111 protein-coding genes and 2 pseudogenes (2 of these 113 only partly in view) are annotated in these 113994 nt (G+C 60.4%); 50 read left to right on the top strand and 63 right to left on the bottom strand.

Going from position 1 to position 113994, the window contains the following annotated elements:
- From hisC to mtnA, 6 genes are all read right to left on the bottom strand, one after another.
- Positions 1-323, bottom strand: partial view of a histidinol-phosphate transaminase gene (hisC, locus tag K1X80_RS10290; protein ID WP_220172873.1) — the beginning only. It extends 790 nt beyond the left edge of the window; only the first 323 of its 1113 coding nucleotides appear in the window; its start codon is at positions 321-323; its stop codon lies beyond the left edge, outside the window.
- Between the two features lie 9 nt (positions 324-332).
- Positions 333-1427 carry a prephenate dehydratase gene (gene pheA, locus K1X80_RS10285; protein WP_025113086.1) on the bottom strand — a complete coding sequence of 365 codons (1095 nt, stop codon included), beginning with the start codon at positions 1425-1427 and terminating at the stop codon, positions 333-335.
- The gene (serC, locus tag K1X80_RS10280) at positions 1427-2512 is read right to left on the bottom strand and encodes a 3-phosphoserine/phosphohydroxythreonine transaminase (protein WP_128593801.1); all 1086 of its coding nucleotides are present in this window, start codon (positions 2510-2512) and stop codon (positions 1427-1429) included. The genes pheA and serC overlap by 1 nt, the downstream gene beginning before the upstream one ends.
- A 227-nt stretch (positions 2513-2739) precedes the next feature.
- Positions 2740-5394: a DNA gyrase subunit A gene (gyrA, locus tag K1X80_RS10275; RefSeq protein ID WP_170060021.1), complete on the bottom strand. Its 2655-nt coding sequence runs from the start codon at positions 5392-5394 to the stop codon at positions 2740-2742.
- A gap of 332 nt (positions 5395-5726) precedes the next feature.
- The gene (locus K1X80_RS10270) at positions 5727-10658 is read right to left on the bottom strand and encodes a membrane-targeted effector domain-containing toxin (protein WP_220172872.1); all 4932 of its coding nucleotides are present in this window, start codon (positions 10656-10658) and stop codon (positions 5727-5729) included.
- A 149-nt stretch (positions 10659-10807) separates the two neighbouring features.
- Positions 10808-11884, bottom strand: coding sequence for an S-methyl-5-thioribose-1-phosphate isomerase (gene mtnA / locus K1X80_RS10265; RefSeq protein ID WP_057439224.1), 1077 nt, complete (start codon positions 11882-11884; stop codon positions 10808-10810).
- A gap of 109 nt (positions 11885-11993) precedes the next feature.
- On the opposite strand from mtnA, the gene K1X80_RS10260 reads away from it, so the two are divergent.
- The 5 genes from K1X80_RS10260 (at position 11994) to K1X80_RS10240 (ending at position 17784) form a co-directional block, all read left to right on the top strand.
- Positions 11994-13325 carry a TRZ/ATZ family hydrolase gene (locus tag K1X80_RS10260; RefSeq protein ID WP_057958895.1) on the top strand — a complete coding sequence of 444 codons (1332 nt, stop codon included), beginning with the start codon at positions 11994-11996 and terminating at the stop codon, positions 13323-13325.
- Between the two features lie 63 nt (positions 13326-13388).
- Positions 13389-14087 (top strand): bifunctional 2-polyprenyl-6-hydroxyphenol methylase/3-demethylubiquinol 3-O-methyltransferase UbiG, encoded by a 699-nt coding sequence (gene ubiG, locus K1X80_RS10255; protein ID WP_220172871.1) that lies wholly within the window; start codon positions 13389-13391, stop codon positions 14085-14087.
- Positions 14088-14091: 4 nt separating this feature from the next.
- On the top strand, positions 14092-14763 hold the full coding sequence (gene mupP / locus K1X80_RS10250) for an N-acetylmuramic acid 6-phosphate phosphatase MupP (protein WP_057439225.1): 672 nt from the start codon (positions 14092-14094) through the stop codon (positions 14761-14763).
- A gap of 137 nt (positions 14764-14900) precedes the next feature.
- The gene (locus K1X80_RS10245; RefSeq protein WP_032863166.1) at positions 14901-15641 is read left to right on the top strand and encodes a YciK family oxidoreductase; all 741 of its coding nucleotides are present in this window, start codon (positions 14901-14903) and stop codon (positions 15639-15641) included.
- A gap of 1216 nt (positions 15642-16857) precedes the next feature.
- Positions 16858-17784: a GGDEF domain-containing protein gene (locus tag K1X80_RS10240; RefSeq protein WP_057445202.1), complete on the top strand. Its 927-nt coding sequence runs from the start codon at positions 16858-16860 to the stop codon at positions 17782-17784.
- 22 nt (positions 17785-17806) lie between these two features.
- Here K1X80_RS10240 and K1X80_RS10235 read toward each other — a convergent pair whose 3' ends face one another.
- From K1X80_RS10235 to K1X80_RS10205, 7 genes are all read right to left on the bottom strand, one after another.
- Positions 17807-18565, bottom strand: a complete 759-nt coding sequence (locus K1X80_RS10235) for a TenA family transcriptional regulator (RefSeq protein WP_408980319.1) — start codon at positions 18563-18565, stop codon at positions 17807-17809.
- A 79-nt stretch (positions 18566-18644) separates the two neighbouring features.
- Positions 18645-21104 (bottom strand): EAL domain-containing protein, encoded by a 2460-nt coding sequence (locus K1X80_RS10230; protein WP_057958893.1) that lies wholly within the window; start codon positions 21102-21104, stop codon positions 18645-18647.
- 95 nt (positions 21105-21199) lie between these two features.
- Complete coding sequence (locus K1X80_RS10225; RefSeq protein ID WP_120732334.1) at positions 21200-23005, bottom strand: ABC transporter ATP-binding protein; 1806 nt, start codon at positions 23003-23005, stop codon at positions 21200-21202.
- Positions 22998-23600 (bottom strand): DsbA family protein, encoded by a 603-nt coding sequence (locus K1X80_RS10220; protein ID WP_169961215.1) that lies wholly within the window; start codon positions 23598-23600, stop codon positions 22998-23000. The genes K1X80_RS10225 and K1X80_RS10220 overlap by 8 nt, the downstream gene beginning before the upstream one ends.
- A gap of 36 nt (positions 23601-23636) precedes the next feature.
- Positions 23637-24578: a rhodanese-related sulfurtransferase gene (locus tag K1X80_RS10215; RefSeq protein ID WP_057440777.1), complete on the bottom strand. Its 942-nt coding sequence runs from the start codon at positions 24576-24578 to the stop codon at positions 23637-23639.
- Positions 24579-24696: 118 nt separating this feature from the next.
- Positions 24697-24996 (bottom strand): BolA family transcriptional regulator, encoded by a 300-nt coding sequence (locus tag K1X80_RS10210; protein WP_198799788.1) that lies wholly within the window; start codon positions 24994-24996, stop codon positions 24697-24699.
- 3 nt (positions 24997-24999) lie between these two features.
- Positions 25000-25515, bottom strand: coding sequence for a DUF2059 domain-containing protein (locus K1X80_RS10205; RefSeq protein ID WP_057958889.1), 516 nt, complete (start codon positions 25513-25515; stop codon positions 25000-25002).
- A 193-nt stretch (positions 25516-25708) separates the two neighbouring features.
- On the opposite strand from K1X80_RS10205, the gene K1X80_RS10200 reads away from it, so the two are divergent.
- The gene (locus K1X80_RS10200) at positions 25709-27097 is read left to right on the top strand and encodes a class II fumarate hydratase (RefSeq protein WP_057440775.1); all 1389 of its coding nucleotides are present in this window, start codon (positions 25709-25711) and stop codon (positions 27095-27097) included.
- Between the two features lies 1 nt (position 27098).
- On the opposite strand, the gene K1X80_RS10195 is transcribed toward K1X80_RS10200, so the two are convergent.
- The 4 genes from K1X80_RS10195 to K1X80_RS10180 all read right to left on the bottom strand — a co-directional run bounded on the left by K1X80_RS10195 (position 27099) and on the right by K1X80_RS10180 (position 31943).
- The gene (locus K1X80_RS10195; protein ID WP_057958888.1) at positions 27099-28058 is read right to left on the bottom strand and encodes a DMT family transporter; all 960 of its coding nucleotides are present in this window, start codon (positions 28056-28058) and stop codon (positions 27099-27101) included.
- A gap of 562 nt (positions 28059-28620) precedes the next feature.
- Complete coding sequence (locus K1X80_RS10190; RefSeq protein ID WP_057958887.1) at positions 28621-29805, bottom strand: thiolase family protein; 1185 nt, start codon at positions 29803-29805, stop codon at positions 28621-28623.
- A 101-nt stretch (positions 29806-29906) separates the two neighbouring features.
- Positions 29907-31424 (bottom strand): polyphosphate:AMP phosphotransferase, encoded by a 1518-nt coding sequence (gene pap, locus K1X80_RS10185; RefSeq protein WP_057958886.1) that lies wholly within the window; start codon positions 31422-31424, stop codon positions 29907-29909.
- A gap of 102 nt (positions 31425-31526) precedes the next feature.
- Positions 31527-31943 (bottom strand): NEL-type E3 ubiquitin ligase domain-containing protein, encoded by a 417-nt coding sequence (locus tag K1X80_RS10180; protein ID WP_057958885.1) that lies wholly within the window; start codon positions 31941-31943, stop codon positions 31527-31529.
- 197 nt (positions 31944-32140) lie between these two features.
- Here K1X80_RS10180 and mnmC point away from each other — a divergent pair.
- Positions 32141-34136: pseudogene (mnmC, locus tag K1X80_RS10175) on the top strand (bifunctional tRNA (5-methylaminomethyl-2-thiouridine)(34)-methyltransferase MnmD/FAD-dependent 5-carboxymethylaminomethyl-2-thiouridine(34) oxidoreductase MnmC).
- Between the two features lie 8 nt (positions 34137-34144).
- Here mnmC and K1X80_RS10170 read toward each other — a convergent pair.
- Complete coding sequence (locus K1X80_RS10170) at positions 34145-38965, bottom strand: NEL-type E3 ubiquitin ligase domain-containing protein (protein ID WP_220172869.1); 4821 nt, start codon at positions 38963-38965, stop codon at positions 34145-34147.
- A gap of 309 nt (positions 38966-39274) precedes the next feature.
- On the opposite strand from K1X80_RS10170, the gene K1X80_RS10165 reads away from it, so the two are divergent.
- The 4 genes from K1X80_RS10165 (at position 39275) to K1X80_RS10150 (ending at position 44421) form a co-directional block, all read left to right on the top strand.
- Complete coding sequence (locus K1X80_RS10165) at positions 39275-41047, top strand: N-acetylglutaminylglutamine amidotransferase (protein ID WP_057958882.1); 1773 nt, start codon at positions 39275-39277, stop codon at positions 41045-41047.
- Positions 41048-41050: 3 nt separating this feature from the next.
- The gene (gene ngg, locus K1X80_RS10160) at positions 41051-42796 is read left to right on the top strand and encodes an N-acetylglutaminylglutamine synthetase (protein ID WP_220172868.1); all 1746 of its coding nucleotides are present in this window, start codon (positions 41051-41053) and stop codon (positions 42794-42796) included.
- Positions 42797-42949: 153 nt separating this feature from the next.
- The gene (locus K1X80_RS10155; protein ID WP_120732323.1) at positions 42950-44134 is read left to right on the top strand and encodes an osmoprotectant NAGGN system M42 family peptidase; all 1185 of its coding nucleotides are present in this window, start codon (positions 42950-42952) and stop codon (positions 44132-44134) included.
- Positions 44135-44193: 59 nt separating this feature from the next.
- Positions 44194-44421: a YheU family protein gene (locus tag K1X80_RS10150; RefSeq protein WP_003192759.1), complete on the top strand. Its 228-nt coding sequence runs from the start codon at positions 44194-44196 to the stop codon at positions 44419-44421.
- Here K1X80_RS10150 and csrA read toward each other — a convergent pair.
- Together csrA and K1X80_RS10140 are read right to left on the bottom strand one after the other, a co-directional pair.
- On the bottom strand, positions 44418-44612 hold the full coding sequence (csrA, locus tag K1X80_RS10145; protein WP_057440758.1) for a carbon storage regulator CsrA: 195 nt from the start codon (positions 44610-44612) through the stop codon (positions 44418-44420). The genes K1X80_RS10150 and csrA overlap by 4 nt on opposite strands.
- A 174-nt stretch (positions 44613-44786) precedes the next feature.
- Entirely contained in the window at positions 44787-45602 is an 816-nt protein-coding gene (locus K1X80_RS10140) for an SDR family oxidoreductase (RefSeq protein WP_057440755.1), read from the bottom strand.
- A 330-nt stretch (positions 45603-45932) separates the two neighbouring features.
- Between K1X80_RS10140 and K1X80_RS10135 the strand changes: the two genes are divergently transcribed.
- Entirely contained in the window at positions 45933-46085 is a 153-nt protein-coding gene (locus tag K1X80_RS10135) for a DUF3309 family protein (RefSeq protein WP_032863216.1), read from the top strand.
- Between the two features lie 69 nt (positions 46086-46154).
- Here K1X80_RS10135 and K1X80_RS10130 read toward each other — a convergent pair whose 3' ends face one another.
- The 5 genes from K1X80_RS10130 to K1X80_RS10110 form a co-directional block, all read right to left on the bottom strand.
- Positions 46155-48242: an LTA synthase family protein gene (locus K1X80_RS10130; protein ID WP_169989369.1), complete on the bottom strand. Its 2088-nt coding sequence runs from the start codon at positions 48240-48242 to the stop codon at positions 46155-46157.
- 394 nt (positions 48243-48636) lie between these two features.
- Entirely contained in the window at positions 48637-48828 is a 192-nt protein-coding gene (locus K1X80_RS10125) for a PLDc N-terminal domain-containing protein (RefSeq protein WP_015885097.1), read from the bottom strand.
- A 67-nt stretch (positions 48829-48895) separates the two neighbouring features.
- A complete protein-coding gene (locus tag K1X80_RS10120) occupies positions 48896-49426 on the bottom strand; it encodes a hypothetical protein (RefSeq protein WP_057440752.1) in 531 nt (176 codons plus the stop codon).
- Positions 49427-49467: 41 nt separating this feature from the next.
- Complete coding sequence (locus tag K1X80_RS10115) at positions 49468-49983, bottom strand: ankyrin repeat domain-containing protein (protein WP_057440749.1); 516 nt, start codon at positions 49981-49983, stop codon at positions 49468-49470.
- A gap of 110 nt (positions 49984-50093) precedes the next feature.
- Positions 50094-51920, bottom strand: coding sequence for a long-chain-acyl-CoA synthetase (locus K1X80_RS10110; RefSeq protein ID WP_169989370.1), 1827 nt, complete (start codon positions 51918-51920; stop codon positions 50094-50096).
- A 350-nt stretch (positions 51921-52270) separates the two neighbouring features.
- Here K1X80_RS10110 and K1X80_RS10105 point away from each other — a divergent pair, with 350 nt between their 5' ends.
- Positions 52271-52549: a DUF3509 domain-containing protein gene (locus K1X80_RS10105; RefSeq protein WP_029300345.1), complete on the top strand. Its 279-nt coding sequence runs from the start codon at positions 52271-52273 to the stop codon at positions 52547-52549.
- 52 nt (positions 52550-52601) lie between these two features.
- Here K1X80_RS10105 and K1X80_RS10100 read toward each other — a convergent pair whose 3' ends face one another.
- The 4 genes from K1X80_RS10100 to aroC all read right to left on the bottom strand — a co-directional run bounded on the left by K1X80_RS10100 (position 52602) and on the right by aroC (position 55968).
- Positions 52602-52913, bottom strand: a complete 312-nt coding sequence (locus tag K1X80_RS10100; RefSeq protein ID WP_081044200.1) for a response regulator transcription factor — start codon at positions 52911-52913, stop codon at positions 52602-52604.
- Between the two features lie 212 nt (positions 52914-53125).
- Positions 53126-53671, bottom strand: a complete 546-nt coding sequence (locus K1X80_RS10095; protein ID WP_057440742.1) for an acireductone dioxygenase — start codon at positions 53669-53671, stop codon at positions 53126-53128.
- Between the two features lie 46 nt (positions 53672-53717).
- A complete protein-coding gene (locus tag K1X80_RS10090; RefSeq protein WP_057440740.1) occupies positions 53718-54866 on the bottom strand; it encodes an MFS transporter in 1149 nt (382 codons plus the stop codon).
- A gap of 10 nt (positions 54867-54876) precedes the next feature.
- Positions 54877-55968: a chorismate synthase gene (aroC, locus tag K1X80_RS10085; protein WP_057440738.1), complete on the bottom strand. Its 1092-nt coding sequence runs from the start codon at positions 55966-55968 to the stop codon at positions 54877-54879.
- Positions 55969-56110: 142 nt separating this feature from the next.
- Between aroC and K1X80_RS10080 the strand changes: the two genes are divergently transcribed.
- Both K1X80_RS10080 and K1X80_RS10075 read left to right on the top strand, forming a co-directional pair.
- Entirely contained in the window at positions 56111-57073 is a 963-nt protein-coding gene (locus K1X80_RS10080; protein ID WP_057958877.1) for an alpha/beta hydrolase, read from the top strand.
- A 100-nt stretch (positions 57074-57173) separates the two neighbouring features.
- On the top strand, positions 57174-57977 hold the full coding sequence (locus K1X80_RS10075) for a hypothetical protein (RefSeq protein WP_057958876.1): 804 nt from the start codon (positions 57174-57176) through the stop codon (positions 57975-57977).
- Between the two features lie 137 nt (positions 57978-58114).
- On the opposite strand, the gene prmB is transcribed toward K1X80_RS10075, so the two are convergent.
- Entirely contained in the window at positions 58115-59023 is a 909-nt protein-coding gene (gene prmB, locus K1X80_RS10070; protein ID WP_057440732.1) for a 50S ribosomal protein L3 N(5)-glutamine methyltransferase, read from the bottom strand.
- A gap of 239 nt (positions 59024-59262) precedes the next feature.
- Between prmB and K1X80_RS10065 the strand changes: the two genes are divergently transcribed.
- The 5 genes from K1X80_RS10065 to K1X80_RS10045 all read left to right on the top strand — a co-directional run bounded on the left by K1X80_RS10065 (position 59263) and on the right by K1X80_RS10045 (position 63111).
- Entirely contained in the window at positions 59263-59853 is a 591-nt protein-coding gene (locus K1X80_RS10065) for a cysteine hydrolase family protein (RefSeq protein WP_057440730.1), read from the top strand.
- A 140-nt stretch (positions 59854-59993) separates the two neighbouring features.
- Positions 59994-60314 carry a hypothetical protein gene (locus K1X80_RS10060; RefSeq protein ID WP_057440727.1) on the top strand — a complete coding sequence of 107 codons (321 nt, stop codon included), beginning with the start codon at positions 59994-59996 and terminating at the stop codon, positions 60312-60314.
- A gap of 76 nt (positions 60315-60390) precedes the next feature.
- Complete coding sequence (locus K1X80_RS10055) at positions 60391-60948, top strand: Smr/MutS family protein (RefSeq protein ID WP_057440725.1); 558 nt, start codon at positions 60391-60393, stop codon at positions 60946-60948.
- A 340-nt stretch (positions 60949-61288) separates the two neighbouring features.
- Positions 61289-61642, top strand: a complete 354-nt coding sequence (locus tag K1X80_RS10050) for a hypothetical protein (RefSeq protein ID WP_220172867.1) — start codon at positions 61289-61291, stop codon at positions 61640-61642.
- Between the two features lie 266 nt (positions 61643-61908).
- Positions 61909-63111, top strand: coding sequence for an acyltransferase (locus K1X80_RS10045; protein ID WP_220172866.1), 1203 nt, complete (start codon positions 61909-61911; stop codon positions 63109-63111).
- 47 nt (positions 63112-63158) lie between these two features.
- Here K1X80_RS10045 and K1X80_RS10040 read toward each other — a convergent pair whose 3' ends face one another.
- From K1X80_RS10040 to K1X80_RS09900, 29 genes are all read right to left on the bottom strand, one after another.
- A complete protein-coding gene (locus K1X80_RS10040) occupies positions 63159-64223 on the bottom strand; it encodes a hypothetical protein (protein WP_220172865.1) in 1065 nt (354 codons plus the stop codon).
- A gap of 79 nt (positions 64224-64302) precedes the next feature.
- The gene (locus K1X80_RS10035; protein ID WP_220172864.1) at positions 64303-67062 is read right to left on the bottom strand and encodes a hypothetical protein; all 2760 of its coding nucleotides are present in this window, start codon (positions 67060-67062) and stop codon (positions 64303-64305) included.
- A 69-nt stretch (positions 67063-67131) separates the two neighbouring features.
- On the bottom strand, positions 67132-69684 hold the full coding sequence (locus tag K1X80_RS10030; RefSeq protein ID WP_169871222.1) for a hypothetical protein: 2553 nt from the start codon (positions 69682-69684) through the stop codon (positions 67132-67134).
- A complete protein-coding gene (locus K1X80_RS10025; RefSeq protein ID WP_220172863.1) occupies positions 69684-71612 on the bottom strand; it encodes a hypothetical protein in 1929 nt (642 codons plus the stop codon). Before K1X80_RS10025 ends, K1X80_RS10030 begins: the two co-directional genes overlap by 1 nt.
- Positions 71609-73648 carry a hypothetical protein gene (locus K1X80_RS10020; protein WP_220172862.1) on the bottom strand — a complete coding sequence of 680 codons (2040 nt, stop codon included), beginning with the start codon at positions 73646-73648 and terminating at the stop codon, positions 71609-71611. The genes K1X80_RS10025 and K1X80_RS10020 overlap by 4 nt, the downstream gene beginning before the upstream one ends.
- Before the next feature lie 10 nt (positions 73649-73658).
- Positions 73659-74162: a hypothetical protein gene (locus tag K1X80_RS10015; protein ID WP_220172861.1), complete on the bottom strand. Its 504-nt coding sequence runs from the start codon at positions 74160-74162 to the stop codon at positions 73659-73661.
- Between the two features lie 51 nt (positions 74163-74213).
- Entirely contained in the window at positions 74214-74678 is a 465-nt protein-coding gene (locus tag K1X80_RS10010) for a hypothetical protein (protein WP_220172860.1), read from the bottom strand.
- Positions 74668-77010 carry a hypothetical protein gene (locus tag K1X80_RS10005; protein ID WP_220172859.1) on the bottom strand — a complete coding sequence of 781 codons (2343 nt, stop codon included), beginning with the start codon at positions 77008-77010 and terminating at the stop codon, positions 74668-74670. The genes K1X80_RS10010 and K1X80_RS10005 overlap by 11 nt, the downstream gene beginning before the upstream one ends.
- Complete coding sequence (locus tag K1X80_RS10000; protein WP_200656960.1) at positions 77007-77606, bottom strand: hypothetical protein; 600 nt, start codon at positions 77604-77606, stop codon at positions 77007-77009. Before K1X80_RS10000 ends, K1X80_RS10005 begins: the two co-directional genes overlap by 4 nt.
- A 59-nt stretch (positions 77607-77665) precedes the next feature.
- The gene (locus tag K1X80_RS09995) at positions 77666-78037 is read right to left on the bottom strand and encodes a hypothetical protein (RefSeq protein WP_220172858.1); all 372 of its coding nucleotides are present in this window, start codon (positions 78035-78037) and stop codon (positions 77666-77668) included.
- On the bottom strand, positions 78030-78422 hold the full coding sequence (locus K1X80_RS09990) for a Bbp16 family capsid cement protein (protein ID WP_220172857.1): 393 nt from the start codon (positions 78420-78422) through the stop codon (positions 78030-78032). The genes K1X80_RS09995 and K1X80_RS09990 overlap by 8 nt, the downstream gene beginning before the upstream one ends.
- Positions 78423-78459: 37 nt before the next feature.
- Positions 78460-79455: a major capsid protein gene (locus tag K1X80_RS09985; protein ID WP_220172856.1), complete on the bottom strand. Its 996-nt coding sequence runs from the start codon at positions 79453-79455 to the stop codon at positions 78460-78462.
- Positions 79456-79484: 29 nt separating this feature from the next.
- Complete coding sequence (locus tag K1X80_RS09980; protein ID WP_220172855.1) at positions 79485-80216, bottom strand: hypothetical protein; 732 nt, start codon at positions 80214-80216, stop codon at positions 79485-79487.
- Positions 80213-80515 (bottom strand): hypothetical protein, encoded by a 303-nt coding sequence (locus K1X80_RS09975; RefSeq protein ID WP_220172854.1) that lies wholly within the window; start codon positions 80513-80515, stop codon positions 80213-80215. The genes K1X80_RS09980 and K1X80_RS09975 overlap by 4 nt, the downstream gene beginning before the upstream one ends.
- Complete coding sequence (locus tag K1X80_RS09970) at positions 80515-82209, bottom strand: portal protein (RefSeq protein ID WP_220172853.1); 1695 nt, start codon at positions 82207-82209, stop codon at positions 80515-80517. The genes K1X80_RS09975 and K1X80_RS09970 overlap by 1 nt, the downstream gene beginning before the upstream one ends.
- Position 82210: 1 nt before the next feature.
- On the bottom strand, positions 82211-82561 hold the full coding sequence (locus K1X80_RS09965) for a hypothetical protein (RefSeq protein WP_220172852.1): 351 nt from the start codon (positions 82559-82561) through the stop codon (positions 82211-82213).
- Between the two features lies 1 nt (position 82562).
- Positions 82563-84074, bottom strand: a complete 1512-nt coding sequence (locus K1X80_RS09960) for a terminase (RefSeq protein WP_220172851.1) — start codon at positions 84072-84074, stop codon at positions 82563-82565.
- Positions 84052-84588 (bottom strand): terminase small subunit, encoded by a 537-nt coding sequence (locus K1X80_RS09955; RefSeq protein WP_220172850.1) that lies wholly within the window; start codon positions 84586-84588, stop codon positions 84052-84054. Before K1X80_RS09955 ends, K1X80_RS09960 begins: the two co-directional genes overlap by 23 nt.
- A 3-nt stretch (positions 84589-84591) precedes the next feature.
- Positions 84592-85059 carry a lysis protein gene (locus K1X80_RS09950; RefSeq protein ID WP_220172849.1) on the bottom strand — a complete coding sequence of 156 codons (468 nt, stop codon included), beginning with the start codon at positions 85057-85059 and terminating at the stop codon, positions 84592-84594.
- Between the two features lie 11 nt (positions 85060-85070).
- Entirely contained in the window at positions 85071-85256 is a 186-nt protein-coding gene (locus K1X80_RS09945) for a hypothetical protein (protein WP_220172848.1), read from the bottom strand.
- Positions 85257-85282: 26 nt separating this feature from the next.
- On the bottom strand, positions 85283-85798 hold the full coding sequence (locus K1X80_RS09940; protein WP_220172847.1) for a glycoside hydrolase family protein: 516 nt from the start codon (positions 85796-85798) through the stop codon (positions 85283-85285).
- Entirely contained in the window at positions 85795-86097 is a 303-nt protein-coding gene (locus K1X80_RS09935) for a holin (protein WP_258571550.1), read from the bottom strand. Before K1X80_RS09935 ends, K1X80_RS09940 begins: the two co-directional genes overlap by 4 nt.
- A 148-nt stretch (positions 86098-86245) precedes the next feature.
- Positions 86246-87127 carry a hypothetical protein gene (locus tag K1X80_RS09930; RefSeq protein ID WP_220172846.1) on the bottom strand — a complete coding sequence of 294 codons (882 nt, stop codon included), beginning with the start codon at positions 87125-87127 and terminating at the stop codon, positions 86246-86248.
- Between the two features lie 40 nt (positions 87128-87167).
- Entirely contained in the window at positions 87168-87602 is a 435-nt protein-coding gene (locus tag K1X80_RS09925; RefSeq protein ID WP_044271460.1) for a RusA family crossover junction endodeoxyribonuclease, read from the bottom strand.
- Positions 87595-87999: a hypothetical protein gene (locus K1X80_RS09920; RefSeq protein ID WP_220172845.1), complete on the bottom strand. Its 405-nt coding sequence runs from the start codon at positions 87997-87999 to the stop codon at positions 87595-87597. Before K1X80_RS09920 ends, K1X80_RS09925 begins: the two co-directional genes overlap by 8 nt.
- Positions 87992-88711: a replication protein P gene (locus K1X80_RS09915; protein WP_220172844.1), complete on the bottom strand. Its 720-nt coding sequence runs from the start codon at positions 88709-88711 to the stop codon at positions 87992-87994. The genes K1X80_RS09920 and K1X80_RS09915 overlap by 8 nt, the downstream gene beginning before the upstream one ends.
- Positions 88638-89411 (bottom strand): DnaT-like ssDNA-binding domain-containing protein, encoded by a 774-nt coding sequence (locus K1X80_RS09910; protein ID WP_220172843.1) that lies wholly within the window; start codon positions 89409-89411, stop codon positions 88638-88640. Before K1X80_RS09910 ends, K1X80_RS09915 begins: the two co-directional genes overlap by 74 nt.
- A gap of 2 nt (positions 89412-89413) precedes the next feature.
- Positions 89414-89722 (bottom strand): CII family transcriptional regulator, encoded by a 309-nt coding sequence (locus K1X80_RS09905; RefSeq protein WP_172312210.1) that lies wholly within the window; start codon positions 89720-89722, stop codon positions 89414-89416.
- A gap of 2 nt (positions 89723-89724) precedes the next feature.
- Positions 89725-89961, bottom strand: a complete 237-nt coding sequence (locus tag K1X80_RS09900; protein ID WP_220172842.1) for a helix-turn-helix transcriptional regulator — start codon at positions 89959-89961, stop codon at positions 89725-89727.
- Positions 89962-90076: 115 nt separating this feature from the next.
- Between K1X80_RS09900 and K1X80_RS09895 the strand changes: the two genes are divergently transcribed.
- From K1X80_RS09895 to K1X80_RS09815, 17 genes and pseudogenes are all read left to right on the top strand, one after another.
- Entirely contained in the window at positions 90077-90730 is a 654-nt protein-coding gene (locus K1X80_RS09895) for an XRE family transcriptional regulator (protein WP_220172841.1), read from the top strand.
- 319 nt (positions 90731-91049) lie between these two features.
- On the top strand, positions 91050-91217 hold the full coding sequence (locus tag K1X80_RS09890; RefSeq protein ID WP_164486338.1) for a hypothetical protein: 168 nt from the start codon (positions 91050-91052) through the stop codon (positions 91215-91217).
- A gap of 65 nt (positions 91218-91282) precedes the next feature.
- Positions 91283-91555: a hypothetical protein gene (locus tag K1X80_RS09885; protein ID WP_220172840.1), complete on the top strand. Its 273-nt coding sequence runs from the start codon at positions 91283-91285 to the stop codon at positions 91553-91555.
- Positions 91552-91773 carry a hypothetical protein gene (locus tag K1X80_RS09880; protein ID WP_220172839.1) on the top strand — a complete coding sequence of 74 codons (222 nt, stop codon included), beginning with the start codon at positions 91552-91554 and terminating at the stop codon, positions 91771-91773. Before K1X80_RS09885 ends, K1X80_RS09880 begins: the two co-directional genes overlap by 4 nt.
- Positions 91770-91907 (top strand): hypothetical protein, encoded by a 138-nt coding sequence (locus K1X80_RS09875; RefSeq protein WP_220172838.1) that lies wholly within the window; start codon positions 91770-91772, stop codon positions 91905-91907. The genes K1X80_RS09880 and K1X80_RS09875 overlap by 4 nt, the downstream gene beginning before the upstream one ends.
- Positions 91904-92197: a hypothetical protein gene (locus tag K1X80_RS09870; protein ID WP_220172837.1), complete on the top strand. Its 294-nt coding sequence runs from the start codon at positions 91904-91906 to the stop codon at positions 92195-92197. The genes K1X80_RS09875 and K1X80_RS09870 overlap by 4 nt, the downstream gene beginning before the upstream one ends.
- A gap of 125 nt (positions 92198-92322) precedes the next feature.
- Positions 92323-92553, top strand: coding sequence for a hypothetical protein (locus K1X80_RS09865; RefSeq protein ID WP_258571549.1), 231 nt, complete (start codon positions 92323-92325; stop codon positions 92551-92553).
- Between the two features lie 57 nt (positions 92554-92610).
- Complete coding sequence (locus tag K1X80_RS09860) at positions 92611-93513, top strand: RecT family recombinase (protein WP_220172836.1); 903 nt, start codon at positions 92611-92613, stop codon at positions 93511-93513.
- Positions 93500-95146 (top strand): YqaJ viral recombinase family protein, encoded by a 1647-nt coding sequence (locus tag K1X80_RS09855; protein ID WP_220172835.1) that lies wholly within the window; start codon positions 93500-93502, stop codon positions 95144-95146. Before K1X80_RS09860 ends, K1X80_RS09855 begins: the two co-directional genes overlap by 14 nt.
- Positions 95147-95148: 2 nt before the next feature.
- Positions 95149-95349 carry a hypothetical protein gene (locus tag K1X80_RS09850; RefSeq protein ID WP_120732035.1) on the top strand — a complete coding sequence of 67 codons (201 nt, stop codon included), beginning with the start codon at positions 95149-95151 and terminating at the stop codon, positions 95347-95349.
- 546 nt (positions 95350-95895) lie between these two features.
- A pseudogene (locus K1X80_RS28125) lies at positions 95896-96078 on the top strand (DNA translocase FtsK); the annotation flags it as partial.
- Between the two features lie 409 nt (positions 96079-96487).
- A complete protein-coding gene (locus K1X80_RS09840; protein ID WP_220172833.1) occupies positions 96488-97099 on the top strand; it encodes a 3'-5' exonuclease in 612 nt (203 codons plus the stop codon).
- Positions 97100-97157: 58 nt separating this feature from the next.
- Positions 97158-98834, top strand: coding sequence for a DNA cytosine methyltransferase (locus K1X80_RS09835; RefSeq protein WP_220172832.1), 1677 nt, complete (start codon positions 97158-97160; stop codon positions 98832-98834).
- On the top strand, positions 98831-99160 hold the full coding sequence (locus K1X80_RS09830; RefSeq protein WP_258571548.1) for a hypothetical protein: 330 nt from the start codon (positions 98831-98833) through the stop codon (positions 99158-99160). Before K1X80_RS09835 ends, K1X80_RS09830 begins: the two co-directional genes overlap by 4 nt.
- Before the next feature lie 287 nt (positions 99161-99447).
- On the top strand, positions 99448-100011 hold the full coding sequence (locus K1X80_RS09825) for a hypothetical protein (protein WP_220172831.1): 564 nt from the start codon (positions 99448-99450) through the stop codon (positions 100009-100011).
- An 87-nt stretch (positions 100012-100098) separates the two neighbouring features.
- Positions 100099-100287 carry a hypothetical protein gene (locus tag K1X80_RS09820; protein WP_187601576.1) on the top strand — a complete coding sequence of 63 codons (189 nt, stop codon included), beginning with the start codon at positions 100099-100101 and terminating at the stop codon, positions 100285-100287.
- Between the two features lie 49 nt (positions 100288-100336).
- The gene (locus K1X80_RS09815; protein ID WP_220172830.1) at positions 100337-100843 is read left to right on the top strand and encodes a phage N-6-adenine-methyltransferase; all 507 of its coding nucleotides are present in this window, start codon (positions 100337-100339) and stop codon (positions 100841-100843) included.
- Between the two features lie 59 nt (positions 100844-100902).
- Here K1X80_RS09815 and K1X80_RS09810 read toward each other — a convergent pair whose 3' ends face one another.
- Positions 100903-101145, bottom strand: a complete 243-nt coding sequence (locus K1X80_RS09810) for a hypothetical protein (RefSeq protein WP_220172829.1) — start codon at positions 101143-101145, stop codon at positions 100903-100905.
- Positions 101146-101275: 130 nt separating this feature from the next.
- Here K1X80_RS09810 and K1X80_RS09805 point away from each other — a divergent pair, with 130 nt between their 5' ends.
- The 5 genes from K1X80_RS09805 to K1X80_RS09785 all read left to right on the top strand — a co-directional run bounded on the left by K1X80_RS09805 (position 101276) and on the right by K1X80_RS09785 (position 104463).
- The gene (locus tag K1X80_RS09805) at positions 101276-101770 is read left to right on the top strand and encodes a hypothetical protein (RefSeq protein WP_220172828.1); all 495 of its coding nucleotides are present in this window, start codon (positions 101276-101278) and stop codon (positions 101768-101770) included.
- 36 nt (positions 101771-101806) lie between these two features.
- Complete coding sequence (locus K1X80_RS09800) at positions 101807-102028, top strand: hypothetical protein (protein WP_172314872.1); 222 nt, start codon at positions 101807-101809, stop codon at positions 102026-102028.
- A gap of 187 nt (positions 102029-102215) precedes the next feature.
- A complete protein-coding gene (locus K1X80_RS09795; protein WP_198800154.1) occupies positions 102216-103421 on the top strand; it encodes a tyrosine-type recombinase/integrase in 1206 nt (401 codons plus the stop codon).
- 22 nt (positions 103422-103443) lie between these two features.
- The gene (folE, locus tag K1X80_RS09790; protein ID WP_029300367.1) at positions 103444-103989 is read left to right on the top strand and encodes a GTP cyclohydrolase I FolE; all 546 of its coding nucleotides are present in this window, start codon (positions 103444-103446) and stop codon (positions 103987-103989) included.
- Between the two features lie 102 nt (positions 103990-104091).
- Positions 104092-104463, top strand: a complete 372-nt coding sequence (locus K1X80_RS09785) for a glutathione S-transferase N-terminal domain-containing protein (RefSeq protein ID WP_057959043.1) — start codon at positions 104092-104094, stop codon at positions 104461-104463.
- Between the two features lie 122 nt (positions 104464-104585).
- Here K1X80_RS09785 and K1X80_RS09780 read toward each other — a convergent pair whose 3' ends face one another.
- Both K1X80_RS09780 and K1X80_RS09775 read right to left on the bottom strand, forming a co-directional pair.
- Positions 104586-105188, bottom strand: coding sequence for a glutathione S-transferase family protein (locus K1X80_RS09780; RefSeq protein WP_057440718.1), 603 nt, complete (start codon positions 105186-105188; stop codon positions 104586-104588).
- A gap of 10 nt (positions 105189-105198) precedes the next feature.
- Positions 105199-106365 carry a PLP-dependent aminotransferase family protein gene (locus K1X80_RS09775; RefSeq protein WP_057959042.1) on the bottom strand — a complete coding sequence of 389 codons (1167 nt, stop codon included), beginning with the start codon at positions 106363-106365 and terminating at the stop codon, positions 105199-105201.
- 81 nt (positions 106366-106446) lie between these two features.
- On the opposite strand from K1X80_RS09775, the gene K1X80_RS09770 reads away from it, so the two are divergent.
- The 3 genes from K1X80_RS09770 to K1X80_RS09760 all read left to right on the top strand — a co-directional run bounded on the left by K1X80_RS09770 (position 106447) and on the right by K1X80_RS09760 (position 109123).
- Positions 106447-106878 (top strand): MarR family winged helix-turn-helix transcriptional regulator, encoded by a 432-nt coding sequence (locus tag K1X80_RS09770; protein WP_115127729.1) that lies wholly within the window; start codon positions 106447-106449, stop codon positions 106876-106878.
- Between the two features lie 223 nt (positions 106879-107101).
- Entirely contained in the window at positions 107102-108433 is a 1332-nt protein-coding gene (locus tag K1X80_RS09765) for an NCS2 family permease (RefSeq protein ID WP_178112265.1), read from the top strand.
- A 63-nt stretch (positions 108434-108496) separates the two neighbouring features.
- Positions 108497-109123: a LysE family translocator gene (locus K1X80_RS09760; RefSeq protein ID WP_198817909.1), complete on the top strand. Its 627-nt coding sequence runs from the start codon at positions 108497-108499 to the stop codon at positions 109121-109123.
- A gap of 155 nt (positions 109124-109278) precedes the next feature.
- On the opposite strand, the gene uraH is transcribed toward K1X80_RS09760, so the two are convergent.
- Positions 109279-109632 (bottom strand): hydroxyisourate hydrolase, encoded by a 354-nt coding sequence (gene uraH, locus K1X80_RS09755; RefSeq protein ID WP_057440709.1) that lies wholly within the window; start codon positions 109630-109632, stop codon positions 109279-109281.
- 418 nt (positions 109633-110050) lie between these two features.
- Between uraH and puuE the strand changes: the two genes are divergently transcribed.
- The 5 genes from puuE to K1X80_RS09730 all read left to right on the top strand — a co-directional run.
- On the top strand, positions 110051-110977 hold the full coding sequence (gene puuE / locus K1X80_RS09750; RefSeq protein WP_057440707.1) for an allantoinase PuuE: 927 nt from the start codon (positions 110051-110053) through the stop codon (positions 110975-110977).
- Positions 110974-111489 (top strand): 2-oxo-4-hydroxy-4-carboxy-5-ureidoimidazoline decarboxylase, encoded by a 516-nt coding sequence (uraD, locus tag K1X80_RS09745; RefSeq protein WP_057440705.1) that lies wholly within the window; start codon positions 110974-110976, stop codon positions 111487-111489. Before puuE ends, uraD begins: the two co-directional genes overlap by 4 nt.
- A gap of 41 nt (positions 111490-111530) precedes the next feature.
- Positions 111531-112526: an allantoicase gene (gene alc / locus K1X80_RS09740; protein WP_200660198.1), complete on the top strand. Its 996-nt coding sequence runs from the start codon at positions 111531-111533 to the stop codon at positions 112524-112526.
- Between the two features lie 120 nt (positions 112527-112646).
- Positions 112647-113150, top strand: coding sequence for an ureidoglycolate lyase (locus tag K1X80_RS09735; protein ID WP_057440701.1), 504 nt, complete (start codon positions 112647-112649; stop codon positions 113148-113150).
- A 51-nt stretch (positions 113151-113201) separates the two neighbouring features.
- Positions 113202-113994, top strand: the 5' portion of a protein-coding gene (locus K1X80_RS09730; protein ID WP_057959037.1) for a urate hydroxylase PuuD. Its footprint extends 506 nt past the window's final position; 793 of the gene's 1299 nt are visible here — the first part of the coding sequence; the start codon lies at positions 113202-113204; its stop codon lies off the right edge, out of view.

Below are 113994 nucleotides of genomic sequence, written 5' to 3'. Positions count from 1 at the left end.
GCACGCGCCACCAGCTCCAGGATGTCGTTGGAACCGTTGCCCAGGGTGACCTGGCTCAACTCGACCCGGCAGCGCTCGGCCAACAGGGACTTGAGCGCAAAGCCGTTACCGTCGGGATAACGCGTCAGCTCCGCCAGTTCTTCACGGATCGCCGCCAGCACCTTGGGGCTTGGGCCCAACGGGTTTTCATTACTCGCCAGCTTGACGATCTTCGCCGGATCCAGATTCAACTCGCGCGCCAACTCGTCCACAGGCTTGCCCGGAACGTAAGGCGAGAGTTGTTGCACGCCCGGCTGCGCCAGGGCGAGGAAGTTGCCACTCATGTCAAAGCCTCACAAAACCGCTTTCGGGTAAGAGCCCAGCACCTTGAGTGCCACGGCTTCCTGACTGATTTTCTCCAGCACACTCTTGACCAGCGGATCACGGTGGTGGCCGACGAAGTCGATAAAGAACACATAAGTCCATTTACCGCTGCGCGAAGGACGCGTCTCGATGCGTGTCAGGTCTATCCCGTTGTCGTGGAACGGCACCAGCAGTTCATGCAGCGCGCCAGGCTTGTTGCTCATTGAGACAATGATCGAGGTCTTGTCGTCGCCGGTTGGAGGCACTTCCTGGTTGCCGATCATCAAAAAGCGTGTGGAGTTATCCGGGCGATCCTCGATTTTCTCGGCCAGGCGCGTCAGGCCGTACAGGCCAGCCGCCATATCCCCGGCAATCGCCGCCGAGTTCCACTCACCCTTGACCCGCTTGGCCGCTTCGGCGTTGCTGGACACCGCCACGCGCTCGACATTCGGGTAATGGGCATCCAGCCACTTGCGGCACTGGGCCAGGGACTGGGCGTGGGAGTAAATGCGGCTGATGCTGTCGGTCTTGGTGTTTTCACCCACCAGCAAATGGTGGTGAATACGCAGCTCGACTTCGCCACAGATCACCATGTCGTGTTCAAGGAAGCTGTCGAGGGTGTGGTTGACTGCGCCCTCGGTGGAGTTTTCCACCGGCACCACACCAAAATTCACTGCGCCAGCGGCCACTTCACGGAACACTTCGTCGATGGCGGCCATCGGCTTGCTGATCACTGCGTGACCGAAGTGCTTCATGGCCGCCGCCTGGGTGAAGGTCCCCTCGGGGCCGAGGTAAGCCACTTTCAAGGGCTGTTCAAGGGCCAGGCACGAAGACATGATCTCGCGAAACAAGCGCGCCATTTCTTCATTGCCCAGCGGCCCCTGGTTACGCTCCATCACGCGCTTGAGCACCTGGGCTTCGCGCTCCGGACGGTAAAATACCGGCACTTCGCCTTCAGCCAGGGAGGCCATCTTGACCCGCGCCACTTCCTGGGCACACCGCGCCCGCTCACTGATCAGCTCCAGGACTTTGGTGTCCAGGGCGTCAATGCGCACACGCAGGGCCTTGAGTTCTTGCTCAGACATTAGCCGTGTTCCTTTTCGAACTCTGCCATGTAGGCCACCAGCGCCTTGATGGCATTGATGTCGACGGCGTTGTAGATCGAGGCGCGCATGCCGCCTACCGAACGATGGCCCTTGAGGTTCAACAGGCCACGCTCGTCGGCACCGGCCAAAAATGGCTTGTCCAGGCGGTCGTCGGCCAGGCGGAACGGCACGTTCATCCACGAGCGGGCGCTCAGGCTGATCGGGTTGCTGTACAGGCCGCTGGCGTCGATGAAGTCGTACAGAGTGCGCTTCTTCTCTTCGTTGAGCTTGCCCATGGCAGCCACACCGCCCTGCTCCTTGAGCCACTCGAACACCAGGCCCGAGAGGTACCAGGCAAAGGCCGGCGGGGTGTTGTACATCGAGCCGTTGTCGGCCGCGACCTTGTAGTTGAGCATGGTCGGGCACACCGAGCGGGCACGCCCGAGCAGGTCTTCACGGATGATGTTGACCAGGATGCCGCTTGGACCGATGTTCTTCTGTGCGCCGGCGTAGATCATGCCGTAGCGCGACACATCCATCGGGCGCGAGAGAATGTCCGAGGACATGTCGCACACCAACGGGACATCACCCACTTCAGGCACCCAGTCGAATTCCAGGCCGCCGATGGTTTCGTTCTGCACGTAGTGAACGTAGGACGCGTCCTTGGACAGCTTCCACTCGTTCTGGCCTGGAATAGCAAAATAATCGTAAGGCTTGGCCGTACCGGCCACGTTGATATTGCCGTAGCGCGAGGCTTCTTCAATGGCCTTCTGCGACCAGATACCGGTGTCGATATAGTCGGCAGTCCCGTCTTCGGGCAACAGGTTCAGCGGCAATTGGGCAAATTGCTGGCTCGCGCCGCCCTGCAGGAACAGCACCTTGTAGTCCGACGGAATGTCCAGCAGGTCACGCAGATCCTGCTCGGCCTTGGTGGCAATGGACACGAACTCATCGCTGCGATGGCTCATTTCCATGACCGAGAGGCCTTTGCCATGCCAGTCGAGGAGTTCACCCTGCGCACGCTGCAGGACTGCTTCAGGAAGTGCCGCGGGACCAGCACAGAAGTTATAGGCTCTCTTGCTCACATCCAATCTCGCTCTGATCTGGTGGTCACATAATTCGTGTTCGACACATAACCCCATGTGGGAGCGGGCGTGCTCGCGAAGGCGGCGTGTCAGGCCACACATGCGCTGACTGATACACCGCCTTCGCGAGCAAGCCCGCTCCCACAAGGGAATGCGCAGTATTGCAAATTTTCAAAGGGGACAAATAACAAGGGGGCGAATCTTCATCCGCCCCCTTGGTTGCCCGCTTATTCCTGCGGTTCTTCTTCGTCTGCGGCAGCATCGAGGGTTGGCTCGTCGACGCTGTCATCGCCGGCTGCGATCACCTCGCCATCGAATTCCTCGCCTTCCAGCTCCTCGCCTTCGACTTCCGATGGCTCCTGGACACGCTCCAGACCCACCAGGGTCTCGTCGCTGGCCAGCTTGATCAAGGTCACGCCCTGGGTGTTACGGCCCAGGCTCGACACTTCATCAACACGGGTACGTACGAGGGTGCCCTGGTCGGAAATCAGCATGATTTCCTCGCCATCGAGCACCTGGACCGCGCCGACCAGACGGCCGTTGCGATCGTTGCTGACCATGGCGATAACACCCTGGCCGCCACGCTTGTACTCGGGGAACTCGCCGATGGCGGTACGCTTGCCATAACCACGGGCCGAAGCGGTGAGGATCTGGCTGCCTTCTTCCGGGATCAGCATGGAAATCAGCTTCTGCCCTTCCGGCAGACGCATGCCGCGCACACCACGGGCGGTACGGCCCATGGCACGCACGTCGGATTCCTTGAAGCGTGTCACCTTGCCGCCGTCGGAGAACAGCATGACTTCACGCTCGCCATCGGTAATGGCTGCGGAAATCAGTACGTCGCCTTCGTCCAGCTCCAGGGCGATCAGGCCCACGCTGCGCTGGCGGCTGAAGGATTCCAGCGGGGTCTTCTTCACAGTGCCCTTGGCGGTGGCCATGAAGATGAAGTGACCTTCGGTGTATTCCTCGACCGGCAGCATGGTGGTGATGTATTCATCAGTGTCCAGCGGCAACAGGTTGACCAGCGGACGACCACGGGCGGCGCGGGACGCTTCCGGGATCTCGTAGGTCTTGAGCCAGTACACCTTGCCCTTGCTGGAGAACAGCAGCAGCGTGGTGTGGCTGTTGGCTACCAGCAGGTGAGCGATGTAGTCCTCATCCTTGACGCCCGTCGCCGACTTGCCTTTACCACCACGACGCTGGGCCTGGTATGCAGCCAACGGCTGGGTCTTGGCGTAGCCACCGTGGGAAATGGTCACCACGCGCTCTTCTTCCGGGATCATGTCACCCAGGGTCAGGTCGAGGCGCGCATCAAGGATTTCAGTGCGGCGCACGTCGCCGTATTCGGCGCGGATCACTTCCAGCTCTTCGCGGATCACTTCCATCAGGCGCACGGCGCTGTTGAGGATGCGGATCAGCTCGCCGATCTGGTTGAGGATTTCCTGGTACTCGGCCAGCAGCTTTTCGTGCTCGAGGCCGGTCAGGCGGTGCAGGCGCAGTTCCAGGATAGCCTGGGCCTGTTCCGGCGACAGGAAGTACTTGCCATCGCGCAGGCCGTATTGCGGGTCCAGGGTCTCCGGACGGCACGAATCGGCACCGGCACGTTCAACCATCGCTACTACCGCGCTGGATTCCCATGGCATCTTGATCAGTGCTTCCTTGGCCTCCGACGGCGTCGGCGAAGCCTTGATCAGGGCGATGACCGGGTCGATGTTCGACAGTGCAACCGCCTGGCCTTCCAGGATGTGCCCACGTTCACGGGCCTTGCGCAGTTCGAACACGGTACGGCGAGTAACCACTTCGCGACGGTGACGGACGAAGGCTTCCAGCAGATCCTTGAGGTTCAGGATGCGCGGGCGACCGTCGATCAGGGCCACGACGTTGATACCAAACACGCTTTGCAGCTGGGTCTGGGCGTAGAGGTTGTTGAGGATCACCTCAGGCACTTCGCCACGACGCAGCTCGATCACCACGCGCATACCGTCTTTGTCAGACTCGTCGCGCAGTTCAGTGATGCCTTCGAGTTTCTTCTCTTTAACCAGCTCGGCGATCTTCTCGATCAGACGCGCCTTGTTCAACTGGTAAGGCAGCTCGGTGATGACGATCTGCTGGCGGCCACCGACCTTGTCGATGTCTTCGATCATCGAACGGGCGCGCATATAGATGCGGCCACGACCGGTACGATAGGCTTCGATGATGCCGGCGCGACCGTTGATGATTGCGGCGGTCGGGAAGTCCGGGCCGGGGATGTACTGCATCAGCTCATCGACGGTCAGCTCAGGGTTGTCGATAAGCGCCAGGCAACCGTCGATGACTTCACCGAGGTTGTGTGGCGGGATGTTGGTGGCCATGCCCACGGCGATACCGCTGGAGCCGTTGACCAACAGGTTGGGAATACGGGTCGGCATGACCGCCGGGATCATTTCGGTGCCGTCGTAGTTCGGCACCCAGTCCACGGTTTCTTTATGCAGGTCGGCTAGCAGCTCGTGCGCCAGCTTGGTCATGCGTACTTCGGTGTATCGCATGGCTGCGGCGTTGTCGCCGTCCACCGAACCGAAGTTGCCCTGGCCGTCTACCAGCAGGTAGCGCAGGGAGAATGGCTGGGCCATCCGTACGATGGTGTCGTACACCGCAATGTCGCCGTGAGGGTGATACTTACCGATCACGTCACCGACAACACGGGCAGATTTCTTGTACGGCTTGTTCCAGTCGTTACCCAGCTCGCTCATCGCGAACAGCACACGCCGGTGCACGGGCTTCAAGCCATCGCGCGCATCAGGCAGTGCCCGCCCGACAATTACGCTCATTGCGTAGTCGAGGTAGGACTGTTTCAGCTCGTCTTCGATATTGACCGGGAGGATTTCTTTGGCCAGTTCGCCCATGAGAAGCCTGATTCCTTTTTCGGGTGAAACCTCGTCGCGTCCATATGAGACGAACGAAGCTCGCCGCTGCCGGCAAAGTGCCTGACAACGACTTACGACAAATCAACGAGTTATGACACGGATCTGCACGTTATAGGTAGCCCCTCGGGGCGACCCTGGAAACCGCCGAATGTTATCACAATCGCCGCCACGCACCTATCCCCCTGATGCGCATGGAGTGTAGTTAGTTGACCAGTGACAGGCTGAATGGAGCCGAGAGGCGCTCAGAGACCCAACGGCCTCGCAATTGAGCCCGCAATTGGCTGTATTTCGCCGCGCAAACGCCAATAGGCCTATAAATTGTCAGGCCCTTCAGGCCGACGCGCAGGAGAATGGGTGACATCCAACTCAATTTCCACATCCGGCGCAGCCGCCCCTGAAAACCATCCGCGCCTGCCCGGCGCCCTGAGAACCGTGGGCTGCCCGGCCCTGGCGTCGCTGATGCGCACGCCAATCCCCCCGGTAAGCTCGGCAATTCCCGGCACGCCGTCGGTGGTATTCATGTGGGCTGCTCCAACCCACGCGATCCATCTGCCGCCGTCTTCTGGGTGATAAGCCTGAATCTGACGAACAGCGAAGTAATTCATGTCTTCAATCCGGCTCGACATATCAATCGAAGGCCTGCCGGTGTAGCGATCCCTGCGCAGCGTCAAATAGTCATCATCCAGCCCACGCACCCTCAGGCCACAGGCCTGGGCCCTCCTTGACACCACGCTGCGCGCACTCACCGAACCGGGCGAAACCAATAGCATGGGCGACCCGGTGGCATGGCTACCCTCGATGTACAGCGTGCGAAAGCCGCGATCATAAAGCGCCTGCATCTTATCGGTCAGAAACGTGACACTGGCTTTTTCCGCATGGTTTTCCCCCAGCACCAAACCTTGCACCGATTCCGGCCACCCGCGAATCAGATCATCCACCGTGGCCGACGCCCCCAGAGAAAGCGCCTCGGGCCGAGGAGGTATCTGCACCGTCTCGAAGAATCGCCGACGATCCCGAACAAACCAGGCGTCATAGTAATCGACCGTTGAAGCAGGTAAACCGTGGAAACCGTGGCTGTTGAATCTGTATTGATCTGTTGTCAGATACTCCTCCACAGGCAATTCCATCGAGAGTTTCGAGCCGGATTTCCCCGCGCCCCTGACCCCGATCGAGTGCCAGTGCCCAGACCTGCCGGAGCGCAGAAAACCCACCTCGGTGCGCCGCTGGGCATCAATGACCTGTACGGTCAAACCGCCTTCGCCGTAGAGCTTGAAATCGCTTTTTATGCGCAATACCACTGCATTGCCCTGCCTATCCACCGGGCGAATCAAATACTCACCCGCCTGGGTGCGGTAAATACCCTTGGCATTAGGTTCCAAACCTCGGAGCAACACGACCGCTTCGTCGCGAGGCACGGCACTGGCCTTCCACGCCTCGGGGATGAGCGAGGCTGGCGTTGGCGGGCGCGACGCCTGTAGAAGGGACCGCGCAGGCACTGCCGGCGGGCTGAAAAACGGACTGCGGATCGCCAGGGGCCTGACACCGAGCACCTCGCCCCCCTCAATTACAGCATCCATACTCAGACGCCATCCACCAGGCCCATCACGCAGAACCAGCCCCGGAATAGCCTGACCGCGCGCCCGAAAATTACCCACCGCAGAGTGCGCCAACCGGCTCCAGAGCCGCGGGATCGAAGAGCCCCAATGAAGCCCCCAGGGCAGCATATCCAGCAGCATCCCTGCCACCTCTACCCCAAACATCAACTTATTGAAGGTCGATTGACGACTGACTTGCGCATTCGTATTGGCACCGCGCTGCGCAAGCTCTACCAAGCGAAAAACCTGCAAGTAGTACAGGGCTTGCAGCAGGGACGATCGACAAGGCACCAACTGCACATTCAAGGGCGGCAGACGCTCCAGTGGCTTCACGCCACTGAGGAAAAAAGTCGCCAGGCCCTCAGCGAAAAGCTGATATTTCAAACCCGACGAGACCAGGCTTTCAATCACTTGCTGGGACTTTACGCACAGTCGCTCCAGGAGATAGGCCCGCCACTGCGGCCTGCCGATCAATGCTATCAGCTCGCTATCTCCGGCCAACTCCCGCAAGTCCAGGCCGTCGGGCGCATTGGGTGCATAAAGCACCCGCTCGGCATCTTCTGCGGTCGAGATCACGACCAACCCCTGCACCCACTGGCTCCCCCCGCGCTCAGGCTCGGCGTCAGGCACCCCTAACATCAGGATATTTGCCACGACCGCCCGCCCCTCCACCCGAGGCCGAGCAGCGGGTGCCCATGCCGCCAGCACCGCCTCCACCCATTGCTGCGCACGTTTTTTCGCAGGGTCAGCCGTTAATACCGTTTTATAGATGGCTGGATTGAGCCGTGCCGACTGGGCTGCATACTCCAACGTGGCAGCCTGGCCCGCCATCCATGCCTGTGCCAGCCGCTCGGCCGCCGCCGAGGTGGCAGGCGGCGCGAATGTTTTCTTTAGAACGTCCTCGCAATAATGATGACCGGCATCGATTTCTTTTACCCAGCGCTCAATCGTCTCGCGCGACAGCTTAAGCGCCTCGCCACGCACGTCGAACACACGTCGCCCGTCGGCATACGTCAGGGACGCCTCGATATTGACCCTCGACGTCCAGGCGATGCTCCCTTCCCACGGTTTGAGGTTCTTGAGGGTCAGCTCAGTCAAGCCCATACGTTCGACGTACACGCTTTCAACAGGCGGCGTCACGCCCGGCTGGGATACATAGGTAACCCGAACAGCCTCGGTGCGCACGACGATGATCTTGTCCGGATCGATCTGCTCCACTGCAGAACCGGGCAAACCACGCGCCTCCAAAAAATCTCGCAGCCTGCCTCTGAGCTTCTGCCTGGCATATCCGTGCAACGACTCAAGGCCCTCAAGCAACGCTGCCAGAGCCTGGTTTTTTTCCTGCGCGGCCAGCGCCGCCTCCTGCAAGCGCTCCCGATCCGTTGCCGCCAACGCCTTTTGCCAACCCGGCGCGGCCTGTTCTTCCAACAACTGGTTACGCACTACAAAAGCTGGCGCCGTATCCAACTGGGGTGCCAGGTCAATGACTCTCTCCACCGTTCCAGGGCGCAGGCGATTATCAGCCTCAAGCACCAGGCGCAGATCTCGCTGCTGTTTGCTCAGCAAGGCTTCAACCCCGTGGGCGACAAAATCGCCTTCTATTACCTCCGGGACGAGCGCAAGCCGCCCCGTCCAACGGCCGGTTTGCTGGCCACGCACATCGGCTGGCAGGCCGCCGGCCAACAGGAGACCTTCGGGCGCACCCTCGTCAAGGCGCCGCCCCACCTCGGCATTAAGGCAGGCCAGGCTCGAAAACGCCTCAAATCCCTGGGTAACCGTCCACAACACCAGCGGCCCGCTGGGCGGGCTGACACTGTCCGGGCTAAGCATAAACGCCGTGGCAAATCGCTCCCCGCCGGTCAAAGTCAGACTGTAGATCCGGGGGCGTTGCGCAAGGGGAAACGCCAGCTCGCGGGCGACAGCAGTGGGGTATTTCAATACCTCGTCGATCAGTTGCCGATGGGACGAGGTCAAAGTGCCATCCATCGTGCGCAAGGCCGATTCGGTCGCCAGTATTTGCTTGCGCACCCGCGTCAGCAAATCGACGGGCGCGCCCTGGTCGCGCTGAGCCGTACTCCAAAATTCGCCCAGCAGCCCGGCAAATTGTTGTTTCAGCGTCATCACCAGGCTGCTCGGCGTGCCGACCTGCTGCAGCCTGTAACCTTCATCCAGGGTATTGGGTTCTACGTAAAACGCGCCGTCCGCATAGTCGTCAGTACCACCGCCCTCCCATAGCGTATCGAGCAGCGATTCCAGCGTCTGGGACGCATATGGCCGCCCATCGGTTCGAGAACGGGTGAAATAGATCTGCAAGGGGCTGATCTTCCCGCTGAAGCTGGGGAACAGTGTTTTCAACTGCTGTTGGAAAAACCCATCAAACCCGGGCGCGCCCGCAAGCAATTGCCCCGTCAAACGGTTTAGCTTGTTTATCTGCCGTATCAGGTTCTGTTGCTGGTCGCCCACGGCAATGCCAGCAGAGGGCACCACCGGCAACGTATCAGGGCGAAGCGGGCGCCGGAGCAGGTCCCCCGGCAAGCCTGTGGGCAGCGCCAGCACCTGCGCAACCCGGGTATCAATCCCCGACCGGACGGGCAAAAAAGCGGCGCGCGCATTGACCCGTTGCTGGGCCAGTTGCTCGTCCAGGACCTGCCCCAGCAGAGAACCCCGGGCATCCGGGAGCATCCCCACCAGCCCCCAATACGCGCGCCGCTCCCGGCGCAAGGCAAGCACTTGCTCGCGCTCAGGCTGCGCAACGTTTACGAGGATTTCATCGCGCTCCCCCGCGACTGCCTGCCGCAAGCTGAGAGCGGCCAATATTGCAGAGTCGCTGGCAAACTCCTCCAGGCCGCGCTGCGGCGTATAAAGCAGCACCGGCCGACTTTTGGTCAGCCCTCCCCGCCACGCCAACACAAACGCAGCCGACAGATTGATATCCTGGCCTGCGCCTCTGAGCACCAGGCGAAACATTGCCACCTTGGGCGGGTCGCTCGCGGGTTGGGACTGCTCGGCAAGCAGGCTGCGCGCCAGGGCCCAGCCATCGGCCGTGAGCCCAACCGTCGGATCCGCCAGGTTATCGGCCCTGCGTAACGCCGCTTCTGCCGCCAGTTCACCCTGGCGATAACGCAGCCAGGTGTCACGCGAGGTCAACTCATTGCCTTGGCGAACAGGGTTGTACCAGAACCGGTCCAGGTGCTGGCGGAAATGCTCGAACAGCCCCTGAAGATGCTGATTGAGCACCTCGACGAACGTTTCAGGATCAATATCGAGCAGGCTCTGGTGGCCCGTTGCAGGGTTGATCGCAGAAAAACCGTTTATGGAGGAGTCGAGCGGGGCCGCGCCTGACACCAGGATCTCCTGCATCGCCTGGGTCATTGAACGCGGCGTGACACCGGATGGCAGCTCCTCCAGCAGCCACACCGTATCAGGGTCGATTTCCAGCTCGGGAAATTGGCGATCAAGCGCCTGCTGGAACGCTTCGCCACTGATGCGCGCCAGCGACGGCTGGTGCCGCACCAGGCGTTCGCAAAATGCACTCTCGGCTTGCAGCTGTTGCAGATGCCAGGCCCGGCTGGGCACTGGAAGGACGCCCATCAACTCACGGTCGTCAATGAGCGGGTCAGGCATGGAAGCAGATGTAACGGTAGACATGAATAGGTGCCCCGAAGGTGATCATGGGCCACGGCCACATCGTCATGCTCGCGGGCGCTGACGCCCACACTCAGAAATGCCGTGACATTGATCACCATCCTGCGAGAACCCCTCGCCCAGACGGCCTTACACTTGTACTACTGACCGCCTCAATGCAGACGCTTGCGGCACATCAACTTTGCCAATTTGGCCGTATCCGGTCGCTCGACGATGCCTTTTTCAGTCACGATCACGTCAATCAAGTCGGCCGGGGTCACGTCAAATACCGGGTTAAAAGCCGCTACATCGGCGGCAAAGCGCTGCCCGGCGACTTCCAGCAACTCGCCGGCATCCCGCTCTTCGAGGGCGACGTCATCGCCAGTAGCCATCATCAAGTCCAGGGTAGAGCTGGATGCCACCACCATAAAGCGCACGCCGTGGTGCATGGCACACACCGCCAACTGGTAGGTGCCGATCTTGCTGATCACATCGCCATTGGCCGCGATGCAGTCGGCGCCGACAATCACCCAGGTCACGCCCTTGGTCTTGAGGATATGTGCGCCGGCCGAGTCGGCATTCACCGTGACCGGGATACCCTCGCCCGCCAATTCCCAGGCGGTCAGCCGCGAGCCTTGCAGCCAGGGGCGAGTTTCGTTGGCATAAACCTGCTCGACCATGCCTTCCAGAAACGCCGCACGGATTACCCCGAGCGCAGTACCCACACCGCCGGTGGCCAATGCCCCCGCGTTGCCATGGGTCAGGATGGCCTGAGCATTGCCCTGGTGCTTGCGGATCAACTCGACGCCCAGTTGCGCCATGGTCAGGTTGGCTTCGCGGTCACTTTCATGGATCGCGATGGCTTCGGCCTCCAGCACCGCCAATGGGTCGGCGTGGTTCTTGAGGCGGTCGAGGCGGTCGCGCATGCGCTTGAGGGCCCAGAACAGGTTCGACGCGGTGGGCCTGGAGTCGGCCAGCAGCGCGTAGTCTTCTTCCCACGACGCCTGCCAGTCACCGCCCTCGGCGATGCGCTCGCGGGCGGCGAGCACCAGGCCGTAGGCGGCACTGATGCCGATCGCCGGCGCGCCGCGCACCACCATCGCGCGAATGGCTGCAGCCACCTCGTCGACCGTCGCGCATGTCACCCAGCTTTCCCGGGATGGCAGCGCACGCTGATCGAGCAGGTGCAGTGCGCCATCACGCCACTCTATGGCCTTCACTTTCTCTGCTGCCAACAGTCGATCGCGCATCCATCACCCCGTACTCATCAACAAAAGCCGCCGATTATAGCGATCCGCCCGCCAGGGCGCTCGGGTATACTTCGCCCTCTTTATATGACCGCCCCGGACGATGCTCGCTATGACACCACCCGCCGCCCCGCTCGACTTATTGCTGCTGCCAAGCTGGCTGGTACCGGTCGAACCTGCGGGCGTGGTGCTCAAGGCACATGGCCTGGGCATTCGCGATGGGCGCATCGCGTTTATCGGCCCGCGCGACCAGGCGCTGAAGCTGGCGGCCCATGAAGTGCGCGAGTTGCCGGGGGTGCTACTGAGCCCGGGCCTGGTGAATGCCCACGGCCACGCGGCCATGAGCCTGTTTCGCGGCCTGGCCGACGACCTGCCACTGATGACCTGGCTGCAACAGCATATCTGGCCGGCCGAAGCCAAGTGGGTCGACGAGGCCTTCGTGCGCGACGGCACCGACCTGGCAATTGCCGAGCAAATCAAAGGCGGCATCAGTTGCTTCTCGGACATGTACTTCTTCCCCAAGGTCGCCAGCGAGCGCGTGCATAACAGCGGCATGCGTGCGCAGATTGCGATTCCGATCCTCGACTTCCCGATCCCCGGCGCGGCCACTGCCGACGAGGCAATCCGCCAGGGCGTGGAGCTGTTTGGCGACCTCAAGCATCACCCGCGGATCAAAATCGCCTTTGGCCCCCATGCGCCCTACACCGTCAGCGATGCAAACCTGGAAAAAGTCCGGGTCATCGCCGAGGAGCTGGACGCCGCGATTCATATGCACGTCCACGAAACCGCCGGTGAAGTGCAGCAGTCCGTCGAACAGTACGGCGAGCGGCCCCTGGCCCGCCTTGCACGCCTGGGCTTGCTCGGCCCGCGCTTGCAGGCCGTTCATATGACCCAAATCAGCGAAGAAGACCTGGCGTTGCTGGTAGAAAGCAACAGCAGTGTGATCCATTGCCCGGAATCCAACCTGAAACTGGCCAGTGGCTTCTGCCCGGTGGAACGCCTGTGGCAGGCCGGCGTCAATGTGGCAGTAGGCACCGACGGCGCGGCAAGCAACAATGACCTCGACCTGCTGGGCGAAACCCGCACCGCCGCGCTACTGGCCAAGGCCGTCGCCGGCTCGGCCAGCGCCCTGGATGCCCATCGCGCGCTGCGCATGGCCACCCTCAACGGCGCACGGGCCATGGGCCTGGAAACGGAAATCGGCTCGCTGGAAGTGGGCAAGGCTGCAGATATCGTGGCCTTCGACCTCTCGGGCCTGGCCCAGCAACCGATCTACGATCCGGTGTCACAGCTTATATATGCCACTGGGCGCGATTGTGTGAAACACCTTTGGGTCGGCGGCAAGCAACTGCTCGACGACCGGCAACTGACGCGCATGGATGAACAACAGCTGAGCGCCACGGCCATTGCCTGGGGCCGGCGCATCAGCGGACACCACGAATAACGCCGGCCCCGGATCGAAATTCCTGGCCAGGCAAAACGTTTTATCGGATTTAGAGGACTACCCATGAGTAACGTCGACCACGCCGAAATCGCCAAATTCGAAGCCCTGGCTCATCGCTGGTGGGACCGCGAAAGCGAGTTCAAGCCCCTGCACGACATCAACCCGCTGCGGGTCAACTGGATCGACGAGCGGGTCAACCTGGCCGGCAAGAAAGTCCTCGACGTGGGCTGCGGTGGCGGTATTCTCAGCGAAGCCATGGCCCAGCGCGGCGCCACGGTGATGGGTATCGACATGGGCGAAGCGCCCCTGGCCGTGGCCCAACTGCATCAACTGGAGTCGGGCGTGAGCGTCGAATACCGGCAGATCACCGCCGAAGCCCTGGCCGAAGAAATGCCCGAGCAGTTCGACGTGGTGACCTGCCTGGAGATGCTGGAGCACGTGCCCGACCCATCGTCGGTGATCCGTGCCTGCTTCCGTTTGGTCAAGCCCGGCGGCCAGGTGTTTTTCTCCACCATCAACCGCAACCCGAAGGCCTACCTGTTCGCGATCATCGGTGCCGAATACATCATGAAGCTGCTGCCGCGCGGCACCCATGACTTCAAGAAGTTTATCCGTCCTTCCGAGCTGGGTGCCTGGAGCCGTCAGGCCGGGCTGACCGTCAAGGACATCATCGGCCTGACCTACAACCCCCTGACCAAGCACTACAAGCTGGCCAGCGACGTCGACGTCAACTACATGATCCAGACCCTGCGAGAGGAATAAGCCTGTGAAGTTGAAAGCGGTTCTTTTCGACATGGACGGTACGCTGCTCGATACCGCGCCGGACTTTATCGCCATCTGCCAGGCCATGCGCACCGAGCGCGGGCTTGCACCGATCAACGACCAGCATATCCGCGATGAAATTTCCGGCGGCGCCCGGGCCATGGTCGCCGTGACATTTTCCATGGACCCGGAGTCCCCAGGCTTTGAAGAGCTGCGCCTGGAGTTCCTCGAACGCTACGTCAAGGGCTGCGCGATCCATAGCAAGCTGTTTGATGGCATGGCCGAACTGCTGGAAGACATCGAGCGCTCCAAGCTGATCTGGGGCGTGGTGACCAACAAGCCATTGCGCTTTGCCGAGCCGATCATGGAGCAACTGGGCCTGGCCCAGCGCTCGGCGCTGCTGATCTGCCCGGACCACGTAAAGAACAGCAAACCCGACCCGGAGCCGCTGATCCTGGCCTGCAAGATGCTCGACCTGGACCCGGCCAGCGTGCTGTTCGTGGGTGACGACCTGCGGGATATCGAATCGGGCCGCGACGCCGGGACCCGCACCGCCGCCGTCACCTATGGTTATATCCACCCCGACGACAACGCCCGCAACTGGGGCGCCGACGTTGTGGTCGATCACCCGCTGGAGCTGCGCAAGGTGCTCGATAGCGCACTCTGCAGCTGCTGACACTGAAACACTGAGATCAATGTGGGAGCTGGCTTGCCAGCGATAGCGGTGAATCAGCTGCCGCTTTATTGACTGACACTGCGCTATCGCGAGCGAGCCCGCCCCACATTCAGACTGAATTTTTGTTGAGGTCGATTATGTTTGATTACTCCGCACGCCCAGAATTGCTCAAGGATCGGGTCATCCTGGTCACCGGCGCCGGCCGCGGGATTGGTGCAGCGGCGGCCAAGACCTACGCCGCCCACGGTGCCACCGTGCTGTTGCTGGGCAAGACCGAGGCCAACCTGGCCCAGGTCTACGATGAAATCGAAGCCGCCGGCCACCCGCAGCCGGTGGTGATCCCGTTCAACCTGGAAACCGCCCTGCCCCATCAATACGACGAGCTGGCGGCGATGATCGAAAAAGAATTCGGCCATCTCGACGGGCTGCTGCACAACGCCTCGATCATTGGTCCGCGCACGCCGATCGAACAGCTGTCGGGCGAGAACTTCATGCGCGTCATGCATATCAACGTCAACGCCATGTTTATGCTGACCGCCACCCTGCTGCCCCTGCTCAAGCTGTCCCAGGATGCTTCGGTGGTGTTCACCTCCAGCAGCGTCGGGCGCAAGGGCCGGGCCTACTGGGGCGCCTATGGCGTGTCGAAGTTCGCCACCGAAGGCCTGATGCAGACCCTGGCCGACGAACTCGACACCGTGGCGGCAGTGCGCGCCAACAGCATCAACCCCGGCGCCACCCGGACCAGCATGCGTGCCCAGGCTTACCCTGGGGAAAACCCGGCCAACAACCCGCTGCCGGAAGAGATCATGCCGGTGTACCTGTACCTGATGGGCCCGGACAGCTCGGGGATCAATGGGCAGGCGTTCGACGCGCAATAATCTTCGGACATGACACTACGCCATTGTGGGGCTTGTGTGGGAGCGGGCTTGCCCGCGATGGCCTTAGGTATCTATACAACTCTTTCGTGGTTCTTGGGGTTGTGTACATATCCTTTGCTGCGGTAACGGCGGCTATTGGTTCCGCCCTTACGGCGGCTCACTTTGGAGAAGCGCCAAAGTAAGCAAAACGCTCTTGCCCCACCACTCGGCACCTCGCCTTGGCTCGGTGTGCCCGTCATCCGACATTGATTTGGGGGGCCGCCGCGATGGGCCATCCATGGCCCAGCGCGGCTAACCCGGCGTCCTGCCGGGTTACCCCCCAAATCAATATCGGATGACGGCCAGCGTGGTTTAACGGGGCGCCTCAGATCAAAAGCAAAGCGAGGCGGCCTGACAGCCGACCTGATCGTCGAAGCGTGCGCGTACCCCTGTGGGAGCTGGCTTGCCTGCGATGGCGCTGTATCAGTCGATAAATGTATTGGCTGATGTACCGCCATCGCAGGCAAGCCAGCTCCCACAGGGGGGGGGGAATGCAGCTTCGCGCTCTGGCATTGCTGTTGCTGTTGCTCTGCTTTTGATCTGGCTTTTGATCTTGATCTTAGGCGCCCCGTTAAACCACGATGGCCGCAGGCAGGTATTGCGCAGTGGGCACCCCGGCATGGATGCCGGGGTAGCCGCGACACGGCCAGGGATGGCCGATCGCAGCGGGCCCACGGAGCAATGCCTGACTGCGGGCATGCCGAGCCTAGGCGAGGCACCGAGTGGTGGGGCAAGAGCGCTTTGCTTACTTTGGCGCTCTTCCAAAGTGAGCCGCCGTAAGGGCGGAACCCTAAGTGGCCGTGACCGCAGCAACGGATATGTACACATACCCAGAAAAAAGTTGTGTGATACCTACCGCCATCGCAAGCAAGCCCACCCGCCAAAATGGGCCTGCGCCAAATTTCCACCGCGCCTTTTCCTCAATAAATCCCATCCCCTTGTTTTATAAGCACAAAAAACTAATTGCACTAAATGGCACGCTTTTCGCTCCAATTTGCTTAAGCAGGCAGCGCGACATCAAGACGTGCGACATGGGATCAGGGGTTATAACCCCCGGCAAAGCGGACTAGACTGTTACCCAAGTTTTACGGAACTGAAGGAACAGTAAGGCGCCCGCCAGTAACCGCTCCCATCGAGCCTGTAAGACAGCATTCTGTGCTTAGAGGCCTTCCCGTTTATGAAAACACCGACCCAGACCAACGCAATTGACTTCGACAGTGCCAAATTGCAACGCCTGGGCTTTGGCCAGCCTTCCATCGTCGCCCGCCGCCCCATCAGCCTTGCGCAACTGCGCCAGCAACTGAATCTGCAATTGCAGACCAGCCTGGAAGCGGAGCGGATCCTCGGCCTGTTTTTTCGCGAAGTGCAGCGCCTGGTCCCCCTGGACGCCCTGCAATACCGCCATGAAACCAGCGACCTGCGTCTGGAATATGGCCAGCGCGGTCATCACTCCGTGAGTTACAGCCTCAGCCATCAGGGCGAGCACCTGGGGGAGTTGGTGTTTCGCCGCAACCAGCGCTTCAGCGAAGAGGAACAGGGCAACCTGGAATCACTGCTGGCCAGCCTGCTGTACCCCATGCGCAATGCCTTGCTGTATCGCGCCGCGACCCGCAGCGCCCTGCGCGATCCATTGACCGAGACCGGCAACCGCGTCGCCATGGACCAGACCCTGGGCCGGGAGATCGAGATGGCCAAGCGGCATCTGCATCCGCTGTCCTTGCTGATGCTCGACATCGATCACTTCAAGCGCATCAACGACAGCCACGGCCACGCCACCGGCGACAAAGTGCTCAAGGCCGTCGCAGCCTCGATCAAAAGCCAGTTGCGCAATGTGGATATGGTGTTTCGGTTTGGCGGGGACGAGTTCCTGATCCTGCTTTCCAACACCAGCCGCGATGCCGCCACCATGGTCGGCGAACGCTTGCGCCAGGCAGCACAGGCCCAGGACTACTGGGCGGACACCACGCGTATCGAATTGACGGTGAGCCTGGGTTGCGCGACCTTGCTGGTAGGCGAGTCGGCCGAAAGCTTGCTGCGCCGGGCCGACAGCGCCTTGTACGTGGCCAAGCGCGAAGGCCGCAACCGCCTGGCAATGGCGGGGTAACCCCTACCCCGCCCTGCCGGGGTCAGGCTTCGCTGGCCGCCAGTACCTGGCGTTCGCGGATCACCGGGGTTTTCTCCAACTGCATGCAACGCTCCAGGAACAGGTACATGTAGTCGTAGCTCTTGCACACGGCCTGGCGCAACTCCACTTGCAACGCCTTGCTCGGGTTCATCCCCGCCAGGGTGCAGATGATTTCCAGCGCTTCCCACGGGTGGGCGTCGTCGTACTGGGCATGCATCTTCAGCCACTTCATGGCGCGCTTGCGATCTTCTTCGGGGAACGCTGCGGCATACACGCCCGTCGAACACACCAGCGCAGACCACTCCCCAGTGGCCCCCTCGATGGCGTAGTTGGTAGCGGCAATCGCAACAATCAACGAATCGGTCGAACTGGTGTGCCAGCACCAATGACTCAGTGCGTGCAACTCGGGCGGCACGTTCTGCGCTTGCAGTTCTTCCAGGCCCACGCCATGGGCGCGTGCCCAATGCATCCAATAGTCGGCATGGTTCAGTTCCACGCGAATATTGCGCATCAACCAACGCCGCGCCATATCCTCGCCAGGATGACGGGCAAACTTGGTCTTGGTCAGGTTTTGTGCCATGTACAACGCGAACTGTTCCACCACTGGCCAGCCACCAATCAGGTATTGGCGCATGGTCTTGGCACTGAGCTTGTTATCGCGCATGCGCTGGTACAGTTCGTGTTCGACAACTCGGCGCTTGCTCTCGCTACAGTCCTGGATCAATTGCTGAGCCCAGGTGGGGTAACTTGAGGCTTCCATAAGCGGGCCGGTTCTGCTGAATGTGTCGATCACTGTCGGGCTCCTTTTGATGTGTGATGTGTACAGACCAGCAGATGTTTCAGCGGAACGTGCCGGGCGCCCGGAATAACAGAGGCTGCGGGCGCGCAGGTCGACACTGCAAACTATCGAAGGTAAACAATTGCGGGCGCTCAATCAGGTAGCCCTGAGCGTAGTCCACGCCGATCTCAAGCAATGCCTGCTCGATGTGCGGCGTTTCGACAAACTCGGCAATAGTGCGCTTACCCATGACATGGCCGATGTGGTTGATCACTTCGACCATGGCGCGGTTAATCGGGTCGTCCAGCATATCCTTTACGAAACTTCCATCGATCTTCAGGAAGTCTACAGGTAAATGTTTGAGGTAGGCGAATGAGGACATTCCGGCGCAAAAGTCGTCCAGGGAGAAGAAACAGCCTAAGGCCTTGAGCTCATTGATAAAACGAATCGCACTGCCGAGGTTTGAAATGGCGCTGGTTTCGGTGATTTCAAAACAGATCATGCTCGGCGGAATGCCATAGGCGTTGAATTTCTCCCGCAGGAAGCTCAGGAAGTCGTCATCGCCGATGGTGATGCCCGACAGGTTGATCGCACACATCGCCATGGGCCTGCCCGGTCGCTCGATCATGCAACGGGCAATCAGCTTGAATACGTTCTCCACCACCCAGCGGTCCAGCGAAGTCATCAACCCATAACGCTCGGCAGCCGGGATAAAGCTGTCGGGCAAAATGATCCGCCCCGCTTCGTCGTGCAGGCGCAACAGGATCTCGATATGCCCGGCACCCGCCTCGGTATGGCCCAAGGCTGCGATCTCCTGGGCATACAGGCAGAAGCGGTTCTCCTCCAAAGCCATGTGCAGGCGCTGGATCCAGGCCATCTCGCCAAAGCGCAAGGACAACTCGGAGTCATCGGCGTGATAGACCTGCACCCGGTTACGCCCCTTTTCCTTGGCCATGTAGCAGGCCATATCCGCGGCGCGCAAAGAAGTTTCAAGAGTGGTCGGGATGTGCGAGATATGGACCAGGCCGATACTGACCGTGGTGACAAACGGCCGGCCTTTCCAGACAAAGTGCAGGTTTTGCACGGTGCGACGCAGACTTTCGGCGATTTTCTCGGCCACCAGTGGCGGACAGTTCTCGAGCAGAATGCCAAACTCATCGCCCCCGAGGCGAGCCAGCGTATCGCCTTCGCGCAGGTCCGATTGCAGCAGCGCGCAGATATGCCGCAACAACTCATCGCCCGCCGCGTGACCACAGGTGTCGTTGACCAGCTTGAACTGGTCCAGGTCGAGGAACATCAAGGCATGCCCCGACTGCTGGCGCCCGATGCCATGCAACACCTGCTCCAGGCGGAATTCAAATTCACGGCGGTTGGCCAGCCCGGTCAAGGCATCATGGGTCGCCTGCCAAGACAGGTTGGCAATGTATTGGCGCTCTTGGGTCATGTCGTGCAACACCAACACTGCCCCGCTGACCTTTCCGGCACTGCGGATCGGGGCACCTACCAGGGTCACGGAGACCGTGCTGCCATCCAGACGCTGGATCAGCTTGGAGTGTTCGCTGCCGCCGGTGAGTTGACCGCCAAGAATATGCTCGATCAGGGCAAACCCTTCGGCCTGGGCGTTTTCATCCAGCAGATTGAACAACGCCGCCAGGGGCAGGCCCTGGGCCTGGGCAGCCTTCCAGTGGGTCAGGGACTCCGCCGCCGGGTTCATATAGGCGATAGCCCCGTCGACATCGGTGGTAATCACTCCGTCGCCGATGGACTCCAGGGTGATCTGCGCCCGCTCCTTCTCCACTTGCAAGGCATCGGCAAACGCATGGCGCTGGGCCAATAGCTTGCGGGTGCGCAACAAGGCCAGGGCAATCAGGCCGAGGGCGGTGGCCAGGTTAGTGATCAGCAGCAGGCGCAGAATCATCCTTGAGCCTTCACCCAGGGCATCGCTGAAAGCCTTGGCCGCCGGCGTCACGCTATCGTTGATGGCGATGATGCGTTCTTTCCAGGCATGGATGTCGGCGCTGGTGGCTTGGTTGGCAAGGATGTCCCGGTGCATTTCCTGCGCCAGGTCGTCGAGTTGCACCAGGTAGCCATCGCCCACGGTCCACAGCTCGATGGCTTTTTCCAGGTAACTGAAATGGCGGAAATTAAGGTACAGCCAGATCACGCTCGACACGTCATCCGGATGGTTGCCGCCCTTGAGGATCCCCTGGCGCGCGGCCGCCAGGTCAGGGTTGGGGCGGTCCAGGGCGATGCGCAGCTCGTGCCCGCCCTGGGGCACGGCAATCGCGTTCTGGTATTTGAGAAAGGTCTTCTGGTCGCGGTTATCGGCGTACAGGGTCAGGTAATAGATGGCATCTTTCTGGCCCTTGGACCACAGGCTTTCGCCCGCCACATAACCGCGCACGGCCGAGAGCATATAGAGGCTGACGCAGCCCAGTAATGCCTGGAACAGTACAACCGCAATAAAAGGCCAGACAATGCCCAGCAAACGGGGTGTTCCGAAAGTTCGCTTCTGCTTCATGAGATCCCTTGCATCAGCACAGGCGAGTAAAAACTGCTCCTGACAGCACAGCCGAGGCCAAACACGATCCCTCCAGGATCGGTACCGGGATCGTTTCAGCGAACTTGTTGCAAGTGTCCGTAAAGCTTGGCGTACAAACCGCCGTCGGCTATCAGCTGCTGGTGGTCGCCGTCTTCGGCTATATGCCCACCGTCAAACACCAATACCCTATCAGCCTGCTTCACCGCCGACAAACGGTGAGCAACGATCAGTGTAGTACGCCCACTGAGAAACCGCGCCAGTGCCTGGTGCAGGTTGTATTCGGTGGCCGCATCCAGGGCCGAGGTGGCTTCGTCGAGGATCACCACTTTCGGCTCGGCCAGCACCATCCGGGCAATCGCCAGGCGTTGGCGCTGGCCGCCGGACAAACGTACGCCCGAGCGCCCGACAATACTGTCCAGGCCCTGGGGTAACCCCTTGACCGTAGCATCCAACTGGGCAATTTCAAGGGCCTGCCAGCAGGCTTGATCACTGCGCTCGCGGCCCATGGTCAGGTTGGCGCGCACCGTGTCGTTGAACAGTGCCGGATGCTGCAGCACCACCGCGACATGCTCGCGGATGGTTTCCAGGCCAATCGCCTGCTGGGTTGCGCCGCCGAAGCGGATCGTGCCCGCCTGCGGGGTGTAGAGCCCCAGCAGTAATTGCACCAGGGTACTTTTACCGCCGCCACTGGCGCCGACAATCGCCACCTTCTCGCCGGGGGCGATGACCAGGTTCAACTGATTGAGCACCAGGTCTTCGCCATAGCCAAAGTCCAGGCCCTGCACCTCGATACCCACGGTTTCGCGCCCGGTAAACGGATCTTCGCCCCCTGCGTATTGCGGTTCGTCGGCGCGGGCCAACAGTTCGTTGATCCGCGTCAGCGCGCCACCGGCTGCGTAGTAGGCGTATTGCAGGTTCAGCAGTTGCTCCACCGGGCCGATCATGAACCACAGGTAGCTGAACACCGCGAGCATCTGGCCGATGGACAAGTCGGAAAACAGCACCGTGAGCATCGCCGCCGCGCGGAAGATATCAATGCCGAACTGGAACAGCAGGCCACTGGCGCGGCTGGAGGCGTCGCTTTTCCACTGGGAGTTGATGGCAAAGTCGCGCACTTCCTGGGCACGCTGCCCCAGGCGCCCGAGGAAAAACCCCTGGCGATTGCCGGCGCGCACTTCCTGGATGGCATCCAGGGTTTCTGTCAGGGCCTGGGTAAACCGCGAGGTACTGTCGTTTTCGAGCTTTTTCAGGTGTTTGACCCGCTTGCCCAACTGCACCGTGGCGTAGATCACCAGGGGGTTGAACAGCAGGATCAACAGGGCCAGCTTCCAGTGCATCCACATCAGGATCCCGGAGGTGCCGACCAGGGTCAGGGTGGCCACCAGGAACCGGCTCAAGGTTTCCCCGACAAACTTGTCCACCGTGTCCAGGTCGGTGACCAGGTGTGTGGTCACGGTGCCACCGCCCAGGCTTTCGTATTCACTCAGGGAAATACGCTTGAGCCGCTCGATCAGACGCACGCGGATGCGGTAGACAATGTCCTTGGCCAGCCCCGCAAACAGGCGGGCCTGGACCACGTTGAACACCAACGCCGCGCAGCGCAATACCAGGGTAATCAGCAGCATCAGGCCGATATACCCGGCAGCCTGCTGCCAGGCCGTCGGCAACGCGTGGTTCATCACCTGCAACGCCGCATCGCCATTGCCCAGCAGCACTTCGTCCACCAGCAACGGCAGGAGCAAGGGAATCGGTACGCTGCACAGGGTCGCCAGTACGGCGACACCGTTGGCAATCCACAGGGATTTTTTATGGCGCAGGGCCAGGCGACGGATTTCTGCCCAGGTCAGCCGATCAACCCGTGGTGTTGGCTGATCATGCACAGGCAGCTCGCTCCAGCCAGCGACCGAGCAGCGGCGACAGCTCGGACAGCGGCTGGTAGCCATTGGTCAACAACGCCAACTGGCCATTGCGTTCGGCCAGCAAGGTCGGGAAACCGGCGATGCCCAGGTCCTGGACCCAAGTGAAGTCGGCGGCCGTGGCGGCATGTTGTTCGGCGCGGTCAAAGGCCTCGGCAAACTCGATACGCGGCACCCCGGCAGTCTCGGCCAGCTCCACCAGCACACTGGCGCGGGTCACATCGCGACCCTCGACATAAAAGGCCTGCTGGATCAGCCCGAGCAAGGTCCAGGCGCAATCCGGCGCCAGGCCACGCGCAGTGACCAGGGCCCGGCAGGCCGGCTCGGTGTCATACACAAACCCTTCAGGCAAGGCGCCCTCCAGGCGGAACGGCTGGCCCGTGGCCTCGGTCACCGCCTGCCAGTGCTCCAGGATATAGCGCCGAGTAGTCGGTTCCAGCGCCGCACCACTGCCGGTACGCAAGCCGCCCACCACCAGGTGCAATTCCACGCCAGCCGCCTGGGCCTGCTCAACCAGGGCCTTGGCCACTGGGGCAAAACCCCAGCACCAGGAACACATCGGGTCCATTACATAGAGCAGGCGCGCAGACATGGTTCAAGCCTCGGTGGATGATTGCTTGTAGTTGTAACCAATCGGGTGCGGCATATTGCGGGCCTTGGCCAGCTCGATCTGCTTCTGGCGGTCGATCGCACTGCGACGGGTCTTCTCGGACAGCTTATCCCAGCAGTGCGGGCAACTGATGCCGGCCACGTAGTGCTCGGATGCGCGGTCCTCTACGCTAACCGGTGTACGGCAGGCATGACATTGATCGTAGTCACCTTCGCTCAAGTCGTGGCGCACGGTCACGCGGTTATCGAAGACAAAGCAGTCGCCCTGCCATTTAGTCTCTGCCTGGGGCACCTCTTCGAGGTATTTGAGGATGCCGCCCTTGAGGTGATACACCTCGTCAAAGCCTTCGCTGAGCATATAGCTCGAGGCCTTTTCACAACGAATCCCGCCGGTGCAGAACATCGCGACTTTCTTGTGCTTGGCCGGATCGAAGTTGGCTTTGATATAGTCGGGAAATTCGCGAAAACTCGTGGTTTTCGGGTCGATTGCGCCCTCAAAGGTGCCGATCGACACTTCATAGTCGTTACGGGTGTCGATCAACAGCACTTCTGGATCGCTGATCAACGCGTTCCAGTCTTGCGGATCAACGTAGGTACCGACTTTCTTGTTCGGGTCGACGCCTTCGACGCCCAGGGTCACGATCTCTTTTTTCAGCTTGACCTTGGTGCGGTAGAACGGCTGCTCATCGCAGTACGACTCTTTGTGGTCGATATCGACCATGCGTGGGTCGTTCTTCAACCAGGCCATCAGGCCATCAATGCCTTCGCGGCTACCGGAAACGGTGCCGTTGATGCCTTCTTCGGCGATCAGCAAGGTGCCCTTGATGCCGTTGTCGACCATGGCCTGCAACAGGGGCTCACGCAGGGCGACGTAATCTTCGAGGGTGACGAACTTATACAGTGCCGCCACGACGATGGGGTGTGTCATGGGTGTTCTCTCCAGGTGGCTACCCTCGTAAAGGGTGAACCGGATGCAAAAAAAACGCGCCGACTGAGCGGCGCGTTGCGGATTCTAGCAAAACATAGGCCCTTGTAGCAGCCGGATATCAGTGTTTGCTACCGCCAGCGCAGGTCGGCGAGGCCGGGGCTGCGTCGGTTTTTGCCCATTCTTCAGGCGTGTAGGTATGCAGCGCCAGCGCATGGAACTCGCTCATCAGGTCGCCCAACGTGGCGTAGACCTTCTGGTGGCGCTTGACGCGGTTGAGCCCGTCGAACTGCTGGCTGACCAGCACGGCCTTGAAATGCGTCTGCAATCCACGGCTGTGCATATGGCTTTCGTCCAGCACACTCAGGTGTTCCGGGCTCAGGGCTGCAAGTGCCGATTCAATACGCTGCTGCATGGTCATTGCTTACTTCTTCTTGGCGGGTGCGGCTTTGGGGGTCAGCTCGTTGGTCATGTCTTCCAACAGCTTGTTCACGACAGGTACCGCGCTTTCCAGCTTGGCCTGGGTCAACTGGGCCGATTGCTGGGTCAGTTGCGGCATTTTCTCCAGGACTTTCTTGCCCAGTGGCGACTTGTAGAAGGCAACCAGGTCTTTGAGTTCGGACTCGCTGAAGTTGCTGGTGTACAGCTTGACCATGTCCGGCTTGAGCTTGTTCCAGCCAATGGCCTGGTCCAGGGCGGCGTTGGCCTTGGCCTGGTAGGTGTCGAGCACGGTTTGCTTGGCGGCAGGCGCCTTGGTCTGCTCGAAACGCTGGGCGAACATTTGCTGCACTTGCATGTACACCGGGGTGCCCAGCTTGTCCGCGTGAGCCAGGGTCAGGAAGGCTTCGGCACTGGCGTTGTGGCTGGCGGTATCGGCAAAAACCTGGCCGCTGGCACAGACCAGAGCAACCGCGGTACAGATGGCACGAAGACGAGTCATCGAGTTTCCTTTCTAGCAGGCGAGGTAATACCCCAAGGGCGACCATTCTGCGCCTAAAAAACGCTGGCACTCAACCCCACGCCTTATAGCGCCTGGTTTTGCGGGGGGTTGGCCGATGAAATGGCTTTTATGGAACCCAATCGCCCCCCCAGGGCCTAAACTGCGCAAACCGACTACAAGGAGAGTCCCTGCGATGAGCCGTATCGAAACCGACAGCCTGGGCGAAGTACAAGTCCCGGATGACGCTTACTGGGGCGCACAGACCCAGCGTTCACTGGTCAATTTCGCCATCGGCGAACAACGCATGCCACTGGCGGTCCTGCACGCCCTGGTCCTGATCAAGAAAGCGGCGGCGCGGGTCAACGACCGCAATGGCGACCTGCCCGCCGATATTGCCCGGCTGATCGAACAGGCCGCCGACGAAGTGCTCGACGGCCAGCACGATGACCAGTTCCCCTTGGTGGTCTGGCAGACCGGCAGTGGCACCCAGAGCAATATGAACGCCAACGAAGTGCTCGCCGGCCGCGCCAACGAGCTGTCGGGCGGGCCCCGTGGCGGCAAGAGCCCGGTACACCCCAACGATCACGTCAACCGCTCCCAGAGCTCCAACGACTGCTTCCCCACCGCCATGAGCATCGCCACGGTACAGGCGGTGCACGAGCAGTTGCTGCCGGCGTTGCGCGAACTGTCTGGCGGGCTGGCGGAGTTGTCGGCGCGCCATATGAAGCTGGTCAAGACCGGCCGCACCCATATGATGGACGCCACGCCGATCACCTTCGGCCAGGAAGTCTCCGCGTTCATCGCCCAACTGGACTATGCCGAGCGCGCCATTCGCAGCGCCCTGCCCGCCGTGTGCGAGCTGGCCCAGGGCGGCACGGCGGTAGGCACCGGCCTGAACTCGCCCCACGGCTTTGGCGAGGCGATTGCCGCAGAAATCGCTGCGTTGTCCGGGCTGCCGTTTGTCACTGCGCCCAACAAGTTCGCCGCATTGTCGGGCCATGAGCCGCTGACCACCCTGTCCGGCGCCCTGAAAACCCTGGCCGTGGCCTTGATGAAAATCGCCAACGACCTGCGCCTGCTGGGCTCGGGGCCACGCGCTGGGCTGGCCGAAGTGCGCCTGCCGGCCAATGAGCCGGGCAGTTCGATCATGCCCGGCAAGGTCAACCCGACCCAGTGCGAGGCGCTGTCGATGCTGGCGTGCCAGGTGCTGGGCAACGACGTGACCATCGGCATTGCCGCCAGCCAAGGGCATTTGCAGTTGAACGTGTACAAGCCGGTGATTATCCACAACCTGCTGGAGTCGATCCGCTTGCTGGCCGATGGCTGCCGCAACTTCCAGGAACATTGCATCGCGGGCCTTGAGCCCGACGCCGAGCAAATGGCCGCGCACCTGGAACGGGGTTTGATGCTGGTGACCGCGCTGAACCCGCATATCGGCTATGACAAGTCGGCGCAGATTGCCAAGAAAGCCTATGCCGAAGGGCTGACGCTACGTGAAGCAGCGCTGGAGCTGGGCTACCTCACCGATGCCGAATTCGACCAGTGGGTACGCCCGGAGAATATGCTCGAAGCCGGGCATTGACCTAAAGGTGGGCCAACCTTGCGCGCCGGGCCTTGAGCCCGGCGATCAAGGACGGCGCCAACGCCACCGACGCCGACCCCAATACCACCAGCACCGCACCGCCGTAACCCAGGCCATTGATCTGCTCGGCATGCACATAGTCAGGCCACAACCAGGCGGCAATCGCCACCGCCACAAAGGTCACCAGCGGTGTAATCGCCAACGTCGCACTGACCCGCGACGCTTCCCAGTGAGCCAAGGCTTCGGCAAAGGCGCCATAGGCAATCAGCGTATTGAAACAGCACGCCAGCAACAGCCAGCCTTGCAATGGGCTCAGTTGCAGCGCCTCCATGGGATGTACCCAGGGCAACAGGAGAAATGCGCAAGACAGGTAAATCACCATCATCACCTGCAGTGAATTCCACACCGTCAGCAATTGCTTCTGGCCCAGGGCGTAGAACACCCAGATGGTGGTCGCCAGCAGAATCGTCAGCACCCCGGCGGTGTAAGTGCCCAGGGATGTCAGCAGCTCCGCCAGGCGCTGGTTGAAGAACAGTGCAAAGCCGATGATCAGCACCAACAGGCCTACCCCCTGCCCCAGGCTGAAACGCTCCTTGAACAGAAACACACTGGCGATCATCAAAAAGATCGGCCCCATCTGCACCACCAGTTGCGCCGTGCCGGGGCTCAACATCTTCAGCCCCACCAGATAGAGCACGTAGTTGCCCAGCAGCCCACACACCGCCATCGCCACCAGCCAGCCACCGCGCTTGCCCAAGACTTTCGGGCTGGGCAGACGCTTGACGGCGGCCAGATAAACGAACAGGCAACTGCCGGACACCATCAGGCGAAACCAGGTCACTGTGATCGGGTCCATCACCTGCAGCACCTGTTTGAGCTTGATCGGCAGAATGCCCCAGAGCAGCGCGGTCAGCAGGGTCAGGGATAAACCGTAGACCCAGCGGCCGGAAGAGATGTGCATGAGTGCCCCAAGAGCCAGAGGTAGAGGAAGCCGCATTCTAGGGGGATGTGGGTGGACCTTGGCGAAGTTTTTTATCAGGCATACCGCAAATCAACTGTGGGAGCTGGCTTGTGTGGGAGCTGGCTTGCCTGCGATGCAAGCACCTCGGTACATCAGTTGCATCGCGGTGACGCTATCGCAGCATGGGTATCTACACAGCTATCCTCTGGGTATGTGTACATATCCATTGCTGCGGTCACGGCCGCTATTGGTTCCGCTCTTACAGCGGGTCACTTTTGGAAAAGAGCCCCAAAAGTAACCAAAAGGGCTCCTGCCCCACCACTCGGTGCCTCGCCTAGGCTCGGCATGCCCGCAGTCAGGCATTGCTCCGTGGGCCCGCCGCGATCGGCCATCCATGGCCGTGTCGCGGCTACCCCAGCATCCATGCCGGGGTGCCCACTGCGCAATGCCTGCCTGCGGCCATCGTGGTTTAACGGGGCGCCTAAGATCAAGATCAAAAGCCAGATCAAAAGCAGAGCCAGAGCACGAAGCTGCATTTAATAATTGGGCCCCCAGGGCCAGATCAGCGCACAGCTTCAAACAGCCCGGTTGCCCCCATCCCGCCACCCACGCACATGGTGACGATGCCATAACGCAAATTGCGCCGTTGCAGCTCCCGCACCAGGTGCCCGACCTGCCGTGACCCGGTCATGCCGAACGGGTGACCAATGGAGATCGAACCACCGTTGACGTTGTACCTGGCATTGTCGATCTCCAGACGATTGCGCGCATACAGGCACTGGGACGCAAACGCCTCGTTGAGCTCCCACAGGTCGATGTCCGCCACTTGCAGGCCACGGGCCTTGAGCAATTTGGGCACCGAGAACACCGGGCCGATGCCCATCTCGTCCGGCTCGCAGCCGGCCACGGTAAAGCCACGGAAAAACGCCTTGGGCTTGAGCCCCAGTTCCAGGGCTTTTTCCAGGCTCATCACCAGGGTCATCGACGCGCCGTCGGACAGTTGCGATGAGTTACCCGCGGTCACCGAACCATCCTCGGCAAACACCGGCTTGAGCCCACTCAGGCTGGCCAGGGTGGTGTCCGGGCGGTTGCAGTCGTCGCGATCGACCACGCCGTCGAGGATCTGCACCTCGCCGGTGTGCTTGTCCTCGACCTTGTACTTGACCGCCATGGCCACGATTTCATCGTCGAACAGCCCCTCGGCCTGGGCCTGGGCGGTGCGCTGCTGGCTTTGCAGGGCGTACAGGTCCTGCTCTTCGCGGCTGACGTTATAGCGGCGGGCAACTATTTCGGCGGTCTGGCCCATGGGGAAGTAGATGCCCGGCACCTGCTCCTTGAGCAATGGGTTGATCAGGTTGTCGGTATTCACGCTCTTCATGGTCAGACTGATGGACTCGACACCACCGGCGACAATGATGTCGCTGCACCCCGAGGCGATCTGGTTGGCCGCGATGGCAATCGCCTGCAGCCCCGATGAACAGAAACGGTTGAGGGTCATGCCGGCGGTGCCGGTGCCCAGGCGCGACAGCACTGCCACGTTGCGGCCGATGTTGTAGCCCTGGGCGCCTTCGTTGGAGCCGGCGCCGACAATGCAATCCTCGACACTGGCCGGGTCGATGCCACTGCGTGCCAGCAAGGCGTTGACGCAATGCGCGGCCATGTCATCAGGGCGGGTCTGGTTGAACTTGCCGCGAAAGGACTTGGCCAGGCCGGTTCGCACGCTGTCGACGATCACTACTTCACGCATGGGCTACCTCGATCTTGTCGTTATTGGGAGACAGATCGAGGATAGATCCAGGGCCCGGCGATCGCGACGATCATTCACCTGGCGTATGCAAAAGCATGGCGCTATTTGTGCTTCTTCTTTTTGTCGTGCTTGTCGGACTTGGCGAACGCCTCTTCCAGCGCCAGGTTGATGGTGCGCAATACCTTGACCCGTGCCCAGCGCTTGTCGTTGGCCTCCACCAGGGTCCAGGGCGCGATCTCGGTGCTGGTGCGGTCCACCATGTCGCCCACCGCGGCCCGGTAGACATCCCACTTGTCGCGGTTGCGCCAGTCGTCTTCGGTGATTTTGAAGCGCTTGAACGGGATCTCTTCCCGGGCCTGAAAACGCTCCAGCTGGGTCTGTTTATCAATCGCCAGCCAGAACTTGACCACGATCACCCCGGCGTCGCGCAATTGCTCCTCGAAATCATTGATCTCGGCGTAGGCGCGCATCCAGTCGGCCGTGGTGCAAAAGCCTTCGACCCGCTCCACCAGCACCCGGCCATACCAGGAGCGGTCAAACACGGTAAACATGCCCCGCGCCGGGATCTGCCGCCAGAACCGCCACAAGTACGGCTGGGCGCGCTCGTCTTCGGTGGGCGCGGCAATCGGCACGATGCGGTACTGGCGCGGGTCCAGTGCCGCCGCCACGCGGCGGATCGCCCCGCCCTTGCCCGCCGCGTCATTACCTTCAAAAACCGTGACCAGCGCGTGTTTGCGCATGCGTTTGTCGCGCATCAGGCCCGAGAGCCGCGCCTGTTCGGTAATCAGTTGCTCTTCGTAGTCGTCCTTTTCCAGGCGCTGGGTCATGTCCAGGCTGTCCAGCAGGCTCATCTGGTCCACCGAGGATGGCAAGGGCGCCGGATGGATGCCGCTGGCCCTGGCCTTGGACAGCTTCAGGGCATTTTGCAGGCCCTCCAGAAGGATCCTGGCCACGGTCAGCCCGCGGTAGTTGGCATCCACGCCTTCGATCACATGCCAGGGTGCATAGTCACGGCTGGTGCGGCGCAGCACGCGCTCGCCGAAATGCACAAACTTGTCGTAGGTCTCGGACTGCTGCCAATCCAGCGGGCTGATACGCCAGCTGTGCAGCGGGTCGTCCTGCAGGGCCTTGAGCCGCGCCTTCATTTGTTTCTTGGAGAGGTGGAACCAGAACTTGAAGATCAGCGCCCCTTCATCGCACAGCATCTGCTCCAGGCGCTCGGCCCCGGCAATGGCCTGGTCCAGGCGTGCGTCCTTGATCTGGCCATGGACCCGCGCCTGCAGCATCTGGCTGTACCAGTTGCCGAAGAACACGCCCATGCGCCCCTTGGCCGGCAGTTGTCGCCAGTAGCGCCAGGCCGGCGGGCGGGCCAGTTCTTCGTCGGTCTGCTGGTCAAAGGTGCGCACCTCGATCAGGCGCGGATCCATCCATTCATTGAGCAGCTTGACGGTTTCGCCCTTGCCGGCGCCTTCGATGCCATTGATCAGCACGATCACCGGGAAGCGTCCCTGCTGGTGCAACTCGAACTGCGCTTCCAGCAAGGCCTCACGCAAGGCCGGGACTTCAGCGTCGTAAGTGTCCTTATCGACGGCGTGACCAATTTCGGCGGATTCAAACATGGGCGACTCCCTTCCAAGATGGATCAAGACTAGCGGATTGGGCAGCACGGCGGGCAAGCAATTCCACGCCACTTGCCGTGGATCAATTGACCGGGCTGCGGCTCAGACCTCGGGCACGTAACAAATATCCAAGTCATGGTGCTTCATTACTTCCTCGGTCAATCGCTCCACCACCTCGTCGACGGCTTGCCGGCGCGGCGCGCGCAGGGCTTCCATCTGCGCGAGGTATTCCCCGTCGGTGAGGCTCTGGCTGCTCTCGAAAAGTTGTTGCTGGCGCGCATCGAAGGGTTGCGTCGCCGCGAGGAATGTCGCGGGAAATTGCTGCTTGAGGTGAGCTTGCCAGAACGACAACTGCGTCAGGAAACGCAAGAGTGCCGGCGACAACTCTGCCGTGCGCACCTGGGAATGCGCGGCGTCCAGCCCCTCACGGGTCACATTGGCAAACGAGACATACTGCGCAAACTTGGGCTGCCCCGGCAGCTGCGTGAATGTGTGGGTTAAATCGTCCTGTACCGACATCAGCAATGTCCCTTATTGCCTAGGGTTGAACGCCTAACGATACCCTGCGCCAACCCGCCGGATTAACGCTGATTGTTGATCGAATCGGGGGCTATCGCCGGGAGTTTTTCCATGTATGAAGTAGCCGGCTAACACCCGGTTCAACCCTGCCCCCCGTGATCGACTAGAATGGCCGCCTTGTCTTTGCCGAGTTGCCCATGAACCCCGTACAGCCCAATGCCCAGCTCGACTGGGACGACCAGGGACGCCCACGCTCGCGGGTGTTCGACGACGTGTATTTCTCCGACAAGTCGGGCCTGGATGAAACCCGCTACGTGTTCCTCGAGCAGAACCGCCTGCAGGAGCGGTTTGCCGCGCTGCCCGTGGGCGGGCGCCTGGTAATCGGGGAAACGGGGTTTGGCACCGGGCTGAACTTCCTGTGTGCCTGGCAGCTGTTTGAGGAGCACGCGGTACCGGGCGCGCGCCTGCATTTTGTCAGCGTGGAAAAGTACCCGCTGCGCCACGCCGACCTGCAACGCGCCCTCGCCCTCTGGCCAGCGCTCAAGCCATTGGCTGACCAATTGCTGGCGCAGTACGTCGCCATTCATCAGGGCTTCCAGCGCCTGATCCTGGCGAACGGGCGCGTGACGCTGACCCTGCTGATCGGCGATGCCCTGGAGCAACTGCCGCAACTGGATGCGCAGATCGACGCCTGGTTTCTCGACGGTTTTGCCCCGGCGAAAAACCCCGACATGTGGACCGCCGAACTGTTCGCCGAGCTGGCACGGCTGGCGGCCCCGGGCTCGACCATCAGCACCTTTACCAGCACCGGCTGGGTGCGACGCCTGCTCAACAGCGCCGGGTTCAAGATGAAGCGCACACCGGGCATTGGTCACAAGTGGGAAATCCTGCGCGGCGAGTTTCTCGGTTGGCCGGCCGACGCGCCGCTACCGGCCCCGATCAAGCCCTGGTTCGCCAGGCCGACGGCCCTCAAGGGAGAGCGCCGCGCCCTGGTGATCGGCGGCGGCATGGCCGGCTGTACCAGTGCTGCGAGCCTGGCCGCACGGGGCTGGCAGGTGAGCCTGCTGGAACGCCATGAAGGCCTGGCCCAGGAGGCCTCGGGTAATCCGCAAGGGGTGCTCTACCTCAAGCTGTCAGCCCACGGCACCGCCTTGTCGCAGATGATTGTCAGCGGCTTCGGGCATACCCGGCGCCTGCTGGAACACCTGCAACGAGGGGTGGATTGGGACGCTTGTGGCGTGCTGCAACTGGCGTTCAACGCCAAGGAGGCCGAACGCCAGGCCCAATTGGCCCAGGCATTTGCTCCGGACTTGCTGCACCTGCTGGACAGGGATCAGGCCCAGGCCCGAGCCGGGGTCGGCCTGGCGTATGGCGGGCTGTTTTTCCCCGAGGGTGGCTGGGTGCATCCGCCCGCCCTCTGCCAGTGGCAGGCACGCCAGCCGGGCATCACCGTGCACGTGCTGCATGAAGCCCTGGAACTGCGCAAGGTAGACGAGCAATGGCAGGCCTGGGACGGTGACAGGTTGCTGGCCAGCGCCCCCGTGGTGGTGCTGGCCGGGGCGGCCGAGGTCAAGCGTTTTGCCGCCAGTGCCGAGCTGCCCCTTAAACGTATTCGCGGGCAAATCACCCGGTTGCCGCAGACCGCCGACAGCCAGGCGCTGGCCACGGTGGTCTGTGCCGAAGGCTATGTCGCGCCGGTCCGCCTGGGCGAACACACCCTGGGCGCCAGCTTTGATTTCAAGAGTGATGACCTGGCGCCGACCGCTGCCGAGCATGCCGGTAACCTGGCGCTGCTGCAGGAGATTTCCCCGGACCTGGCCCAGCGCCTGCGCGCCGACAGCCTGCCCCCACACACCCTGGAGGGGCGCCGCGTTTCGTTGCACCAGCCCGGACTATCTGCCGATTGTCGGGCCGCTGGTCGATCCCCAGGCGTTTGCCCAGGCCTATGACGCCCTGCGCAAGGACGCCCGGCATACGCCGGACATCGCCTGCCCATGGCTGGACGGCCTGTACGTCAACAGCGGCCACGGCTCACGGGGCCTGATCACCGCCCCCCTGTGCGCCGAACTGTTGGCCGCGTGGCTGGACAACGAACCGCTGCCCCTGCCCCGCAGTGTCGCCGAGGCCTGTCATCCGAGTCGCTTCGCCCTACGCGCGTTAATTCGCAGCAACGTGACGAAAAAACCTCAGTGAGCACTCCCTCAAACGGCCGGCGTTAGCTCGCAGGTGCCCAGGTCGTCGAGTTTCAACGCCTCATGGGTCAGGCGTTCAAGCTCGGCGAGCTCCGCCTTTTCCTGCTCATCCTGTATCTGGCTCATCTGACTCCGGTAGTCGGCGTCAGCCAGCGTCTCTCGCTGCGCCCACACCGCCTCGACGCGCTCACCGAAGGGCCGGTTCAGGGTGTCGAATGAACCGCTATGGATGCGCCGCAGATAACTGCTCCAAAACGGCAGCTTCACCACATACTTCAACAACTGCGGAGAAAGCTCAGCCATCTTCAACTGCATTTCAGCGAGCGTCAGCATATGCTCGGTCACCCCACCGAGACTGGCATAGCGCATATGGCGGGGTTGCCCGGGCAGATGAAAGCGCCCGGCCAACCCGGTGCGATAAGCCAGGCTGACCTCCAGCGGATCCAGCATCGGGTGCTCGGCGCTATGGCTGCGGGCCATATGCTCCAGTCGGTCGAGGCGAAACAACCCCTTGGCCAGCCTCAAGAGCGGCTTGGCCGTGACCTGACCGCCCACCACCCGCTGCGAAGCCTGGTGGATTTCAACCAGCACTTCCAGGTTACTGAAACTCACTGCAGCAGCATCATCACAGTTCAGGGGCGTGGCCGCCCGTTCAAAGATCTCTTCGCGCAGCCGGGCATCCATCGCCGCGGCGTCCAGCACGCGCCAGACACGGCGGCCCATGTCCTCCTGCACGTGGGAGGTATCTGCGACACTGCCCAGGCCGGCCAGCAGCTTGAACAGAGCGTCGGAGCCCAGCTCATCCTTGAGTCCGGTCCAGGTCTCGACCCGCTCGGCGTAGCGCGCCATGCGCTCATCCCCCAACCATAAGTCCCGGGCGGTCTGCTCATTGAGCCGGGCGATATCGTCCTCCATAAAGCCCATGCCCACGCCAAGGGTGTCCCGGTAGTTCTGCAACAGCAGGCGGCTGGGGGAGTCCAGCGGGTTATGGCGCAGGTTGATGATTTCAGCGTGCTGGCGTGGCACCTCGAACAACCACTGCGGCAAGGTGGCGAGATCATTTTCCCGCAGGTCCAGGTGCTCCAGATAAGGCAGACGCATAAAGCCGGAGGGCAAGCGCTGAAGCCGGCAATTGCGCAAGACTAGGTGACGCAACTCAAACATGTTGCTGACCAGCGGCGGGTCTACCAGGGGGTTGTTGCTCAGGTCCAATACCGTCAACCCTCGCAGGTCACCGAGTTTGGTCCGCGTATATTCCGTCAGTTGCAGTTGGTTATTGGCCAGGTACAGCCGACGAAGGTGCTTCATCTGCTGCAGCACTTCCGGCAGTCGTGTCACCTGGTTGTCCGTCAACTCCAGAGTATTCAAGCCTTTGAAATGCTTGAGGAAGTAACCAACATCATCGTTGAGCCCCATGTTCCTTAACGACAACTGGCGAACATGCTCGAACTTGACTTCGGGCGGCAAGGTCGGCAATGCCCCGATCACCATGCCATCGAGGGAAAGATTCGGGACTTGCCGATGGGACTCATCCGGGATCAGCGAGGCATATTGCCAACTGCGCTCGATGAGCTGGACGGCCTGGTGACGGGCCAGGCGGTAGTCCCGCAGGGCAACGTCCGAGCGCCCCTGCCCGCCCCCCTCCCTGGCCCACACCTTGAGCGTTCGATGCAGTGCTTCATATTGCTGCTCAAGAGCACGCACGGCTTTGGCCCGGGACAGCGGATCGTGACCCAAGTCCTGCAAAAAGGTCGCTATGCGCCGCTCATCAAACAAGGGGTAGAGCTTGCGGACCTTGCGCACCAGGCCGGCGGGTTGTCGCGGCGGCTCCACGGGCATTGCTTGCACGCACGACACAGGCGGATCTTCGGGCACCGGCCGTTCCGGCCATAGATAACGGCTAATCCGGCGCCGCTCATCCTGGGCCTTGCCAATCAGGCTATTGCGCAAATGGCTGGCCCTGCCGCTCGCGGGCAACTGCAGCTGGTCGAGCTCAGCGGGAGGCAAACTGTTAAGCAACGCCTCATAGAACCCCTCCGGGCCCTCGGCCATCGGCCCCAGCGGCGCACCTTGTCCGTTGTAGGCGCGCCACCCCAGGTTCGACTGGACCAGCGTGCGAGTGGTGGCGGCAGATGCGTTGCCCACCTGCCCCATGACACTGCCGTCCAAGCTCTCCTGGCGTATTTGCATCAACACATCTTCGGGCCAGCCCGGAACCCGCGGCAGTAACCCCAGCGCTATACGCCGAGTGGCGTCGGTGGCCAGTTCCGGCAGGTACAGACCGCTCAGGGCATCGTCTTCGTTAAGTATTTCCAAGGTCTCCCGCACCCATTGGGCGATCCGCAAAGGCACCCGCCCGGTATCGCGCAGCCGCCAACGCTCGGCCGTGGAGGCCTGGGTCATGATTTCCCAGGCAAGCCGAATGGGCAGTTGCGGATAGCGATGCTTGAGCACGCCGTGATCGGTCTGGTCGGGAAAGTCGACATCGGCACGCAGCCTTTCGTAAACCGCCTGGTGATTGTCCTTGAGTGAAGCGGTCAGCCGCCGCGCCAGCACCTCTTGCGCCTCTTCTGGAGGGAAGGTGCCGCCGAGCAGGCGCGCGGTCTCCTCGGGGTCGAGGGCCTCCAGTAGGCTGGACAGGACTTGCCCGTGTTTCAGATGCCCCGTGGTGATGTGGATGCTCAGGTCTTCGTAGTCGAAAGGCGCGGTGTCGGGATGACGCTCCAGCAGGTACCCCTGCTCGTCCAGCAGTTCGAAAAACCGCCCCTGGGGCCAGCCTTCCATCAGCGGCAGGGCCAGCATCTGCACACGCGTGGTCGCCGCGTCGAGCGGTGCCTGATGCTCCATCTGCCAGATCAGGTCGCGAACCTCCTGATTCTGCCTGAAGCGCAGCGCACGTTCGCGCAAGCGCTCCGGCAATGGCAGGTTTTGCCTGGCTATTTGCTGCAGGCGGGGCAAGGTCGCGTCAGTGATGGCGGCGATATCCCGCAGATGCCCGGCTGGAAGGGTACCGAGGCTGGGGTCCAGTCGGCCCAGGACATAGTCCGGGTTCTGCCATTCTTGCGGTTGTTCGAACGAGAACTGCCAACCGCCCTGGTAGTTGTGGACCAGGGGCGGTCGATACGCTGAATCACGCTGCGGATGTCGGGCCCGCCAGCGGCCGGTACCGGAGTCAAAGACAACCGAGTAGGTCGAACCGTCGACATTGACGTAGGACTGGCCGTGAGCCTGGTAGACCCCACGGGGACTGGCAACCGTCCCTTCGAGCGAAACGGTGTGGCGGTACGGCTCGGTGCGGCTGCGCCACAAGCGCGTGGTTCTATCCGGCATGCGCACCGCCTCGAACCGTTCGTAAAACCCCGAAGCCGGCGGCGTGGTTCTCCAGAGCCGGCCGGCCACTTTTGCACCCGCCGCGAACAACGCCATGGCCGCGAGGTTCTCAGCAATGTTCGTCAGGTGCCGAAGGGCACCGAGTTTGTCCTGGTGTACCCAGTCATCCACCCCTTCGAACACTTCCCCAAGCAGTTGCCCGACCGCCACGCCCGTCATCAACTGGCCCAGTACCGGCACCACAAACGCGGCGACGTTGAGTACCGTCAAGCCCGCATCCAGGTAATCCTGGGTGCGCTGGCGGCGTGCGTCGTCATCGGCCTGGGCATTGGGAACGGCGAGCACACGGGCATCAATCTGGATTTTGCCGACACCGGCATTAAAAAAGAACGTCGAAAAATTATCCGTTACAGGTAGCGGTTCTACGCGCACCAGGAGGTTGTACTGCTCAAACCGCTGAAAAAAACCGAAACGCTCGGACTCGTCCAGGTAGCCCATGAAGAAGTGTCGATAACGACTCACGTGGAGCTTGAGGCTGAGGTAAAGCTTGAACTGCTCCAGGGACACGTAGCGGTACCACGGCCGCACGGGCTCATTGGGCATGTACACCACGATCGGGCCGTTGGAAAACCCATCGGGGGAGGCGCCGGAAAACACCAGCACGCCCCACAGGCACGCCCCGTCGATGTTCAAGCCTTGCCAGGTCAGCGGTTGGTTGTTGAACCACAGCTGCCGGGTGCTGCTGGCGGGCATGTCCGCCTTGACCAGGCCCAGCAACAGCTCACGGGTCGGTTGATCAATATCGCCTTTGGCATAGGCTATCTGCAGGTCGATCAGCATATCCATGCACCGGGACTGACCCATCGTCCTCACCGCCGGGCTATAACCGCCGTCCGGGTCCGTCAGGTTGAACACCTCGCGCACATGGGTTTGATAGGCCTCCCCCAGATTCAGCTCGCGGCAGTAGCCGATAAATGTCTGGGCGCTGATATCTTGCGCAACCCTGCGCTTTGCCCCAACGCGGACCACGGCATTGATCGGTATGCCTCCCGGTTCGGCCCCGGCCTGGGAAAAATTCTGCATCGCCGCTTGCAGCAGGCTGTGTTTCTCCAGGGTAACGGTCTGCACCAGCATGCCGCCCAGGTCCGGATTGACTCCCCTGAAGGTACGCCTGGGGAGCTCCAGCGAGTCGTTCTCGATATCCAGCTGAGTGTGGCCTTTGGCGGCCAGAAACGCCGTGAGGCGTTCGGTACAGAACGCGTCCAGAGGGGTCAGACGGCTCAGCAGCCGTTGCAGGTTTGCCTTGGGCCGCTCGCTGTCGGCATACGCCTGCTCAATGGCCTGGAGTGCCTGGGGATCGGCCTTGACCAGCCAGGCGGGCAACGTGTCATGCAAGACCTGCGCTTTATCCAGGTCGCCGGTGCTGTCCAGCAGCGCCTTCATCAATTCGTCCGAGGTCACAGGCTGCACAGCCTGGCTCAGCTTTGCTGTTTGCGTCATTCGCAACGGTCCTTAATCGCGTTGAACATGACGCATCACCATAAGCTCCCCTGCACCGCAGAAGGGTTCAAATAGCTGGGGGGTTGCCCTTGGAAACGCGCCACTATTTGCATCAGAGCCAGACCTAATTACCTCCACTTTGCCCCGCGCCCCACGGGCCGCAGAACGGCGTGCGCGGGGGAGCGGCCGTTTGCCATATAACTTATTGATCTAAAACTCCAGGTATAGCCTCGGGTCAGTCCTTGGGTACCCGCCGTTTTGGCGCGTGCCTTTTACCCCCTCCCCAACGGAAAAACCGGTAAGGACTTTATGTGCGGATTAGCTGGAGAACTGCGTTTCGATCATCAACCTGCCGACCTGGCAGCGGTGGAGCGAATCACCCATCACCTGGCACCACGCGGACCTGACGCGTGGGGCTTCCATGCCCAAGGGCCGATTGCCCTGGGCCATCGTCGCCTGAAAATCATGGACCTGTCGGACGGCTCGGCCCAGCCGATGGTCGACGCCCAACTGGGCCTGTCCCTGGCGTTCAACGGCGCGATCTACAACTTCCCGGAACTGCGCACCGAGCTTGAAGCCCTGGGCTACGCCTTCTATTCCGGCGGCGACACCGAAGTGCTGCTCAAGGGCTACCACGCCTGGGGCGAAGCCTTGCTGCCTAAGCTCAACGGCATGTTTGCCTTTGCCATCTGGGAGCGCGACAGCCAGCGCCTGTTCATCGCCCGCGACCGCCTGGGCGTCAAGCCGTTGTACCTGTCGCGCACCGGCCAGCGCTTGCGCTTTGCCTCGGCGTTGCCGGCGTTGCTCAAGGGCGGCGATATCAACCCGATCCTCGACCCGGTGGCGCTCAATCACTACCTGAATTTCCACGCCGTGGTGCCGGCACCGCGCACCTTGCTGGCGGGCATCGAAAAGCTGCCGCCGGCCACCTGGATGCGGATTGAGGCCAACGGCAAGACCGAGCAGAAAACCTGGTGGACCCTGCCCTACGGCCCCCATGACGATGAAAAACACCTGACTCTGGAAGACTGGACCGACCGCGTGCTCGACAGCACCCGCCAAGCCGTGGCGATTCGCCAACGCGCGGCGGTGGATGTCGGCGTGCTGCTGTCGGGCGGTGTGGATTCGAGCATGCTGGTGGGCCTGTTGCGCGAAGTCGGCGTACAGGATCTGTCGACCTTCTCCATCGGCTTCGAAGATGCCGGCGGCGAGCGTGGCGATGAGTTCCAGTACTCCGACCTGATCGCCAAGCACTACGGCACGCGGCACCACCAACTGCGTATCGCCGAAAGCGAAATCATCGAGCAACTGCCGGCCGCGTTCCGCGCCATGAGCGAGCCGATGGTCAGCCATGACTGCATTGCCTTCTATTTGCTGTCGCGGGAAGTGGCCAAGCATTGCAAGGTGGTGCAAAGCGGCCAGGGCGCCGATGAGCTGTTCGCCGGTTACCACTGGTACCCACAAGTGGACGGCGCCAGCGACCCGTATGCGGCCTATCGCGAGGCCTTCTTCGACCGCAGCTACGACGACTACGCGGCCACCGTCGCCCCGCAATGGCTGACCGCCAATGACGCCGCCGGCGACTTTGTGCGCGAGCATTTCGCCCAGCCCGGCGCCGAGGCGGCTGTGGATAAGGCCCTGCGCCTGGACAGCACGGTGATGCTGGTGGACGACCCGGTCAAGCGTGTGGATAACATGACCATGGCCTGGGGCCTGGAAGCGCGCACGCCGTTTCTCGACTACCGCCTGGTGGAGTTGTCGGCGCGGGTGCCGGGCCAATTCAAGCTGCCGGACGGTGGCAAGCAAGTGCTCAAGGAAGCTGCGCGCCGGGTGATCCCCAGTGCGGTGATCGACCGTAAGAAAGGCTACTTCCCGGTGCCCGGCCTCAAGCATTTGCAGGGCGACACCCTGCACTGGGTGCGTGACCTGTTGCTGGACCCGAGCCAGGATCGTGGCCTGTTCAACCCGGCGATGCTCGACCGTCTGCTCACTGACCCACAAGGGCAATTGACCCCGCTGCGCGGCTCCAAGCTGTGGCAATTGGCGGCGCTGAACCTGTGGCTCAGCGAACAAGGAATCTGATTGATGAAACCTCACGCCACGGCCTACAGCCAACGCCTGCTGCGCGGCCAGGCACCGTCCTACGAGCGCCTGCAAGCGCGCCTGGCCGAAGACGGCAGCGAACCCAGCGACCAGCCCATCGCCGTGCATTGCGGATGGGGCCGCTTATTGATTGGCCATACCTTCCCCGACCCGGCGAGCCTGGCCCTGGAGCTGCTCAACGAGCAGCCCGGGGAACGGGATATCGCCCTGTATGTGGCCGCGCCCCAGCAGATCCTCGGGATTGATCCGCAACAGTTGTTCCTCGACCCCTCCGATACCTTGCGCCTGTGGTTCACCGACTACCGGCCGGCGACCCGGGTGTTCCGTGGCTTTCGCATTCGCCGGGTACAGAGCGAAGCCGACTGGCAGGCAGTCAATCGCCTGTACCAGGGGCGCGGCATGTTGCCGGTGGATGCCAACCTGTTGACCCCGCGCCATCAAGGCGGCCCGGTGTACTGGCTGGCCGAGGATGAAGACAGCGGCGCGATAATCGGCAGCGTCATGGGCCTCAATCACCATAAAGCCTTCCATGACCCGGAACACGGCAGCAGCCTCTGGTGCCTGGCCGTCGACCCGCAATGCTCGCGGCCCGGCGTCGGCGAAGTGCTGGTGCGCCACCTGATCGAGCACTTTATGAGCCGGGGCCTGAGTTACCTGGACCTGTCGGTGCTGCACGACAATCGCCAGGCCAAGAGCCTGTACGCCAAGCTCGGTTTTCGCGCCCTCACCACCTTTGCCATCAAGCGCAAGAACGGTATCAACCAGCCGCTGTTCCTTGGGCCGGGGCCGCAGGCGGGGTTCAATCCCTATGCACGGATCATTGTCGAAGAGGCGCACCGGCGCGGTATTGATGTGCAGGTGGACGATGCCGCAGCCGGGCTGTTCACCCTCAGCCATGGCGGGCGCCGGGTGCGCTGCCGGGAGTCATTGAGCGACCTGACCAGTGCGATCAGCATGAGCCTGTGCCAGGACAAGAGCCTGACCCACAAGGTCTTGAGCGCCGCCGGCTTGAAATTGCCAGCGCAACAACTGGCAGCCAGCGCCGACGACAACCTGGAGTTTCTCGACGAACACCAGCGCATCGTGGTCAAGCCGCTGGACGGAGAACAGGGCCAGGGCGTGGCCGTGGACTTGCAGACCATCGAAGAAGTGCAAGGCGCCATCGAAGCGGCGCGCCAGTTCGACTCTCGGGTTTTGCTGGAGAGTTTCCACGAGGGCCTGGACCTGCGCATCCTGGTGATTGGTTTTGAAGTAGTAGCTGCCGCGATCCGGCGCCCGGCGCAGGTGATCGGCGACGGCAAGCACAGCGTCGGCGCCTTGATCGAAGTGCAGAGCCGGCGTCGCCAGGCGGCCACAGACGGCGAGAGCAAGATCCCGATGGATGACGAAACCCTGCGCACCCTGAAGGCGGCAGGATATGACTACGACAGCATCCTGCCTTCGGGTGAAGTGCTGGCGGTACGGCGCACTGCCAACCTGCACACTGGGGGCTGCCTGGAAGATGTCACGGCGATTCTGCACCCGACGCTGGCGGATGCTGCCGTGCGTGCGGCGCGTGCCCTGGATATTCCGGTGGTCGGCCTGGACTTGATGGTGCCGGCCGCTGACCAGCCGGAGTACGTATTTATCGAAGCCAATGAACGGGCCGGCCTGGCCAACCATGAACCACAGCCCACGGCAGAACGGTTTGTGGATTTGTTGTTCCCCCACAGTCAAACCACGGCTTGAGACATGAGCTGACTGGACGGGCCTCATCGCGGGCAAGCCCGCTCCCACAGGTTGCTGTGTGAGCTGGCTTGCCTGCGATGAGGCCAGCCCGGCCAACAAATCCCCAAGCCCCTCATCGAAACCATCGATGCCCTCAACTCATCAGGAGTTTCCATGACCCGAGCCATCCCCGAACCGGATCTCAACTACCTGCAAAAAGTGCTGCTGGAAATGCTCGCCATCCCCAGCCCTACCGGGTTTACCGACACCATCGTGCGCTACGTCGCCGAACGCCTGGAAGAACTGGGCATCCCGTTTGAAATGACCCGGCGCGGTACGATCCGCGCCACCCTCAAGGGCCAGAAAAACAGCCCGGACCGTGCCGTCTCCGCGCACCTGGACACCATTGGCGCCGCCGTACGGGCGATCAAGGACAATGGCCGCCTGACCCTGGCCCCGGTGGGTTGCTGGTCCAGCCGCTTTGCCGAAGGCAGCCGCGTCAGCCTGTTCACCGATAATGGCGTGATCCGTGGCAGCGTGCTGCCGCTGATGGCCTCCGGGCATGCCTTCAACACCGCCGTGGATGAAATGCCGATCAGTTGGGACCATATCGAACTGCGCCTGGACGCCTACTGCGCCACCCGCGCCGATTGCGACTCCCTGGGGATCAGCGTCGGTGACTTCGTGGCGTTCGACCCGCTGCCGGAATTCACCGAAAGCGGCCATATCAGCGCCCGCCACCTGGACGACAAAGCAGGGGTCGCGGCCTTGCTGGCGGCGCTCAAGGCCATCGTCGACAGTGGCGAACCGTTGCTGATCGACTGTCATCCGCTGTTCACCATCACCGAAGAAACCGGCAGCGGCGCGGCGGCGGCCCTACCCTGGGATGTCAGCGAATTCGTCGGCATCGACATTGCCCCGGTCGCCCCCGGCCAGCACTCCAGCGAACATGCAGTGAGCGTGGCGATGCAGGACTCCGGCGGCCCTTACGACTATCACCTGTCCCGGCACCTGCTGCACCTGGCGGCGGAAAACGACCTGCCAGTACGCCGTGACCTATTTCGCTATTACTTTAGCGACGCGCACTCGGCGGTCACCGCCGGCCACGATATCCGCACCGCGTTGCTGGCGTTTGGCTGCGATGCGACCCATGGTTACGAGCGCACCCATATCGACAGCCTGGCGGCCTTGAGCCGCCTGCTGGGCGCCTACATCCTCAGCCCGCCGGTATTTGCCAGCGATGCGCAACCGGCCCAGGGTTCCCTGGACCGCTTCAGTCATCAACTGGAACACGAAACGCAAATGGAGAGTGACACCCGCGTGCCCTCGGTGGACAGCCTGATCGGGCAGAAATCCTGAGGCTGGCAACTATGATCCCGGCACAGTAGGATCGCCGGGATCCACCATTTGAGGCTTGTATGCTGATTCCCTACGATGCACTTGAAGTCGACACCCTGACCCGCCTCATTGAAGACTTCGTGACCCGCGACGGCACCGACAACGGCGACGACACGCCCCTGGAAACCCGGGTACTGCGCGTGCGCCAGGCGTTGACCAAGGGTCAGGCGCTGATTGTTTTCGACCCTGAAAGCGAGCAGTGCCAGTTGATGCTCAAGCACGACGTGCCCAAGCACCTGTTCGACTAAGGGTTGGGCACCGCCACCGCCTGCCCCTGCAGGCGGCGGATCTTTTCGTAGACCTCCGCCCGGTGCACATTGACCCCTGCGGGCGCTTGCACACCGAGTTTCACCTGGAGGCTGTTGACCTCCAGGATCCGCAGGGTGATGTGATCGCCGATGGAAATGATTTCGCCTACCGCGCGGCTAAGTACCAGCATGGCGTGTGTCCTTTGGAAAGTTACCGGACCGCGACCATGCGCCCTCCCCTACGAGCCATCAATGACCTGCCAGATAAACAGATCCTCCCTACAACCCAGGGTTGGATTTACTGACAGACGAATATCAAACAGCCCAGTAGGACCGCAAAAATATAAACGTATTGTTTATATCCCTCAGCCTTTGACCGACTGAGCCTTGGCGCGCATTTTTTCCGACATGCTGGTCATCTCGTCATACAGCAATTGCGGGTTTTTCTGTTTCAGCGCCCAGGCCATGCGTCCCTGTTCGTGGGGCAGGATCATGAACTCACCGGCGGCCACCCGCTGGTAGATGTAATCGGCAATGTCTGCCGCACTGATCGGCGAGCTTTCCAGCAGTTTGCCGACCTGGGCCTTCATCGCCGGGGTGGGGCCGCGGAACGAGTCCAGCAGGTTGGTCTGGAAGAACGACGGGCACACCACGTGCACCCCGACTTCCTGCTGCTTGAGCTCCACCAGCAGGCTTTCCGAAAGCGCCACCACACCGGCCTTGGCCACGTTGTAGTTACTCATGGCCGGGCCTTGCATCAGGGCCGCCATGGAGGCGATGTTGATGATCCGGCCCTTGCTCTTTTCCAGCAGCGGCAGGAAGGCCTTGCAGCCCTTGACCACCCCCATCAGGTTGATTGCGATCTGCCAGTCCCAATCCTCCAGGGACAGCTCGCTGAAGAACCCACCGGAGGCGACCCCGGCGTTGTTGACGATCACGTCGATGCCGCCCAGCTTGACCTCGCAGGCCTGGGCAAAGGCGGTGAGCTGGCTGTAGTCACGCACGTCACAGCGCTGGATAAACCCGTCGCCACCGGCCTGGCGCACCCGCGCGAGGGTTTCCTGCAAGCCCGGCTCGCTGACATCCGACAAGGCCAGCTGCCAGCCCTCGCGGGCCCAGCGCAGAGCGATTTCGCGACCCAGGCCGGATCCGGCGCCGGTGATCATCATGCGATTTTGCATAGGAAGTAGCCTTGTGATTCAGGGAAGAAGTACGCGCCAGTGTAGCGAAGGTTATTCACCGCCCCATGCACCATCAAGTTGCTGAATGCCCGGGGCAAACCAAAGGCCCGGTCGGATGCCGGGGCATGGGGTAAGTTCAATCTATTTAAACTAAGTGCGCAACAACACAACAATTAAAAACGAAATAAGCCAGCGGCCAAATCGGATTAAAAAAACAGGGAATTTTCTGCAAAGTGCAGGAGTCGGATTGATTAAGGCGGCCGTTTTAAAGGTGCGGCTCTGACAATTAACAATCAGGTCTTTTCAGAAGACGAATAAGGAAAACAAACTATGAGCCTCATTCTTATCATTGTTCTGATCCTCCTGCTGGTCGGCGGCCTGCCGGTATTCCCGCACTCGCGTAACTGGGGTTATGGGCCGTCGGGTATTCTCGGTACGGTGCTGGTGGTGCTGTTGATTCTGTTGTTGCTGGGCAAGATATAACCCCCCAGCGTTAAAAAAGATGCAAAAAAAAGAGGCCTTGAAGAAGGCCTCTTTTTTATTGCCGGGCGATTAGTCCGGCTTGCCGTCTACCACGCCTGCGGTGTTATCCAGCAGGCTCTTGGTCGCGGTTTGCAGGAACGACTCAAGTTTCTGCTTGAGTTGCGCCTCATCCGCCGACTCGGGAATCACCTTGCCGGTCGGGTTGGCGCCCAGTTCGTATTGCCACAGTTTCGGTGGCATTTCCTTGGGCAGTACCAACACACGGTCGGCAGTGAGCAACGCCACGGTCTGGTCGCTGCCCGAGGGCTTGATCACGCCAAAGCCCTTGTCGCCTTCCGGCAAGTTGAGCAGGTCGCGGCCCCAGCACTGGTGGCGGGTTTCACCGCCCAGGCGGCCCATGATGGTCGGCACGATGTCGATCTGCGTTCCCACGGTGTGGTCACGCACGCCGAACTTGTCCTGCACGCCCGGTGCGATCAACAGCAGCGGCACGTTGAAGCGCCCCAGGTCCATTTCGGTGATCTGTTGCTCGTTACCGAAACCATGGTCGCCGACGATCACAAACAGGGTGTCCTTGAAGTACGGCTCCTTACGGGCCTTCTCGAAGAACTGGCCCAGGGCCCAGTCGGAGTAGCGCATGGCCGTCAAATGCTCGTTGAGACGGCCACGATCAGTCACCGGCGCGACCGGCAACGGCGTCGGCAAGGCATACGGCGTGTGGTTGGACAGGGTTTGCAGCAGGGCGTAGAACGGCTTGCCGCCTTCGCGCGCCTTCAGCTCCTGCAGGCCCCGGTCGAACATGTCCTGGTCGGACACGCCCCAGGTCGGATCGGAGAACACCGGGTCGACGAAATCCTTGCGGCCAATGAAGTTGGTCATGCCCTGGTTGCTGAAGAAGCCCGACTGGTTGTCCCAGGCGAAGTCGCCGTTGTAGACATACACGTCGTCAAAATCACGGGCGCTGAGCAACTGCGGCAAGCCCGACAGCTTGTGGCTGCCTTCCGGGGTCTGCATCAGGTATTCGAAGCCTGGCAGGTTCGGGAAGCAGGCCATGGTGGCGAACATGCCCTGGTGGGTATGGGTGCCATTGGAGAAGAAACGGTCGAACAGCAGGCCTTCCCTGGTCAACTCGTCGAAGTACGGCGTGATTTTGCCGCCACTGCCCAGGGCGCCCACCGAGTGACCGGCGAAGCTTTCCATCAGGATCACCACGACGTTCTTGATCGGCAGGGTCTTCTCGGCCGGCGGCGTGAAGTCACGGCGCACGGCGGCGGTGTCGGTATCCACCAGTTTTTCGTCAGGCAGCACCAGCATGTCACGCACGGTCTGGGTCGCCAGCGGCTGCTCCAGGGTGGCTTTCCAGACGTTCTCGCGATGCTCGGAGAAGCGCGCCTTGGCTGCACCGATCAGCGACAACGTACCGTTGAGGCCCAGGTGGTTGGCGAAGTTCGAGTCGGTGGTGTACACGTCACCCCAGCGCAGTGGCGGACCCTGGCGCAGGGTGCCACGCGCGGCGACCACGGCAATCAGCAGGCACACCACGAACACCGCGATGCGGCTGTACCACGGCGCGACCTGGCGGGTGCCGACGGTGCCACCGCTGAACGGGCCACGGGGGCGCGTCGCACGGTCGGCGCCCTTGAAGGCGATGCTCAGGATAAAGGTACCGACGGCCCAGCCCAGCAGGTAGCGCACCACCGGGAAACCGTACCAGAGCATGCTCATCACGGTTTTCGGGTCTTCCTTGACGTACTGGAAGACCAGGCCGTTAAGGCGCTGGTGGAACTCGCGGTAGAAGTCCATCTCCATCAGGCCAAGGAACAGCGCGCTGCTGGAGACCACGGTCAGCCACAACCGGAAGAACCCACGGGCGGCCATGGCGCGCACGCTGAACAGGGCCAGGATCAGCGGGATGCTCAGGTACACCACCAGGCGCAAGTCCAGGCGCAGGCCATTGACGAACGCTTCAAGGAAGGTCGAGGCCGGGGTGTCGAGCATCATGTCGCTGTTGTACACCAACAGTCCCAGGCGCAGCAGGGAGAGCATCACCATCATGACCAGGGCGCAAAGCAGCGTGTAGGCCAGGTGGGACTTGACGGTCGGTTGCAGCAGACGAGTAGAAGCTCGCTGCTGATTCAGGGCGTCCGGGTTTGCCATGTTGTTTGAGGACCCATTGGAGGTTTAAGTGACGAAAGAATGCAGCGGCGTCCTGCCCCGGCCAGTAAAGGCACAGGGGTCCAGGGTATTACGCAGTGGGCAGATGCTGCCCGATCAACGTCGTCAACGCTATCGATTACTCATCGCGCAGCGCTCCTGTCGGCACAGACTGACCGAGGCAGGAAAATAAAGCGGGGGAATTGTCTTGGATGAAGTGTGAAAATTTTGTGCAGCGAATAGATGGACACAAAAATCTACAGGACACGCCGCAGACAAATGTGGGAGCGAGCTTGCTCGCGACAGCGGTGTGTCAGCCAATCAATCTGGTACTGATACACCGCTGTCGCGGGTAAGCGCGCTCCCACATTATTTACATGCTTGTGCCCGCAGAGGATCAGAGCCGCACGTTGCCCCGTGGCCCGGCGATGGCCCAGATAATCAGGCCCAATACCGGCAACAGCAGGATCAACAGGATCCACAACACTTTGGCCCCGGTGCTGGCGCCGCTTTTGAACACGTTGATGATCGCCCAGATATCCAGTGCCAGGATGATCAACCCGATCAGACCATTAAATGTGGAACCCATGGTGTCGCTCCTAAGTGAGGGCTTGCCTGTTTAGGATAGCCAGCCCTGGCCAGGGTTCCGTTTTATTTCAGACGTGGACGGCAATGCGCAGGGCTTCCAGGGACGGTTCGCCCTTGATCCCGACTTCGGCACACAATTCCAGCACCCGTGGCACGTCATTGCCATAGACCAGCACGGCCTGGATTTCGTCATCGAGCAACTGGCTGAAATTCATCAGGGTGTAGCCGCCGTTCTCCGGGTTCATGGCGCCGAGCTGGATCTGGATGCGATTAAGGGCCGTCAGCGCCTCGGTCTTGGCCAACTGCTTGGGCTTGAGGTTGAACGCAACGTCGGGACCAAAGGAGGCGACGATCTGGGCGAACAGGTCCTGGTAGGTGTCGGCCTGGAACAGCACCGTTTCCGGCAGGCTGCCGACCACAATCCACTCGCCCAGCGGGATGGGGAAGGTGTCGTCGTAGTTGATATCAGGGTTGGCCGCCAGGAACCCATCGGCATCGGCGTAGGCCTGGCTGGCCTCATCGGCGATCCGCACGATCTCGGCGTCGCCCAGGCAACCGGAACTGATTTTAGTGATGAGTTCGACGAGCGCGGTGTTCATGGGCGAATCCTGTGGCGAGGCTGATTTTGAGGGCGCAAAGCCTACACCAGTTTTTGCAACTGCGCCGTCGTATCCGCTGCCCCCATGGTCTGGGCCGCCACCAGGGCCGTTACCCCCTGGGCATCCGTGGCCTTGGGGTTGGCCCCTACGCTGATCAGGTACTCGACCATTTCGGTGCGATTGAACATCGCCGCCATCATCAGCGCCGTGCGGCCATCGGCAGAGGCGCCGTCAACCGGGGTGCCGCCTTCAATCAACGCCTTGACCACCGCCAGGTTGCCCTTGAACGCTGCACCGGCAATCGGCAGTTGGTTCTTGTCGTTGGCGATCTGCGGATCGGCCTTGAATTCCAGCAGCACTTTCACCGCCTCGGCGTGCCCGTGATAGGCGGACAACATCAACAAGGTATCGCCATTGTGATTGCGCAGATTCACCGGCAAGCCCTTGGCCAGCAGCGCAGCCAGCATGGCGGCATCACCGCGGCGGGCCACGTCGAAGACCTGCTCGGCAAATTCGGCGGCTTCTTCTTCGGTCATTTGTTTGGCTTGATCAGACATCTGCGGCTCCCTGTGGGGTGTGGCGTAAGGCCGTCAGTTTCCCGAGCAGCGCCGCGCCTGTCACCCCTTTTTTGCCGAAAGCCACGATAGCCAGGTTCTATCGAGCCGCCCTAGTAGCGATATTTTCCGCTCTGGATATCCGCCAGCACCTGCACGGTCACGGGCACATAGGTATCGCTGCCCGGTAACCAGGCGTAGAGCGGATCGTCCCCCACCTTGTGCGGGTCGAAGGCCTCTTCCTTAAGGCGGACCTTCTGGTACTTAAAGGTGCCGGTGGTTTCCATCTTCACCTTGACCCGCAGGAACAGCGGCACCGCATAGGCCGGCATCTGGCTCTGGGCGAATTGCAGCAACGCCTGCATATCCAGGGTGGCCAGGGATTCGGACGGGGTAATCGCCGCCATCCCGGCGCGGCCATTGGTGTTGGCGATTTCCACGCCGTAGGCCACCGCCTCGGTGATCTGCGGGTGCTGCATAAAGATGTTTTCCACCTCGGTGGTGGAGACGTTCTCGCCCTTCCAGCGATAGGTGTCGCCCAGGCGGTCCACGAACTGCGCATGGCCAAAGCCAATGCTGCGCAACAGATCGCCGGTGTTGAAGTAGCGGTCGCCCTTTTCGAACACGTCGCTCAAGACCACCTTGCGGTTCTTTTCCGGGTCGGTGTAGCCATCGAACGGCGCCTTGTCGTCGATCCTGGCCAGCAGCAGGCCCTGGCCGCCCTTCTGCACTTCACGCATAAAACCATTGCTGCCACGGATCGGCTCGCAAGTGTCGTGGGCGTAGTCCACCAGCGCCCAGTGCATCAGGGAAAAGCCGATGGTGTTGTCGAAATTCAGCACGTTGGTGAAGCCGATATTGCCGTCACTGGCGGCGTACAACTCGCAGATATGCCCCACACCAAAACGCTCCTTGAACGGCCCCCACACTCCCGGACGCAAGCCGTTGCCGATCATCTTCACCACTCGGTTGTCGCGGTCGCGTTCGCTGGGCGGCTGGTCCATCAGGTAGCGGCATAATTCGCCGACATAGCCCAGGGTGGTCGCGTTGAATTTGCGCACATCGTCCCAGAACTGGCTGGCGCTGAATTTGCGGCGGATGGCAAACCCCGACGCGCCGGCAATCGCCGAGCCCCAGCACACACAGAGCCCGGTGGCGTGGTACAGCGGCAGAGTGCAATAGACGACGTCCTCCGGCCCCATATCCAGGGCGATGGTGCCGAAGCTGGCCGAGGATTTCATCCAGCGCCCATGCTTGAAGATACCTGCCTTGGGCAAACCGGTGGTGCCGGAGGTGTAGATATAGAAGCACGGGTCGTTGAAGTAGATCTGTTGGCTGCTGGCCGGGTTATCCGTGGAACAGTCTGCGCTGGCGGCCATCAGGTCGATATAGCCCTGGGGCACAGGCGCCACCTGTTGATCGGCGACATACCAGGTGCGCTGCGGATCAATCGCCACCTGCTCACGTACCGCGTCGTAGGCGTCGACCAGTTCGGCGCCGACCACAATTGCCACCGGGTTGACCAGGGTCAGGCTATGCACCAGCACCGCCTGGGTCTGCGCGGTATTGAGCATGGCGCAGATGCCGCCGACCTTGGCCACCGCCAGCACGGTCAACAGCAGTTCGGGACGGTTTTCAATAAACAGCGCGACCACATCACCCTTGCCAATGCCTTGGGCCTGCAGATGATGGGCGATGCGATTGGCGTGCTGGTTGGCCTGGCGGTAGCTGAGCACCTGGTCGCCAAACAACAGCGCGGCGCCTTCGGGGTTGCGCTGGGTGGCCTGTTCGAAGGTCCAGCCCAGGCCGCACGGCTGGTCGGGGTCAGTGATATTGGCGACACGGATACCGCGCACCAACCGTGGCAGGGCCCGGACAATGGTCGGCACCTTACGCAACATCATGCCGAGGGTAATCATCTCGCTATGGGGATTGCTCATGCACAGAAGTCCTTTTTCTTATTATTCGTAGGGTCCACGGGCCTTCATGCGGTGTAGGACCATTCCTGAATGCCTTGCAGGAAAATACGCCAGCCATTCCTTGGCTGTACACGCGGGATTTGCAATGTTTTGTATCCCAGGCACCGGTGACGCACGATACCGTTCGTCATCGCCCAATAGCGCAAAATGCAGGATGCACGATGGCCATTCATGCATATTGCACGAAAGTGAAAAGTTCTATTTTTTGTAAGTCACTGACTTATAAGGTTTTTGTATAAGTCGCGATACTGGCACAATCACTGCACCTATCACTCCATGCCGCACAACACGAGCCAATGGAGCCGATAGACATGAGCCTGATCCAAGATAAATTCGCTTCTGTATTCTCCAACTACGACGTCACCACCCAGGCACGTCCTGACGGTGGGATCCTGCTGACCCTGCGCAACACCGAAGGCAAGCAGATCAAACGCTCGATCTCGTACCAGCAGCTGCACACTGCCGACCAACTGACCTGGGTCATCAGCGCTATCCGCCGCGACCTGGCAGAACAAGCCAGCGAGTTGCCGCAGATTTCGATGTTGCAAAGCCAGCACCGCTTTGCCCTGCCGACCTACCATTCGGCATAAGTACCACTGCGTTTCCCAGGGCCGTGAAGCCATTGCGCTTCACGGCCCTTTTTTATCCGCACAACCCGCGCCTGATCGCTTCACTCACCGCCTGGACCCGGTTATTGACGTGCAACTTGCCGTAGATATTGCGCAGGTGAAACTTCACCGTGGCCTGTGAGACACAGCGGATCCGGCTGATCTCCCACACTGTCTTGCCCTCCGTGGCCCAGCGCAGTATTTCCAACTCCTTGGCCGTCAGCGGCTTATCCGGCAACGACTGTGCGTCGCCTGCCCTGTCGTCGCACGCCTGCTCACAAACATCTGTTGCCACACTGACCGCCGGCCCAGGTACGGATGGGGTGGGCTCCTCTGGACTGCTCATGCTGCCTCTCCCTTTCGTAGTGGTTTGCACTGTCAATATTCGGACAACTCCTATTGACAGATAGGTACACAGCGACGGGAGAGTTACATAAAGCCAAGGGTTAACACATCGACCCTCAGACAAATAGCTGGAACTTACAAACTATAGAGTTCATTCCCACAAACTTATCCAACTTGAGCATATTGAATAAGTTTGCGGATAGTGAACTAAGGTCAATCATCCAGCCCCGGGAAACCTTGGGCGATCCCGCTGCCGGTCACTTGCGCCTCAGCCCCGGACGCCGTCTGGAACAGACTGATCGCGACCACACGCGGCTCCTCCCCCAGGTCAAACCAGCGTGGCATGCCGGCCGGTATGCGCAGCAGGTCGTGTTTTTCGCAGAGCACCGTGTAGACATAGTCGCCGATATGCAGGCCGAGCAAACCACGGCCGGCGGCGAACAAGCGGATCTCATCAGCCCCGTGGTAATGCTCATCGCGCAAACCTGCGGCAAGGGCAACCTTTTGCGGGTGCTCGCGGTTCACGCTCAACACTTGCACCTGCGCGTAGCCCTGTGCCGTCATCCAGCTGTCAATTTGCTCCTGGTACGCCGCCGTCACTTCGGCAGCACTGGCGCCGGCCTCGACACGGGTGCTGGCCTGCCAGCGTTCGAAGCCCACGCCCTGCTCGGCCAGGGTCGAGGCAATATCGTCAGCGTGGGTCAAGACCTTGTTCGGGGTGTCCGGGGTAGAAAGGTGATAAACGCAAAGAATGCTCATAAAAGGGGTCCTCGGGCGGTAAGAGTCTGCAGATGATGGGCCGGGCTCACGGCTGTTCCTCGGGCAAGCGCAGCGCCATGATCAACGCGGCGGCCAGGGCCGCGAGGCTGGCGATACTGAAGGTCAGGGTCGGCCCCAACTGGTTCCAGCTGTACCCGGAATACAAGGCGCCGAGCGCGCCGCCGGTGCCGGCCAGCGCCGCATACAAGGCCTGGCCCTGGCCTTGCTGGCGCGCACCGAAGCTGCGCTGCACAAATTGAATGGCCGCCGCATGAAAGCTGCCAAAGGTCGCGGCATGCAGCACCTGGGCGAGCAACAGCACCCACAGGAATTCGGCGAACGACCCCAGCAACAGCCAGCGTAACGCGGCCAACAGGAAACTGGCCACCAGCACCCGGCGCACCGAGAAGCGCGTGAGAATCCGGCTCATGGCCATGAACATCAACACTTCCGCCACCACACCCAAGGCCCACAGCAGGCCGATCACACCGCGGCTGTAACCGAGGTTTTCCAGGTGCAGGGTGAGGAAGGTGTAGTACGGGCCGTGGCTCATTTGCATCAACGCGACACAGGCGTAAAACGCCAGCACGCCAGGGCTGCGCAGTTGCCGCAGGAAGCCGTCGCCGGCACCGCGACCACCGGTGGCAGCCGGCTGGGCATTGGGCACCCACCAACTGGCACCGATGATGCCGGCCATGATCAACACGATCGCCACCGGGTAGATGTCCAGGCTCAGGGCCTCGAACAGGCGCCCCAGGGCGACGACGGCAAGGATAAACCCGACGGAGCCCCATAAGCGGACCTGGCTGTAGCGCGAGGTCTGACCTTGCAGGTGCGCCAGGGTGATGACCTCGAACTGCGGCAGCACCGCATGCCAGAAGAACGCGTGCAGGGCCATCACCAATGCCAGCCAGGCATAGCTCTGGCTGACAAAGATCAGCGAAAAACTGAGCAGCGTGCACACCGCGCCAAACCGCACGATGGCCAGGCGCCGCCCGGTGTAGTCACCCAGCCAGCCCCAGATATTGGGGGCCACGCAGCGCATCAGCATCGGGATTGCGACCAACTCGCCAATGCGCGCGCTGGAGAACCCCAGATGATGGAAGTACAGCGCCAGGAACGGCGCCGTCGCCCCCAGCAGGGCGAAATAGAACAGATAGAAGCTGGAAAGTCGCCAGTACGGGAGCGCTGTCACGGTCAGACCGTCACAGCTGGCCCAGCACCGGAGTAGTCACGCGCACATCGGCATTCTGCCCACGGTGCCGCAGCAGATGATCCATCAGCACAATGGCCATCATTGCTTCGGCAATCGGCGTGGCGCGGATGCCGACGCACGGGTCATGGCGGCCCTTGGTAATCACATCCACCGGGTTGCCGTGCACATCAATCGAACGCCCCGGCGTGGTGATGCTCGAGGTCGGCTTGAGTGCCAGGTGCGCCACAATCGGCTGGCCGGACGAGATACCGCCGAGAATGCCACCCGCATTGTTGCTGACAAAACCTTCGGGGGTCAGCTCATCGCGGTGCTCGGTGCCGCGCTGGGCGACACAGGCGAAGCCGGCGCCGATTTCCACGCCCTTGACCGCGTTGATGCTCATCAGCGCGTGGGCCAGTTCGGCGTCCAGGCGGTCGAAAATCGGCTCGCCCAGGCCCGGCATCACCCCTTCGGCGACCACCGTGATCTTCGCGCCCACCGAATCCTGGTCGCGGCGCAACTGGTCCATATAGGCTTCCAGTTCCGGCACTTTGTCCGGGTCGGGGCTGAAGAAAGCGTTGTCTTGCACGCTGTCCCAGGTCTTGAACGGGATTTCGATCGGGCCCAGTTGGCTCATATAGCCACGAATCAGGATGCCCTGGGTTGCCAGGTACTTCTTGGCAATGGCTCCGGCGGCCACGCGCATCGCGGTTTCCCGCGCCGAACTGCGGCCACCGCCACGGTAATCGCGCTCACCGTATTTATGGTGGTAGGTGTAGTCGGCGTGGGCCGGGCGGAACAGATCCTTGATCGCCGAGTAGTCCTTGGACTTCTGGTCAGTGTTGCGGATCAGCAGGCCGATGGCGCAACCGGTAGTGCGACCCTCGAACACGCCGGAGAGGATCTCGACTTCGTCGGGCTCCTGGCGCTGGGTGGTGTGGCGGCTGGTGCCGGGCTTGCGGCGGTCGAGGTCGCGCTGCAGGTCGTCCAGGGACAGCTCAAGGCCGGGCGGGCAGCCGTCGACAATGGCGACCAACGCCGGACCATGGCTTTCGCCCGCGGTGGTGACAGTGAACAGCTTGCCGTAGGTATTGCCGGACATGCAGAGCGCTCCGTGAAATCAGTTGAATCAACTCAACCGTGATAACTAAGCGCGCCAGTATACGCAGGCTCACCCAGTAGTTCATCCTCGAAACCTTCCCGGTAGACGTTGGTCCAACCGGCACCTTCCTCATGATGGCGCGATGATGCTGCGAGTTTTGCTGTTTACCCTCACCCTGTTCTGTAGCGTCGCCCACGCCGCCAGCCCTGTCGTACTGCAACGACCCATCAGCCTGGACACCGGCAGCGGCGAGCTGTTTGGCTCATTACTGCTGCCCCAATCCGACAAACCCGTGCCTGTAGTGCTGATCATTGCAGGCTCCGGCCCCACCGACCGCAACGGCAACAGTGCCGAAGGCGCGCGCAATGACAGCCTCAAGCGCCTGGCCTGGGTGCTGGCGCGCCATAACATTGCCAGCGTGCGCTACGACAAACGCGGCGTGGCCGCCAGCCTCAAGGCCACGCCAGACGAGCGCAACCTGACGCTGGACGCCTATGTGGCCGACGCCGTGGCCTGGGGCAAATCGCTCAAGGCCGATCCGCGCTTCGGGCGCCTGGTGGTGTTGGGGCACAGTGAAGGCGCGTTGGTGGCTGCCCTCGCCGCCCCTGAACTCAATCCCGACGGGGTGATTTCCCTGTCCGGCAGCGCCCGCCCGGTGGACCAGGTGATTCGCCAGCAATTGGCGGATCACCTGCCGCCGGCCCTGCTGCTGCGCAGCAACCAGATCCTCGACAGGCTCAAGGCCGGCCAGGTGGATGCTGATGTGCCGGGCCCGCTGCAGGGTATTTTCCGTCCCAGCGTGCAGCCGTACCTGATCAGCCTGTTTCGTGCGGACCCCGCAGCGGCGTTCGCCCGCCTGACGATGCCGGCCCTGATTGTCCAGGGCACCACCGACCTGCAAGTAGGGGTCGCCGATGCCCAGAAGCTCAAGCAGGCCAAACCCGACGCCGAATTGGCGGTGATTCCCGGCATGAACCACGTCATGCGCATCGTGCCCAACGAGGTGAAGCAGCAGTTGAGCTCCTACAACAATCCACAATTGCCCCTCGCCGATGCACTGGGTAGGCGTCTGGTTGGCTTTATCGACGGACTTCGCCACCGATAACCCACTATTTACCCTCCAGTCCTGGAAAGAACGGCCGATAAGCACAAGGTCGACAGCAAAAAGCCTGTCGACTAGCTGGGCTTGGACAGGATCGCGCCGAATGACGAACACCGAAGCAGTACCACAACCTCCCGCCGAAACCACCGCCGACACCGAAGCGGCGGCTGCGGCTGCGCTGCCGTGGGCAGAGGTTGAGGCCGAACACTTCAAAATGCTGCGCCTGGCGCCCTTGGCCACCGATCGCGCAACCGGCGCCCGGCCCTTGCGCTTTGTGCAGTTTGGCTACGCCGAGCGCAACAACAAGGACCACAGCCTGCTGCGCATGGTCATCCAGTTGCCTGCCCAACGGGTGCGGCGCGAACAGAATCACCTGGATGTGTGGGTCGATCATGCCACCCACCGCGTGCACTTCGGCCCAAACAACAGCCTGGAAATCGAACCCGCGAACCGAGGCCTTGGCCGCTTCCTGGTAGCCCAGGGCGCTGCGTGGGCAAAAAAGAAGTGGTCGCACTATCGCGTCGACGGCGTCGACCTGGCGAACAAGGACGCGCTGAACGAAGCCACGCGCCTGCGTCGCGACCACTTTTTGCGGATCCAGGGTTTTGATGTGGCCTATGCCGATGTCCAGCACCTGAAAGGCCATGTGCAGCCGGGCAAGGTCAGCGAAGTGCTGGACAGCTGGAACACCGAGAAGGTGCAGTTCGTGGAAATCCTCGAAGCGGCGCAGATGCTGCAACAGGCCGAACAAAACCTGGCCGAGCAGGAAGTGAAGCTGCGCCACGAGGAAGAAAAGGTCATCAAGTTCAAGCGCGAGGACAGCGGCTTGCGCTTCACCATCACCTGCCTGGTGGCGTTTACCGTGTTCCAGGCGGGATTATTGATCTGGATTGCGACGCATCGCTGACCACTCGATTTCACTGAACAATACAAATCAAATGTGGGAGCGGGCTTGCTCGCGAAAGCGGCGGATCAGTCGGTACATGTATTGACTGATCCATCGCTTTCGCGAGCAAGCCCGCTCCCACATTCAGTTCCGCCTGATCAGACGCGAGAGGCAAACACCGCCTGATGGGCCCGGCACTGCTCCGCCGTCAGCATGAATACGCCATGCCCGCCGTTCTGGAACTCCAGCCAGGCAAAATCCACTTCCGGGTACAGCGCTTCAACGTGCACCTGGCTGTTGCCCACCTCGACAATCAGCAAGCCCTTCTCGGTCAGATGATCGGCCGCCTCGGCCAACATCCGGCGCACCAGGTTCAAGCCATCGTCACCGCAGGCCAGGCCCAATTCGGGTTCGTGCTGGTATTCATCGGGCATGTCGGCAAAGTCTTCGGCATCGACATACGGCGGGTTGGACACAATCAGGTCAAAACGCTGGCCGGGCAAACCGTCGAAGCCGTCACCCTGCACGGTGTACACGCGTTCGTCGGCGCCATGGCGCTCGATGTTCTGGTTGGCCACTTCCAGCGCTTCAAAGGACAAGTCCCCCAGCACCACTTCGGCTTCCTGGAACTCGTAGGCACAGGCGATGCCGATGCAACCGGAGCCGGTGCACAGGTCAAGGATGCGCGCCGGCGGCTGGGCCAGCCAGGGTTCAAAGCGGTTTTCGATCAACTCGCCAATCGGTGAACGCGGGATCAGCACGCGCTCGTCGACGATAAACGACATGCCGCAGAACCAGGCTTCTTTCAACAGGTAGGCAGTGGGCACGCGCTCGTGGATACGACGATGCAGCAGACGCTGTACGTGGGAAATCTCTTCTTCTTCGAGGTTGCAATCCAGGTAGCTGTCGGCAATTTCCCAAGGCAGGTGCAGTGCACCCAGTACCAATTGCCGGGCTTCGTCCCAGGCATTGTCCGTACCATGGCCAAAAAACAGGTCTTCCCCATGGAAACGGCTGACAGCCCAACGGATATGGTCGCGCAAGGTGCGCAGGCGGGAAGTGATCACGGGGGCAAGCTCCAGGAAAAAACGACTGGCAATTCTAACAGCCTTAAGCTGTACGGACGATGTATGAAAAACTGCGACGGCGCGTCAGACTCAACCTGATTCAAGGTTTTTCTGTTATACCGCTGTCCCTCTTGACATGGCTGTAGGCCAACAACGGCGCACCTTACGTTAGTAGCGATTCACAGAACCGCTCAGCCAGAGGACAATGTCGCAAAAGCCCCACTCACAGGAGCCCCAGAATGTCCGTTCCAAAGACGATGTTTCAACTCAGCGGTCGCGGTTACGCACCGGCCAATTTGAGCCACGCGACCCTTGTGATCATCGATGCCCAGAAAGAATATTTGAGCGGCCCGCTCGCCCTGTCGGGCATGGACGCCGCCGTGGAAAACATCAAGCAACTGAGTGCTGCCGCCCGCAAGGCCGGGCGCCCGATCGTGCATGTCCGTCACCTGGGCACCGTCGGCGGCCTGTTCGACCCCCAGGGCGAGCGTGGCGAATTCATCCCCGGCCTGGAGCCGCACGATGACGAAACCATCATCGGCAAGCTGCTGCCCAGCGCTTTCCACGGCACGCAGCTGGAAAAAACCCTGCAGGAGCTGGGCTCTCTGGACTTGATCGTCTGTGGTTTCATGAGCCACTCCAGCGTCAGCACCACGGTGCGCGCAGCGAAGAACCTGGGCTTTCGTTGCACCCTGGTGGAAGACGCCTGCGCCACCCGCGACCTGCCTTACAAGGGCGGCATCCTCAGCGCCGAACATGTGCAGCAAACGGAAATGGCCATCATGGCCGACAACTTCGCCACCCTCGCCTTGACCCAAGATCTGATCTGATCGCCCTGTTGATGAGCGGCGCGGCCACCTCAGGCCCCGCTCATCCGCTAAAGCCTGTCATTTACCGCAATTGCCTCCCAGCCCGGAACAAGTTGTTTATCTTCCGGTCGAAGGGCCGATACCCTGGAGGAAAGGTCGGAATGAAGATATCCGATGGTTTTGACGCTCGTCGCTTGCGCCCCAAGGGCCCGAGCAACTGGCGTCTGCGCCTGGGCGTGGCGTTTGCTGCGTTGCTCGCGCTGTTTGGCTTGCTGCTTTCGTTGGCAGGTGCAGCCGCGCTGCTGGGCCATTCGCCCGCGCTCGGCGAGCTCAATACCAGCCCCGGCGGCGCGGCGCTGCTGTTGGCCGGCGGGCTGTTGATCCTGTGGCTGGGAATTTGGTGGTGGCGCCGTTGCCGGCGCCGTATGCACCAGCCGCTGTCGCTGAACATCGCCTCGCACCTGATGAAAAAGCACGATTGAGGGAACACTGATAGCGTTTTGTCCCGCATCAACCGCCTCGATTTGGGTAAACTGCCCGCCCTTCGCGGAGGCTGACATGCAAGACGACGATTTTTCCCTGTTCAAAAACGAGCTGCGCGGTGTCAAGCCGATCAAGCACGACCGTGCCGACACCGGCAAACCCAAGACCGACCGCGCACAGATCGCCAAGCTGCGCCAGGCGGCCACGGTGCGTACGGATGCCACCACGGTGGACGGTCTGTCGGACCAGTTCGTGATTGACGTCGGCCCCGAGGACGAGTTGATGTGGTCCCGCGACGGGGTCCAGGAAAGCCAGGTGCGCAAGCTCAAGGCCGGACAGATTCCCTTCGAAGGCAGCCTCGACCTGCACGGCATGACTGTGGAAAAGGCCCGGGAAACCCTCTGGGCCTTCCTGGCCGAAGCCACCAAGTTCGAAATCCGCTGCGTGCGCGTGACCCACGGCAAGGCCGTGCGCCTGGACGGCAAGCGCCCGATGATCAAAAGCCACGTCAACACCTGGTTGCGCCAGCACACCCAAGTGCTCGGTTTCACCTCCTGCCAACCGCGCCATGGCGGTGCCGGGGCGGTGTATGTGATGCTCAAGCGCACGATGCTCGAAGGGCGTGACGAGTAACCCGCGCTTGCAGCGATCTGCCGGCCACCGTACCCTTGCACTTTGCGAAAATCCCACAGGTAGTTTCATGTCCCTGGAACAGAATTACACAGCGATTTTCAATGGGTAGTGGTAAGTAGTAAAAGCCAATGAATCCGGGGGTTTTCTCCCTCAGAAACACCCGGATTTACCCTGGCAAACACGGTCATTGGTACAAAAAGTGGTACAAGATTAATCCCCTCCCCCCGGCGTCCTGCCGACCGATCACCAAACCAAAATCCCCTACAGCTCGTCGCCTCACATCGCACAACCCGCAAACCTCGATTACTGTATGCACATACAGCATTCGGATTACCCCACAATGAACATCGATGAAGACACCTGCGAGTGGCTCGGCCTCCCTACCCCTCTCGAAATGTACAAGCAGCATTGTCTGTTGCTTGAGAACGAGATCAAAGAACTAAACCTGCTGCTACGCAAGGCACGGGCAGACGTGTTCTGCATTAGCCAGACCCTGCTGGAAACCCAGGCGAAGAACAGAGAGTTCGCCGCCTATCTCGGGCAGCGGGGCTCAGAGGCTGCGGAAATGCGTAAGCAGATCCATGTGCTGAGCACTTCGGACGACGTGAACAAGCGACAACTAGCTGAGCTCCGCGGGCGGCTCGGCATCACAAAGGGGATATTGAGCAGCGCGTCGAGGTCAGGGGAAACCTGAGCGGCAGTAACATCGGCAGCCATAAAAAAGCACGCACTTGGAGGGCATTAGGAGACCCTCTATTAGTTTCATAACCCCCAGGGAGACGGGCATAAAAATCCATGGTTCGCTTGCAGATTTTGCAGAAATCAAAACAAGTGGCCTTACTGGCAATCAATGAAAGACTTACCAGGCATGCAATCCAGAGCAATAGAGAGGGTTCGCAGAACGGCAAAGTGCTATCATCCTCGCTGCAAAAATTACAACAGCACGCGCAGGTATTTTCTATGGACAGACAAGCACCAACAGAGCGCCAGATGGCGTCATTAGACGGTATACGTGGCATCGCCGCGCTAATCGTTATCTTCTCGCACGCTGTATTCTGGTACTACCCCGCAGCTCACCTAGGTCTCAGAACCCAGGGCAGACCGACTGACGGAATTGATGTCTTCAACAGCCCGTTCACGTTCTTCTTTCGTGGCGGATTTTCAGTATCTCTTTTCTTTGTCCTTAGCGGCATCGTCTTGACATACAGCATCCTCAAGCATGAGAACGTTATCAACGCCGCTCTCAACGCTGCTAAACGCAGATACATCAGAATAGGCATACCAGTAGCAGTCTCCATTATGATCTGCTACTTACTTATAAAAATAGGGGTATACGGCGAAAACCAAATATTACCTACTCCATTTCTATCGACAAAATACCTTTTCAATCCTAGCATTCTAGAAGCGTTGCAGGACAGTTTGTTTGGTGCGTTAATACTTGGCCATTCTAAGTACAACTACACATTATGGACAATTCAAATTGAGCTACTTGGATCATTCATAATATACGCATTGCTGATTGCGCTCGGAAAACATACCGTTTCACTCAGACTTGTTTGCATATCGATAGCGTTTTCCGTACCGCTATACTCAAATACGCCAATGGCAATTTACTTGTCCATGTTTATGATTGGTACATTCATTGCTACTTTCGAAACACCCAACCTTAACAAGGTTTCAGCCTGCGCACTCGGAAGCATACTCGTAATAACAGGTCTGTACTTGGCCGGCTTCAATCCAGGAAGTCAGGCATACACACTTCTAACAACTAAAATCATTGCATGGGCAAGATCAATAGGGGCTAGACCAAGCTGGTACATCGTCGTGCCGTATATTGGCGCAACCATGATCACCATAGGCGTAATGACTATTAGCGAGCATGTGCAGGTTATGAATTTACGAGTATTCAAGTGGCTCGGGAAGCTTTCCTTCTCAGTTTACTTGCTGCATTCTTTCGCGCTCGCAATAGTGTGCCCAATTGCCATTAACACATTTGGAGTAAGCATAATCTCGCTTGCAGCGACTATTATCGCAACCACCATCATAACTTTGATTGCTAGCATTTACTTCCATAGATACGTGGATTATCCATCCATTAAGCTGGCAAGTATATTTTCTAAAAAAATATCTAACTCTAGACCTAGGATTACTGCAAGCACATAAAGTTTAAAAAACCCCAGCCCATAATACACTTGGGCTGGAGTAGATTTTTACCAGTTGACTACAAACGCCTCTTCATTCGGAGGGGTGAATACAATACCTGCTCGGTAGCTGTAGCTGTCACCCTTCGTGAACTCAAATCCGTTTGGCCTTGAAACCCTGTCCGACAGTACTACGCCTAGATACCACTTGGAATACTTGCTACCTCTTATCAGTTGCTGACGCTCGTCGACGTATCGAGTATCGCCATCTTCGTAGCCGCGATCCATCCAAAGCATCATGCCGCCATGCCGATCGGTATCAAATGACGCCGCCCATACGCTGGGATTTTGCGATTTTGGCCCGGAATTGAAGTCAGCATCTACGTATTTTTCGGTTGCGAGATTAGAGCCATATAATTTTAGGCGATCCTTGAACCCCGTAGTAATGGACTGAAGCCCATAATCGACAACCACCCCTACATCTTCAAGAGCGGTATTTTTAGCATCAACATAAATTCCGCCATCACGAAACTCTATAAAAAACTGCTGACGCATTACCAGACGCCCAGACTCTTTTGTATTAAATCCGGCAATTTCGTTCGTCACGTAAATTGTAATGTCTTCAGCCTTTCCTCTTCCAGGCGAGGATTTTTCGATACCATCAACAAGTATTTGAAACTTTGTATTTTTAGCAGTTGGGCTACCGCCGTCAGAACCTGTTGAGCCGTGACTGCCGCCAGTAAACGCCATAGTCCCTTTGTCGTAGCTCCCAAGAGCCTTGACAATAATCGGGGGAAGCCAGTCACTACCAGTTCGGTTGACTGGAATCCAACTTCCAAAAACGCCCGAACTTTTTTCTCGGTGCTCTACGGCACGAATGTTTGGAAGATTATTTACACCCAATCGTTCGAACGTGACCCGATAGCTGTGATCGCCATCATCCCACCATACACGCAGGGTTTTACCCTCTCTGATATCCCACCCTAGATCGGAAATATCTCTTCCTTTTTTCTCTCCAATCGCAGACCAGTAATCATTACCCTTGAAAGGTGGTAATTCACTTTTTGGCCACGCAGCGATTCCGACTACCGCCAGCACCAAGGCAGCAGCAAAAACTAAAGTTATTTTTTTCACGAATTCCTCTTCCAGAGATAGCCCCTCCCGGGCCCGCGCCGGCAATACTATCCTCTGGAAAGAGGTTCCGCAAAAATCACTACACCTTAACGAAGCTGGCGTCCGGCAATCCGTAGGCGAATGTATCACCGCCAGACTGCTTGATCCGGACGATGGAGTCGTAACCCGCTGGCTGCATGCCCACGCCCTGCCAGGAAATGCCGGCCCGGTACTTGTAGCCGGAGCCTGCGGCAAAGGCCTGGCCGGAGGCAGGACCAGCGAGCGGCGGCAGCACTACGCCCAAGTACCACTTTGTGGTGGCTTCTCCGCGCAGCAGGGGTGCACCCGCATCCACGTAACGACCGTCACCTGCCTCATACCCTTTGTCCATCCAAAGAGTCATTTGCCCGCTGGTTGGGTGCTGCAGCACCAGAGCCCAGGCATTGGGGTTGGCGGACTTCAGCCCAGAGTTGTTCTGCGCAGCTATGAACGGAACCCTTTCGGTATTACTGCCGCCAAGCACCAACTGAGTACCCTGCCATCCAAAGGTTATAGCCTGGAGCGCGTAATCGGTAATGACGTGTACCGCCTCCAGCGCATGGACATCTGCTGTCACCTCCATGCCCCATGCCCGAAAGTTGATGTTGAACGACTGACGCAGAACGTAGCGGCCGGCTGTCTTTGTGTTATGAGCCTGCACCTCGTTAACGATCTGGACGTTTACACATTGCGCCGAGCCAGATCCGCTACTTACCGCCGTGTCGTCTGCGTACACCCGATAAAGCATATTGCGAGCCGTTGGCGACCCAGTCGCATCACCATTGGACCCGTGCGACCCACCAGTAAAAGCAAGCGCCCCGCCATCGCCGTTGGCGTCGGCAGAGACCTGGAACGGAGGCAAATAGTCAGACCCCGTGGTGCTGAGTTGAGACCAAACAGCATTGGCAAGATCACTGCCAGCCGCACCTTCCTGGGTTATCAGGTTCGGCAGCTGGTTTACCCCGAGTAGACCGAACGTCATCCGGAAGCAACGGCCAGCACTCGCCCAAGCTACGCGCAGCACGTTACTTGAAATTGACCATTTGACCGGCATAGCATCGCCAGATGCTATTGGCGCCGCTGCGAGGGTGTAGTTGCTTGGGTCAATGATGTAGCTGTAGCCAGCCTGGAACGTCTGATTACTACCGATTGGAGTGCCGTAGGCAGGTAGAGCTGTTGTATCGATCGACAGCTTTATATAGAGCCCGGTCACCACTGTACTTTCAAGGCGAATGGTTTGGATGCCGTCACGGGGAAGCGCTGGGGTTCCAACGTCTGTGTAGTTCACGACGATTAACGGAGAGTTTGCAGCGGTGTCATAGTCTAAAGCGTCTATCTCTTCGACCATCCACCCGTCATCAGGGCCTGGCAATAGTGTGGTGCCGTTCTTGAAATAGGCTAGCCGATAATACTTTCCGGCCCTGGCACCATGAACCTCTGCCGAAAGAATGCAGGACATAAAAGCTGCCGGTGCAGAGCTGGTAACACCATTCCGCGTCATTTTACGTTGCGGGTAAACGCTGCCTTTGTTTACCAGCAAAGAGCTACCCAGACCGCCAATGACTTGATAAGCGTTCGGATCAATAATCCAAGAGTAATGCTGCCGATCGCTTGTCAGCGCATTAACTGCGAGACCTGCTGCAGGGAGAAATGCCGCGTTGATGGTGATCATAAATCGCAACCCGGCCCGGGATGCCGGTGCAACAACAAAGGTTTGAACTCCGCCGGATCTAACTATATCGGCAGGAGCATCCGTGTGGTTGTGGATTGTTGTGGCCGTACCGGTACTCAAGTAGGAGGAAGCCTCAAACTCTTCAATCACGATGCCCTGGTCAGCGTTGCCGCCGATAACCGATTCGTTCTGAAAAAATGCGATTCGGAAGTATTTGCCGTCCATCAAAGGCGCCGCACCAAGCACACGAACATCTAGCACCAAGTTGTTGAAAACGGTGCTTGCGGCAGAAATCACGCCGCCACGACTCAGTTGCTTAAAAGGGAACCCCTTGGCTTGGTTGACCGTCCTTGAGTCAATTTGCGAACTGGGGTAGCGCTTCTGCTCAACTTCCGCACCGCCCATGTTCCGATAAAGCACCAGGTACTCTGCGGAGTCAGGCGAAACGACACTGAAATACTGCCCATTGGAAGTCGCAGCAAGGCCGGCCGCCACATCAGGATAAACATCAGCATTGATCTGGGCAGCGTCAGCCGCTGCCTGCGCCGCTGACAGATATACCGCAGCAAGCCCGGAGCTTTCTGCCGCCTGGTCCCTGGATCCTTCCGCTGCCGTTGCCGCCGCCTCTGCCGCCGTGATGGCCTGATCTACATCACCAAACTGCTCCGCAATGGCTTCTGCTTCTGCCGCGCTCTGCACCGCGATATCTCGAGCATCAAATAGCTGCTCTACCAGTTCATCTCCAGTTCCCGTGCCGTCTACCGGAACCTTCACAGACCGGTCAACCTGCTCCTGGATTTGTTGGGAAATCATTACTAGTTTGTCGAATACATCTTCATGCACTTCCGCCAAAAATTTACCCTGATTTCGAAGGCTAGTATCTTGGGTAATGTTCAGTTCACGCGAAACCCGAAGAACCTTACCTGTCGGCGGAGCAATGGCGGTTGTTACTGAGCCACCAGACTCACCACCAGCACCCTGGGCAGTAAAGTCAGAATTCAAAACAAGCGTTTGGATATCACGCGTTGCCCTATCAATCAAAAGCACGACCAGGTCGCGGCCATCAAAGAACTTAAAATTGAAAGGATGAACAGTGGTAATCCCGTTCCCATCGAAGGTCGCTACGTTGTTACTTGTTTGAACTGTCACTGTCGTGACTCCTTTTCTCGGGACGAAAAAAAGCCCGCTCAGTGGCGGGCTTCGTTAGGGTTGTTAGGTTTAATTGCCGGCGGCGGCTCCGAGGTCTGGCGGCCTGGATGGGGACATTTCTCCAGGTTCCCACCAGAAGCTCTGCCCGAATTCTTTCTGGGCGCGCCGCTCCATCCGGCTTAGGTAGCCAGGCGAGAAGTACTCCTGCATCTGGTGGAAAATCATGTGGTCGGTGGCTGCTTTGGTGTACCAGAGATTTGCACCGGGGATATGCCCCTTACCCAGCTGGAGCAGGCGCGCGCCAATGCTTGAAGGGTCTTTGTCGTCCAGTACTGCGTTGGCGGTAATGCCTCGCAGGTTGAGCAGCGTCTCCACGTCGCCGGCGAGTGGGCCGCCGAATGCGGCCAGCGCGGACGTACCACCCTGAGTGGTGTTGTTGAACAGGAAGTCGCCATAGAGCGACAGCGCGCCGCCCTTGAGCATGGCAGCCATGCCAAAGCGCAGCCCTGGAATGCCGCCAAGCTCGTCGTCGACCATGTTCTTTGGGTCTCGACCACTGGCAATTTCGTTGATTTGCAGGGCCATGGCACCCAGCACGGTAGTGGTGGCGAACAGAGCTGCAACGTATCCAGCCTTCCCCCATCCCGTTTCTTGTGCCAGCGCACGCTTGAAGTGCTTGAAAATCATTGAGACGGGGAAGGACTTGAACTGCCAGAAGCTGCGCATAAACTCGCCGCTCCACTCCCCGCGCTTGTTGTTGCCGTGCATAAAGGCACGCTCGCGGGCTCCCGGCGCGGGTATTGCCATACTGGTCTCATCGAGGACAACTCCCAGTAGTTTGGTGGCAGCCTGTTCCCTGAGCCTGCTGGCAGACACGCCAAGCTTGCCAACCAGTGGCGCCAGGTCGGCGTCCGCAATGCGGTAGATGCTGCCGGCGGTCAGCACCTGGTCGCCGGCCCCGCGCCAGTCTTCGGGCTGGGCCAGGCGCCATACCGACCAATCTTGATCGGTGATACCACGTGACTGCATGATCTTTCGGTCGCCGGCCTCAAGGGCGGCCAGTGAATCAAAGCGACGGGTAAGGTCGCCGGTTACGTCCATCATGACGGCGCCGAATGCGCGTCGGTTGCCGCCGTCAATCGCGTTCATGCCGGATAACTGCAATACCTTTGTGGCAGCGGTTTGCGACCACTTAGCTGTCCGCCCCGCCACCTCACCATCAATTCCGAGCCCTTCGGTGCCCCAGCGGCTCAGGCTACCAATCAACTGATCGATACCAAGGCCTGCCCGCATGGCGATACGCCGGTGTGTGGCGTCAGCCGGGTTCAGCATTCGCGTCTCGTTGGCGAACACCTTCATTACCGGCATTCCGTTGATCTTGGAAGTAATCGCAATGGTGCCCTGATCGCTCAGGCCCGTGATCACAGCCGACCCGAGCTTACCGCCCACGTTGGTCGCTCGGTACGTGTCGAAGGCATTGGCTATGCGTGCCGATGCGGGCGGTTCGCGGGTGCCGGCCACCTCGGTATACAGGTTCTCAAGGCGGCGCACCCGTTTGCCCAGAGCTTTCATCTTCTCGGGCTTGGCTTCGACGGCCTGCTTGTAGGCGGTCTCGGTGTGAAAGCGCATTGCGTTATTGGGGTTCGGCCCAAGAGTTTCGACCAAGGCAATATCCCGTGCGGCGCGGTCGATATGTCCGAACATCAGATCCATCAATCCTCGGTCGCCGTACTTCTCCTGAGCGGCCATGTAGGCGTCGGAATCGCGGTAATGGATCTGACGTGACTCGCTGCCTCGGTTTGCGCGGGCACCCCCGCCGGTGATCGCGCCCGGAGTGATCTTGTTCACCCCGCCAGAGGAAACCGTTACCCAAGCATGGCTGAAAAAGTCATGCAGTTCCGAGTCGGTCATGCGGCTGCCGTCTTCGTTGAGGTACTTGGATCGGTTGGCCCAGGCCACATGGTCGTTTATCCAGGCATCCTTATTGCGAGCCGCCTTCAACTGGCTATGGCTGCGAGGGATCGCCCAGTCATCGAGCCGGCCAACGTCACCACCAGCCCGGTTGAACCGCTGGCGAAGTCGCTCAACCACATCATGGAACTGCTTGGCCGCCACCTTTGCCTCAGGCACACCGCTGTTTTCCCCGTGGAGCTCCTGGACTAGCGAGCGGGCTTTTTCAGCATCAGCGAATAGACCGAGCATCTTGCCCCGTGTGAAATCGATGGCCTCAAGCATGCTGCCCATGGCTTCAGCGCGAATACCGTTCGTTGCCGATTCAATCGAGAATATGCCGGGGCCATCGGAGGAAAACGCCAGCATGCGATCAAGCGCCAGTAGGGGGTCATCTGGGAATTGCTTCATGTAGTTGGCAACGCGGTCATGCGCCAGGATAGTCAGCCCCACACGCTGCTTACTCTTGGCGGCCTCGGCGCGCAGCTCCCTGGCTGCACTTTGAGCGGACTGGGCAAGGCGATCAGCCGCGGTCAACGATTGCCACGCGGGATCGGTTTGCGCGAGCTGGCGCATGCTCCGAGATATGCGGGCCTGGATGTCTTTGATTTCGGCCTGGTTTAGCGTTCGGCCAATAGCCTGTTGAACCGCCTGGATACATTGCTGTTTCATCAGTTACCAAACCTCAGCGCGCACAAGGCGGCAGCAAGAAACCCTTTCGAGTCATTTTCGGCGCGGGCGATGTTGCCATCTGCCTCAGCCAGCATTTCACGGGCAGACACGGTGACCGCTGAGCCGTCTTCATTGAATGCCCCGGTAGGTATCTGTACGTCACGCTCGCCCGAAACAATGGAATCAACGAGCGCGGGCAAGGCGGCGTCGATATCGGCAAGAGGATCAGCGGCAGCGGATGACGGCTCTCGGATCTGCTCGGGACTTGGTACTGGTGCTTCTTGTGTTAGCTGTCCTTGCTGCTCGGTATCCGCGCGCGCGCCTTCTGGCTGAACGGAAAGATCCGGGGGGGCGGTGGATTCAGGCGCCCTCGGTGCTTCGCCATCGGATCGAGCGGTTGCGGCAGGTGCACCAATGTCGATGTCGCGGGATGGGCTTACCTTGATGTCGTCAACGATGTGCCCGCCTTCCCGTAACAGTTTCTCCATCTCTTTGCCGGCGGCGCGCATCAATGCCGCGCCGTGGTCGGGGGACACGCTGCTGGCCAGGGCCGTGCGCTTGAATGCGCTACCGATCTGTTCGGCGCGCTCGTCGACCTTCATTGCAAGCCGGCCAGGCACCTGGCCACGGTCCATAGCGGCCAGGTCAGCACCAGCCCGTTCGGCTGCACGGTTTCCATCAAGCGCTTGATTTATCTCGCCGATACGGCCTTGGGCGGCTTGTCGCTGTTCGGCTATGCCGTCCCGTGCTGCGCGTTCTGCCTGCTTGCGGCTCATGCCCTGGCGCTGGAAAGACTTGGCCGATTCGCGATAAGTGCCATCCAGACCATCAACAGTTTTTTGCAGGGTGCCCAGTTCGGTGCGCAGATCCCGCACATTCGGCAGGCCGGTCGCAGCGACGGGCTCAAGTTCGGCGCGGGCGGCCGCGAACACCTCTTGCTCAGCCTGCTGGCGTATCACCTCCCGGCGCGGTCCGATCTGGTCGGCTCTGATAAAGGTCGCATCATCCGCAATGCCGCCCAGATTGACGGGCTCCCCGCGACCAAGCTGAGCAATGGCCTGATCAAGGGCGGCCTGGTGCGCAATGCTTGATCGCGCATCTACTGGCGCACCGGGGGCGGTGCCGTGCTGATGGTGAAGTCCGTTGTTCGCGGTCAGGGCTGCGTCAGCCTCTCCCGCCAAAACTCCGCGAGTCATCGCCCGGCCAGCGCCCCAGAACAGACCACCAAGCAAGCCGTCAACGGCCAGCCCAGTCGCATCCAGCGCTTTGTATTGCTGGGACTGCTGCGTATACCCATTCTTCTCCAGCACCGCCCCAACACCGCCACGGGCAGCAATACCCAGACCCACGTTGGCGCCTGCAGTTGCGGCCAGATCGACCGCCGGAGCACTGAACAGGCGGGCGGCGGGCAGGAAGGCGCCGACGCCGATCACGCCGCCCTCTATCGCACCAGCAATCGCGGCCGTCTTGGTATCAACCCCCTGACCTTTCAGCTCGGCAAACCGCTGCTCGCCCATCGATGTGCCGGCGGTCAGCGCGCCAACAGGCATACCACCCGAGGCAAGGCCAAAGGCAAACCTCGAGCCCGCATCACCCAGGCCGAACAGAACCTGCGCCGCTGTGCCGCTGGTGGCCGCATCGGGCCGCATGCGCTCGGTCATCTCATTGCGCATATCGCCGATGTGCTCGCGGCGCGCAAGGTTGTCCTCATCACTTTCAACGTTGAGCGAAATCATCTGCGTAGGGTCGTTGCCGTACTGGGCCGCCTGCAACGTCAACTGAGCAAGGCCCTGGCCGATACCGCTGAACAGCGCAGTTCCTGATCCATCCCAAAATCCGGGCTCCGGAAGAGTGGTAGCAGGGTTGGCCAGCGAATCCTGCTCAAGCGTGCGCTGGTCGCTGAATGCCAGATCGCCGATAAGGCTCATTGTGCATCCTCATTGATGTTGACCATTAACGGCTTACCGTCTGTGCCGTACTTGAACTGCTGACCCTGCATGACGTAGTAGATGCCGTCCTTGTACTGACGCAGTGTCAGAGCATCAGCGGTAGCAATATCCGCCTCACTCATACCCTGCGCTTTCATAGTGCCTACCAACCGCTCGGTGGCCACATCGCGGAAGGTATGGCCGGGCATTCCCCACGGCGCAAGGGTTTCACCGCCATTGAAGTCGACAACCTCCCCCACTGATGCCTTGATCGCCTGACGCAACAGGCTGCGGTCAACTTCTCCGGACACGTTCCCCTTTTCAGCAGCGGCACCGGTGTAGTAGGACTTCACAGCCTGGGCCGCGAGCTGATAAGACTGGGGCTGACCGGCAAAAACGTTGCCCAGTTGCTTGTTCAGTTCCAGTTGGAAGTCCGCCTGTTTGGGAAGTGGAAAGGATGCCCCTTTGCCGTCTGCCCCTTTTTCCGTCTTGGATTTGTTCAGGATGGACTCCCCCAGGGCCATGGTCTTGGCCACATCCCCACTTGTGACAACGTCGTCGGGTCTGAACCAATTGGTGTTTGTGATCATGGAGCGCTGCTTGCCCGCCAACAGGCCGGTAAGTGCGCGTATTGGAGAGTCCGGGGCGATCTGCTGCATGGCACCGGAATAGGCTTTGTCATCGCCCATGGCGCTGTGCAGCGTTGCAAATAACTGGCTCTGTTGTTCCGGGGACATCTCCGCGAGCTGGGCGCTGATCTGCTTGGCCTCTTGCGGCAGAAGAGGCTTCATTGCCACGGTCGATCCGAACTTCTGCTGCATTCCCTGAATGGCCGATACTCGATCAGTTAGCACTGCCCCAAGATCAGGCGAATTCAGGTCTATCGGGGTGACATCACCGCCCAGGCGCTGTTGGAAATAATCGACTGGTGAATCGCTCATCATCTTCGCCGAGGCGTCGACGGCGCGGGAGAGACGGTTCAGATTTGTGGCATCAGTAACGGTCCCGCCTTCGGTTTGCAGCTTGGCCGTTTTGGCATTGATCGCAGTGATCTGCTGATCAATAGGCAGCCTGAGGATTTTTTGCGTGTCCACCTCCTGCTTGATCAGCTCGTTGAACTCGGCCTGGGCTGGCGTGCCACGGACCTGGCTACCCCATTGTTTCCACATTTCGTCTGTGGCCGGGATACCGCTGGATATCTGGGCGTTGATCTTCCCCAATGTGCGTTCGGCTTTGGCCTCATTACGCAATTGAGCCATCTCGGCCTTTTGCTGCAAGCGGTCTACTTTATTTTCGATCATGCCGCCGACCCGAACTAGGTCGTCAGCCGTCATGGCCCCTTCATATTGCTTCAGCAGTTTCTGAGCCGCGTAAGGGTCGTCATTCGCGTGCCGTTGGAGCACATCAGAGTTCAGCGAGCTATTGAATTTGAGCTTTTCAGCTTCCGCCGCCTCAGGCGAGAGTCCGAGGCGCTGAGCTCGACTGTCAAGCACTGCTCCCATTTTCTGGCGATGGCCATCGACTTTGGTCGGATCGCGATATTCCAGGGCAGCACCCTGCATCGACGTTTCAAGCTGGGCCTTTTCGACCTGGCCGTAATAGTTCTGGCGCTCGCCGTACTCATAGCGATTCAGGTCATTCGACAGTGAGTTGCGCCGGCTATTGACGATCTGCGCATACCTGGCCCGCTGCTGATCGCTGGTCAGGCTTTTGGCAATGTCTTCCTGAGCCTTTTCGAACTGATCCAGAGTCTGGTTGGTCACGTCCAGGGCGTTCTGCCCTTTGCGGGTGTAGACGCCACCGTTCTCCGCGTACATGGCTTGCTGCTGCCACTTTGTGAGCTGGTTGTCGGCGTCCATCAGGCGCGCCGTGTCGGCCTTCTCGCGCTCTTTGTCCATGAGCATTTGCGCGCCGCGCGCCAGGCCTTGAAGCCCCTGGCCAATTGAGGTGTTATCCGGCGCAACGCCCTGCAATTGAATAGGCCGGGTTGGCTGCTGCTGGATCTGCGCCGTGTCGTATGTCGGTACTCTTGGCATTACCTACCCCTTACGCAAGGCGCTGATTGGCATTTAAACGACTGGTACCGCCCGACATTGCGGCCTGCGTACCCGCGCCAGCGCCGCCAAACCCACCGCCGCCGGCGAACGAACCAAAAGCATTTCCCAGGCCGCCCAGGATTGAACCCATGGCAGCGGTATTGCCGTTTTTGACGGTTTGCTTGGCGTTGGTCCTGTCCTGCTGTGCCTGTACGCGGTAGCCGTAAGCCTCACGCGCCGCGTTGTTCTGGATCGTCAGGGCGTCCAGCTCGCCGAGCATGGCGGTGTCGTCTTGGATCAGGGCGGAACTGCCGCTGTTCACGTCGATGCCGTTGGCGGCCTGTACGCTGCGTTGGGTGCCGACCATTTGCCCGGTGCGCACGCGCTGCCAATCTGCCGAGGTGTCGCCGGCGTTGATGGTCTCTTGGGCGGTTTGCTCTTTGAACAGAGCGTTCTGTTTCAACATGCCCGATTCAAAGGCGGCATTCTGTTTCTGCCCCTGGGCCTGCATCATGCTTCCCGCCAGGCCTATGGCGACTGGTATCAATGCCATCCAGCACATGGGTTATTCCTCTCGATCCAAGGTAAAGGGGTAGAACGGCAGGCGCCTGGGCCCATACGGGACGGCCTCACCGAAGTCGAAGCCAAGCCACTTCAGCCAGCGAATGGCGGCGGTGTTGCGGGCATCGACATAATTGAATAGGTGCCGGTGGCGGGTCAGCATTCCCTGAACCTCTGGCTTGCAGACCTTCAGGAAGGCGCGGGCGTGATGCTCGACGTGGATGGTGCTGATCAGCCAGGGCACTCCGACAGAGCCAAGAAGGCTGTGCACGGCGTCACCAAACACCGCGACTATCTGGCCATCCACTACGATCTTCCGGGCGTTCAGGCTGCCGGCGATGCCGTCGACCAGCTCACTTTCCAGGGACACGCCGAGGCCCTCGACGATTTCGTCAATGTCGGCCTGGCGCACGTCGCGCAAGATGACGGCGATATCCTCGGGTTCAATGGGCAAAACATCAGCGGCCACCAATGGTCACCTCCGGAATCACCGCCAGCACGGACAGAGGGAGCGGGTCAGCCTGGCGGATGAACACCCGGCCCTTGTTCTGCCAGGTGTTGGGGATGGTGATTTGTGCCTGTCCGGTGAGCAGCTCAATAGGCGGCTCATACTCGTAGCGGTTGGTCTTGGCTTCGTACAGCTGGTTTTTATTCATGCCCGCGAGAATGCCTCGCGACTCCTCGACCACCACCGTCAGCGACGTGACTGCAATCTTCTTGTCCTGGACCGTTTCATTGGCGTTTTTAAGCTCAAGGTCGAGGGTTTCCATGTCGGAGAAGTACTGAAGGCCGACATGAGCAATGCCCGCGGCTTCCTGCAACGCAACCGATCCGCCGGTTACAACGCGCTGCGGATGCACGCTGCCGTCGGTCAGGATGGAAACGGTCTTGCCTTCCAGGTGGCCAAGGCCCGACAGGGTTTTGACCTGGCGGGCCCACGTCGAAACAGGGGCGGCACGCAATGATTCCGGGCAGATGATCAGTAGCTTGACGGTGACCACGCTAGGGCTGGTGTAGCCCACCACTTCAACCCGGACAATCTCGGTCACTGGGTCGCCGTTTTCGTCCATGGTCTCGCGCTTGAGCGAGTAGTCGAAGCCAACGCTGCCCACCGTGAACGGCGCGTGCCCCACGGCGGTCATGGTCACCACCTCGGGAAACAGCCAAGTGCTGCCGCCGGAAAGGGTGAAGGTCTTGGCGATATCCGTGTTGCGCCCGTCATAGGTCAGGCCGCAATCAACAAAGAAAGCATCTTCAATGCTGGTGATCTGGCGTGACGCCATCCGCTCGATATAGCGCTTCTGCACGCCATTGACGGTGCGACGGACCACCATATAAAGCGCATCCTCCTGCCCCTCTGGAACGCAGGCGATGGACTCGACAAAGCCGTCAGTATCGTGCCAGTGCCAGCCCACCAGTTGCTGTTCCGGCAAATAGGTCAGGCCCAACAAGATCCCGTCATCACGCACATACCAGACGATGGAGTCAGGAATTTTCTGATATGCAACGTTGGTCAGCTCCCGCCCCCGGAACAGGTGGGCGCTGAACAAGGTCAGGTCATCGGCGGCGAACCCGTCGGCATTGAGCGAGTAACCGAATGACGACACCCGGCTACCCCTGGCCTGCACGTACACCGCGCTGTTGCCCACCACCACGGGCGGAACAATGGCAGATCCGTCATAGCCTTCCTGGCTCGCCTGCACGGTCTTTGCGGTCAACCCTGTGTCGGCGCCGGAGAATGTCCACTCCCCGCCCGACGTGAGCCCTAGCAGCTTGCGCAGGCCCAGCAGGTGACGCATCCGGTTCACCTCCCTGCTGGCAATAGTGAACGTTATGGCGTCATCGTCCTTGTTTGGGGTCGAGAACCCGAAGTTCTTGAACAGCCCGGTCTTGCTCATCCAGACGGTTTGGGGACTTAGGTCGCTACCGGCGAACACCAGGCGCTGCTGGTAGTAGCCCACAGCGCCCGGGTAGTTGCCGGCTCCCACGAATGGGTCTTTGCCATTGGGCGGCGTATCCGTCTTAACGGCGGTGATGTTGTTGTCAGTGAACGTGAGGGCCGTAGCGCGACCGATAAACCCGTAGATCCCGGCGCCTGCGTTGTCCTTGTAGACGATGTAATAGGTGGCCCCAGTGACTGCTGGCCAGGTGATCGTGGCGATTGCCGTATCTGCAAAGCTGGTAACGCTGTTTGAAGTTGCCGGCAGTGACTCGTCCAGGGTGTTGCCGTCATCGAGAACAGCTGTCACCTGATATCGCCAAGTCTGCTGAGTACCGGAACCACCAGCAGAAACAGCCGCTGCTGAAGCTGGTGCAGCAATGCGCGGGGCCAAGCTGATTTCCGCCGTGGTCCAGTTGTCGTGTGCCAGTCGGCTCAGTTCGCGGGGTTTGTAGCTGGGCTGCGCGAACGTCATCACGTCGGCGGACTGGGTAAAGTTCAACAGGCTCAGGTCGTTCTGGGTGTACGGCAACGCCAGCTCGAAAGGCTGACCAACGCTAGGGCCGGCGCTATACAGCACCTGGCCACCGTCCTTGATAACCCGCATGTTCAGGTCGCCGAACGCCAGCACGTAGGTCTGCACGTCGTTGAACTGGAACGGGATCAGGCGGCAACGCTTGGTCGAGTCCTTGACCTCACACACGAACTTTGTGCCCGCCCGGTTCCGCACGCCACCGTAGGGCATGACCATGAAGTTGCGGCAGAGCTTGAGCCCGGTGTAGTAACGGGCAATGTCGGTGCGGGCGCTGGCCGACGGCGACAGCTCGCCAGCCGCGAAGGTGGGCTGAAGAACGCTGCTCATGCTCTCACCGTGACGAATTCAGATTCAGGCTCGGGGTCGGACTGCGACTCTTGGAAGGCCGACCCCTCGGCCAGGGTCAGGGCCATTTGGTACTGCTGGGCGGCGAACTGCTGTAGGTCTGCCTTTGAGGTCAGCGGCAAGGCCAGATCCATTGCCAGACGCCAGGCCAGTGCCTCGACAAAAAGTGCGTCGAAGAACGTTGAGTCTTCAACCTTGAAGGTGAAACGGCACACCGCCTCAGGCTGGTCGGTATGAATCACCCGCCCGCCGGCGTCGTAGCCAATTTGATATGGGATTTCCATGTCGCTGCTCAGTGCGCGACGAAACCCTGGTTGCACGATGTTGCGAATCTTGAGGCAGTCGGCCGGGTACCGATAACGGAACGCCCAGCCAGGCGCAGGGCTACCGAGGGAGGCCAGCGCAACGATTGATTCCGCGAATGGCCAGGGGAACTCTTGCAACACCAGCCCACGCAGATGTGGGTAAAGCACGCGGCACTGTTCAGCCTCTATGCTCCGCTCGGTAAACGAGGCAATAGCCTTGGTTACAGCCACCCGCGACAGCGCGAGGTTGCAGATTTCGATATCGCTGGACATTCGGGAACCTCAGAAAAAGAAAAGGGCCCCGAAGGGCCCTGAGGGTTTATTGCTGGTGGTCAGGCGTCAGGCAGTCCGTTGCCGCTGGTGTTGTCGCCGTCAGTGTTGGGATTTCCGGCGGGGGCCGTAATTTCACCGCCAGCGTTCAGGCGAGCGGATTCCGCTTCCGCGTCCTCCCGAGCACCAGTGAACTCGCCAACTCGCTCACCGGCCTTGTTGACGATGATGAAACGCCCGCCACCGTTGTGTTTGCTGGAGTACTCAGGGCCGTCAGTGTTGGGATTTCCGGCGGGGGCCTGCGCAGCCTTCGCCGCGCCCGCGATCTTCAGGTTGCTGCCCGGACTGTCGATTTCCAGCACCACGGTTTCACCTGGCTCATAGAGCCGGCCGTTGATAAACGACCGCTCCAGCACTTCATAGCGCTTAGGCATTGGTCTGCACTCCGGCAACGATGCCAGCGGTTACCTTGCCCAGTGTTGGGGCGGTGCCGGTCACGGTGTAGTTGAGGCGCAGGAAACGTTCAGTCTTCTGCGGCAGTGTGATCACCGGGGTCTGGTAGCCCAGCTTCAGGTCGGCCAGCGGGACCACAACCGAATACAGCGACCGAGGTGTGCTGAACCCAGAGTTGTCATCGGTCTGTAGCTCGATGGTGAGGCTGGTCAGGGTGTTGAACGCTTCAACGACCTGAATTACCAGGGGAATGTCACCGGCGCGGCCTACGTCCTTGTTGTCGCCACGGTCGATAACGTCGGTCGAAGCTGCGGAGGCAGTGATTGCCTGGGCGTTCGACATGAGCAGCTTTACGTCGAAAAGCATGATGGTCTCTCCTGAATAGGGGAAAGCCACGCGGTCGTTAGACCACGCGGGCTTCGGTGTTGAGGATGGCGTCGATGCGCTTGATTGGGATGCCCAGGAACTCTGGGATCTTCTTGCCGCCGTACTCGCCCAGGGTGAGGTTGACGTTTTTGGAGTTCATCGCCTGTTTGTGCAACCACGACTGGATCGTGCGGTTGGCATAGATGATGGTCCGCCCCTCGCCCTGCTCCGGGTTGTCGATGCGATACAGAGCATCAATCATCAGATCGATGATGTTCGCGCCGGTCGCGCCATCGCGGGTCAGCTGGGTTACATCGATGTTCGCGATACGAGCGTTTGCACGCCAGTCACGAACGGACATACCGATATCCCATTTGAAGTGATCGCGGTACGCCTCGAAATCACCACCGTTTTCGGCGCGGGCGGTTCGCTGGCCCAGGAACTTGTGCTGGAAGCCCGCCACGCTGCCTTTCGGATACAGCAGGTGGGTAGACATCTCGCCCCAGGTCACAAACCAGATGGAGGTGTTGGTGGAGCCAGTGCCGCCGGCATCGACGATGTTGGCGCCCGACTCTGCCGACTTATCGTTGTAGCGCGGTGCCAGGCCCAGGAACGCCTGAGGCTCTGCCTGGGTGTTGCCGTAGATCATGTAGCGGGCGGCCTTGTTGTTGAAGCCCTGTAACTTGGCCATGTTTTCGGAGGTGCGGAAAGCGTCGGCATTGCCACTGAGATCAGCCAGCGCCTTATCGACCAGGCCGTAGTCTTCCATCATGCCGGTGGTATCCAGCACTGGCACGGTGGTTGATTTGCTTGGCTGAATGCCCTGGTTGAACATGCGCCAGGTCGGCTCAGGGATGCCCGAGCGCATGGTGGTCTTGTGCTTGGAGCCGTCGTTGCACTCCTGGTACTCGGCGTCTTGAAGAATGTCGTTACGCTTGGCCATCAGCTCAACGATCTTCATGACCTTTTTCGTGCTGTCTTCCCTGCTGAACTTATCGATCAGGGTCGGCATGGTGGAGGTAAGGATGCCCATCTGTGTATCTCCTACGGTTTATGAATGCCTTAGCTGAAGGCGTCAACAATGGTCATTTCTTTGGGTGCATTGGCCTGGCTGCCAGGCAAGACGAACTTGTCTTCCGAGATAGCCGCGCTGATGCGGTGGCAGAACTTGAACAGCGCCGGGTGGTTGCCCAGCCCGGATTGATTCAGCAGCTCGGTCAATGCCGGGTCGCCGAAGGACTGAATGACCTTGATGGCGCTGGCTACGCTCTTTTCGTAGTTCTCGCCGCCAATTTCAGGGTCGTTCTTGATGGATGCGGCCCATTCCTGGGACTGCTTGGCTACAGCGGCCTGGTATTCCTCGGCCTGCTTGGTCGCCAGTTGGGTTTGGAAGTCGATCAACTGCTGGGCCTTGGCCTGCGGAATGTTCAGTTCCTTGGCCAGGTTCTTGAATGCACCCAGCACCTCGACGTCCATTTCCATGCCTTCGGGCAGGGTGAAGTCCTCGTAGGCCTCTGGGGCGCCGGCAGGTTTGTCCTTGTCGTCAGCGTCCTTGCCGTCTTCCTTGTCCTTGTCCTTGGCTGCGTCAGCTTCCTGCTGGATCTGGTCCGGAGTTTTGGTTGCGTCCGGCGCCGGTGCGTCTGCGGGAGCGGGCGGGGTCAATACAGAGCCCTCAGCCGCTGGGGCTGGGGCATCAGCTGCGGGAGCGGGAGCATCTGCGCCACCACCGCCACCGCCCGCATCAACCTCGCTCATGTACACGCGGCCAAGCAGCTTCATCATCAAAGGGCTCATTCATCTGTCTCCTGGGGTTGATCGTCAGCAGGCTGCTCAACGTTCTCGGCAGCCATGACGGCGTAAAGCTCGGGGGTCAGGTCGTTCACCTGGCTCAAAAGAAGAAGGCCAACATTGCGTTGGCCTTCGTTGTAATTCGTGACTGCATCCGTGGGACCAATCGAGGACTGAAACAGCCTGCACTCCCCCATGGTTTTCCACAGAAAGCGGCGCCCGCGGTGATCGCTCATCAGCCACTTGAAGTCGGCGATATCCTGCAGTTGTTGGGCTGTTGGCTTCTGCTTTGGCTGGTCGTCCATCACATAGCCCCCGCAAGCGCGGTCAGGGCGTTATCCCCGCCGGTGTCGGTCTGGCTCAACAACTGGGCGCCCTGGATGGCGCTGCCGAGTTCCTGTTGCATCTGCTGGGCTTGCATCTGCTGGGAACGCTGCTCGCGGATCTGCGCCACCATGTCGTCAGCCCGCACCAGGGTCGGAGGCACGCCGATCAGTTCAAAGTACTGGCGCATGGCTTCGTCGGAGTCGAGCAGGTCCAGTGCCTCAGTGCTTTGGGTTACGTTGGCCACGGTGCCGGCGAACCCAATAGCGCGCTCAATGCTGGAGACACCGATAGCCTTCTGGGCCTGGGCCAGGATGCTGGTGAACTCAATGCGCAAGTCCATATTGGCCAGCTCTTTCGGCGGCGGCGGCAGCAATGGCGCACCAGGCAGCATGCCGGTCCAGCGCGGAATGGACTGTTCCAGCATCTGGTTGAAGTACATGTCCACCAGCGGATCAAGCAGATCGTCGGTCTGACGCTCGAGCACCGGGCCCAGCATCAGCAACTTTTCCTCCTTGCGGGTAGCAATTTCGTACGCGGTGCGCACGCTGTCCATCTGGCTGATCATGAGGAACAGGTCGACAAAGAACGCGGTGTCGATGATCGAGCTGTCAGCTTCAATCTCGCCACGCAGTTGGCCAAGCCAGGCCGGCTGAACCTCGTAAAGCGGGGCGAACTTGGCACCTACCTGCATATCGTTGAGGTAGGTGATGCTGCCCGGCAGGATCGAGGCGCGTTGATTCTTGAGGCTGACCGGCGCCCCCATTGGCGGGCGAACGCCCTTCTCCAACAGTTCGGCCTTGCGACGCTCCATCAACTGAATGGCCTTGGTGGTGCCAATGCACATTGAGCCCGGGCCAGTGCCATACACGTCCTCGCCCAGCACGTCCCAGCGCGGCGCCATGACCGGGAATACCTTGAACCCGGATTCACGCAGCATCGAATCCTTGTCACCGCCCTTCTCCCAGTACACAGAGCGGAACGGCATGTTGGTGTTGTCCTTGCGGCCCTTCTCGCGGGTGTCGTTTGGCTCGATGCCGTGGCAGATGTCAACCCAGGCATCTGGCTTGCTGCTCAACAGGTTCCTGGACGCGGTGTCCATCTTGTCCTTGCCGAACTGCTGTTCCATCTGGCGCGCGGTCATGCGGAAGTCGCGGTAAAGCGTGTCCACCTGGTTGCGGCTGTTGTTGGCCAGCATGTAGCTGCCCACGGCCAGCGGGTAGGAACGCAGCAAGTCGCTGTCATCAGGCATCACCACCATGGGCGCGGTGCCGAATATGCCCTCTTCGCTGTAGCGGTTGGGCAGCACGCTGTACAGGTTCGACCTGGCCATGACTTCGCGCATGGCAGTTTCAGCAGCAAACAGCCAGGCCTTGACCGGGGCGTAATTCATAAGGCCAGGGTCAGGCGTGCCGAACTTCACCCAGGGCGACGACGGGTTGGTCATGCCGGTGTGCATGCCGGCGCCCAGCGTGCGGGCCGCAAACGTGGCCTGCGGGTTGATGATCTTCTGATCGCGGCGCTTGCCGTCGTTGGTGTCGGTATTGTTCCAGCGGCCAGAGCGCGGGCTGATGAAGTCGCCCAGTTCCTTCCACTCAGGCAGCCAGTTGCTGTCGCGCTCGCCCTTGAGAGCGGTGTAGCGCTTCTCGCAGCGTTCGCGCAGGGAGTCGGCCAAGTTACACCCCCAACAGCGTTTTCTGGCTGGTGTTGGCATTGCCAAGCACGCCAGACGAGCCGGTCAAGATGGTGCCGTTTTGGCCAGACTGGGCCAGGCGGCGCTTACGCTCAGCCTCAACAGCGGCCTGTACTGAGTCGCTGGAGGTGGTCGGGGCTGCTGGGTTGGCCGACGTGCCAGAGCCAGACGCCGCTTCAGCTGCGGCCTTCTCGCGCTCTGCCTTGTTGAACATGCCGGTGTTCTCGCCAAACATGTTCGGCAGGCCCATGCCTTCAAGGAGTACGTCGCCGCCACGCAGGGGGTCTAGCGCAACCACCTTGTTGACCAATTTCTTGATGCTCTTTCCGCACATGTCAGTTTCTCGCGTAAGGGTCGTAGTCGGATTCAAGGCCGTTGTTGCTGTCTCCGGCCCCGCTGTAGCTGCTGAACTGGCTTTTCATCACTGGCATGGTGAAGGTGAGGGCCAGGGCGTCACCGTCGTCAGGGGATATGCCCAGGCGCTTCTTGATGGCGTCCTTCTTTTCCAGCGCGATCTGGTCGCTGCCGTTGTGGGAGTACTCGGGCGAAGTCAGTTCAGCCTCAAGCTCGGCGTTCTTCTCGATGGCCAGGCCCGCGCGGATGGCTTCGCGCATCTGCCACCACATGTATGTGCGCATGTTGGCGTAGTGCCGGTCGGGCGCCGCGCTGGCGAAGTTCACGTCGATGATCACCACGCCCGGCATGAGCCGGCGCAACTGGTCGGCAACTGGGCCGCCAACGCCTGTCGAGTCAACGAACACCGCGTCAGGGCGCTTTTCATGCACCACGGTGCAAACCTTGGCGATGAACAGCGTGGTGTCGCGGGTTTCGCTGCCTGGGATCCTGATCGCCGGTATCGATCGAGCATCAAGGCCGCGCCGGAACCGGATGACGTTGTTGTCGATACCGCCCCGGGCAATGTCGATGCCGCAGACCAGGGCATCGTCCATGCCATACACGGCCTCGCGCTTCATGGCTTCCGCCACCCAATCAGTCGGGATCAGTTGCAATTCAGAAGCCCTCGGGAACATGCCGCGTACACGGATACGGAAGAAGTCGCTGTCCTCGCCGTAGTCCGCCTGCCACTTGGCGATTTGCGTTTTGTTGGTGCCTTCGACCGTCCGGCTATCAACCTGGCGGTGCGCCCAGCGGTGCTTGTACCGGGTGAAACACGCCCGGAACCGGCCGGTGGTCTTGGTTGGGTTACCGAAGGCAGCCCAAATGATTTCGGTGTTCTCGTCGGTCAGCGCACCCTCGGCCACCTCCCACACCAGGTCGGCGATGGCTGACGCCTCGTCGAACACCAGGAGCAGGCGCTTGCCCTCGTTGTGCAGGCCGGCGAATGCCTCGGTGTTGCTTTCCGACCATGGCACCGCATCCACACGCCAGTTCTTTTCGTGTTCAGGATCGGTGCTGATCAGCGCCGTGGCCGTGATACGGAACCAATGCGACGTGATGGAAAGCCGGTTCCACTTCGCCACCTCGGGCCAGGTCTTGGTCCTGAGCTGGGTTTCGGTGTTCGCAGTGACAACGCCGCGCGCATCGACGCAGGTGTCGACACACCACTTAATGAGCCAGGACACCAGGGCAGACTTGCCGATGCCGTGGCCGCTGGCCGTGGCTTCGTGGATAACCTCGCCCAGATCCTTGGCGCCGGCGCGTAGCTTCTTGCCGATTGAGTCGAGGACTTCAATCTGCCAGGGCCTGGGCCCGTGCTTGTTCGCCAGCTCGGTGCCGGGCTCGCCCCACGGGAACGCGTACCAGACGTAACCAAGCGGTTCTTGCGAGAATGAAAGAATGTCCTCGACCAGCTGTTGTTCCTGGTCAACCTCTGCTGGCGCGTTCACGGGCTTTAGCCATCCGCTCGGAAAGGGTGTGGGTGACGTTTACCGCCACCTGATCCCGGAAGGCGTTGACGTTGACGTGCTTGCCCAGCAACTCCAGGTTCTTGACCTTGTCCGGCCACTTGATCTTTTTCATCAGGCCGACCAGGTCGCGTTCCTTGCCGACGCCATCGAACATTTCGGCGATATCGAACGCCGACAGCGACTGGCGCCAGACCTTGGGCCACTTGGAGAGCGGCTTGATCGACATGTCGTCGTCGAGAATGTCCAACAGGTCCATCTGATCAATTTCAGTGAGCCGGTGCAGCACGTAGTCGGCATCGACCTTGGTCCGCTGATTGCGTGCCTCCATGGCTGCCTTGATTGCGGCTGCGATGTGCGGGCGCTGCATGAGGGAGTACGACGCAGCGTTCACGCCCTTGCGCGCATACCCAGCCCTGATTGCCGCCTGGCTGGCGTTCAGGTCAACCAGGAACTCAAGGACAAATGCCTGTTGCTTCGGGGTAAGGACGGCCATAGGTCACTGCCCCTTTTGATTGGTACCGCCCAGGCAGACGGTGTTGATGTAGTCCTGCAGTCCGGTCAAGGCGACGATGGCTTCGTCACCATCGGCTGGGATGGCGACAATTCGTTCAGCAGCCGCTGGGTCAAGTTCGGCTCGCGCTTCTGCATCATCCACGCGGGTGGCGGTGGTGGCGGTTCGCACAACGGGACAGGTGGCCTTGACGGACAGCCGGCGAGCGCCAGTAGCGACAGCAGCACGAAGCTGGTTGATATTGGTCTGCGCATCGGTCAGGGCCTTTGTGTGTTCGGTGTCGAGCTGGGCCAGCAGGCGCTGGGTGTTGCGCCGTGACGCTGCAGCACGCTCAAGGGTGGAATTGCGATCCTTCGCAACGGCCAGATCCTTGGCCTGTCCCTGGATGTGGCTCCATCCGCCATAAATCACCAACAGACAGCCAACGAGTGCGGCGATCAGGTAGCGGGTCATGGCGGGATTCCTCAGGCCAGCTTGGCGCGAACCAAGCAATCCTTGGCTTCAAGCAGCTTGCGCAGGCCGGCAGACTTCTCCGGACCATCTGGCAGTTGATCATTCATCTGGCGAGCGAGGTCACCAATAGGCTTGCTCACTTCCTGCAAGTGCGGTGGCAGGTGGGCGTATTCGAAGTACTTCATGATTGGGGGCATCGGTGCAGCCTCTCGGGTTGGGTGATTCATTGCGCAGCCATGCACTTGGCATGGCGCTCAAGCTGACGAGCCCACACGCCCCAGCACCGCTTGTTGCCCGGTATCGAGCAGTCGAAGCCAGCGGCATAGCGATACTTGAGTAGGTCATTGCAGGCCTGGACGTAGTTGCCGGCCAGCAGGCTCTTGCGGGGCGAGCCCTTGCGCCAGGTGCCAATGCCGTACTGGCCCACGAAGTCCATGTACTCATCGAACTCGGCCTGGTACAGCTTCACGCCTGGGAGTGATGCAGCGAACTGCTTTTCCGCCTGGCTGTTCAGGTTGCGGGCCAGGACTTCGGCGCGGGCCGGGGTGATGGTGTCACCCATGCGGACTGACGAGCCGTCTTCGTATCGGGTAGAGCCGTGGCCGATGGTTGGCACGTCGCCCTTGGTGGGGATGACAGCGACAGGCGTGTAACCCTCGCTCGCCTGCCAGGTGGCGAAGCCGGCGGCGCTCAGGCTCAGCATGCTGACCGCGATGCGCTGGCGTAACTGGGCGTTCATATCTCGCACTTGCCCTGCAAGGCTTTGACACGGGCTGCGCTCTCGGCCGTGCGTGCGGCGCTCTCGGCTGCCTCCCGGCGATCACGGCGGATCTGGAAGTAGGTGCTGACAAGCAAGCCCACCACCGCCACAACCACACCAGCAATACCGATCCAGTTGACCTGGGACAGCCAGCCAACAGCACCAGTTACGGCACCGACCGCCATGCCCTTGTTGGCAATTGACGCTCCCACCACCTCTACGATCCCTTCCGGTGTCGGGTTGGCCATGTTGTTCGAACTCCTGCCTGGGGCTGCCATGAGGGCCTCCAGAAACGAAAAAGCCCCGGCAAATGCCAGGGCTCAGGGATGATTTCCAGCCAACAAAAAACCCGCACTTGGCGGGTTTCTGGGGTCTGGACGTAACTTTGCAACGTGGGAAAACAGTACCAAAACACTCCTCATTTGGTCAAGCGACCCTTTTTGTCACGTCTCCCACGCGCTGGCGCTGGATCCAGTACTCGCTGATCCGGTCGTTGTACACCAGGTGGCGGCCTGGGTTCTCCTGCGTGTCGCTGCCCCACTCACGGCGATATGCAGCACCGTAGGCGTTCATGCGGCGGAACCACCGGCGCAGCTGCTCGGTGCCCATGGCGTTAAGGCGTGCGTGCAAGGCTTCGCGGGCAGTGCCCCGGCGAGCGGCGTAGGCCTCGGCCCGAAGGTCCGCGACGTGTTCACGGTCGTACAGATCCCACCTGCTGGTGCCGAATACACGGCGCTCAGCCATTTTCACGATGACCGCCGCCACTGGCTTCAACGCTTTCGCGTCCAGGGTGTCGACGGTGCTGGCAATGGCTGACCAGATGCCTGCCCAGTCCCTGGCCCAGTTCTGCGCGCTCACCTTCGTCCCGTACCAGTCGAGAACAAACTCGGCAACACGACCCGGGCCCCAGGCTTCGCGCCCATTGACGGCGGCCTGGTGGCTCTTGATCGCAGCCAAGGCCATCCAGTAGGCCACTTCCTTGCGCTTGGCTGTGCATTCGCCCAGGTCCACGGTCAACCACACCAGGGCGTGTGCAACGTTGATGTCCTGGCCATTGGCGATAGGCGAGTACAGCGCGTGCCCGAAGTGCTGCAGCGGCTTTGGCAGCGTCCCAATGGCGGATTGCACAAGGCCGGCAGCGAGCATATGCGCGCACCGGCCGTTGCTGTCACGCATCGAGGGGATGGTTTCACCGATCACCCTGCCACGCTTGCCCAGCTTGATACGCTCTTGGGCTGCTGCCAGCACAGAGTCGCGGCTTTCGTGAAGCGCTTCCCGCCATGCTTGCCGTGCGCTGATCAGTCTCATAAATCCCCCTCATTGCGTATTTTCGCGTATTGCTGGTCAATCACAGGCACAGCGGCACAATTCGTACGTGTACGCCCGGGATAGCTCCCCAGCGCCGTCTAAACGATCCATCCGTAACCTGCACGTCATCCTTGAACACAACGCCGTTAAGAGCGTCACAGACGGCCTTGAGGACGTTGTCGGCATCTGGCTTTTTCGTGCATGGGATTTCGCCTGCCAGTGCCTGGGCCTTCCATTTTTTCGACTTGGATTGAGGGATCGAGTGGACAATGCGCAGCTCAATCATCACCGGGCCTTCGATCAGGGCGCGGCCTTGCATCACGTCCTGGGCGGCGAGCGCGATCAGACCTTCGTAGGCCACGGTCTTTTCCGGGGTGTACATGCGGGCGAAGTTGCCAATCTTGCCGATGCGCGCCCTTCCCTTGCCCTGGGGCTCGGTTGGGACCACAAACGACACGGGTTTGAGGTTATCCATGGTGAACCTCGCCCAGTAGCTCTGAAATTTCCCGGTCACGTTCCTGAATCCAGTCCTGCCGATCATGGGCATCGCCTGGATGTTCACCGTTCCAGCCCTGCCCGCTGGAATCCCAACCAAACCGATATGCCTGATTCAGCAGATTGCGCAGCGCGGCGCTCATCCTCTCGGCGGACTTCTGAGCCGATGTTGCAAGGCCGTACAACGCCTCGCTTTCTGCCTTGAGCCGGTCACGCTCTGCCATCAGGTCCGCGCAGTCGCCACGGAGCGAACGAATGGCGCGCATTTGCGAGTCTTCGGGCAGCGCCTTGTTCTCGATCATCATGGCCCGACCTTCGGCGTCGATCCGCTGGCGAAAAGCGCATTGCTGGCACTGGCAAATTTGCACATCACACATGTTCGTCTCTCCGAATGCCGAGCTTTGCCAGCAGCAGCGCGCGGCAAGATTGGGGGTCTTTTGGAATTTCGAGGATGGCGACCAGCTCGTCAGCAACCTTGCGGGAGTGCTCCAACTGGATCTGCTCACGCGGCCGCATGCTGTCGTGGCCCAAGCCTTTGGCGATTCGCCCTTCCAGGTTCTGGCCGGTCTGTGCACGTCGCATGACGATGGCGTAGTTGCGTTCGAAGCGCTGGCGCAGGGCCTTGTCCTGGTGCATGCCGGCTCTCAAATCAAACGTGCTGGTGGCTTCGGCAGCGATCTTGACGGCCTTGTGGCTGTAGGTTCCGCGCAGGGCTTCGTCCCATGCCTGGGCTTCTGACGGCAGATCGTCAACGCGCTTGCACAGGTCCATGAAGTCGCTGGGCGATGGCGGGAATTTGCACTCCAGCACCATGCGTTGCAGGCCACGGTCTACGGCGTCGTCGCCCAGTTCCTGGATGGCGAGCATCCACACGCGGCGGGCGAGCGTCTCGGCGCGCTTGTCGCCGTAGTGTTTTTCGTACCAGGCTGGGAACGAGATTTTCAGCGTGGTGAATACACGGCGCACGGCGCTGCGTGCTTCCTGGTCCAACGGGGTGACGTTCTCAGCCGCCAGCTCACCAGTCGGGGTCGGTGAGGATGTCGTGAGCGTTACGCGTGCGGCTTTGAGCAGTTCGTCTACCGGTTTCATTGGGTATTCCCCCGTTGGCTTGCTGGGTGCGGGCTTGGCGTTTCAGTTGCTGGGCGAGCGCGTGCTCCCACTGGGCCTGGGTTTTCAGGTCGTCGGGTCGGCTGATCCAGTAGGAGCGGAATTCAAGAAGCTGGTCGGCTTCGAAGGTTTGGTTTGCCATGCCATTGCGGAACAGGACGGCGGTGAACGTCTGGGGGTCGGGTTCCCAAGCGTCGTGCAGCGAGAATTTAGTCTGCGCGGTATGTGTGTGTTCTTGATCTTCTCTAATCTTCTCTAATCTGTCGTGACTTCCCGTGACAGAACGTGACGCATCATTTTTGGGCTTTTCTGCCTTGCCATTTCTCTCCCGCTCACGCTGATCCCTTTTGCGTTGCGCTGCCGACTTAGCCCCTGTTTCTGGGTTCCCGGCGTCTTCTCGCTTAGGCTGGCGCCCTTCCCATCCAGTCAGTTTGTCACCGTCAATAACGCGACCCTGCATGGCAAAAAAAACAGCCTCTACTTGATCGTCTGTCACGTCCAAAGCGGACGCTATGTCCTCTTTCGTGACTGTCACGTGACCACGCGTGACATTTCGTGACGCATCGACAAGCAGGTGCACATACATCGCCTGGACCAAGGCAATGGGTTGCGCGGAAACACGGGCAATCGTCCGCCACTTGGGATCGTTGGGCATGTCGTGCCAGAGCCTGAGCCAGTCCACAGCTATTCCTCCTGCAGCTGGTCAACGTTCTGGATCAGATCCATGTACCGCTTGGCCTGGTGCAGAAGGGTCTCAATGTCGCGCTTGTCGAAGCACTGCATTGCCTTAGGCACAACTTTCAGGTCGAGCACCGCCAGGATTTGGCAGAACTGCTCAAACTTCTCCGGTTTCATCCGACTGATCGTTGCTTCATCGACGCCTACTGCAAGCGCCACGGGTGCATTGCCGACGGATGCAAGCGCCTGCATGAGAACCACGTAGTTCCTGCGGGCCCTTGCGGTCTGCTCTTGGTTCAATGGGCTCGTCGACATGGCTATGCCGCCTCAGAAGCGCCTTTGAAGCGCTCCGGATAGAGGATGTGTATCTCGGTGATTTCACCGTCAAACACGCGGCTCAGGTTCTCGGCCAGAGTGGTCGAGGCCCGCTGAACGCCGCGTTCAACGCGGGACAGGTTGCCGGAATCGATGGTGTCGCCGAGCTTGGAGAGACGTGCCGAAACATCGGCGAGCGTCCATTTCCTGGCGGTTCGTGCACGTTTTAAGGGAGTCATGGCTGTGCCCTGAATGGATTTCAGGAGTGATTCTGCGATTAGCGCAGATTTAAAGCAAACAAATTCTGCGCCTACCGCTTTGCGCTCAACGCAGCAACCCCGGAAAATCAGCGTTATGGATATTGGACAAATCATCAGAACCGCCCGGAAAGCCAAGAAGCTTTCCCTCGAGCAACTCGCCAACCAGGTCGATTCGGACACGGGCAACCTGTCACGCCTGGAACGAGGGCAACAAGGCACAACGCCTGAAAAGCTCAAGCGCATCATGGATGTACTTGGTATTAAGCTGGCCCAGGCAGGCCAGGGAACGGAATCACCCCAAGACAGCGGAATGTCGAACGTGCAGATGGCCCTGCAACCAAGTCGGGGCCCTAAGGAATATCCTTTGGTTAGCTGGGTTATTGCTGGCGAGTGGGCGGAATCGTGCGACAACTTCCACCCCGGTGATGCAGAGACATGGCTCCCCTCGACTGAGAACGCGGGCGATAACGGGTTTTGGCTGGATGTAAAAGGCGACTCGATGACCTGCGCCGGAAACCCCAGCTTTCCAGAGGGTTCGCGCATCCTGGTGCGGCCGGAGTCTGATTTGATCAGCGGCAAGTATTACGTCGTGAAGCTGGAGACTGGCGAAAGCACGTTCAAGCAGTACATAGAGGACGCCGGCCTGCGCTACCTGCGCCCCCTGAACTCCAGCTATCGAACGATCCAGATTGAAGGCAACTGCAAAGTGATTGGCCGCGTGATCGACACCAAAATGACCGGCCTGTAACCCTCCCCGCCTCACCTCTCATCTGAGCCCGCCACTGTGCGGGCTTTTTTGTGGCTGATTTTCAGAATCTGCGCTTGACGCAGAATTAATTCTGCGCATAATGCAAGCCATGTTCTGCGATTAGCGCAGATTCATAGCCGCTCTTTAACAACCAGCCGCAACAAAGCGTCGACCGGGAAAGGCTTTGACGCATCGGGCGTGGGCGACTCCCACCCTGATGCGCCGTATAGACCTCGGTACGTCGGCGTGCAAGACAACGGAAATTTTCACTGATGCACCTGGCGACGGGTGCATTGGGAAAACAACCGGAGCAACAGACATGACACAGCAACAGCTTGAATGGGCGCTGCAACACGACTGGGCCTTGATGGGGTGCATGGATGCCGATGGCAATCTCGGTGTTGACGTGCGCAGTGATGACCCGGTGTGGACAGAGCCCAAAAGGTTTTACGACTTCCAGGCCCTGCGCGCCTGGGCTGGCTATTGAGCGCATCACCTCTGCCCATTCCACCGAGTGGGCAGACGGATGTAATCACCGCCCTGGAGGCGACCATGGAACACGAAATAGTTGTTGAGGGGTTTGTCCTCCAGGTGGAGGTGACGTATTGCGAGGACATTCCTCCAGCCGGGATAGCGAATGGCAGCCGTGAACTGACGTTCAACGTGTTGTCCGGGACCATGTACGACGCCGACGGCGTACCGATGGACGTGTGCCAGATGGAATTGGCCGTGATTGCCGAGAGCAAGGATTACGTCCCGATGATTGAGAGGGAGCTTTGGTTTGAGATTGACGCCCGCAAGCGCCGGCAACGGTGGGCAGCATGAAAACACCTCATGAAATCGCAACACACCGCATCGAGACGGAAATAACCCAGATCCCAACGTCATTGATGCCAATCAACGTTGCCGAGCGTGCCTGTATGGCCGCTTTCCTGGCCGAGGAACTGTCGGTCATCACTACTCAAGAGCGTGACAAGTTTGTGAAGCGCATCCGCGCCGCCGAAATGGTCCGCTACCTGGAACTGCTGGAGAAGGCCGCATGACGATCCTTGCCACCAACCGTACCGCCGTCATCAAAGCCCTGATCGCTCAGGGCTTTTTTCTGGTCGCTGACCTACCTAAACCCGTCCGCATGGAACACACACCGCGCGGCATGCTGATTGCGAGGGTGTCATGAGTATCAGCGAAGACTCAGTTCCGCCATTCACAGCCTGGCGACTCACCCCAAAGCGGAAAGCCACACCTGTAAACATCGTGTCCAAAGAGCAGTGGGGCAACACAACAATGTTCGTCACCAGCCGCCGGGGAACACTCCACGCGGACTACCTTTGGAGCGACGAAAAACAGCTTCTACTCCACGTTCAAGAGTGGCTGGAGATTCGCAAGGCCACATTGAAAGCGGAGCTGGCCAGTATCGAACTACGCGAACTGAAAACAAATCAACGACTTCGCGAGCTAACGCCATGACCACCCGCCAGCGTGACCGGCGGCGCGCCATCCGCTGGACCTCGGCCATCGTTGGCCTGACCTTCCTCACCATCGTTCTACTGGGGCCCGCTATCGGCGGCCTGATCACTCAATAGGTAAACACCATGTCCACGAAACCAGAAGTGAACAACAAAATGTTGGGTCGCGACCTGTACCTGCGCCTCACTGATCCGACCGGCAAGCATGCCCCGGTCATCAACTGTCACCGCGTGTACGACCGGGAGAAATTCCACGCTTCGCAGGTGAAGTTCTACGAGCACCCCAAGAATGAGGCCGACAAGCGCCTTGTTTCGATTGCTACCGAAGCCGAATACCGCGCCGCCCGCACCATCTAAAGCCTTCCCCCCCTTTAACTACTTCAATTCTGCGCACGTCGCGGAAAGGAAACTCTTGTGTCCAAACAAAGCTTGGCGCCGGTGGCGCACGAACAAAACCTGAACGTCCTCCCGCACGCGTCTACCAGCACCAGCGCATTGGTGCTGGACGGTGACAGCCTCGACAAGATGATGCGCCTGGCTGACATCATGGCAACCGGCCGCGCAACACTGCCAAAGCATTTCAACGGAAACCCAGCCGACTGCCTGGCCGTGGTCATGCAATCGATGCAGTGGGAAATGAACCCCTTTGCAGTGGCCCAGAAAACGCACCTTGTAAACGGTGTTCTCGGCTACGAGGCCCAGCTCGTGAACGCGGTCATAACCAACCGCGCGCCGACCTTGGACCGCCTGCACTACGAGTGGTACGGCGACTGGGAAAAGGTGATCGGCAAATTCACCATCAAGAATGGCGAAAAGGGGGAATACCGCGTTCCCGGCTGGAAGATGACCGACGAAGAAGGTCTCGGCGTCAGGGTCTGGGCCACCTTCCGTGGCGAGGACGAGCCGCGCATGCTTGAGCTGTTGCTAGCACAGGCTCGAACTAGGAATAGCACCTTGTGGGCTGACGATCCCCGCCAGCAGCTTGCCTACCTGGCAACCAAACGCTGGTCTCGCCTCTTCTGTCCGGACGTGATCATGGGCGTTTACAGCCCGGATGAGCTGGAGGAAACCAGGCAACCAATGCGCGACCTCAACCCGTCACACAAGACCGAAGAGCCCAAGGTGCTGCAGGCCTACCCCGACAGCAAGCTGGATGAAAGCGCGGAAAAGTGGCGCGGACTGATTGCGTCCGGTGGGACCAACCCCGACCACATCATTTCCAAAATCGTCAGCAAATACACCCTCACCCCGGAGCAGGAAGAGCGCATTCGCGCCCTGGCCCCAATCGAAGGAGAAGCCACCAATGAAAGTGCATAACGTCCAACAGGGCACGCCGGAATGGCTGGCCCTTCGCGCAAGCCACTTCACCGCTTCGGAGGCGCCCGCGATGATGGGCGCTTCGAAGTTCCAGACCCGCAACGATCTGCTGGCGATGAAAAAAACCGGCATCGTTCCGGACGTCACCCCGCAACAACAGGCCGCGTTCGACCGCGGCCACGCCACCGAGGAAATGGCGCGCCCGTTGGCCGAGGAAGATATCGGCGAAGAGCTGTACCCAATCGTCGGCACCAGCGGCAACCTGCTGGCCTCGATGGACGGCGCCACGATGCTGGGTGACGTCCTGTTTGAGCACAAGCTTTGGAACGAGAAGCTGGTCGCGCAGATCCGCGCCGGCGAGCTGGATCCGCACTACTACTGGCAGCTTGAGCAGCAATTGCTGGTCAGCGGCGCCGAACGCGTGCTTTTCGTCTGTTCCGACGGAACCCGCAACAAGTACGTCAGCATGGAATACACGCCTGTTCCTGGGCGCCGTGAAGAGCTGATCGCCGGATGGGCTCAGTTCGAACAAGACTTGGGCGAATTCGTCCCGCAGGAAACCAAGGTCGAGGCAATCGGCGCCGCCCCTGATCAGTTGCCCGCGCTGCGCATCGACGTTACGGGCATGGTCACCGCCAGCAACCTGGACGCCTTCAAGTCGCACGCCCTGACCGTTATCAGCAACATCAGCACCGAGCTGAAAACTGACCAGGACTTCGCCGACGCTGACGCCACGGTCAAGTGGTGCGGCGAAGTCGAGGACAAGCTCAAGGCAGCCAAAGAACACGCCCTGAGCCAAACCGAGAGCATCGACGTGCTGTTCAAGGCGATTGATGACATCGCGGCCGAGACCCGGCGCAAGCGCCTGGAACTGGAAAAGCTGGTCAAGGCGCGCAAGGACATGATCCGCAGCGATATCGTCATGGATGCGGCCAAGGCCCTGCAGGATCACATCGACCAGATCAACGCCACGCTGGGTGGCCGTATCCGCATGCCGCGTGTGGCTTCCGACTTTGCAGGCGCCATCAAGGGCAAGAAGTCGATTTCAAGCCTGCGTGAAGCGGCAGATGCCGAACTGGCCCGCGCCAAGATCGATGCCAGTCGGATTGCCGACGGTATCCGAGTCAACCAAGCCAGCCTTAACGAGCTTGCAGCTGACCACAAGTTCCTGTTCCAGGACTTCCAGGACCTGGCCCTTAAGGCCAACGATGACCTGGTGGCGCTGATCAAGGTCCGGATCAACGAGTACAACCAGCAGCAGGAAGAGCTCAAGCGCCAGGAAGATGAAAAGGCGCAGCAGCTCGCAGCCCAGCAGCAGCAAAAGCAGGCAGCGGAACCGGTTGTTGAGCAGCCTGTGAAAGTCGCGGAAGAGCTGGCGCCGGTCGCCGCCACGCCGATCAAGACGGCTGCAGCAGTTCAACAGCCCGCCGACGATGGCCGCCTCTTCAAACTGGGAGACCTGAGCGACCGCCTCGGCTTCGTCGTGTCGGCCAGCTTCATGAGTTCGCTGGGCTTCGAAGCGGCCGCCCGCGAGCGTGGTGCAACGCTGTACCGCGAAAGCGACTTCCCGCGCATCTGTACCGCCCTGGTCAACCACATCCAGGCAGTACAGGCCAACCTGGCCGCAGCCTGATCATGGCTGCTCAGTCCATCCTCGACATTTACGACAGTGTCGAGGAGTTCGCTTCCATCCTGGTCGCCGCCGAAATGCATGCCAGCGGCGCCTGGGAACTGGAGTTTGTCGAGAACATCCGCGCCAGCTTCAAGCGTTACGGCGCCCACACCAATCTGAGCCCCGCTCAACAATCGAAGCTTGAGCGCATCGCCAAGCACTGAGGGTCAACTATGAAGACTGAACACCGCGACATTATCGAACGCGCCAAGCTGGCGGGCGTTGAGCCGTCCTATCTGGCCCACGAACTGCTGGTGCATGACCTGGTCAACGCCGGGCTGTTTGAGTTGAAGAACCTGCATTCGCCCTACGGCAAGCTGAACGAGGGCCAGCAACAGGAAGTTATCGACCGTATGACTAAGGCCGCAACCGAGGCCACGCTCAACGCTATCGCCATCATCAGTTCGCGCAACGTCGAAACCATCGAAGTCGAAGTAGTGGACGCAAAGTTCAAGAAAAAGGCGATCACCATCACCGCCAGCATTGACGTCAACGCGCCGGATGCTACGGCCCTGGCCAAGGTTCCCGGAAAGATGTGCCTTTTGGTGCTGGCCCCGACTGACTATGACGAGGGCCTCGACTTCATCCAACCGGACCGCGACCAGAAGGACTTGGCGCTGCACGTCAGCGACCTGACCGGCAGCCTGTTAGCCAGTGGCGGCGCCAGCGCGGACGAGCTCGCAAGCTATGACGACACCGTTCCAGAAGGTCAGGATCCGCTGTACAGCGATGCCGTGGTGTTCGTCATCGAGTCCCGCCGCCCAAGCATTTCGGCGATTCAGCGCAAATTGAAGATCGGTTACAACCGTGCTGCGCGGATGCTTGAAGGCATGGAGCAGACCGGTATTGTTTCTGCGATGAACTCCAACGGCGCGCGCGAGGTGCTGCGGCCGGTGCTTACAACGCCAACCGGACCAGACGAGCCGGACGGCCAGCACCCGCTGGGCACCGCCGCTGAACTTGCCGAGCGCACGGGTGGCGCTGCAAGCACCGGCGCCGATCTGGACAAAGAGTTTGGCGAGTTCGACTACGACGACGCGGCCCAGCTGATCGTGCTCAAGTCCAACAGCAAGGCGTTCAAGGCCCATTGGATTCAGAGCCGACTGGCGATTGATAGCGACAAGGCTGCATCCCTGCTGATTCGCCTGCTCGATAACGATGTGATCAAGCTGGAAGCCGAAGGCGAAACCGCCATGGATCACAGCTACAAGGTCGTTGCCACCCTGGCCGACGTGACCTAACCCCACTCCCCGCTCAACCCCAGGCGCCTACGGGCGCCTTCTTTTCGCCTGGAGAAAACCTATGTCCGAGTTGATTTGCTTCTTCGATACCGAAACCACCGGCCTTCCACTGTTCAAGTCGCCCAGCGAACACGCCGACCAACCGCACATCGTCGATATCTGCGCTCTGCTCTACACGCCTGACGGCGTGCTGGTGGACTCGTTCGAAGCAATGGTGAAGCCCGATGGCTGGGTGATCCCAGACGACGTTGCAGCGATTCACGGCATCACCACCGAAATGGCCCTGGAACAGGGCATCCCCGAAGCCGAAGCGGTCGCCGGCTTCATGAGCATCATGGCCCAGGCCGGCCTGCGCGTTGCTCACAACGTCTCGTTCGATGACCGCATCTTGCGCATCGGGTTGAAGCGCTTCATGGACGACGCCACAGCCGACGAATTCAAGGCCGGGCCGAAGTACTGCACCTGCCAGGCGGCAACCAACATCGTCAAATGCCCGCCGACCGAACGCATGATCGCCGCCGGCCGTGGACGGCAGTTCAAACAGCCTTCGGTTGCCGAGGCCCTGTTGCACTTCACCGGTGAAGAACTGGTCGGTGGCCACCGCGCGCGGCCCGACACCGAAGCCTGCGCCCGCATCTACTTCGCCATGAACCCGCCTGCTCAGGTGGCTTGACCCCGCCACACCTTGCGCCAGCGTCCGCTGGCGCACACCTCTTTCAAGGAATCGCCGCATGATGCTCAAGCGAATTTTCAAGCACTTCCATTTTTGCTGCGGCCTCGGCGGCGGCGCCAAAGGGTTCAACAAGGCCAAGCCCGTGGTGGGCAACATGCAAGCCGAGTGGCAGTGCATCGGCGGCATCGATGTTGACCCGGCCGGGTTGCGTGACTTCCAGCAACTGTCTGGCGTGCCTGGCACCCTGATGGACCTGTTCACCCTCGGCATGTACACCGCGTTTCACGGTAAGCAGCCACCGCCGGGCTGGGTAGAGGCTGGACCCGACGACGTGCGCAAGGCTGCTGGCTATCAGCGTCCCGACGCTGTGTTTATCTCCAGCCCCTGCAAAGGCGCCTCGGGCTTGCTGTCCGAGACAATGAGCCTGACCCCGAAATACCAGGCCCTCAACGAACTGACGCTGCGCTGCGTGTGGCTGATGTGCGAAGCCTGGAAGGATGACCCGGTATCGTTGATCGTTTTCGAGAACGTACCGCGCCTGGCCACCCGTGGCCGGCACCTGCTGGACCAGATCAACAAGCTGCTGAACCACTACGGTTATGCAGTTGCAGAAACCACGCACGACTGCGGCGTCATCGGCGGCCTGGCCCAGAGCCGCAAGCGCTTCTTGCTGGTGGCCAGGCACATAGAAAAGGTGCCGCCCTTCCTGTATGAGCCAGAGAAAAAGACGCTCAAGTCTGTGGGTTCGATCCTGGGCCGCATGCCTATGGCTGGTGACGTTGCCGTCGCCGGTCCCATGCACCGAGTTCCGGCGCTGCAATGGAAAACGTGGGTTCGTCTGGCCCTGGTCGAGGCCGGCAAGGACTGGCGCTGCCTGAATGATTTAGCGATCGAGGATGGATACCTGCGTGACTTCGTGATCGTGCCCGAGGCGTTCGGCGGATATCTCGGCGTGAACAAGTGGGATGACCCATCAGGAACGGTCGCGGGCAGTAGCCGACCAACCAACGGCAAATTTTCGGTAGCGGATCCACGGGCCAGGGCCGGCGCCTTGCAATACCAGCAGTACGGCGTTCGCCGCTGGAACGAAACCAGCGGCGCGGTGATCGGCGTCAAGTCGCCCGGGCAAGGGACATTCAGCGTTGCTGACCCGCGCGACCCTGGCATTGGACACGCCAAGTACAACGTGGCCCAGTGGGACGGCACCTCACGCACGGTAATTTCTGGCAGCACCACGGGCCAGGGCGCTTTCGCTGTTCAAGACCCACGCCCAGGCATGAAGCGCACCAAGGGCGATGCCTACCTAACCGGCGGCCATTACGGCGTTGTGGGTTGGAGCGACCAGTGCGGCGCCGTTTCAGCCAGTGCCCGCCAGGACAATGGGCGTTGGTCCGTCGCTGACCCGCGCATGCCGGAAGCCAACGAGCGGCTGACCTGCGTTATCGAAAGCCTCGACGGCACCTGGCACCGGCCGTTCACCACCCTGGAGCTGGCCGCACTGCAAAGCCTGGTTGAGCCAGAGGAATGGTTTGAGCTGGACGGCCTGAGTGATCAGGCGTGGCGCGAACGGATCGGGAACGCAGTTCCACCGGCCGCAGCCGAAGCAATCGCCCATGTGATGGGCACCACCCTGTTGCTGGCCGAGGCCGGCGAAACCTTCATGCTCAACAGCATGCCGATCTGGGTTCAACCCGTGGCGGTAGCGTTGAGCGTATCCCAGCAGGTAACCCCATGAACCCCATCGCAATGCGCGCCCTTGAACAGGCGCTGACCAGGGCCACTGCGCCGATCCCGAAGCCGGCCCCAACGGCCAAGCTACTCCCGCCGATCCTGGCGAACGAGCCGTTGCCCGAGCTGGTCATCACCGGCCCTATCAACCGTGTCATGGAACTGGAGGGCAAGCGGTACGCCCTTGAGTTCGTTCGGGCCCTGGGCTCGTCAGTGCGGCGCGAGCCTATCCGCACCAAGGCCATTGCCGACCTGACCCGGTACGCCGTGACCCAGCCGTCCAGCGTGGCCAGCGGTATCAATCAGGTCATTGATATGTTGAGGGAGGCGTGATGAGTGAAGTTAAGCGGTACCACGTCACCGAGGCAGGGCTTGTTGACCCGAACCATGAAGCGGCAAAGCCCTAACCCAACTCCCCGCCTACTGCTGGTGCCTGCTGGCACTGGCACAACTGATTTGATGAGGTGGTTTATGGCGATGGCACATGCCTACGGAACCTGCCCACGATGCAAAGAATGGGGCGCACTCTGGAAGGTGACGCGGATGTCGCGGCGCTTCTGGCTGTTCGGCCCCCTAATCCCCCGCAACGAATACCGTTGCGATGAATGTGAGAGCAAGCCATGACCAACCAAACGATTGACGGCGTGCCGCGCCACACACTGCGCCTTGCCCTTGCTGGAATTGAGTACCTTGCATTACGCGCCGACGACATCGGAACATCAAGTGTTCAGCTTGCTGCTGAACTGCGCACCCTGCTGGATGCGCCACCACGCTGCCCTGATTGCGGCTACACCGAGCAGGATTGCCGCGAGCAGATGGACCATTACTTGTGCGGGCTGCCCGAACCTGCGCCAGCCAACAATCCGGCCGCCCAGCCCCAGGGCGAGCAGTCAGCATACGATCCAGCTAAAGAAAACAAACAGTTCGAAGCATGGGCGCGCACCCAGTCTCAAGTTGATCTTCGGCTTTGCGATATCGGCCTGTACTACGAACGCGAAACCGGCCTTGCGCATGATGCGTGGCAGCATCGGGCGAAGTTGGCCGAGCAGCCCGCGCCGGTAGCGGTGGCATCCCGCGACGAGTCTATCTACTGGCTCAAACGCATCGACGGCATCGGGCAAGCGCGCGCCGAATTGATCTACTCGATGGGCTTCCGCCGCCACACCGAAGTGCCTAAATCCTGAAAGGAGTACATCCGTACTCCACCCGCAAAACCTGTAACCCCTCCCCCTTCAAAGTCAGCCGCTATAGCGGCAAGGACGAACTCGCCCATGAAAAGAACAGTCGTGCTCACCGGCAAAGCAGTCGTGAACTTCCGAAAGGTCATTGAGAACGTCGATGACGACGAGGTGGAGGAACTGTTGGCAAGCAATGACCATCGTGAATCGCAGATTGACGACGATGACCTGCTCGATATCGAGTGGATCCATGACGACGTCGATATCAAGGTGACGCCATGATCGCCACCCTCTGGTTCGCCTACGTGTTCATCTACAAGGGGCCGAGGCCATGAGCGGAATGATCGGTGCCCGCGAGGCATCGCCAAAGTACAAGAGCGTCGAGTGGTACACGCCTGCGTGGATCTTCGAAAGGCTCGGGCTGCAGTTCGACCTGGACCCATCCAGTCCGCACGACTACGTGACGGCGGTACCGGCAAAGACGAAGTACACAATCTTCGATGACGGCCTGTCGAAAGAATGGTCGGGGCGAGTTTGGATGAATCCGCCCTACGGCCCTGAAACAGGCTTCTGGATGCGGCGCCTGATTGCACACGGCGATGGCATCGCGCTGGTGTTCAGCCGAACGGATGCCGAATGGTTTCAGGACGCAATGGCCAATGCCTCGGCAACGCTGCTGGTCAAAGGGCGAATCGCTTTCGTTCCCGGGCACGAGAATAGTCACAAAAAGGGCAGATCTGGCGCCGGTAGTGCGCTGTTTGCCTTTGGCGATGAATGTGCGATCGCGCTGCAGCGCCTGGCGGATCTCGGCGTTCTGGTTCCACGAATCGCCGCCTGATTCGCTTCCGTTCGATTGAAGTAACCCCAATCCCCCTACATGCCTGCCGGTGAGCGGCCTCAAGGCAATTGGCTGTCGATCCAACGCTCAGCAGCAGCCGTTGCCTCATCAATTGCTGCTGGGTAGTCGGGCCAAGGCCCGGTCAGCTCAGCCGCGACCTCGCCCAGCCCGTCAATTTGCGCGGGCTCGATGATCTTCGCGGCAATCGGTGCGTCGTCGTTCGGGCGCCGCCAGACGAACTTGAGAAACATTGTGTGGCCCCGGTAGGCGTGCGCAATCGGGATATCTAGTTGGTGTGGCATGCGCCCTCCTGGCGACCGGGTGGATTGAATACCCGTTTTACACCCATCCAAGCGACACAGATATCTAGGCAAAACGCCATTACTCCATTCCCCTATGTGCCTGCCGGTGAGCGGCGGGTGAGGTATTCCTATGTCAGCAGTTCAGCGATTCCACGAAGCAGCCAACGACGCCCTGGTTAAACTCAGCGGCTACTGCCCGCCAGGCGCCAAGCTTGCCCTGGTCATTGTCACCCCGGGCGAGCCGGAGCGAGACATCATCCTGGAAGACCAGGGCCTGGATAGAAACGAAGTGGTGAGCGCGCTGCGCCGGCGCGGCCTGAGCATCGACGGCGACAACGCCTACAAACGCGATTTGTGCGACGCGATTGTCGGCGCCCTGGCCATGGGCGCCCAGAACGTCAACCCGCCGCCGGCGGATCACTGGGGGCAGCGCTTCTGGGATATCGGCCGGGAGGAGCGTGCGCTGGGCGAAGAGTTGGTCGCGGCGCTGAAACTCACCCGAGAGAACCTGCGCGCCTGCCAGGCAACTATCCATCTGTGCGGTGGTTTCGATCCTGCCTATGTGAATGACGCCCAGGCAGCGATGAAGGTTGCAGACGCCGCAATCGCCAAAGCCACCCGCTAACCCAACTTCTGCCGCCCAGCGCGGCAAGGACACCCCATGTACGCAACGAAACTCACCCTGCTCATCACTGCCATCGTGTTGTACGTGGCGGGGTCCACCTTCTGGTTTTTCTGGCAGGTGCCGGAGCTGCTCTCCACCGGTACCGACCAACACCTGATCGCAGCATTCGCCGGCACCGTCGCCTGGATGCTGCTCACCTTCGGTTTCATCATCCACATCATCAAGACAGCGCGGCCTACAGCGGGCGGCGGGAGGTAGACATGGCAGCAGCCGAACAGCTGGACGAACCGCTCAGGTCGGACAAGATCCCGGAAAAGGAATTCGCCTTACTCGTCGGCACCACGAAACGCGCCCTGGAAGGGAAACGTCAGCGGGGAGTTATCCCAAGGGGTGTTTGGAATGAGTATGACGGGAAGATTTACTATAGCTTTTGGAGATATGAGAAATGGCTAGAAAGCCAATGGGAATGCCCGCCGGCGTTGAGCTTGCCGGACAGTCCGTCCGGATTCGCTTCACCTGGAAGTTTCGTCGCTGCGAAACCCTCCCCTATCCCCAAACGCCAAAGGGCATTAAAGCGGCCGCAGATCTTCGCGCTACAGTAACCAGCCTGATTAAGCACGGCGTGATGGACGAGCAGCGTTACGCCGAGCTGTTCCCAAACTCGACATACTCCACTTATTCAGCCACTCCGCTGTTCGGGGAGTATGCCCAGGCGTGGCTAAATGGGCGGGAAGTGGTAACCGGAACCCGGAAAAACTACCGAATTTCGCTGAACCTCTACTGGATGCCTCACCTGGCGCTGATCCCCATGGATCAAATCACGTCGCCGATGCTCAGAAAGATCGTGAGCGAAACAGAATGGAAGTCGCCAACCGTCAAGCGATCGGCAATTCAGCGGCTTACCACACTGCTTGAGACGGCCGTGAAGGATGAGCTGCTCACGCGCAACCCTGCAAACTCAATTGAACTGCCGACAAAGGCAAAAAAGGCTGTGGATCCGTTTACGGTCGAGGAAGCAGATCGGGTTATTGGGCACCTGTATCAGGTGCTGACCGGTTCAATGCGGGTGTACGCAGCCTACTTTGAGTTTGCGTTTTACACCGGCATGCGGCCTGGTGAGATAGCGGCGTTGCGCTGGGGTGAGGTAGATAAAGAGGCCAGAGTGGCCAATATCTGCAGAATTGTTGCTGACTACAAGATCGAAGAGCGGACCAAGACCCGGGAGTCCCGCCGGGTGATGCTCAACAGCCGAGCCCTGAATGCTATAGAAGAAGCGGAGAAAGTCGCCGCGCTGCGAGCCAAACAGAGCCGCCGGCAGCACAAGAAATCGCCGTATGTGTTCCCGCCGACCAGGAACTTTGAGTACATCCAGCAGGCCAGCGTGACCGACAAACACTTCCAGGCGGCTCTGGTAGAATTGAAGATCCGAAGCCGTCGGCAATACAACTGTCGGCACACGTACGCTACTATGTGCCTAATGGCAGGCATGAACCTCGGGTTCATAGCAAATCAGCTTGGTCACAGCGTGCAAATGCTGCTGTCCACTTACGCCCGATGGATAAACTCCAGCGAAGATTGGAGCGAGCTCGGGAAGCTTGAACAAAGCCTGAATGGTACAAAATTGGTACAGGCAGAAACCGTACCGCTCTGAAACCCATACGGAATACCGCCCTGTGACTTTGGAACAGAATTACACAGCGATCCTCGGCCAAATCGGCGAGGACGTTTCCCGCGAGGGCCTGCTCGACACGCCAAAACGTGCCGCCAAGGCCATGCAGTACCTTTGCCGCGGCTACGAGCAAACCCTGGAAGAGGTCACCAACGGTGCCCTGTTCAGCTCCGATAACAGCGAAATGGTGCTGGTCAAGGACATCGAGTTGTACTCGCTGTGCGAACACCACCTGCTGCCGTTCATCGGCAAGGCCCATGTCGCCTATATCCCTAGCGGCAAGGTCCTGGGCCTGTCGAAGGTCGCGCGGATTGTCGATATGTATGCCCGTCGCCTGCAGATCCAGGAAAACCTCAGCCGCCAGATCGCCGAAGCGGTCCAGCAGGTGACCGGTGCCCTGGGCGTTGCCGTGGTGATCGAGGCCAAGCACATGTGCATGATGATGCGCGGTGTGGAGAAACAGAATTCGTCGATGATCACCTCGGTGATGCTGGGTGAGTTCCGCGAAAACGCGGCGACCCGCAGCGAGTTCCTCAGCCTGATCAAGTAACAGGCTGCGTCAGAAAAAACCGGCATTCATCGCCGGTTTTTTTTCGCCTGTAAAAATCAGGTAAGCTGCGGCCCCTTCTGTCCTGGGCAAGAGGTTTCAGCCATGTTCGTCAAAGCACTTCGAGTGGGCCTCGGCCACGTCATCATCGCGGGCGACTTACTTACCCGCCCGCGTAAAAAGCAGCGCCCCGCCGAGCAACAGGCACAGGTCAATGAAGCGGCCAAGGGCCTGACCCTGTACCAATTCCACGCCTGCCCGTTCTGCGTGAAAACCCGCCGCACCCTGCACCGCCTGAATGTGCCGGTGGCGCTCAAGGATGCGAAGAACAACGAGCAAGACCGCCAAACATTGCTTACCCAAGGCGGCAAGATCAAGGTGCCGTGCCTGCGCATCGAAGAAAATGGCCAGACCACCTGGATGTATGACTCCAAGGTAATCATCGACTACCTGGACAAGCGCTTCGCCGCGATCTGACAGAAAACGCAGTGCACATGTGGGAACGGGCGTGCTCGCGATGGCAGTGTGTCAGTCAATTATTCGACAACTGACCCTCCGCCATCGCGGGCAAGCCCGCTCCCACATTTAGGTCGCGCCTATCAGTCGAGCATCGGCACATGCCGGGGATGGCTGGCCACGCGCGCAAGCCAGGCTTGTACGGCCGGATAAGGGCTCAGGTCAAAACCACCCTCATGGGCCACATGGGTGTAGGCATACAGCGCAATGTCGGCGATCGAATACTGGTCGCCCACCAGGTATGGCGTGGCTTGCAGCTGTTTTTCCATGACCCTCAGCGCCTTGTAGCCGCCTTTATGGGTGGTCTTGTACTCCTCCAGCCGATCCTCCGGCAGCCCCAGGTAAAGCTGGATAAACCGCGCCACGGCAATGTACGGTTCATGGCTGTACTGCTCGAAAAACTGCCACTGCAACACCTGGGTGCGCAGGCGCGGTTCGCTGGGCAGGAACTCGCTGCCGTCGGCGAGGAAGTTGAGGATGGCGTTGGATTCCCACAGGCAGGTGCCGTCTTCGAGCTCCAGGACCGGGATCTTGCCGTTGGGGTTCTTCGCCAGGAACTCGGCGGTCTGGGTGTCGCCGTTCAAAATATCGACATTCACCCACTCGTATGCGATGCCGAGCAGGTTGAGCATCAACTTGACCTTGTAGCAGTTGCCCGAGCGGTAATCGCCATAAACCTTGTACATGAAGCTCCCCTTATGCCGCTTGCGCGAGCTGTGCTTGACGGATCACCGCCGCGAGACGCTTGAGACCTTCGTCCAGGCGCGTCGGGTCGATGTGGCTGAAATTGAGCCGCAGGTGCCCGTGGTGCTGGTCCGGCTCGGAAAAGAACGGTTCACCGGGCATGAACGCCACGTCCTGGTCGAGCGCTGGTGCCAATAAAGTGCGGGTATCGAGGGGTTGTTTCAAGGTCAGCCAGAAGAATAATCCACCCTGGGGCACTTGCCAGTCCGCCAGTTCCTCGAAATGTCGCGTCAGTGCCAGCTGGAATCCATCGCGCCGCTCACGGTAAAAACTGCGCAATTGCCCCAGGTGTTGCTGGTAGCGCTCGGTGCCGATCCACTGCATGGCCTGCCACTGGCCGACGCGGTTGGTGTGCAGGTCCGCCGACTGCTTGAGCTTGAGCAGGTAGGGAAACAGGTCGGGGCTGGCGATCAGGTAGCCGACCCGTAAACCGGGGAGCAAGGTCTTGGATACGGTGCCGGTGTAGATCCAGCTGGCCTTGCGTAACCGGCTGACAATCGGCCGCGCACTGCCGCCGTCGAAGGTCAGTTCACGGTAGGGCTCGTCTTCGATCAGGGTCACGCCGAACTCATCCAGCAGCGCCGCTACCGCATCGCGCTTGGCTTCGCTGTAGCGCACCGCCGAGGGGTTCTGGAAGGTCGGGATCAGGTAGATGAACGCCGGGCGATGGCGTTCCAGGCGGCTGCGCAGTGCCGTCAAGTCCGGGCCATCGGCTTCCAGCTCCACGGTCAGGCAATCGGCGCCGAACAGTTGGAAGATCTGCAGGGCCGCCAGGTAGGTCGGGCCCTCCAGCAGGATCTGCGTGCCTTGGTCGATATACAGCTTGGCCGCCAGGTCCAGGGTTTGCTGCGAGCCGCTGACCACCAGGACCTGGCTGGCATTGCAGGCTACCCCCAGCGCCCGCGCTTCGGCCGCCAGCAACTCGCGCAATTGCGGCTCGCCTTCACTCATGCCGTACTGGCCCATGGCCGGTGGCATAGCTTGCCAATCCAGCGCCGGCAGCATGGCTTCGGCTGGCAGGCCACCGGCAAATGACATGACCTGCGGGCGCTGGGCCGCCGCGAGGATTTCACGGATCAAGGAGCTTTTAAGGCGCGAAACACGTTCTGAGAAAGCCATAGGGTCACCGGTAGCAAAGCCTGGGGAAAATACGTCAAACTGGTTGACCAAAATTACGACGACCCAGGTAGATACGTCAATATGCTTGACCTTAAAAACCAGACCTCGCAGCAAGCCGCCATGGAAGCGTTCTTCTTCGGCTACCAGGCCTTTACCGCCAAGGCCGATGAAATGCTGGAGCGCCGAGGCTTGAGCCGGGTGCATCAGCGCATTGTGTTTTTTATCGCACGCTACCCGGCCTTGAGCGTCAAACAACTGCTGGAACTGCTGGGGGTGAGCAAGCAGGCGCTGAATATGCCGCTGCGCCAATTGCAGGAAATGCACCTGGTCGACAGCGTGGCCTCGGACACCGACAAACGTAAGCGCCTGCTGCACTTGACCGAGGAAGGCCAGCGCTTCGAACACGCCCTGCGCCGCGAGCAAGTCAAGTTGCTGCAGCGCGCCTTTGCCGAAGCCGGCGAGGACGCGGTGAATGGTTGGCTGGCGGTGAACAAGGCGCTGACCCTGCCTTGAAATTGGCCTTTCATCTTTTTTGCACACATAATCGCAAACATTATTTGCTTTATTTGTATACAAAAGCATAATTCGCTTCGTGCGAGTTCCTGACCTACTGGTCAACAAAGCCCGCTGGTACCTCAAAGCGCCGCTGCCCCACTCATGTGTCCGGCGCTGGAAATAACAATAAAACTCTTGAGGAGTACTTGCTGTGGAAAGCCATAAATCCGACGCCCCGACCCTGGACCTCAGTCCGCCGCATCTTGCGACCACAAAGCAGGGTTGGCTGGAACGCCTGTTCAAACTCAGCCTGCATGGCACCACAGTGAAGACCGAACTGATCGCCGGCCTCACCACGTTTATCACCATGGCCTACATCATTTTCGTCAACCCCAACATCATGGCAGACGCCGGCATCGACCACGGCGCCGCCTTTGTCGCGACCTGTATCGCCGCCGCGCTAGGCTGCCTGTTGATGGGCCTGTACGCCAACTGGCCGGTCGGCCTGGCGCCGGGCATGGGCTTGAATGCGTTTTTTACCTACACCGTGGTCGGCACCATGGGCTACACCTGGGAGACCGCGCTGGGTGCGGTGTTTATCTCCGGCGTGCTGTTCATGATCCTGACGCTGTCGCGCATCCGCGAATGGCTGCTCAACAGCATCCCGGTGAGCCTGCGCCATGCCATGGGCGCCGGGGTGGGTCTGTTCCTGGGGGTGATCGGCCTGAAAACCGCCGGCATCATCGTGGCCAGCCCCGCCACCCTGATCAAGCTCGGTTCCCTGCATGAGCCGGCGCCGCTGCTGGCGGCCGTGTGCTTCCTGCTGATCGCGATCCTCAGCTATCACCGGGTGTTCGGCGCGATCCTGATCAGCATCATCGCCGTCACCCTGGCCGGCTGGGGCCTGGGCCTGGTGCAGTACCAGGGTATCGTTGCCGCACCGCCGAGCCTGGCGCCCACCTGGATGGCGATGGACGTGATGGGCGTGTTCAACGTGAGCATGATCAGCGTGGTATTCGCCTTCCTGTTTGTACACATGTTCGACACCGCCGGCACCTTGATGGGCGTCGCCCAGCGTGCAGGCCTGGTGAAGGCCGATGGCAAGATCGAAAACCTCTCGCGGGCCTTGAAAGCCGACAGTGCCTCCAGCGTGTTTGGCGCGGTGGTCGGTGTGCCGCCGGTCACCAGTTACGTGGAAAGCGCTGCGGGTGTGGCGGCCGGTGGGCGCACCGGGCTGACGGCCGTGACCGTGGGCGTGCTGTTTGTGGCGGCGATGTTTTTCGCCCCGCTGGCGGGCATGATTCCTGCGTATGCCACGGCCGGCGCGCTGATTTATGTAGCGATGCTGATGATGAGCGGCATGGCCCATATCGAATGGGACGACGCCACCGACAGCATTCCGGCGATTGTCACGGCAATCATGATGCCCCTGACCTTCTCGGTCGCCGACGGCATCGCCCTGGGCTTTATCACCTACGTGGCGCTCAAGGCCGGCACGGGCAAGTACAAACAGATTTCCATCAGCCTGTGGGTGCTGTGCGCGATTTTCATCGCCAAGTTTGTGTTCCTGTAACGCGAAAGCTGGCGAAAACCGCCTCACCTCCGGGTGGGGCTTTTGCATGTATGGAGGAATGTAATGAGCGTGGAAACCTGGCTGCTGTTCAGCGGCGCTGCTTTGATCGTGATCCTGATTCCGGGGCCGCTGTCGCTGCTGATGATCAGCAACAGCCTGAACTACGGCCTGCGCCGTTCGTATCCGGCGTTTCTGGGCGGGGTGTTCGCCTCGATCTGCCTGTTGAGCGCCTCGGCCCTGGGCCTGGGCGCGCTGTTGCTGGCGTCAGAGCAGTTGTTCAGCGCCCTGAAGATCGTCGGTGCGCTGTACTTGTTCTACCTCGCCTGGCAGAGCTGGCAGCAATCGCGCCTGCCGTCCAAGGGCGCCGTGGTACCGGACGCAACGCCTGTGCCGCGTTTTCGTGCACTGTTTGGCCGGGCGTTTGTGCTGGGCGCCAGCAACCCCAAGGACATTCTGTTTTTCGCCGCCTTCCTGCCGCAGTTTCTCAGCAGCCAGCAACCGTTCCTGCCACAACTGCTGATCATGATCGCCACCTGGACCATGCTGGACCTGCTGTGCAAGCTGGCCTACGGCCTGGGTGCCCACGGCGCCGCGCGCTACCTGCGCACCGGCAAGGGCCAGAGCTGGTTCAATCGCTTCAGTGCCGGGCTGTTTGGCAGCGCTGGGGCGGCGTCGCTGCTCAGGGGCTAACACACAACCCTGTGGGGCTCGACAGCTCCCACAAGGGTTCCTCTGGTTCGCTGGCATTGGCTCATGACCCGCCTTTTTGCGGGCAAAAAAAAGCCCGCAGTGTGCGCGGGCGAAACCAACGAAGAGCATTTGGGGGTGTGAAGCCAGGTGACGACTCAGCTACCGCGATAGGTGGAGTAGCTGTAGGGCGAAATCAGCAGGGGCACATGGTAGTGATCCTGTTCGGCGCTGATGCCAAAGCGCAGCACCACCACATCGAGAAACGCCGGCTGGGGCAATTGCACACCACGGGCGCGGTAGTAATCCCCGGCACTGAACTGCAGTTGGTAGACGCCACTGCGGTAGTCATCACCTTGCAGCAGCGGGGCGTCGCAACGGCCATCGCTGTTGGTCAGGGTGCTGGCGACCAGTTCCAGCTGGGCGCCTTCGACGCGATACAGTTCAACCTTGATGGCGCTGCCTGGGCAGCCGTGCGCGGCGTCCAGTACGTGTGTGGTCAGTCGTCCCATGGATCGGAGCTCCCAAGTCATCAGTTAATAAGCGGCCGCACCTTTGCGGGGCACTGAAAAGCCGGCGATGGCTGATTAAGACACTTTTAAAAAAAATTGTACACAATAAATTCAACAAATCCCCTTCCCTCCTGCAGCAGCAGGCTTGTCGACCGTGCCGGTGTATCCCTCAGCAATGCCGTCACTCGACGCTGGCCATCGTCGGCAAGCCAGGGCCTACAGTAAAGCTGCGTCGTAGGTTTGCATATTTTAGTTGACCAGTCGGGCAAGTTTCTTGCAAGGATAGGTCGAGGCGACCGCCTGGAAAAAATGCAAAAATACAGGCTTACAAAGTGAGCATTAAGTTGTATACAATCAGTCCATCGCTGTGACGCAACAGCCGCCACACCCTTGATCACGAACAAGAAGGAAGACTGCAGTGAGCGCTGACTACCCACGCGACCTGATCGGTTACGGCAGTAACCCTGCGCACCCACACTGGCCTGGCAAGGCGCGTATCGCCCTGTCGTTCGTACTCAATTACGAAGAAGGCGGTGAGCGCAATATCCTGCATGGCGACAAAGAGTCCGAAGCCTTCCTCTCGGAAATGGTCTCGGCCCAACCGCTGCAAGGCGCGCGCAACATGAGCATGGAGTCGCTGTACGAATACGGCAGCCGTGCCGGCGTGTGGCGCATCCTCAAGCTGTTCAAGGAATTCGACATTCCGCTGACCATCTTCGCCGTGGCCATGGCCGCCCAGCGCCACCCCGAGGTGATCCGCGCGATGGTCGCCGCCGGCCACGAGATCTGCAGCCACGGCTACCGCTGGATCGACTACCAGTACATGGACGAGGCCCAGGAGCGTGAGCACATGCTCGAGGCCATCCGCATCCTCACCGAGCTGACCGGCGAGCGCCCGCTGGGCTGGTACACCGGGCGCACCGGCCCCAATACGCGGCGGCTGGTGATGGAGGAAGGTGGCTTTCTGTATGACTGCGACACCTATGACGACGACCTGCCCTACTGGGAACCCAACAACCCCACTGGCAAGCCGCACCTGGTGATCCCCTACACCCTGGACACCAACGACATGCGCTTTACCCAGGTCCAGGGGTTCAACAAGGGCGATGACTTTTTCGAGTACCTCAAAGACGCGTTCGACGTGCTGTATGCCGAAGGGGCAGAGGCGCCGAAGATGCTGTCCATTGGCCTGCATTGCCGCCTGATCGGCCGCCCGGCGCGCCTGGCTGCACTCAAGCGCTTTATCGAATACGCCAAGGGCCATGATCAGGTGTGGTTCGCCCGCCGCGTCGATATTGCCCGCCACTGGCATGACGTCCACCCTTTCCAGGGAGCCGCCAAATGACTGCTTTCCAGACCTTGAAACCATCGGCCCTCAGCCGCGACGCATTCGTCGCAGCTTTTGCCGATATCTACGAACACTCGCCATGGGTGGCCGAAAAGGCCTTCGACCTGGGCCAGGACGCCTCGATCGACGAGATCGAAACCCTGCACCAGCGCATGAGCGATATCCTATTGAGCGCCGATCACACCAGGCAACTGGCCCTGATCAACGCTCACCCGGACCTGGCGGGCAAAGCTGCCGTCCAGGGCCAACTGACCGAAGCCAGCACGAATGAACAAGCTGGCGCCGGTATCCACCAATGCACGGCCGAAGAGTTTTCTCGCTTCACCGAGCTGAACGACGCCTACAAGGCCAAGTTCAAGTTTCCCTTCATCATGGCGGTAAAAGGCAGCAACCGGCATCAGATCCTCGCCGCGTTTGAAACGCGCATCCACAACCCGGTCGACACCGAGTTCAAGTGCGCGCTGGCAGAGATCAACAAGATCGCGTTGTTCCGTTTATTGACCCTCTAAACGACCATCCCCAGCCACTCTATCTAAGGCAGACAAGAAGAATGAAAGCTTACGCCGTACCTTTCGAAAAGTTCGTCAACCTGGCCGACGCCCGCCTGGGCACCAAGATCATCTCGGTGACCGATGACTGGTTCGCCGACGCCAACCGACTGTTCCAGCCGACCCCGGCCGTATGGAAGGAGGGCGTTTTCGATGATAACGGCAAGTGGATGGACGGCTGGGAGTCACGCCGCAAGCGCTTCGAAGGCTTCGACAGCGCAGTGATCCGCCTGGGCGTACCGGGTTCGATCAAGGGCGTGGACATCGACACTTCATTCTTCACCGGCAACTTCCCGCCATCGGCGTCCCTGGAAGGCTGCTTCCTGACTACCGGCGAGCCCGATGACAACACCCAGTGGGTCGAAGTGCTGTCTGCCGTGGAGTTGCAGGGCAACAGCCATCACTTCCACGAGATCAACAACGACCAGGCGTTCAGCCACCTGCGCTTCAACATCTACCCGGATGGTGGCGTTGCCCGTCTGCGCGTGTACGGCATTCCGTTCCGCGACTGGTCGGCCGTGGGCGACAACGAACAAGTGGACCTGGCCTCCTCCCTCAATGGCGGGCGTGCCCTGGCGTGCTCCGACGAGCACTTCGGGCGCATGGGCAACATCCTCAACCCGGGCCGTGGCATCAACATGGGCGATGGCTGGGAAACCGCGCGCCGTCGCACGCCAGGCAATGACTGGGTAATCGTCGCGCTGGGGCATGCCGGCGAGATCGACAAAGTAGTGGTCGACACTCTGCACTTCAAGGGCAACTACCCGGACACGTGCTCGATCCAGGGCGCGTTCGTCAAGGGCGGTACCGACAGCCAGATCGAAACCCAATCGCTGTTCTGGCGTGAACTGCTGCCAGCACAGAAGCTGGAAATGCACGCCGAACACACCTTCGCCGAGCAGATCAAGGCGCTGGGTCCGATCACCCACATCCGCCTCAACGTGTTCCCGGACGGTGGTGTAAGCCGCCTGCGGGTGTTCGGCAAGGTCGCTAAGTAAGCAGTGAACCCAATCGCGGGCAAGCCCGCTCCCACAGGGGAATGCATTCCAAATGTGGGAGCGGGCTTGCCCGCGATAGCAACAGCCCCAACAACACAGCATTCGGATAAGAAGACAGCCATGCGCACACTGATGATCGAACCCTTGACCAAAGAAGCCTTCGCCCCTTTCGGAGACGTTATCGAAACCGATGGCAGCGATCACTTCATGATCAACAACGGCTCGACCATGCGCTTTCATAAACTGGCGACGGTTGAAACCGCCACGCCAGAAGATCACGCCATCATCAGCATCTTCCGCGCCGACGCGCAGGACATGCCGCTGACCGTGTGCATGCTGGAAAGACACCCGCTGGGCAGCCAGGCCTTTATTCCGCTGCTCGGCAACCCCTTTCTGATCGTGGTCGCGCCCATTGGCGATGCACCTGTATCAGGCTTGGTCCGCGCCTTCGTCACCAACGGCAGGCAGGGCATTAATTACCATCGCGGCGTCTGGCACCACCCGGTGCTGACGATCGAAAAGCGGGATGACTTCCTGGTGGTTGATCGCAGTGGCACAGGCAATAACTGCGATGAGCATTTTTTCAAAGAGGATGAGCGGTTGATCCTTGCCCCCCACCAATAAGAGAAGGTCCGATCACCCGACAACAAGGGTGACGGGCGAGAGGTAAAGACTGTGGAAGCACATCTGTTGGAATGGCTGAACCTGAGCGTGCGCTGGGTTCATATGATCACTGGCGTGGCCTGGATCGGTGCGTCTTTCTATTTTGTATGGCTGGAAAACAACCTTAACCGCGTCAACCCAAAAAGCGGCCTGGCTGGCGATTTATGGGCGATCCACGGTGGCGGTATCTACCACCTGGAAAAATACAAACTGGCCCCACCGACCATGCCGGACAACCTGCACTGGTTTAAATGGGAAGCCTATTTCACCTGGATGTCGGGCGTCGCGCTGCTGTGCGTGGTGTTCTACCTCAACCCGACGCTGTACCTGCTCGCCCCCGGCAGCAGCCTCAGTGGTACCGAAGGCGTGTTGCTGGGCATTGGCTCACTGTTCGCTGGCTGGTTCATCTACTCCTTTCTTTGCGACTCGGCCCTGGGCAAACGCCCTGCCCTGCTCGGTTTTATCCTGTTCGTCCTGTTGATCGGCGCGGCCTACGGCTTCAGCAAGGTGTTCAGCGGTCGCGGTGCATACCTGCATGTGGGTGCGATCATCGGCACCATCATGGTCGGCAACGTGTTCCGCATCATCATGCCGGCCCAGCGCGCGCTGGTGGCAGCGATTGCAGAAAACCGCACGCCAGACCCGGCACTGCCGGCCAAGGGCCTGCTGCGTTCGCGACACAACAACTACTTCACCCTGCCCGTGCTGTTCATCATGATCAGCAACCACTTCCCGAGCACCTACGGCAGCCAGTACAACTGGTTGATCCTGGCCGGGATCGCGGTGGCGGCGGTGTTGGTGCGCC

Origin of the sequence: Pseudomonas sp. So3.2b, assembly GCF_019464415.1 — a bacterium.
Taxonomy (GTDB): Bacteria; Pseudomonadota; Gammaproteobacteria; order Pseudomonadales; family Pseudomonadaceae; genus Aquipseudomonas; species Aquipseudomonas shahriarae.
This window is presented reverse-complemented; position numbering and strand designations above follow the sequence as displayed.

What these genes read in the sequence shown, in the direction of transcription:
- pheA (WP_025113086.1), bottom strand. Translation starts at nt 1,427, where the DNA reads ATGTCTGAGCAAGAACTCAAGGCCCTGCGTGTGCGCATTGACGCCCTG.
- gyrA (WP_170060021.1), bottom strand. Translation starts at nt 5,394, where the DNA reads ATGGGCGAACTGGCCAAAGAAATCCTCCCGGTCAATATCGAAGACGAG.
- K1X80_RS10270 (WP_220172872.1), bottom strand. Translation starts at nt 10,658, where the DNA reads ATGTCTACCGTTACATCTGCTTCCATGCCTGACCCGCTCATTGACGAC.
- mtnA (WP_057439224.1), bottom strand. Translation starts at nt 11,884, where the DNA reads ATGCGCGATCGACTGTTGGCAGCAGAGAAAGTGAAGGCCATAGAGTGG.
- K1X80_RS10260 (WP_057958895.1), top strand. Translation starts at nt 11,994, where the DNA reads ATGACACCACCCGCCGCCCCGCTCGACTTATTGCTGCTGCCAAGCTGG.
- ubiG (WP_220172871.1), top strand. Translation starts at nt 13,389, where the DNA reads ATGAGTAACGTCGACCACGCCGAAATCGCCAAATTCGAAGCCCTGGCT.
- K1X80_RS10245 (WP_032863166.1), top strand. Translation starts at nt 14,901, where the DNA reads ATGTTTGATTACTCCGCACGCCCAGAATTGCTCAAGGATCGGGTCATC.
- K1X80_RS10240 (WP_057445202.1), top strand. Translation starts at nt 16,858, where the DNA reads ATGAAAACACCGACCCAGACCAACGCAATTGACTTCGACAGTGCCAAA.
- K1X80_RS10235 (WP_408980319.1), bottom strand. Translation starts at nt 18,565, where the DNA reads ATGGAAGCCTCAAGTTACCCCACCTGGGCTCAGCAATTGATCCAGGAC.
- K1X80_RS10230 (WP_057958893.1), bottom strand. Translation starts at nt 21,104, where the DNA reads ATGAAGCAGAAGCGAACTTTCGGAACACCCCGTTTGCTGGGCATTGTC.
- K1X80_RS10220 (WP_169961215.1), bottom strand. Translation starts at nt 23,600, where the DNA reads ATGTGTTCCTGGTGCTGGGGTTTTGCCCCAGTGGCCAAGGCCCTGGTT.
- K1X80_RS10215 (WP_057440777.1), bottom strand. Translation starts at nt 24,578, where the DNA reads ATGACACACCCCATCGTCGTGGCGGCACTGTATAAGTTCGTCACCCTC.
- K1X80_RS10210 (WP_198799788.1), bottom strand. Translation starts at nt 24,996, where the DNA reads ATGACCATGCAGCAGCGTATTGAATCGGCACTTGCAGCCCTGAGCCCG.
- K1X80_RS10205 (WP_057958889.1), bottom strand. Translation starts at nt 25,515, where the DNA reads ATGACTCGTCTTCGTGCCATCTGTACCGCGGTTGCTCTGGTCTGTGCC.
- K1X80_RS10200 (WP_057440775.1), top strand. Translation starts at nt 25,709, where the DNA reads ATGAGCCGTATCGAAACCGACAGCCTGGGCGAAGTACAAGTCCCGGAT.
- K1X80_RS10195 (WP_057958888.1), bottom strand. Translation starts at nt 28,058, where the DNA reads ATGCACATCTCTTCCGGCCGCTGGGTCTACGGTTTATCCCTGACCCTG.
- K1X80_RS10190 (WP_057958887.1), bottom strand. Translation starts at nt 29,805, where the DNA reads ATGCGTGAAGTAGTGATCGTCGACAGCGTGCGAACCGGCCTGGCCAAG.
- pap (WP_057958886.1), bottom strand. Translation starts at nt 31,424, where the DNA reads ATGTTTGAATCCGCCGAAATTGGTCACGCCGTCGATAAGGACACTTAC.
- K1X80_RS10180 (WP_057958885.1), bottom strand. Translation starts at nt 31,943, where the DNA reads ATGTCGGTACAGGACGATTTAACCCACACATTCACGCAGCTGCCGGGG.
- K1X80_RS10170 (WP_220172869.1), bottom strand. Translation starts at nt 38,965, where the DNA reads ATGACGCAAACAGCAAAGCTGAGCCAGGCTGTGCAGCCTGTGACCTCG.
- K1X80_RS10165 (WP_057958882.1), top strand. Translation starts at nt 39,275, where the DNA reads ATGTGCGGATTAGCTGGAGAACTGCGTTTCGATCATCAACCTGCCGAC.
- ngg (WP_220172868.1), top strand. Translation starts at nt 41,051, where the DNA reads ATGAAACCTCACGCCACGGCCTACAGCCAACGCCTGCTGCGCGGCCAG.
- K1X80_RS10155 (WP_120732323.1), top strand. Translation starts at nt 42,950, where the DNA reads ATGACCCGAGCCATCCCCGAACCGGATCTCAACTACCTGCAAAAAGTG.
- K1X80_RS10150 (WP_003192759.1), top strand. Translation starts at nt 44,194, where the DNA reads ATGCTGATTCCCTACGATGCACTTGAAGTCGACACCCTGACCCGCCTC.
- csrA (WP_057440758.1), bottom strand. Translation starts at nt 44,612, where the DNA reads ATGCTGGTACTTAGCCGCGCGGTAGGCGAAATCATTTCCATCGGCGAT.
- K1X80_RS10140 (WP_057440755.1), bottom strand. Translation starts at nt 45,602, where the DNA reads ATGCAAAATCGCATGATGATCACCGGCGCCGGATCCGGCCTGGGTCGC.
- K1X80_RS10135 (WP_032863216.1), top strand. Translation starts at nt 45,933, where the DNA reads ATGAGCCTCATTCTTATCATTGTTCTGATCCTCCTGCTGGTCGGCGGC.
- K1X80_RS10130 (WP_169989369.1), bottom strand. Translation starts at nt 48,242, where the DNA reads ATGGCAAACCCGGACGCCCTGAATCAGCAGCGAGCTTCTACTCGTCTG.
- K1X80_RS10125 (WP_015885097.1), bottom strand. Translation starts at nt 48,828, where the DNA reads ATGGGTTCCACATTTAATGGTCTGATCGGGTTGATCATCCTGGCACTG.
- K1X80_RS10120 (WP_057440752.1), bottom strand. Translation starts at nt 49,426, where the DNA reads ATGAACACCGCGCTCGTCGAACTCATCACTAAAATCAGTTCCGGTTGC.
- K1X80_RS10115 (WP_057440749.1), bottom strand. Translation starts at nt 49,983, where the DNA reads ATGTCTGATCAAGCCAAACAAATGACCGAAGAAGAAGCCGCCGAATTT.
- K1X80_RS10110 (WP_169989370.1), bottom strand. Translation starts at nt 51,920, where the DNA reads ATGAGCAATCCCCATAGCGAGATGATTACCCTCGGCATGATGTTGCGT.
- K1X80_RS10105 (WP_029300345.1), top strand. Translation starts at nt 52,271, where the DNA reads ATGAGCCTGATCCAAGATAAATTCGCTTCTGTATTCTCCAACTACGAC.
- K1X80_RS10100 (WP_081044200.1), bottom strand. Translation starts at nt 52,913, where the DNA reads ATGAGCAGTCCAGAGGAGCCCACCCCATCCGTACCTGGGCCGGCGGTC.
- K1X80_RS10095 (WP_057440742.1), bottom strand. Translation starts at nt 53,671, where the DNA reads ATGAGCATTCTTTGCGTTTATCACCTTTCTACCCCGGACACCCCGAAC.
- aroC (WP_057440738.1), bottom strand. Translation starts at nt 55,968, where the DNA reads ATGTCCGGCAATACCTACGGCAAGCTGTTCACTGTCACCACCGCGGGC.
- K1X80_RS10080 (WP_057958877.1), top strand. Translation starts at nt 56,111, where the DNA reads ATGATGCTGCGAGTTTTGCTGTTTACCCTCACCCTGTTCTGTAGCGTC.
- K1X80_RS10075 (WP_057958876.1), top strand. Translation starts at nt 57,174, where the DNA reads ATGACGAACACCGAAGCAGTACCACAACCTCCCGCCGAAACCACCGCC.
- K1X80_RS10065 (WP_057440730.1), top strand. Translation starts at nt 59,263, where the DNA reads ATGTCCGTTCCAAAGACGATGTTTCAACTCAGCGGTCGCGGTTACGCA.
- K1X80_RS10060 (WP_057440727.1), top strand. Translation starts at nt 59,994, where the DNA reads ATGAAGATATCCGATGGTTTTGACGCTCGTCGCTTGCGCCCCAAGGGC.
- K1X80_RS10055 (WP_057440725.1), top strand. Translation starts at nt 60,391, where the DNA reads ATGCAAGACGACGATTTTTCCCTGTTCAAAAACGAGCTGCGCGGTGTC.
- K1X80_RS10050 (WP_220172867.1), top strand. Translation starts at nt 61,289, where the DNA reads ATGAACATCGATGAAGACACCTGCGAGTGGCTCGGCCTCCCTACCCCT.
- K1X80_RS10045 (WP_220172866.1), top strand. Translation starts at nt 61,909, where the DNA reads ATGGACAGACAAGCACCAACAGAGCGCCAGATGGCGTCATTAGACGGT.
- K1X80_RS10030 (WP_169871222.1), bottom strand. Translation starts at nt 69,684, where the DNA reads ATGAAACAGCAATGTATCCAGGCGGTTCAACAGGCTATTGGCCGAACG.
- K1X80_RS10025 (WP_220172863.1), bottom strand. Translation starts at nt 71,612, where the DNA reads ATGAGCCTTATCGGCGATCTGGCATTCAGCGACCAGCGCACGCTTGAG.
- K1X80_RS10020 (WP_220172862.1), bottom strand. Translation starts at nt 73,648, where the DNA reads ATGCCAAGAGTACCGACATACGACACGGCGCAGATCCAGCAGCAGCCA.
- K1X80_RS10015 (WP_220172861.1), bottom strand. Translation starts at nt 74,162, where the DNA reads ATGATGCAGGCCCAGGGGCAGAAACAGAATGCCGCCTTTGAATCGGGC.
- K1X80_RS10005 (WP_220172859.1), bottom strand. Translation starts at nt 77,010, where the DNA reads ATGAGCAGCGTTCTTCAGCCCACCTTCGCGGCTGGCGAGCTGTCGCCG.
- K1X80_RS10000 (WP_200656960.1), bottom strand. Translation starts at nt 77,606, where the DNA reads ATGTCCAGCGATATCGAAATCTGCAACCTCGCGCTGTCGCGGGTGGCT.
- K1X80_RS09995 (WP_220172858.1), bottom strand. Translation starts at nt 78,037, where the DNA reads ATGCCTAAGCGCTATGAAGTGCTGGAGCGGTCGTTTATCAACGGCCGG.
- K1X80_RS09990 (WP_220172857.1), bottom strand. Translation starts at nt 78,422, where the DNA reads ATGCTTTTCGACGTAAAGCTGCTCATGTCGAACGCCCAGGCAATCACT.
- K1X80_RS09985 (WP_220172856.1), bottom strand. Translation starts at nt 79,455, where the DNA reads ATGGGCATCCTTACCTCCACCATGCCGACCCTGATCGATAAGTTCAGC.
- K1X80_RS09980 (WP_220172855.1), bottom strand. Translation starts at nt 80,216, where the DNA reads ATGAGCCCTTTGATGATGAAGCTGCTTGGCCGCGTGTACATGAGCGAG.
- K1X80_RS09975 (WP_220172854.1), bottom strand. Translation starts at nt 80,515, where the DNA reads ATGGACGACCAGCCAAAGCAGAAGCCAACAGCCCAACAACTGCAGGAT.
- K1X80_RS09965 (WP_220172852.1), bottom strand. Translation starts at nt 82,561, where the DNA reads ATGTGCGGAAAGAGCATCAAGAAATTGGTCAACAAGGTGGTTGCGCTA.
- K1X80_RS09955 (WP_220172850.1), bottom strand. Translation starts at nt 84,588, where the DNA reads ATGGCCGTCCTTACCCCGAAGCAACAGGCATTTGTCCTTGAGTTCCTG.
- K1X80_RS09950 (WP_220172849.1), bottom strand. Translation starts at nt 85,059, where the DNA reads ATGACCCGCTACCTGATCGCCGCACTCGTTGGCTGTCTGTTGGTGATT.
- K1X80_RS09945 (WP_220172848.1), bottom strand. Translation starts at nt 85,256, where the DNA reads ATGCCCCCAATCATGAAGTACTTCGAATACGCCCACCTGCCACCGCAC.
- K1X80_RS09940 (WP_220172847.1), bottom strand. Translation starts at nt 85,798, where the DNA reads ATGAACGCCCAGTTACGCCAGCGCATCGCGGTCAGCATGCTGAGCCTG.
- K1X80_RS09935 (WP_258571550.1), bottom strand. Translation starts at nt 86,097, where the DNA reads ATGGCAGCCCCAGGCAGGAGTTCGAACAACATGGCCAACCCGACACCG.
- K1X80_RS09930 (WP_220172846.1), bottom strand. Translation starts at nt 87,127, where the DNA reads ATGAGACTGATCAGCGCACGGCAAGCATGGCGGGAAGCGCTTCACGAA.
- K1X80_RS09925 (WP_044271460.1), bottom strand. Translation starts at nt 87,602, where the DNA reads ATGGATAACCTCAAACCCGTGTCGTTTGTGGTCCCAACCGAGCCCCAG.
- K1X80_RS09920 (WP_220172845.1), bottom strand. Translation starts at nt 87,999, where the DNA reads ATGTGTGATGTGCAAATTTGCCAGTGCCAGCAATGCGCTTTTCGCCAG.
- K1X80_RS09915 (WP_220172844.1), bottom strand. Translation starts at nt 88,711, where the DNA reads ATGAAACCGGTAGACGAACTGCTCAAAGCCGCACGCGTAACGCTCACG.
- K1X80_RS09905 (WP_172312210.1), bottom strand. Translation starts at nt 89,722, where the DNA reads ATGTCGACGAGCCCATTGAACCAAGAGCAGACCGCAAGGGCCCGCAGG.
- K1X80_RS09900 (WP_220172842.1), bottom strand. Translation starts at nt 89,961, where the DNA reads ATGACTCCCTTAAAACGTGCACGAACCGCCAGGAAATGGACGCTCGCC.
- K1X80_RS09895 (WP_220172841.1), top strand. Translation starts at nt 90,077, where the DNA reads ATGGATATTGGACAAATCATCAGAACCGCCCGGAAAGCCAAGAAGCTT.
- K1X80_RS09890 (WP_164486338.1), top strand. Translation starts at nt 91,050, where the DNA reads ATGACACAGCAACAGCTTGAATGGGCGCTGCAACACGACTGGGCCTTG.
- K1X80_RS09885 (WP_220172840.1), top strand. Translation starts at nt 91,283, where the DNA reads ATGGAACACGAAATAGTTGTTGAGGGGTTTGTCCTCCAGGTGGAGGTG.
- K1X80_RS09880 (WP_220172839.1), top strand. Translation starts at nt 91,552, where the DNA reads ATGAAAACACCTCATGAAATCGCAACACACCGCATCGAGACGGAAATA.
- K1X80_RS09875 (WP_220172838.1), top strand. Translation starts at nt 91,770, where the DNA reads ATGACGATCCTTGCCACCAACCGTACCGCCGTCATCAAAGCCCTGATC.
- K1X80_RS09870 (WP_220172837.1), top strand. Translation starts at nt 91,904, where the DNA reads ATGAGTATCAGCGAAGACTCAGTTCCGCCATTCACAGCCTGGCGACTC.
- K1X80_RS09865 (WP_258571549.1), top strand. Translation starts at nt 92,323, where the DNA reads ATGTCCACGAAACCAGAAGTGAACAACAAAATGTTGGGTCGCGACCTG.
- K1X80_RS09855 (WP_220172835.1), top strand. Translation starts at nt 93,500, where the DNA reads ATGAAAGTGCATAACGTCCAACAGGGCACGCCGGAATGGCTGGCCCTT.
- K1X80_RS09850 (WP_120732035.1), top strand. Translation starts at nt 95,149, where the DNA reads ATGGCTGCTCAGTCCATCCTCGACATTTACGACAGTGTCGAGGAGTTC.
- K1X80_RS09840 (WP_220172833.1), top strand. Translation starts at nt 96,488, where the DNA reads ATGTCCGAGTTGATTTGCTTCTTCGATACCGAAACCACCGGCCTTCCA.
- K1X80_RS09835 (WP_220172832.1), top strand. Translation starts at nt 97,158, where the DNA reads ATGATGCTCAAGCGAATTTTCAAGCACTTCCATTTTTGCTGCGGCCTC.
- K1X80_RS09830 (WP_258571548.1), top strand. Translation starts at nt 98,831, where the DNA reads ATGAACCCCATCGCAATGCGCGCCCTTGAACAGGCGCTGACCAGGGCC.
- K1X80_RS09825 (WP_220172831.1), top strand. Translation starts at nt 99,448, where the DNA reads ATGACCAACCAAACGATTGACGGCGTGCCGCGCCACACACTGCGCCTT.
- K1X80_RS09820 (WP_187601576.1), top strand. Translation starts at nt 100,099, where the DNA reads ATGAAAAGAACAGTCGTGCTCACCGGCAAAGCAGTCGTGAACTTCCGA.
- K1X80_RS09815 (WP_220172830.1), top strand. Translation starts at nt 100,337, where the DNA reads ATGAGCGGAATGATCGGTGCCCGCGAGGCATCGCCAAAGTACAAGAGC.
- K1X80_RS09810 (WP_220172829.1), bottom strand. Translation starts at nt 101,145, where the DNA reads ATGCCACACCAACTAGATATCCCGATTGCGCACGCCTACCGGGGCCAC.
- K1X80_RS09805 (WP_220172828.1), top strand. Translation starts at nt 101,276, where the DNA reads ATGTCAGCAGTTCAGCGATTCCACGAAGCAGCCAACGACGCCCTGGTT.
- K1X80_RS09800 (WP_172314872.1), top strand. Translation starts at nt 101,807, where the DNA reads ATGTACGCAACGAAACTCACCCTGCTCATCACTGCCATCGTGTTGTAC.
- K1X80_RS09795 (WP_198800154.1), top strand. Translation starts at nt 102,216, where the DNA reads ATGGCTAGAAAGCCAATGGGAATGCCCGCCGGCGTTGAGCTTGCCGGA.
- K1X80_RS09785 (WP_057959043.1), top strand. Translation starts at nt 104,092, where the DNA reads ATGTTCGTCAAAGCACTTCGAGTGGGCCTCGGCCACGTCATCATCGCG.
- K1X80_RS09780 (WP_057440718.1), bottom strand. Translation starts at nt 105,188, where the DNA reads ATGTACAAGGTTTATGGCGATTACCGCTCGGGCAACTGCTACAAGGTC.
- K1X80_RS09775 (WP_057959042.1), bottom strand. Translation starts at nt 106,365, where the DNA reads ATGGCTTTCTCAGAACGTGTTTCGCGCCTTAAAAGCTCCTTGATCCGT.
- K1X80_RS09770 (WP_115127729.1), top strand. Translation starts at nt 106,447, where the DNA reads ATGCTTGACCTTAAAAACCAGACCTCGCAGCAAGCCGCCATGGAAGCG.
- K1X80_RS09760 (WP_198817909.1), top strand. Translation starts at nt 108,497, where the DNA reads ATGAGCGTGGAAACCTGGCTGCTGTTCAGCGGCGCTGCTTTGATCGTG.
- uraH (WP_057440709.1), bottom strand. Translation starts at nt 109,632, where the DNA reads ATGGGACGACTGACCACACACGTACTGGACGCCGCGCACGGCTGCCCA.
- uraD (WP_057440705.1), top strand. Translation starts at nt 110,974, where the DNA reads ATGACTGCTTTCCAGACCTTGAAACCATCGGCCCTCAGCCGCGACGCA.
- alc (WP_200660198.1), top strand. Translation starts at nt 111,531, where the DNA reads ATGAAAGCTTACGCCGTACCTTTCGAAAAGTTCGTCAACCTGGCCGAC.
- K1X80_RS09735 (WP_057440701.1), top strand. Translation starts at nt 112,647, where the DNA reads ATGCGCACACTGATGATCGAACCCTTGACCAAAGAAGCCTTCGCCCCT.